Origin of the sequence: Paenibacillus sp. GM1FR (genome assembly GCF_002803315.1) — a bacterium.
GTDB lineage: Bacteria > Bacillota > Bacilli > Paenibacillales > Paenibacillaceae > Paenibacillus > Paenibacillus amylolyticus.
The window spans coordinates 1-90,796 of the sequence record NZ_MKZL01000016.1 but is presented as its reverse complement, the minus strand read 5'-3'; the positions used below and the strand labels follow the sequence as shown (position 1 = coordinate 90,796).

Sequence of the window (90,796 nt, the reverse complement as noted above, 5' to 3'; positions counted from 1 at the left end):
TGAATTTGACCGTTTGTTTCTTGAATTCTTCGTTATATCGTTGCCGCTGTTCTCCCATGTGGACACCTCCGTTAGTCTTATTATCCTTCCGTCCGTTAACGGGTGTCCACTTTTTATTCTAGCTCCACTATATAAGGTTATTTCTTGTTCACTAGGTATTTTATGCATCATAGCGTTCGACCCTCTATTAATAGCTTCCCAATTTAATTTATAAGGATCGTCCCTTAATGAGAAAAAGAAATCGCTATGTTTCGGCAAGCTATCAAGTTTTGTAGAGATTGTATGATTAACTATTTGGAAGGAGGCATATTTTTTTAAAGTTTCGATTTCTATTCACGTCCTTTTCAATAGTATTAGAGAATTTCCAATAACGTTCCTGTATTCATGAACCCCGAAGGGGTTGGCTGCTGAAATGCCTCCTGGAAATGCATCCAGCAGACCAAGGCTCCATCGGAGCCGCTGCTTGAATATTATGTTATACGAAGTTATACGAAGTTCTCAAAATACTCGTCTTCAATACGAATATCATCAGTTAAGCTATTAATACGGCGATGCTTATCCACTGTATTAATATACTTTTCAAGATTTATTTTTATATTTATGTTAAAAATTTCATTTAATTTGCCATCAAATTTCTCTACAATCACAACATCTATGGTTTCACTTTCATATTCTTTGTCAACATTATGGTTGGCTAAATAAAGTTCAATTTCATAAAAACCATCTTCAATTTTAGGAACTATTTTGTAATTCTTGTAACAAAAATACTTACTATCATTGATGCTTTTAATCAGTTCATTTCTTATATCAGAATAGTATAGCTGACTTTTGAATATTCTAATTCCCTTTTGCATATTCAAGAAACTATATGGCAAATTGTACTTGTTTATATACTTATAATAATAACCTTCGGATTTAATAAAATTTTTAATCATGTATGAAAAAGCATTTTCAGTAAAATCAATACCAGTAATACTTCTTATTTCGTTATATAATATCACAGGGTATTCTTTAATTAGCGAAACAATTTCGTTACGTCTTCCTTTATTATTATGTTTTGATGTACCACCAAATTTTGAGGGATTCGCAAAAGAACAGTTATCATATGCTGCTTGGCTGTACTCTGCTAACCCTTTGACGTCATACTTGCAGTGTTTTGCATGCATAGGCATTTTATTTTTATTTTCGTCTAATGTTTTATCAACATATAGATTTACTACTATAATTGGGTTTTTACATGCAGGACAAATTGCAAAATGCTTAATTTCGTTCTTCATTTCAACATAGAACGGATCAGTTTTTCGTGTTTTATTCTCATAATTTTTAACTGTCAGTGCAATAGGTCTGTCGTCTTCTTTGTTAATCTGAAATACATCCATTTAATTTACCTCCATTTGGGATCTTTATTTTAATCTATTTTTATTTTGAGAATTTCGTATAACATCTAATCTATGTACTTCGCAAATACCACACTTCCTGCCTGATATCTGAACTACGTATATGATAACCTATACGGTGATATTTGCGAAGAAAAATTTGGTGAAAAAGGGAGAATTATAGGGATGCTCAATTCCCGTATCTATATGATCCGATTGGCTTTGAATACGATGAATATTTTTCATACTAACATGCGTATAGCGCTGAGTTTGTTCGTGTACTCGTATAACCGAGTAGCACCTGGATGTACCGTAGATCTTTCCCGTTTTCCAGCAAATGCGTGGCGAGGCGCATGAATACTCACCTTTTTTTGCAATCCCTGCACGCTGTCTAGCTTCTTCGAAAACCTGCTGCAACGATTCTTTGATCGATTGTTTTTTTACTTACTAGCATTTCATTGAATTAATCTACTTACAGATAACGGAAAATACTGATAGAATATACGGATGATAAAGTTGTTTTCACACAGTGATATTGTTAGTAGTACACACATAAGGATGGGGTTTATTTGAATAACAAGAAGTTAATATTCAGCGTCATCACACTATGTATTCTAATCATCTTGGGTTTCCTGAGGTGGGACAATCCTGAATTCAGCGCAGACTTGCATTATAAGTATGATCGATGGGCAGGTCAGAAATGGGTAGAGTTCTATCCGCCGCTAGCTGCTTCTTCCAACAGCATGGAGTTTCCACTTATATATAGGGATGAAATAAATCAAAATGATATAGATAAATATTTAGGAAAACAAGCTCTCTCTGGAGAGTTAGTGAATAAGTGGATTGAAAGAACAAAATTAACTGATGGATATATAGGTCTATTATTATTGAATATTCTAGTGGTCATTTACAGTTCTATTAAAATATTTATTTTGAGAGACAAAAAATAGGATGATCTTGATCTCCCTTCAATATGCCGAGGCACACGTTGCCAAAGGGCGCACTAAAACAAAGACAGCAGTCCCGATAAGGAACTGCTGCCTTTACTCCTTTTAATTGACCCCACTTAATATCACTTCATTTAGGTAATCCTCCGCGAGCCTTTGTAATACTTGAAATATCTACATTCAGCGTTTGTCACTCTAAACATACAAATTCCATCCCGCAACAAAAGCAGCCAAGATGAAAGCCGAGATGCCAGACATGATGTGCATCACCTTTTGCTTTTTGCTGTAACTGTCCTTCCGTAGTTTGTACATAAGCAAGCCAAGATACGCGACTGCTAGAACCACATAAAGTAGGTTAAACATCAAATTGATTCGTATCGAAGAGTGAGCGGGATAAATTGGAAGTCTCGTGTGTATGATGAAAAGATTAAGAGGAAGTACCGCACCTGCAAAATTAATTGTAAGATGATATTTATCAAAATGGGTTGGAGGATTTCCTCGTTTATTTCGTTTGTAAAGTAGCATTTGGATAAAATAGACGAGCAAAGCTGTCACACTGAAAAGAATGGCTAGTATGACAGGAATAAAAGATATTACAATCAAGTTCACCTTCCATTTCGATACAGGCAAATAATCCATGTAAGGAGTGAAGGAAACTTTCTCAACCACGCCATTATGCTCAACCACATTATAAAGACTACTTAACTCAGCTTTTGAAAATTTGGTTATATCAAGCTGCCTGAATAAATCAGTAAATCTAGCGGCTGGCCGTCGTGCAGATTGAAAATATCCTTCCCCATCGGAAGTAATTCTATTAGAATTGACGTTATCACCAAAAATTTCTTTAATAAGTCCATAATAATAAATTTCCTCAAAAGACTGGTTTGTCATGACGACCATCCCAAATTTAGATGCGGGATCAAAGACAAGTTTACTGGAGAATCCTTTCAAATTCCCCTCGTGCATCAGTGTAGGCACCCAGTATGCCATCTCAACGAACCCATGCGCAAATCGAGGAATCGAAGTCCCGTCATAATATAGACTTGTTGACAACATTTCGTCTAACGTGTCCCTCTTAGCAAATAATACATTGCTATCATCGACAGGCATCAGCGCTGCAAGGAATTTGCCTAAATCTTCTGCTGTCCCCATGGCTGCCCCTGTAGGATAAAATGTTACGTATACTCTGTTCTCAGGGATCAGTTTCAAATCTTTCGTATACCCTTCAATCTCATTCCTTCTTTGCACTATGTCTGGACGATCTTGCCCCGTTGGATGAATCGTAGTGTCGTTCATATGAAGGGGTTCAAAAATATGTTGATTGACATATTCATAAAAAGGTTGGCCACTTATCTCTTCCACGATGTAACCAGCTAGACCAACGCCGTAGTTCGAATAACCCACTATGCTATTCGGTTTATATATCTGTTTCGGCTCATTTTTACGCAGTGTTTCTCCTAATTCTAACGTTTCATCCTCGGAGTAATCAAACACCTCGGCCGCTGTTTGATCTTCCCAACCCGCATTGTGATGCATCAGGTTCAATAGAGTAATCGGATCATCATATTTCAGCTTTTTGAAAAATCCCTCTGGCAGATATTCCTGGATATCCGTTTCCAAATCAAGCTTTCCTTGTTCGACAAGCTGCATCACACTCGTATAGACCAACAGTTTCGATATGGAAGCCCATTCAAAAACAGTAGAGGTATCCGCCTTTCGCTGATTCTCAATATCTGCGTAACCATATGCCTTATTCACAATAGTTTCACCATCTTTGATAGCCACAACCGAAACGGCAGCGGTATACTTCTCATACGAGGCAACATAAGCATCAATCGCCTCCTCTAAATTGGATAAAGGAATCCTGGATGGTGTAGTCTCAACCTGTTTCTCATCAGCGTGGGCAGGTACTGCTATTGCCATAATGATAAATATGTATGAAAGAACACAAGCGATTACTTTGTTTACCGTGTGATGTCTACGATTCATCTGCATAGCTTCTCTCCTTTTATATTAAATGTTAATTACATCTCTTGTTTTCACGTATGCGTTTTCAAAAGAGTCCACATGACTCTAAATTATTTTCAAATGCAATTACACTCCATTCAGGAGAGAGGTCGAAGAAGTTCACCTTTCCAATTCACGATGTTTATTTCTTTTTCTTCCCACAGGCACCACTCAATAATTTCTACTATCAACTTTGGCGTGATGATCTCATCGCTCCATTTCGGTGTGAGTACTCTTCTGTATCCTACATATTCTGTTGTCCAGCCTTCGAATTCTTCTCCGATGATGACTATAAATGGGATCTTGTTCTTAATACTGTGTTGTCCCACTTCATAGGTGACGATTAACTTCTTATCCTCAGAAACGATATGTAATTTGATTATCCCTTCATCGTCAATATCCGGTTCAACATACCAATAAAATAATCGATTGGAGCGAACGATTTTACGTTTATATTTTTTTCTTACGCCCATAACTCACCTTACATATTCCTTTTTCCTTGGTTCGCAGTATTTGGTCAGTTATCCAAGACACAGCTAGAGCAGCTTTGGGATCTGTTATTAGAATCACACTAAGATTAAGGAGTAGTACTTTTATAGAAATCAATTACTTTATCAAAGATCTCGCTCTCTCGTTTTTTTATGTCCGGTAATGTCTCGCTATGCTTTACGATATGATGTATATTATCTGCTACAGTCTCTGCTTTATGAATCCCTACATATCCTGGTACCAGTTCATTAAGGTAATGAAAGTATCTTATTTGAGGTTCAATCATGCGCAGATGTTTGTCAAAATTTCTTCTGGATCTTGTCTGATCCATCTCCTTTCGCTTGCGCAGTTCATCTTCTTTAGCCCAGAATAGTACATAAGCATCCGGTAATGATATTTCATTCTTCAATAACTTCTCTCTAAAAAAGTTCGCTGTTTCATCTAAAGATAGGTGCTCAGAACCATATATCCAGCTGTACCAAATCTTAAATACATCGCCATCCAAAATCACATACTCATGTTGTTGATTCTTCTCATATGCTATATGCCATCTATCGATTTGTCTCTCCAGTAACCACATCATAAGTTCCTTACCTTCAAGTTGAGGAGATTCAAAAAGCAACCCTGTTTCTGGAACAATAAACGCATCATATTGTGTAGCGAACTGCTGACAAGTGGTACTTTTACCTACAGAACTAGCACCTTCGAGACAAATTATCGTCATTCAATTACCTCCAGATATTACTCACCAAATGATTAATCAACCTTCACTGGCTCTTAAGCGATCATGTTGAATTTATATTAGACTATGTATTGTAGATTTCTTTGATCTTTAGCCATGTTTCATACCAAAATGTTTTTCGTTTAAGAGGTTTTATTACCTTAATCTCGACTTCTTTTCGTTTCAAATATACCGTGCCATCCACTTCAATGAGTCTATCGCCAAATGAAAATACCATATCCTTGCAGTCTTTGTGATAATGGGTCTCTCTTGTTTCTGACCACTCCGCTTTATCAATAGAATGCCGTTTTCTCATTATTTAAGATCCTCCTTTAAGGAAACACCACTATTTACAACAAAAAGGTAGCCTGACCCACACATTAACAATTTGTTATCCGATATTGATGAGCCTTAAGGTTCGTTTATTCCTACACAATGTTATCTGATGTCCATTCCTTCAAAGCGTGTCTTGAAACTTTATTTTCTTATTCCAATTTTTCATCATTATATGGATTTGCATACAAATCAACATCAATTTCAGCATGAATCATATTAACAAATTCAATAAAATCAGAATCGAAATAAAGAGCAGGCGTTTCCCCCTCTTCTATTCTTATTACAATGAAAAATTTCGTGCTTAATTGATGTTCAATCCGAATCGAATTGATCTCTTTTACTTTGTTTCTTAATGTATCGACTACTTTTATTAATTGGTGATTCACATCTAATGATTCTTCATAATCCGTACCTAATGTCCATGATGTTTCTTTTATTCGATGCTTTTTGTTAATTATGTCGCCTTTGTAAGCCGTATTGGTAGGTTCGATTCTAAGTATTGAAGTTACATGATTCGGATCGAATTCATCTCCAAACAAACTAAAATAAGCCATCACTTCGGTTTTGTCTTTCAGGAGTTTCACCTCTTTAAAAATGGATGTATGGAGTTCACCTTACGTTCATAAATTCATGACTGGCTTCATCCTTAGATAGTTCTTATCTTAGGAATGAAACCTGTGTTGGTGATCATGCTTCTAATGTATCTCTTCTTACGGTTAAGGGCGCATGCCCATAGCGCGAAACTTTTGTTATGTGATGAATAGATTTCTGCAAATTACTCACATTATCCATTATCTAAAAAGCCCACCTATGCTCCTCTGGCAAACACTCATCACAAAGTAATTGTCCTTCAACAACTGCTCCGTTATTTAGTTCATCAATATGATTTGGTTTGTCTCTATCAGTTACCCATGAATTACATTTTGCGCATCTTCCGCAATTCATTGCTTCTGGATCGAGCAATACAGAGGAACTGCTCTCCCAATGTAATTTCAAATCTCTCCTTATTGTAGTTTCATTCTCTAGTATAGGAGTCAATTCCCCATCAAATTCTTTATATTCTTCGTCAGTCAAGTCAATTAGATAAGCTATATTTACAAGATATGTCTTCTTATTCATTTCTTTCATCCTTTGATTTTCATGGTTATATATTTTCCTAGTTTTTCTTACAACATCTAATTCATTCACTTCGAAAAAACTACACATTCATCGTAATATCTGAACTACGTATATGATAACCTATGTGGTGATATTCACGAAGGAAAATTTGGTTAAAATGGGATAATTATCAGAATACTTAATCTCACATGTCCATATGGTCCAATGGTTTTTTAATACGCTCATTATATGGTGGGTTGTATGGGATGCGAATATGAAGTGAATCAGAGGAACCTTTCTTTTGTGATGACAAAACAAACAAGGGAGGCCCTTCTTCATCCCACAGGGAATCAGTGTACCTTCCTCAAGGAAATATCCAAAGTAATCTAAATAATTGAAAAATATCTTTCTATTGCCGAGCTCAAGGTGCTAAAGTTAAAAAGATCTAATATTTTTTTGCGCCTTAGGCTGAGCTAAGCTCTCCCGTTATGATATTAATAACGTTTCCTATGCTCACGACTCAGCATAGCTGTTTCGAATTTTTTCTTTCTTCTCTTCTATGATTTTCATTAATTTCATAGCTTCTTTTTCTTTTATTTCCCCATTGATCAGGTCGTTTTCGATCTCTTCCCTCATATCTTCTAACAAGTTCCTTGTTTGATACAGTCTTAATCCAGTCCAATCCGAAATAAAATAATCATCTTCAACCTGGCCGTCTATACCGAAAATTATTCTGTAATAGCCTATATGATTTGCTCGATATTCAATTCTGACCTTCACTTCAATATATTCAAGCTCTTTATTACTTGGGTCCAGGTATTCCAGACTCTTGATATGGAGTGATATATCCTCTATCCAAATTTTCAAATACTTTTGGTCGTAATCCCAAAATAACTCTGTAAACTCCTCAGGATCTTCAACTCTATAGGTTTCTAAGTTATGCCAAAAAGCCTCTATTGCCCGATTTCTTGCATTATGCTTATCCGACCAATCCCTTAAATCTTGTATATTCATAAAATCACTCATTTCATGGATGTATAGTTTTCTGGGATTCATATAATGTTCCTGTGTTGAGTAGTACTTGCTAAGATGATTTGTCGTTCTCCAAGTTATCGGTCTTGCTCTTGATTTGTTCTTCAGTAAAACCAAGCCAAGTCATTTCATATAAACAAAGCGCTACAATTTGTTCACTCGAAAAATTTTCAATTACTTTATGATCTACATAAAAATACAGTATGCTGTCTCCAACTTTTCTGGCAATTATTCTGCATCCGCTACTCTCCCCAGTGAATATGCTCCTTAGAAATGCATTTTCAACCGAATATGTTGATTTTAATGTTAGATGAAGCTAATTTTTTTCTTCAAGTTACTTTAAAAGTCAATATTATTCTTGTTTCCATTGATGTAATTCGTGTAGTTTACCAGTTTCATGAAAATACTGTAGTACTTCAAGCATGGGTATTAATTCTATACAAATGTTATCGCAATAATTTCCTAACTGACCACCAATAACTAGAGAAATTTCACTATTTCCCTGCTTATCGTTCATAAGCGTATATATTTGTTCATCCATTGTAATAGACACTACAAAATATTCCGGTCCCCCTCCAACTAATGCTGAACCTGTGTCTGATACCTCAAAAAAAACTAATGTAAATGTATCTCCATCGAGTTTTCTCAAAAAACGTAAACTGTCTGCCCATGTAGGGTTCATAATGATCTCTTCATTAAATTTGGTCCCATTCCATTCATCAATGCTAATAGAGTTTATCAATTTTTTCTTTTTATCCTCCTTCTTTCATCACACATATCCATCTTCAGGTTCACCAACATCAAAACCCAACACTTTTGTCGCTTCCAACTTAAATGTTTCTATCCAAGACATCCATACATCGCTATCCATCTGTGCATAAAATGATAATCCACTAGGCTCAACGGATGCTTCAATGAAAACATCATCCTCTTCAGTTCCAAACCAATATGGAATTCCACTTTTATAACCAATCCACCCTGGCATACGCTCATATACGCTAGAAACTTTATCCCACATTTCATCAGGCAGGTCATACCTTATATTTAGGTTGCAATTATGAGAGTTTATGTTGTTCATTTACATTATCTCCTTCTACCTTAGACGTATCTCAAAATTCATCCTCTATTTTTATGTATAGTACTACAACTCTTCCACCACTTACTCATAGTTGTATCTCTTGGTCCTTATACACTCACTTTTCTCGTTATCATTTTTGTATATTTTAATTTCGTGATTTCAATCAGGTCATTTGGCTGCATCATATTCAGAATAGGACTATCTTTGATTAAAACTTTGCTATTACCTCGTCCCAACCCTTTAACTATTATGATATTTTTATTCTTCTTCACATCTACATTTTGTCCGATCGTTATGAACTGCTCTTGTTTCTTGAGATCAAGGCAAGTTAAACGGCCCAGTATAAAAAATATAATAAAGCTAAAAGTTGACAGCGGAGTTGTCCATACAGGGAGATGATTCACTAAGTTGTTGGTAATGAGTTGAATTCCAATGATAAAAATATATAGAACGATGAATAGCAATTGCTTTTTTAATTTCCCTATAACTTTTTCGTTCAAAGTCTGTCCTTCTAATCTTTACGGAGATGAATCACAAAGTCTTGATTCGACGTATGATATACAACGTTACCAGGTTCTACTCGAAAAAACTCTTTATTTGCATCTTGTTCTGGTACGGTGCGAATTGGAGCAACTTCATCTACGATTTTTTTGTTATCTTCCTCATGATAATGAGTGGTAGAAACCAGAACAAATTGGTCAGGGAAAAGCTCTCTAACTTCTTGCCATTTCATGTGTTATACCTCCTGTTATTCGTATTATTAAAACGTTCTATCATTTTATCATATGCACCTGAATTCAAATATCGTTCCTCATAACATTTCCTTCGAGACAAAGATGGAGGGGATCCATCTTTACTTAATTTATACACCAAATTCGCTTGGAAGGAAGTCGGGACTTTCTTTGAAAATAACTCATAGTGAAAAGATAATAATTTGCCTTAAATGATATTATGTATTATATTAGGAAATGATTGGATAGAAAACGTTTTAAAAGTATATTAATAAAAGGAGTGTTCGTATGAAAAAATTATTCACATCATTGTTGTCTTGTCTTCTAATTGTTGGTATTTTAAGTGTTCAAGTAGCAGGGGCTAGTGGATTTAGTAACACTACTAGTACAACTAATGAATCGGGTACATACGTTATCCCTACTGAGGATGGCAGTACATTGGAAGTTTCAATTGAAGAAACAGACAAAGAATATATTGTAACTTCTTATGTAAATGGCGAAAGAGAATCTCAAACAATTAAAAACAAAGAAACAAGAGATATGATGACAATTGATAATGATGGGAAAGTAGAATATTCTAATGAGAGTGACTATATTGAAAAAGTTGCTCCAGATCCGATGATTAGCAACAATGAATCTTTTGCTACTAGTGCTGCTAGTAATTGGACGTTTGTAGATTCAGCATACAATTCTAATCCAAATGTGAAGCAATGGGGTTATTTATATAAACAAGAAAAAATCACTTTTGGAGAAACTTATAATCTTAATTATGATAAAGGAACTAAAGTTTCAATCATAGTAGGCGTGATTGTCGGCCTTATCACAATCGGCACAGGTGGTATAATTGTAGCTATTCTCGCAGCGCTGGGCTCAGCTATTGTTGCTGATAAGATCACCAAAGCTATTACTGGTCAAGTTTATGGAAGATTTGCTGCACAAGACTTGGAAGTAAGATCTAACGGGAAGATTGGCCTGCGCAGTAAGCGAACGATCGTAGATGCTAAAGTGATTAATACAAAGAACGGAAAAGTTGAATGGGTACCAATTAGAGTTGAAGGCGAAGGAAGAAGTAATACTGATCTTTGCATAATCGGAGCCTATAATGCTTGGCTTCTTAACTAAGCTATGTCGAAACAGTCCACTCAAAATATATTTAAGATAAGTTGATGTCATTGATGTTGGCTTCAACTATTTATTCAAAGGAGATATGATGTATAGAAAACTAATAATTATTGCTTCTCTGATAGAAATGTCTTTTTTAATCTTTTTACAATTTCGTTACAATAATATTTTAGACCTGTTTCCTTTTATTGGGGTGTTAGTCTTTTTCATAGTGTTGAGTTATTTTTTAAAAGTTCAACTAAGTAAAAAGCGTAGAGAAATAGCATTTTTTTTACAAACACTCTTTTTGATATTTATTCCAATTTATGCAATAACCACACTTCCTCAATACACGTATGAAAGTGCGGTAGATAAGGTCACTCAGAATTTAGAAGAACCTTATGTGGTTAATAAGGAGAAAAATACTTTAATAGAAGATGAATCTAATGAAATTAAAAAAGGTTATATGTTTTCTGTAGAAAAAAATTCAGAAGTAAATTCATACGCTTTTGATCCGTGGACTGGTAATTATCATGAAGTACAAGATTGAGATAAGCTTAGCTAATCGGTTAATTGATGTAGATTCTGCTATCATGTGAAATTGTTTTTTACGCCGTAAGGATGAAAAATTACTTTTAAGAATCGGTTCGCCGATTCTTTTTTTCTTGCATATTCTTAAGCTTTATACCATGCATACGTGCGAATACAAGACCGCGCAACATGAATATGATGTTAAGGGATGTCCCTCCGAATAAATCAAGAAACTTAATCTCCCAAGTCCATACATCCCTGTGGGTTCTGAATACTGAATATGCATAGTGTTGTACAGAATGCAAGTAAGGAACCATCATTTAAAACAAAAAGGCCCTTCTTCATCCCATGAGGAATCCGACGGCCTTCCGATACCATTGGAACCAATCATCTTTTCAATAGAACGTACTATCTTTCGCTGCAAACGGGTAAAACTAGCAACTCCCCCTCACCCCAACAACGCCTTTTCCACCTGATCCACAATCCCATTAATCCCCATCGGCCCATAACAACCGATCCATGTCGCGGCATCTACCGAGTGTATTTGCTGTCGCTCATCTGTATCTAACATCCCCCACACACGTTGCTCGGTCGCGGATATGCCCTCCTGCATAATCTCATTGCTAAGCAAAAAGTAGTGGCTCGCCTGCACAGCCGGTAATCTCTCAACGGAGATATGATAGGCCGTGTCGGTGGTATCTGCCACAAATAACGGAACTGGCAGACCCAGATCACGGTACAGTACAGCACCTGTACGATGCGAGGCAGAATGTACGCGAACGAGAGAATCCAGTGGACGAATCAGTGCCACGCTCTTACCTGCAAGTACTGGAGCAAGTTCTTCAGAAAGCAATGTGGTTCGTCGGTGATAATCCGCAAGTATACGTTTTGCCTCTGCTCGTTTACCAGTTAATTCACCGAACAGGCCAAGAATGGTCTGCCAGCTCTCATTGCGCTTAAACATAAGAACTGGAGCGACGCGGCTTAACCGTTCATAGTACTGATCATGTACCTCGGTGCAAATAATCAGATCCGGGGACAGTCGTTCGACAGCAAGCAGATCAGGGTACTCATACGTTCCGAGTATCTGGGTACCCTGAAGTCCCGTCCTGATATATTGCGGGAAATGGAACGTTCCACTTCCCAATCCCACACTTCCTGCTGGAGACAATCCAAGCGCAAGCAAATGATCCGCATATTGCACATCAAGTACGGCAATTCGCTGTGGAGAACGGGTGACAGGATATTCACCCCGCATATGGCATATCACTGGACCTTGGTCCGACTCGTACGAAGAAGCCATCCGATTCCGCAGCAAGGATTGAGCATAGTTTGTATCTGATTCTGTAGCGGCATCAAGCCGATAACGCAGCGGAGGAACGCCATAATATTTCTTAAAGGCCCTACTGAAATAATACATGTCGCTGTAGCCCATCTTGTCAGCAATTTCCCCAATGGACGCATCTGTATGATGCAGCATCCGCGATGCATTTTCCATCCGTAGCTGGATGACGTACTCCATCGGTCCAAGCTGCTTCTCTTGTTTGAATCGTCGCTGTAACTGCCTTACGCTGCAACCGGCAAGAGCTGCCAGCTCCTTAAGCTCCAGATTCTGGCGATAATGCGATGATATATATGACACGACTACATCCACCATGTCGGACTCTGCTCCGCCTTGACCACGTTCATACTCCATGATCAGTTCATAGATCATTGCCTGGAGCAACGCATGGGCATGAAACCGTTCCAGTCCTTCGCCACGACGCCATTTGCCAACGATTTTTTCCGCATTCTGGATCCATTCTGCCTGAGTCACAGGGTTCTGAATAAACGAATTTTGCAGCGGATGTTTGCGATACGAGGGCATGGCATGGGAGGCTCCTTCCATGGAAGAAGCCTCGTACATGATCAAGATATAATAAAGTTCGTCTGATCTGGCCGTCAGCGTAAAGGATTCTCCCTTCACCACATGACAGGCAAAAGAAGCTCCAATGTGGCAACCCTCGCCATCCATTGCAAGCTCCCCTTCCCCTCCATATGCCAGCAGCAGCACATTTGAAGTTAAATCCGTTTCGTCTAAAACGCTGCCTGTCTGCAAAGTACCGCTATACCCGTCAAGCATCTTGATCGTTGTATCACTCCATAGACTTGTCTGTTCTTGCAGCGGCATTTCTCTCATCTCCTGACAATAGCAAAGGTAAAATTCTTGCTGTTGTCATTTTAGTTGAGATTCTTTCTCATTGTCAATTTTCGGACATTTGAGACAATATTCCCCTGACATCTGGTAATAAAAACAGCAGGTGATCCGCTCACTTTTGGCAACATGCACATTGTCCTTACAATCGGTGAAGCGGGTTAACGGATTCTTCCTCTCACCAAACACCTCTCCGGATGCCACCTGCGTCAGATAGGAAAAGTCCTCTCGAATGATCTTACTTTCCTGCTCTGTCTCGTCTTCATCAGGAGCGAATAGTCGGCCGATGCGTACCATGATATTCTCCCAGAGAATACTCATCGAAAGAGGCGCAATCGCAGCAAGTGTCTTTAACAGCGGTGTAAGCTGTACCGCAAACATCTCCTCGAGCACCTTTTCCCGCCATGCTCCCCTGTCTCCCGTTAGTCCTTCAGCCTGAAGCCCATTCACCGCTAAAAAAGGAAATCGTGTGCCGCCCTCATGATCTGAGAGCGCCGGATGATAGAGAAAGCTGTTCTCCAGCTGAAAGGTTACATGCTGATGATGAAACGTCATCGCGGTCACGAGCGGAGTCGTCCATAGAAAGCCAAGCCGCTTGGCTAACATGGAGGCTGCGACTTTCATGTCAGGCGCATCGATATAGTTCTGAAACCAGCGGATATACTCTCGACACGCCTCTTCGTCATGCAACTCACTCAAAGCAATGGTACGGACACTATGTTCAGGCGGCTCACCAAGCAAAATCGAATGATCCTCTACCGTCTCTTTCCATAAGTCTGTCGAGAGATATGGGTTCATATTAGTTCGATCCGAGCAGGGCTTCCGATGCCTGATCTACAATCAGATTAATCGCAAGAGGTCCGTAGTATGCAATCCACAGTGTTGAGTTTACGTCATACGTGTGGTTATTTTTCACAGCATCAAGGGACTTCCACACGGGATTAGTCAACATAGCCTCTGCCTCTGCTGCGAACAGCTCATCCGACAGCACAAAATAACGATCTGCCTTAATATCAGGGACTTTCTCCATGGAAATTTCAACAGAAGTATCATCCTTGATCTCTTTAACGAGTTCAGGCATGTTCAAGCCCAAATCATTATACAAAATGCCGCCTGTGCGGTGCTCGATGCCATGGACACGGATACCTTCTTTACGCGGACGAATCAGAGCGACTGTTTCATCTCCCATTTTCTCTGTCAGCTGTACCTTCAGGCCAGCAACTTTTTCCTCATAGGCTGTGCGCACTTTCTCAGCCTCGTCCTGCTTGTCTGTAATTTTAGCAACCGTAGCTAACGTATCCCGCCAGTCTTCGTAGAAATCGAGTACCAGGGTAGGAGCAATTTTGCTTACACCCTCATACTGTTTTTCTTGAAAGTCCGTCATGATAATTAGATCTGGGTCGAGTGCAACAATCGCTTCCAGATTAGGCTCGTCCCGTGTACCCAGAACCTGTACGTCACTCGGCTGATCGCCTAAGTATTCTGGAAAATCCGTATTACCTCCAGCGATAACACTACCTGCTGGCTTCTCGCCAACGGCTAACATTTGATCCAGAAACTTAACATCCAGCACTGCAATTTTCTGTGGTTTTTCGTTTAGAGTGATGTCACCCTTCATACCCTTGATCGTTACGGGAAAAGCTCCGTCCGTCTGCGTTTCCGCATTCGCAGGTGTCTCCGCTGGTGTTGCCGCAGATTGCATACCGCTATCTGTACTTGTTGCGGCACCGCAAGCCGTCAGGACTAGAATAAGGGCCATCATCAAGCCCATAAGTAATCGTGATTTGTGAGCAGCATAGGCTTTGTTACCAGCCGCTTGCCCCTTTGTTCCTTGTTTCATTTGTGAATCCCCCTTATGTATGATACTGATAATGATTTTCATTATCGAAACATAAAGAGAGTATATACGATCTCCGTATCGTGTTACCATGTACTTTTGCGACATTTCAGCCGGACTAATGCGACATGGCAAGCCTTTTATCCGCCCTTTAATTTCTCAGCGATATACCCTTGCAGTCGGTAGATGTCCGAAAGAAGCTCCTCTTCCTCCGGCGTATTCCCATACTCCCCTAACCAGCGCGGTGTTCGGATATGCCAATCATCTGTCAGGTATTGCTGTTCATCCCGATACTCCAAAATATGTCCCAGGAAATATTCCAGTAATCCAAAAGATTGTTTACGACTATCGTTGATGATGGATTGTGTTTGTTCAATGATTGCCTGTAACATGTGTTGAATATGATCTTCTGGATTCATAGCGTTCTCCCCCTTGTCCAGCAAAGTTCTAAAAACAAAAAGAGGAAGGCCCTTCTCTATTCCATAGAGAATCAGACAACCTTCCAATCTTCTTTTCAAAACATGAATCATGTATTAACTCATCTGATGTAGAACTCATCATTTCGAAGCTACTCTGGATATTCCCTTGATGCCTCGATCAATTTATTTTCTTCATCAAAAACGTTCAGCACTCTCTCAATGTCATCCACTTCATAGCTTCTAACAACAATCAGTTGCTGCATATGAAGACCTGGTGGGTCAATGTCCGGTCGAGACAAATTATTTAGCAAACGTTCTGGTGTATATAAGATGCTCCATCGTCTGGAACCATCTGTAAAGACCATCGTGATCTCTATCCAATTCCATTCTTCCGAGTTATCCGATCTCACCTCATCATCAAAGCGCCAGCTTACCATCCTTGGTCTTAAATTCATTTCTTTTACGGTGTTTTTACCTCTCTTCTGCTTAACTTCTTAAATGCCAAGTATTCCTGATCAGACTTCATATAACTTAATATTTTTTCCGCACATGTAGCTGAGCTAAGCTCTTCCGTATTCACTTCCAGATCATATTCATCATAAGAGTAGATGTAGTCGAACTGGGAATGGGCAAGTCCAATCTCGCGATCTCCCCTGCTCTGCTCTCTTCTGGTGAGTTCTTCTTTCGAGCACTGCACGCCTACAAACAATATCGGATAATCCGATAGTAACTCATAAAAATCATTAAACCACTTGTCATTGCTGATGACCGTATCCACGATGACATTCAAACCCATTTCCGAAAATAGCTTAATGGTTGCACAGTACATCGAATTGATCGGGTCGAACAGGATATCTGTCATGACATGGTGCTCTACTTCTCTAGTTGGTTTCATATCTGGATATGTATTGTCGATAAATTGATCATAATTATGCAGAAATTGATCTACAGATAAGTGATGAAACGGAATGTCTCCCTGATTTTTCATTTCCATCGCAATGCTTGTCTTCCCCGAACTTGACGTTCCGTTCAAAAATATAATGAGTCCTCGTTCCATATTGATCACCCTTATCATTAAAATTGGAAAACGCTGTTCTGCTGAATTACCACTCTCTCCATTCTTCCGTAATATCTTCATCCTCATGGATGTCTAATCCAGCCAGCCTAGCCGCCTTGTCTATAAAATCAGCCAATTCTTCACGTTCCATCGTCTCAATAAAATAACCATTGGCCTCATTCATTTCATTAAACCTAAGCACAACTTCTTCTACAGCCTTCATCATGCGCTCAGAATCTTGCGTTTCTTGTAATGCTATTAATTGGTGCAAATATGTATCCAGGGCCTGATCAGACTTGAGTAATCTCTCTTCTGTGAAGAGCTCATCTCCGCCTTCAATCATTCTCTCCTTCCATAGTTTCGTTGGTTTTTCATGAAATAAGTTTTGTAATGTCAATGGAGTCACCCCTTCCATATTTAATGATATCTATATTTTACCTGTAACCAAAATTATGAACAACCGTTCTCGCCTTTCACTTTCACCCTATTCGTTCCATAGCTTTGTCACGTTCTCTAATTCCATCTCGTCAAATTGTAATCGATAAATGTCCGGTTTCTTGGTTTGATTCATAAAATCCAATCCGAAACTCGAATCAAAGTAGTTCATCATCAACGTCATTACATGTCCGTGTGTGCCGATCGCCACTTTTTTACCCTTGTATTCTTCTAAAATCTGTTTCAACACGCCCACTGCTCTACTCTGGCAAACCGTGTTCGACTCGCCTCCTGGCAATGCATAATCCGGGTCATCAAACATCTTCTTCGAAGCAGGCTCAAACTCTTCATCCGCAATCATATCATCTGAAAAATGCCTTTCCCGCAGATCCTCCATGATCTGAATATCTAATTCTAACGCTGCTGCCACACCCTCTAAGGTTAGAATCGCCCTGGCATAAGGACTTGAGACGATGGAATGTATTCCTTCATTCGTTAATATTTCCGTTATTCGTTCTGCATTCATCTTGCCCTCCAGGGTAAGCCCCCTCGTTCTTTCCGTTCCTTCCGTATACGGTGACTCCGCATGCCTAACCATATAAACGATGGTCTTCATAGGACCCTCCTTGGGTTTCTTCTATCAAAATTTATGGTCACGCTTTAGGTCCTTCAACATATTCTGTCTTTCCGTTCCAAAAATCAATGAAATGGTGCCATCATATTTTAGATACTGAATTAATTCAGGATTGATACTCTGTCAGACATTTAATTTACAGTAATTTTCAGATATGTGTATAGTAGAAATGAAGCAAGATGCTTTCAAAAGAAGTTAAATCTAACGGAGAGGATGAGATCATGTCTTTTTTCAAAAGGAAGGTTGTACTAGTCTCTTTATTCGTACTGGCTATCTCTGCTGCTGCAATCGCTTACGCAAACGGTCAATCGAAACCGTACGTGCCCATTCATAAAGTCGTCAACCTTTCAGCCAACTCTTTAATATTTCATGAAATAGATAATCTGGATGCGTTCGCCGAACTGATCGTTATTGGTTATGCAACAGAAGATTTCAGAGATCGAGAGCATGTTATTACTGCATTTGATGATGGGACCATGCAATCCTTTCACACCAATACAAATATTAAGATTGAAAAGATATTGAAGAAACCCGAAGATTTCCCTTCAGATCAGAACGAATTGAAGATCATTGAACCCGTTAGCCTGGAAGGAGACGTCAAATATACAGTTGATGACTATGTAGAACTACAGAAGGGTGATAAAAGTGTGCTTTTCTTGATGAAAAACACCTTTGGTGATTATGGATTAATCAATGATAACTTAGGCAAATTCAGCCTTGAAGGGATAACTCAATATAGTTTAACTCAATCCTCCACTGCAAAAGAGTTATCAGAATACGAAACTTTCCGTGACTCCGTTATGGAGAAGTACCACTTGAATTAAGGTTTTCATCAAACAACGGTGACCTTTGCGGACATAGCTGCCCCTTCAATCTATTGCACTTCTTTATCAAGGCTTACGTCAAATGATGAAGTTATCGATTTTTGTCTAAAATCATTGGGTATCACTTTAATCTCCACGTTTAGATGTATAGATTCAGGCAGATTCATTTCAGTTATATTCTCATAACCAATGAAGTAATAATGCTTCTCGTCAAGTTCTATCAAACCGCCACCTGTTGAGCCAGAAGTTGAAATCAAATGTCCGTCATGATAAAGCTCACAAGCAATATTATATTCCTCCAAACTGAACCCTTTCACTTCATATCCAACCTTGATTTGATTTTCGGTGTAATCAGCATTTCGTAAACTAATCGCACCACCATCGACCATTTGGGTCTGAATTGCAATATTTGCTTCGGGCATCTCTGGTTTCTTTAATAAATATCCTACTTTTAGGTACCATATAGCTCCTACTACAACTACAGCAAGTACAATCATAACAATGATAAACTTCTTTTCTTTTTTATCCATAATCTTTACTCCTTACATCTGAACACTCTTGAAGTTCTTTCCAAACCTGTGTTTCAAATAATACATTATCCCTGCGCGATCAACATCAGAAAATTGTATTGGATCATCCAACCCACTATCCTAAAAATACCTTGTTAATTCTGTCTCTATCATTATCTAAAATCCAATCACTATATTCTTTATAAATACCCCTCAGCTCTTCCTTTGATGCTGAAATAACATCGCAACCTCTATCATCATAGATATGAAATATCGTTTTCTTACTTATATTAATGAAATACACCCTATGATATATCTTTGGCTTAATTCCAACATCATGATTACATATAGCTTTGATTAACTGATTATATTTCAAGTCCTCAACTCTACATTTAGTCCAGTACCTATACATGTTGTTCCTTGGGTCTGAGATGTCACCTGTTTCACAATCCAGACCTGGAAATATCTCAAGGCTCAAGGCTCTAATTGGCCCTTTCTTCTTGATATATTTTCTGTACAGGTTCAATTTTTTCACTTTGTGTTTAGGCTTATCTGCAAAATAAGCTTGAGTTATTAATAGGACTTCATCTTCTTGATCATGAAGAGCCTTAAATAGTTCAAGTGATCGATGATAAACTTTTTCCATGTAATGCTCCGTATTCATTCCAAACATCAGAGGATTGCCAAGTTCGAATCGTATTGCAACATCCCAATTATAAAAAAGAGGTGGCTCTAAGGTCAGGTTTGGAAAATGCTCTGCCAGGTACGTCTTCAGATCCATTCTGTGGCCTCCGTGTCTTCTAGGTTTTTTTACAGTACCTTAATATGAGAGCTTTGCTGTTGTAAAAAAAAGCGCCCCGACCTCATAGTCGTGGCGCTTCCTCTTGCTACATGGCACCAATTAGCCCATTCAGCTTATCTCAGGCCGCTGCACCTACATGGCAGCGGCTTCTTCTCCCAGCGGCAGCGTGTAATACTGCGCCTGCTGCCCTTCATGCTGCTGGTACACAACGACCAGCAGCGTCCGGCCTTTCGCGGCAAGCGGGCTGGCGCCAGCTAGCACACGCTCAAGCCGGAACGGAAGCACATCCAATACGGTGTGCTTCTGCAGTTCCTTTTCGCCGAGACCAAGGTCGGCGAAAGCACGGGCACCCATGACCGTCTGTGCGGTCATGGCCGAGGTCATCGGCAACGCACGCGAAGCGTTGCCGTCCACCATGTCCGCCGCTCCATCCGCGGCGGACCCTGTTGCGTCGCCCGAAGCAAGCGACGCTGCACCCCCGGCTTCGCTGCCGATCACACCCGCCGCATCTGCGGCAGAGTCTTCTCCGGCAGCAGCCGAACTTGCCCCAGCGGCACTCGGACCCGTGCCGCTGCTTTCCAACCATGCCGTGCCTGCGGCGCCGGCAACACGTGGCAGTCGAACGTCTTCTGGACGTTCAGCCAACGTTTTCATATAACCCGCCCACTGGTCTTTCTGAAGCGGATCTTCCCACCAGATTTTGCGTGGTTTGTATTTGTGGCCGAGGAAATAATCCAGCTTCATCAGGCCGAGCACGATATCCATATGCGGCGTATTCCGCGACTCCAGGAAGCTGTGCAGACGAGTAAACAGATCCTCCAGTTGGTGACCAATCTTCTGCCAACCCTGACCCTCCCAATAATCCCCAAACGCCTGGAAGAAATCAAACGGTGAGTTGAACTCTTGCTCCATCAGATACTTCAGCGTATGGTCCATCCGGTGTGCGTTCCAGTATTTCTCCAGCACATCCTCCAACCGTTTCAAGCGCACGATGTCGCTGAACGGGAGCACATCACTGCCCAGAATCTCATACGGCGCGTGATCCATGTACGTATAGTTGTACTTCTCCGCATCCAGACGCAGACCTGTACCACGCAGCATTTTGAGGAATCCCAGCTGAAGCTCTTCCGGCCCCAGTGCAAACACATCGTTAAACGTTTTGCGGAAAGTATTGTAATCTTCCTCAGGCAATCCGGCGATGAGATCCAAATGCTGGTCGATTTTGCCACTGGCTTTCACCTTGTTCACGGTCCGGCTAAGCTTGGTAAAGTTCTGACGACGTTTCACCAGTTCATTTGTCGGATCGTTCGTGGACTGAACCCCGATCTCGAACCGGAATGTGCCCGGCGGCGCATTCTCTGCCAGATAATCGAGCACCTCGGGACGCATAATATCCGCCGTAATTTCAAACTGGAACACCGTCCCCTGATGATTCTCAATCAGGAATTTGAACATTTCGAGCGCATAATCCCGCTTGATATTGAACGTCCGGTCCACAAATTTGATCAGCTTCGCGCCCTTCTCGATCAGGTACAGAATGTCCGACTTTGTCCGCTCAATATCGTAATACCGCACGCCTACCTCAATACTGGACAGACAGAACTGACAACTGAACGGGCAGCCCCGACTGGTTTCAAAATAAACAACCCGCTTCCCAAGCTCCGGAATATCCTCTTCAAATCGATGCGGTGAAGGCAGATCGTTCAGATCCGCTTTTGGCCGTCCTGGCATGAGAATGACTTCTTCCCCTTTGCGATACGCCAGTCCATACACGAAGTGGAACTTCTTGCTTCCTTCCAGCTCCATCAAAAGCTGATGCAGCGTCTCTTCCCCTTCACCCATCACGATGAAATCCACATTGGGAATCCGGTTCATCCAATATTCCGTGTCGTAGGACACTTCCGGCCCGCCCAGCAGAATTTTCACGTTCGGCATAACCTTTTTCAGATTATCAATGACCTTAATCGTCTCTTCGATGTTCCAGATGTAACACGAGAAACCAATCACGTCCGCGCCGCGCTGGTACAGATCAGACACAATATTCATCACCGGGTCCTTGATCGTATACTCCGCCAGGTCAATATCAAAATCCTTCTCACTGTACGCCTTCAGACACCGCAACGCCAAAGAGGTATGGATGTACTTTGCATTTAATGTAGAAAGAATAACCTTCATGGTTCACAACCTTTGCCTGGACACCCAGACCATATTTTTTTTGGTAAAAAGTAAGCTGCACAGCCATCCTGCCCCGGATGCTGTTCATCTAAACCTCTTTTGAACTAGCCATTCCATGTCTCATGGACATATCTAACTTTTGTCTTTCAAAGAGTGGACACTCTTTTCAAAAAGACATATACACCCCGCCAAATCCAAACCACAACATACAGTACGGACCACATAAAATAAACCTACATGTTGTATACGATACGGTCAGCCATTTCTAACGCCAATGTCCACCCTTTGAAAGACAATTCGCCACCATTTGTCCACTCTACAGAGACGCGACGACCAACTTCAAGATTGGAAAGTGAAAATTAACAATTCATACTCAATTCACTCTTACTCTTACTCATTTCATACTCACTCATACTCGTAAAACGCATCATCATCCGTATCCACTTCTTCGCCCGATTGCTTCTGGAAAAACTCCAGGAACGGCAGTCCGTACTTGCGGTACTTGACCTCACCGACCCCTTTGATATCCAGCATGTCACGTTCTGTCTGTGGACATACCACACTCATCTCACGCAGGGTCGCGTCATTGAAAATAATGTACGATGGTACATGCTCTTTCGCCGCCAGATCACGCCGGATCAGACGAAGTTGTTCAAATACCGTCTCATTAACCGCAGATGGCATTGCATCGCGTCCGCGCCGTCCACCATAGTTCGTACCCGAAGCTGTTGCCGCTGTCTTGCGGACGACACGTTGCATCACTTCACGCTGGCCTTTGAGCACTTCCACCGCCAGTGGCTGCAAACGCACAACCGGATACTGTCCCTCAGACAGCATCAGATATCCTTCGGATACCATCACGTTGATGATCTCCGATATCTCACGCTCTGTCCGATTACCCATCACGCCGTAGGTTGGCAGAGAGTTGAAGCCATAATCAAGCACTTTTTTGGCACGGGAGCCTTTGAGCACAGAAGCGACCAGCGATACACCATACCGTTCACGCATGCGGTGAATGCAACTGAATATTTTCTGTGCATCAATCGTCATGTCTACCAACTCGCGGTCGTCCGTACAGGAACTGCAAGTACCGCAAGGTGTATCGTCATGCACCTCACCGAAATAATCCAGTTGCGCACTGCGCAGACAACGCGTTGTGTAACAGTAATCCACCATCTGTTGCAGCTTCCGGTAATCGTTCTGTTTGCGGTCGCCGTCCATCGGATTCTGCTCAATCAGGAACTTCTGGGTGATAATGTCCTGTGCCCCGAATAACAGAATACACTGGCTTGGCTCTCCATCCCGGCCTGCACGTCCGGCTTCCTGCACGTATGCCTCCATATTTTTCGGCATGCTGTTATGAATAACGTAACGCACGTTCGACTTATCAATCCCCATCCCGAACGCATTGGTCGCCACCATCACTCGAATATCATCGTACAAAAAAGCTTCCTGGCTCTGGGACCGTTCATCGTCCGTCATCCCGGCATGGTAGCGTCCTGCGGGCAATCCCGCTTGCAACAAACGCTGATGCAGATCGTCCACGTCCTTACGAGTCGCGGCGTATATAATACCTGGCTCACTGGCATGCTCGCGCGCGTAATTCAGAACAAAATCCTTCTTGCTCTCGCCACGCAGCACGCTAAACGCCAGATTATCCCGCCCAAGTCCGGTCACATATGTCTGCGGGTCCTGCAAACGCAGCAAACGCAGAATATCGCCCATGACCTCGGGCGTCGCTGTAGCCGTGAAGGCCGCAACCACCGGCCGCTCCGGCAAACTGTCCACAAACGGCGCTACCGCCAGGTAGCTTGTCCGAAAATCATGCCCCCACTGCGATACACAGTGGGCCTCATCCACGGCAACGCAAGAGATCGGCAAATAGCCCATCTCCTCGCGGAACCAATCCAGCTCCAGTCGCTCAGGCGCGACATAGAGCAACTTCAGCTCACCGCGCTGCGCCGCGCGGATGCGATCATTCACTTCTTTGCCGCTCAGTGTACTATTAATATACGCGGCAGCAATTCCGGCGGTCGTCAACGCATCGACCTGGTCCTTCATCAATGAGATCAACGGGGAGACAACAAGCGTCAGACCCGAATATAACAGAGCGGGGATCTGATAACAGATCGACTTACCGCCCCCAGTTGGCATAATACCCAACGTATCTTCACGTTCGAGCAGGCTGGCTACGATCTTTTTCTGTCCCTCACGGAAGTCGGGGTAGCCATAATATTTTTGCAGGAGACCCTGCGCTTCTTCTAATGTAGGTGTTTGCACACTCATGTAAAGACTCCTTACTTATCACCGGCGTTTTTCCACCAGCTTGGTCCGATCCGATTCTGACATCCGAAAGCGGCTCATATGCCGCATCCTTGACAACAAAATGGCGTTCTCATGACTTGTCCGTCAAGCAAACGCCGCTCCCTTTAGTTTAACGGCCCAGCCCCGAATGAGCAACCGCGTTTTACTGTAAAACGTTTGAAGCTTCTTCATTAAAATAAAAACAACCGTCCTGCCCTAGTTGGACAAAACGATTGTTGTAAACTTTTATTCACAACCGACACACTCATATCACGCTAGTGTACCCATACCCATTCATCTGGTGAAGCTACTATACCTTACAACTTTACAACTTCACTTTAATCTTTTAACGACTCTACCTCAGACTCCGGCAAGCCACTGGCCTTTGCAAATTAATAGTAACTTCGAGTCCTAGTGAGAGCATGTTCTTCGCAATCTCAATTGCCTTGCTTTTTTCCCCTTCTACTAATCCCTTTTCTATCCCCTTAGCTATGCCTTTTTCCGTAGCCCACTCAATCATAGAAGCTTCGTCATGTAAATATTTCTGGCGCTCTTCATACAAACGACGTGCTTCCCGATCCTGACTCAAGAACTCCAGCGTATCGATTACTTTTTTAATCCCAGATTCATTCATGTTGTATCACCGCCTTTTGCATTCATACGATAATACAATCCTTTCCTCTGTATCAGTTGTTCATGAGTTCCATCCTCGGCAATTCGGCCATGTTCCATAACAAGGATGCGAGAGCACTGACGAGCAACCTCCATGCGATGTGTGACAAGCAATCCTATGCTGCCTTTCATAAAGTTCAGCAAGTGATTCATCACGTTCTGTTCTGTCTGAATATCCAATGATGACGTTGGTTCGTCCAGAATATAAAGATCGGATGACCTCAAGAAGAGTCTGGCAAGCGACAGTCGCTGTTGTTGGCCTCCAGATAGATTGGCCCCTTTCTCATGCAAGATTGCTGCGTATTGTCCTTCCTGTGCCTCAATATATTCATGCAAACCTGCCTGCTCTGCCGCAAACTTCACTCTGTCCAATGTAACGTCTGAACTCAGATGAATATTGTCTTCAATCGTTCCTGTGAAAAAAGTTGGTCTCTGTGGCATATACGTCAGTCTGGATTGATTATCCATCTCTACATACTCTGCAACATGTTTATCACCCAGCAATATGCTTCCATTTGTTGGCTCGATCAACCCCGCACACACTTGGCACAGTGTAGATTTGCCAGCACCGCTGGCTCCAACTACCGCAACCAGTTCACCAGGAACCAGATTAAACGTAATCTGATCCAGAATCTTCCGACCACTGTTTTCATCGGTTACCATAACCTGTTGAAGACGTAGCATAGCAATTTCGTTCTCTTTATGTGCCCCTTTTTGTGTATTCCCTTGATCTTGGTTACAAATTCCCTGTGCAAGCTCCTCGTGCTTAGTATTGGATGCGTCTGTCTTCTTGTTCTCCGCCAATTTCAACCATGCAGAGATACGTCCAAATGCACCCACGCTGGCTTGCATCTGACTCCACTGGCTGGACAAGCCGAGTACTGGCCACACCACCAGTTCAAACAGCAGACTACTTGCAACAACCATGCCCGGAGACAAAGTTCCCCTAGCCGCTGACAAAGCAATAAGGAACAACGCTGCCAATTGAGCCAAACCAAACACCGCCATCGCCACGTTATCCGACATGCTCAGGGTCATCTGCAACTTGGCATGAACACGATTCAATGATTGCTGTTGTGTCCGAAATCGAGCGAGAAACCACGGTGAAGCATTATACATCTGAATCACCGGTATCCCTTCAACATACTGTTGGATCTGTTCTTGGGACTCGCCTTCCCTGGATTCGACCTCATCGGACAGATGTACAATTCGCTGATCATACAACCTCGCCGTAAACCAGATTGCCCCTGCACTTACCAAGGCGATAACCGCAACCCATGCATCTGCTCTGTACAAATAACCCAGCGATAGAGCAATGATGAATACAACCGTAACACCCTCTGCAATAGCCTCCACAACTTCTGCACCATGCTTCGTGTCTTCCTTGATGCGAAGCATCACATCCCCGGACTTCTGTCTGCGCACCCAGGAATAGGGCATCCGGTTTAACAGTTTCAACAGATCCATGGACATATCCCGTTGCATCGATTCCTTGAGCCGTACCAGCACATAACGATGCATCGCGAGTAATACGATAAACCCTGCCAGAATGGCGATAAAGATGATCGCTGTAGCATTAAGCTGCTCCTGTCCCCCATCATGAATAGCATCCACGAAGAATCCCTGTACAAAGGCAAGTCCCCAATCAAAGACCGCATCTGCGGCGATAAAAATGAGCAAGATCGCTACAGCTAATCCATAAGGCTTCATCCAGCGAAAAATAACGGGCCATACCGTTGCCAATGATACAGCTTGTTTCGGGTCATCTGGAACATCACTTTCGTTCATCTGATGATGAGCTTCATTTTCGATATTTTCATTTTCATTATTTTCATTTATCTCATATGCTCCGCTTTTCTCATGACTGCTTTTCATTTCAACGTCATCGGCATATGCTGCATCTTCAATCTTGTTACTCATGCTGTTCCTCCACTTCCGTATCCTGCTCCGCAATATAACTTCGATATCCGTTTGGACGATCCAGCAATTCACGATGAGTCCCCGTATCTTTGACGCGTCCTTTCTGAATATAGATGACCTGATCTGCCCGTTCTATCAGCGATAATCGATGAGTAACTGCAATAACCGTTGTGCCTTTGTCAGCAGTGATTCGGGCAAAAAGATCATTCAACCGTTGCTCATGCCACGGGTCTTGAGATGACGTCGGTTCATCCAACAGAAGAATATCCGGGTTCCTCAGCATCGCTCTGGCTAGACTAATACGCTGAAGCTCACCACCCGACATCGTCCCGCCTTGTGGCTGAAGCTCTGTCCCATAACCGAGCGATTGACGCATAATCGCGTCATGTGCATGCGTCATGTGGGCCGCAACCTTTACTTGATCGGCAGATATCCCTTCTTGTCCAAAAACAATATTCTCTTCCACTGTTCCTGTGAAAATAAAGGCTTGTTGCGGAGCATACACCTGATTGACATTCCCTGTCTGAACTTCGTGCATATCCTTCAGTGAATTCTTCTGATTCATGACCTGGATCGAACCAGTAACAGGTCTATCTAGTCCGGCTATCAATTTCAATAACGTGGTTTTCCCGCATCCACTTGGCCCCGTGATTACAGTAAGCTTTCCTTTCTTGGCCTCAAAAGAAATATCTGTTAACACTTCTTCTTGCTCCGCATACCTATAAGACACATGCTGCACGTTGATACCAGCCGGTTTAGATTGTTTTTCAGGCTGTCCTAAATGCATATCGGACTGTACATATGTATTTGTACCGGTATTAGCAACCGTGTTCTTTCTCTCCAAATCCAGCACCTCAAAGATTCTGGACGCATGAGAAGCCGAACCAATAAAATCATTCCACAACCCAGATAACGATTCAATCGGACGTGTTAACTGACTGCTTGCTACCAGAAAAGCTGCCAGTCCGCCTACATCCATATGTCCATTCAGGACCTGCATGCCGCCTAGATAGAGAATCAGAATCATGCCACCATACGTGGAGACCCGTCCGGCTGCTTCCGAAAGTCGTTGTAACACAGATACAGACATCGTATGTTTGAAAACCTGATCCATTCGACCTTTAAATTGATGGTGTACATAACCCGCGAGTCCGTAACTTCGGATCTCAACCGGGGCTTGGATGATTTCTGTCAGTATCTCATCTCTTGATGCTGCACTGGCATTCAACTGATCATGCCGTCTTTGTAGACATTTACCCAGTCCTACTGTTACAAGAGGATAGATCAATGTGAATGCAATGATAGCCAACGACAGCGGCAAGTTCACCCAGCTGAAGTAAGCAAAGGCAAGAATCAGCTGAATGATATTTTTGGCGAGTTCAATGCCATGTTGGTTGATCCCCTTCTGTGCTTCCTTGGCTGAAGTCCAGACCCTAGAGGTTAGGTCACCCGTATGATAATGTGCCAGATCACGTGTCTCTGTGTTGCTAAAGGATGAGAGCAGTAGAGACTGCACAGACAATAATGTCTTTTGCTGGAATAACGTCTCGACCCTCGTCATGAATGCGGTTACAATCAATCGTAATACTACAATGCTAACGCCTATGATCAACCCTGAGTAGAGTAACGAAAACTGTCCTTCAGTCGCGCCTTTGACCAGTCTTCGGATCGATTCCAAATAACCGACCTCAATCAGGGAGACCAAGCATGCGGCGAAAAGTAACAGAATGATGAACATACGGTACTTGCCCGTTATTGTCCATAATCGAGTTAACATGCCTAACGTTGTATAATTTTTTTTGTCAGCAAACATGGATGCTTTCTCCAATCTTGTCATTAAATTATGTACTTGGTTATGATATCATCGGTGATAAGGAAAAAATGAACATTTATTGCTGTAAGTACTATTAGAAGTAGGGAGATTGATATGCAACATGATCTGCTAGACACACTGGATAAGCTATTCGACTACATAGAAGACCATATTCAAGACAAATTAACGCTGGATCATCTGGCATCTGTGACTCATATATCCAAATTCCACCTGCATCGCATGTTCAAACATGTCAGCGGACAACTGCCTGGAGAATACATTCGCTCACGCAAATTGGCACGCAGCCTGGAGCAATTGGTGAATCTGAACTGGAAGATTATCGATATCAGCGGACATTACGCTTTTGAACATGAACAATCCTACATACGTGCTTTCAAACAAGCCTTCGGCATTACACCCCTGCAGTATCGCAAACAGGGAGCTGGAAACCTTGAATTCACAGCCCGCATGACTTCGTCCATGATCACAACGCTTCCATATGGATATATTTTCAAACCAACGTATGTACGAAAACCGGCTATGAAACTCATTGGGCAACGGTCCCACATTCGGTATGCAGATAACGAAGAGCACTATGAAGCCAATTCAGCAGGCAACGACTTTTTTGCAAAACACTTTCATTCGATTCCTAACGTGTTGCAACCCAACGTATATATCGGATTTACCAATGAAATTAACGAGGATTACAGTACATATCAGCCGTCTGTAGAGGTCACCAGTCTGGATCATATCCCTGAAGAACTGGACGGAATTGAGGTCCCGGCCAACCAGTATGCCGTATTCAAATTTGTCTGTGATTTCCACCCAAGTCTGATCAACATTGATCATCTGGACAGTGTCTGGACATTTATCGATGAATATTGGCAGAGCCATTCGGGGTACGAGAAGAGTGATCCCTACTATTTTGAAAGAATTGATGGCAGTCTGGCTCAGGACCACTACGGAGAGTTGGACATTTATATTCCTGCAAAGCAAATTTCACTGTAAGGTGCAAATGGAGGTTCAACCTTATGGATCAAAATACTCAAGCTAATTCAAGTTCATCCTATACAGATTCTCGCAAACCTTGGATACGTAGACACCCTATTCTCACTACATTTACATTGTTGATTCTTGTACTATTTGCCGCTGTATTCCTGTATTTCTGGCTCCGTCCTTACTTCTCCACGTTTGACCGTTCCGAGCTGGGGGAATTGAGTTATTCCATGCCTTCAAGGAATGGTGATTATACTGCCGAAATTTACGGTGTACCTTACGGTGGTGCGGCAGGCGGCGTTACAATCTGGGTCGATGTTAAGAAGACAAATGCACCTGAGGACGCCACAGTAAAAACGATCTATCGTGCCAAGCACCACGGAAATAACCATCTCGAATGGGACAGTGAAAACACACTTCGGATTGAAAACTGGAATGAATATACGGATGAGACCATGACCCTCAACATCGATGACGAAATATATGATGGATGGGGCTGGGCTTGCAAAAGCTTACGGATGAAAGATCAGTCTGTGCGATGCCTGGCACCCGAAAAATAAAACAACGTAGCAGCTAATATGACGAATCTGAACACTCGAGGTCTCATCTTGATGAGTAATCCTCACTGCACCGCATGTCAGAAGTTCCAACACTCTGTATGCCTTGTGAAAATTTCACCAAATGCTACTTTCATTACACCATGGCAGGAGATACACGCGGCACGTGAAGCATTAAAAGCCCCACTCGCCGACTCTTTCGGTTAAGCGGGGCTACGCTTGTTCTACATGTTATCGTGTAATTACTTATACTTCATTGGTGGTTTAATATGCTTTTTCACTAACAACTTCGTACTATAGAACTTTAAACATAAGGCAGCACATAACTTATCTATCACATCTATTCTACCGCTTAATCATAAGCACCTTCTGCTTCTGCTTCTGCTTCTGCTTCTGCTTCTGCTTCTGCTTCTGCTTCTGCTTCTGCTTCTGCTTCTGCTTCTGCTTCTGCTTCTGCTTCTGCTTCTGCTTCTGCTTCTGCTTCTGCTTCTGCTCGCAATTGTGCCTTACACTCTATTTCCACTCAACCCTTATTTTCACTGATAAGCCCTATCGCATCCTACCAGCAACGGATTAGTTTTTGTTGTTATTTCACTTCTACTTCAATCTATTTTCTCTATCTCTACTCCCGCTTCAAACCCTTCTGTACTCATCTGTCCCAGTTCGTCTCCCTACTTACGCGGTGACACTTCACCACGTTCTTCCCGCTCCTTCATCTCTTTGCGTACCACAACTTCGAGCTTCTGCCGATTGGCAAGTAATCCGGGATCGTTGGGCAAGTACTCTCGGGCTTTGGTGTTATGCATGAGTGCCTGCTCCCAGTTGCCCAGATGAGCATAACAAAGGGATAAACGGGCATGTGGCAGCCAGGTACGGCAAGCCATAGGTACCGGGCGCAGGCCCGGATCGCGGCTGCTCACGTCCACCGCCTGCATATACCAGTAGATCGCCGAAACTGGTTCCTGCCGCTCATGGAAACAGGCCGCAATGGCACAGCAGAAATCGGCATGTGGCAGATCATACTGGAACGACTGCAGCAATGCTCCGAGCTTACGGCCCGGCTCACCCAGTCGTTCATAACATTCCGCCAGCCGCGCGCAGGCAATCAGGCGATCCTCGCGGTAACCGCTTGGCTGCTCCAGCAGCTTCGTGTATCCGCGTGCCGCCGCCGCATAACGCTGGCGGTCATAACATTCGCCTGCATAATAAAATAGCAGGCGACCTTGGGCTACGCCCTCTTCGGCGATCCATTTGCGCAGAATGCGCACGTTTCGTGCCGAATGATGTCCCGCTTCGCGGCGATGCGTGACGGCAATGTCTGCCGTAATGACCTCGCCCCGCGGGAAGCTAAGCTGCTCGTGCAGCCGGCCATGCCAGCGGCACCCGGCATCCCACTTGACCAGGCGAAGGCGTCGGTCCGTCACAAGGGGACTCCCCTCCGCTCCCTCGGCCAGCGTGTAGTTCAAGATCACAGCTTCCGTCTTTCCCCCGGACGGAAGCTGCTGCTTCAACACCTCCAGCTTCGCCCGTTCCGCGGGCAGCAGCACATCATCCGCATCCAGCCACAGGATATACTCCTGCGTGGCCTTGGCGAATGACTCATTCCGCGCTGCGGCAAAGTCTTCCTTCCATTCATACGTGTAGACATGATCGGTATACTGCGCAGCGATGTCAATCGTGCGATCCGATGAACCGGTATCCACAATGACGATCTCGTCCGCGATGCCGGCAACCGAGTCCAGACAGCGCGCCAGCGTGCGTTCCTCGTTCTTCACAATCATGCACAGACTGATGGTGATCACTTTTTGAGCCCCTTCCTGTCGTACGCGTATTGCGAAATGTCATAACGGGTTTGTTCTTTCATTGACCAGGTACTGGTACTAAGCCACTCCAATTTTCTCTTCAAACTTACGATTAACTTGTAAACCAAGAATCAGCGCTACCACTACAAGAGGCTGCTTTCACACTCATTCTCCCAAATCTCAAAGTTCAATAAAGAATTCATTTCATTTTCACTGTGGCTAACGAACTGAGGTGACGCTATTTGGTGTATTTCAGCCACTTGGAAAATGTAACGAATCTGAGACCCGCTATTCTCGCATTATAGGCATCCATTCGTCGTTTATCGCAGCTTCAGATGAAATAGCGCCGCTGAGATTCGTTACATTTCTCATTTCTCCAAAATCATCAAAATAAGGCGTGTGCGATTCGTTAGAATACCCCTGCCCTTGCCACTGTCCCTACCTTCACCGCTACCCTTCCCCACTCTCCTGACGGCGAAGTCGTTTCACCTGCTCCACCGCACTGTCCAGTGCCTTCTTGCGCTGTTTCATTACGCGGAGGTGCTGATGTTCCACCTCAGCAAAATGGACATGATCCAGCTCCATCCACTCCAGCAGTTGATCCAAAGTCGGCGATATATGCAGCTGTGTACTCCGCCGTTTGCGGGCCACGCAACATAGATATTTATGATGAACTTCGAGTTTCAATACTTCAAAATACGGCATCAGGGTCATCGCCAGGCTTCCCGCATAGAAGGTCTGCTTGTGGTCATAGAACGGGTGATACCCATACGGCACAGTCACAACCAACGTCCCATCACCTTGCAACAGCCGATAAATCTGGATCAACAACGTCTCCGGATGAGCAAAATGCTCCAGCACTTCTCCAAGCAGCACAGTATCAAAGGCAGTCCTTACTTTCCATTGCGTAATATCCAGCATTCGAAAATCTACATTATTTCTAACCGGCCGGGATTCTTTGGCAAGCTCAGCTTGCGCATATCGGACACTTTCTTCTTCCAGATCAATCCCTGTTACACGAAATCCTTCCCGCGCCAGCAGAATGGACGTAATGCCCTGACTGCACCCGACATCCAGAATGCGTTTGCCTGTCGCCTCACGACACATCCAGTGGATACGCGTTCTCGTCGCTTCATGAGAATCTTCCGAATTAATCTCGCCGTAATAGCGTTCACTCACTCGATCATGATTGGCCATAGGTTTCTCCCGTTTTCACCCGGTGAACCGGCTGACCCAGCACCACAATATTTCCCCCGAGGCATCCGGCCGTTGCATTGCGTGTATCAAAAATCAGCTTTGCATGATCTGCCATCTCCTGATAATTGAATCCCGAATGATCCGTGGTGATGATCACCAGATCAGCTCCTGTCCATAATTCTGGCACCGCTGGACAAGAGTGCAGCACTGTACCATCATCCTTACGGAAGACAGGCACCATTGGATCGGTGAAAACAACATCTGCGCCCGCTGCGCTCAGCAGCCGATAAACGTCCAGCGCTGGCGATTCACGCAGGTCATCAATGTCTTTTTTGTAAGCCATACCCGCCAGTACAACACGTGCTCCCCGCACAGATACACCATTCTGCTCCAGCAGCTCCGCGGCACGTTTCACTACTCTCTCTGGCATTTGCCGATTGGTTGCATCCGCCAGCTGAATGAATTGCAGCTCCGATCCCTGACGGTTTGCAGCCCAGGACAGATAGATCGGATCGATTGGAATACAATGCCCGCCGATGCCGGGGCCTGGATAGAATGGCATATAACCAAACGGCTTGGTTGCCGCCGCATTCAGTACTTCCCAGATGTTTACCCCCATCTGTTCACAGGCCGGGGTCAGCTCATTCACGAGTGCAATATTGACACTGCGAAATGTATTTTCGAACAGCTTTGCTGTCTCCGCTACCGTTGTTGAACTTACCGGAACAACTTCGTTGAGGAACGAGCCGTAGAACTGTTTACCATAATTCAGACAAGCGGGTGTCGAACCGCCAATAATCTTCGGGGTATTTTTCACACCATAATGCACACTGCCCGGATCTACCCGCTCTGGAGAATAACAGACGTAGAACTGTTCTCCAGCTCGCCAGCCGTTTGCCGCTTCAATCGGTTGTTTCAAGCGTTCCTCCGTTGTGCCCGGATAGGTCGTGCTTTCTAATATAACCAGGCTGCCTTCCTGCAAATACGGAGTCATGCCATCCACCGCCGCCGAGATATACGAGATATCCGGTTGATGCTCGGCGGTCAGTGGGGTGGGCACACAGATCACAATGACATTGGCCTGTGCCACCGCTGCATAATCGGTGCTTGCCGTGAATAATCCAGCCTGCATAAGCGACTGCACAACATCATCTTCTATACCTATGACATACGAATTCCCGGCGTTCAGCTTGGCTACCTTGGAAGTATCGATGTCAATCCCGTGGACTTGATAACCGGCCTGTGCTATCTCTACAGCCATGGGTAAACCAACATAACCGAGACCGATGACAACAGCTTTTAGGGAGCGGTCATTAATATGTTGTATTAGGGCACGTTGCTGTAACTCTTCATTTCCTTCGTGCTGGTTGTGCTTATAATTTTCTTCCATTCCTTCCACCTCCAAACGCTCCGCCTCCCCTCGGTGGGTGTGTCTGAAAACTCCGAACGAGTTTTGAGACACACCCTAATCGATATAGCCTCCTGCACGCAAAAACCGGGCAATCACTGGTTTGTTCATCATGGCACTGTCCGAGCGATACTCGGAGAAGTTCACACGTGGCAGACTGCTGTACTGATCCGTCAGGCTCTTGTCCTTGTGCTCCGGAAGGATGACATAATACTGTGCATCGTATTGGTACGTACGCGGCGCTTCAAAGGGCGAGATCAGCACTTCATGTAATTTCTCGCCTGGACGTATTCCCGTCACCTTATAATCGAAGGATGGACGACCTGCCTGTTCCAACATGACGGATGCAAGTTCCGTCATCTTGCAAGCTTTCATTTTCATCACAAAAGTCTCTCCGCCCACGGCCGCCTCAGCCGCCTTAAGAAGTAAATGTATAGCTTCGGTACGCGTCAGGAAAAAACGGGTCATGCCTATATCCGTAATGGTCGGGCTTTTGCCTTCATTGATCTGACGCCGGAACAAAGGCACAACACTGCCACTGGTTCCAAGCACATTGCCCCCGCGGATGCAGACAAACCGGGTACCTTCACTTAGCCAGTTGGCACGGATCATCATTTTTTCACCCAAAGCCTTGGTCATGCCATATACGTTAATCGGATCTACCGCCTTATCGGTGGACACATCGATGACTTTGGCAACCTGCATACGTATCGCAGCCCGAATAATATTCTGCGTCCCGATTACATTGGTCTTGAACGCTTCATCAGGCTGGTCCTCACAGACCGGAACGTGCTTCAGCGCAGCCAGATGGAAGAGCACATCCACACCTCTGCATGCATCTTCCACTGCCCGATAATCGCGGATATCCCCAATGATGAATCGCAGACGTGGATCATGGTTGAACTCTCGCTGCATCGCAATCTGGGCGTATTCATTACGTGACAGAAGGCGAATCTCAGCCGGGTCCTGCTTCAGCAGTACCTCAGTCAGCTTTTGACCCCAGGAGCCCGTTCCTCCAGTGATCAGAATCGTTTGTCCTTGAATCATGGATGAATCCCTCCCTGATCAGATCATGAATTCGCGTAGTACCTGTGCCATCTCATCCCGGCTTAACCGGTCTTTGGGTGGTACCTTTTTGGTTGAAGTATTGCTCGAATGTACGATGTTGACATAATTGCGCGGAGCAAGCAGCTCGTGCGGCAGTTCAATGACATTGCCATGTGTACCTCTGCCCGGAAGCTTGACCCGGTATCCTGCTGCGTATTCGGCTGTCTTATATAAGTAGACATAGAACTGTGGAGAACGGTGAAACGCTGGGGCCATCTCGTTATTCACACTGTCCCACAGATATCCGTTCTGGTTAATCAATGCCATCGTCTGCTGCTGTGGTTGAATATCGTAGAGCTGTTGAACAAAGGTTTTATGGTATAAATCATCCGAATCCAGACGGGCAATATAGAGTTGCTCCGAACCATTGGCAAACGCCAAAATGGCACGCACACTCTCCATATTGGTTCCAAAACGAATATTGGAAGGAAGCGGCTCCTGACCCGCCAGAATCTCCTGCATTAATTCCCCGGATTCCTTGGACAACTTCACCACTGTGAGAAAATCCTGATTCGTCTGCGCCTTCAGGCAATGCAATGTGAACGTGCGGAAGATGCTCATCCGACGCTCCAGCCATTCCCGCGTTAATCGCTGCGGGTCCATCCCATAATTGTTGAAGTTAATCTCAATCACAACTTTCCTCGACATAACATGCCTCCTCATGAACGCTACAAGTTCCGTTTGTCGGATACAGACTGTTTTCATAGTTTTGATGCCGTCTTCCTATGAAAATCATCTTCGATCTATCTGATCGCTTACAAGCGACATCTCGCTTGTGAATCCAGCACTCTATATGGTATGAAACGTTGATAGAAGCGGTACCGACAGATGTACTAACTTTCATATAAATAGATTGATATTCAACCAAGGATGGCGCCCTTTGGGTCGAACGTACATATCGTTACGGTAGTCACAACATAGAATAGAACAGTTCAATTTTCAAAGGAGGCAACCCATCAAATGAATTCGATCTATCTTGAAATGGAAGGTGTGCTTGATCAGCTCGAAGCGGCACTTCGGGAACACCGACCGCTGTCTCTTGTAAGAGTCGGTGATGGCGAGAATATCGTCATGTCTCAAGAAACCGTATGGCCCACGGAACAGGTCCTTCAGGAGCGTTGGGCCAAGAAAGCCAACCTAGGGCAAAAGGGACTTCGTCTTCCCAACCCGAAACTACGGGATGAAGTCGCCGCTTCCTTGCAACGTGCCGATATCGTGGGCATTCTTCCTCGTGGTGACAGCACCATTAATGCTCCCGATTATCTCAAAAGACCCCTGACCGACATGGTATTTGCACACTTTGGCATCTCTCCTCCGATGACTTGTCATGCCTGTGTTAATCGGGAACTGGCGCAGAACCCGCGTTTCTGGCAGATGCTTGCAGGCAAGCGTGTGTTACTCGTTACTCGTGAGATTGAGGCACTGCGTGTCATGCTCGAACGTGATCCGTATAATCTGAACATTGTGACTGCCCTGCCCTTCGACAGCTATGATCAAATGGATGAAACGCTGCACTGGATTCAGAATAATCAACATACCTTCGATGTCGCTCTCTTCTCCTGTGGCGTCAACGCGGTTATCCTTGCGGAGCGAACAGCTGCACTTGCAGGCAAAGTGGCCATTGACTTTGGCAAAGCCAACAACATCATTCTGAAAGGCCGTGCCAACTGATCCTGACAGTTTCAAACTTTAGTTTCGTGATTTGTATTGAAACGTGCAGATGCTTGTACGGCAAAAACCCCCGACTTCTTGAGCCGGGGTTTCTTGCTGAGCGCTAGTCGAAACCTATCGCTGCATTGTCTTGCGTTTCTGGGGTATGAAGCGAACTCTGCCGTCAACAGAAGTGATGACGAAGCACTCTGCCTGTTATATTTCGCCTTTCACTACTAACCGGTGGCTGCAATACCGTATAACATCTCCGGCCCGGTTCTTACTGCTGTGGACACCCCCGAGATGAACGAAGTATACACACTTTCCAATGCTGGTGGTGCAGACAGATCCTGAGCAGTGAACGAATGGAATTCGGCACCTCCGTTCTGTCCAATCGTACCTTCAGCACGGTAGATGATATAGAAAGGATCATATAAAAAACCTCGCACAAGCTCCACAACAAAGGTATCTCCCAGTTCCCCCGTAACACCTACTGTCCCGTTCAACGTAATAATGGGATTCACCACACCCTGCGTCTGTAGACCAATGGTGCCAAAAGCTGTGGGGGAATCTGACAGTGACAAACCGGGCTGTCCTACGGTTGCCGAGTTCATCGAAGTTCTCATATCGAGAAACACGCCCATGAGTAACACCTCCAATGCTATGGGATACCCTATCCTATGAATCTCACTACTCTTATGATTGGATGTATAGCAGATTGTATGAACCTATTTTTATTTGTCGACTGTTAATGGTATATTGAACTGCATAACGAAAATGAACGGATCGTATGCACACAAGCGGTACAGGCTGTTCAGAAGGAGATTACTATTCATGAATAAACGCAAACGTCCAACCAGCAAGACATCGGCCTCGGCCAAGGGGAAATCTTATGCAGGTTCATCTTCAGCACGGTCCGGCAAGTCCAACTTCTCATCTGCCAAAACATCAGGTACTTCCGCATCACGCAATACTGAGGAGAATAAGAAGCCAATAACCGCGAAATCATCGGGTGCACCCAAGAAAGCTGGAGGCAACAAACCCAAAAATGCCAGCGCATCCAAACGACCAGGCAATTCCTACTATCGCAAGCAGGAACCACCACGCCAGTACAAAGTAACTGAACCGGATGAACTGTTGAACTTCCTGTTGCAACATTTGAAATCAGGACGGAACGCAGTGAAGTCCATTCTGGGTCGTGGACAGGTATCCGTCGATCAGAAGGTCGTAACGAAGTTTAATGAAGCGCTGACGCCAGGTCAGATTGTCTACATCCGAAAAGAAGGTGCAGTTGCTGCTCCATCCTTGACGGGTATTAACATTTTGCATGAAGACGATGATATCATTGTGATCCGCAAGGAAGCCGGACTATTGTCCATTGCCGCTGACAAGACAGATGACCTGACGGCTTATCGCCAACTGACAGAGCATGTGCGCCGCACCAATCCGCTCAACCGGATCTTTGTTGTCCATCGTCTGGATCGGGATACGTCGGGTGTGATGATGTTTGCCAAAAGTGAAGAGGTGCAGCAGAAGCTGCAAAACAACTGGAAGGAAAATGTGCAGGACCGCGTATACGTTGCCCTTGTTGAAGGTTCGGTAGCCAAAGAAGAAGGTACCATCTCTTCCTGGTTGAAGGAAACCAAAACGCTGAAAATGTACTCCAGCTCTCGTCCGAATGATGGACAACACGCCATCACACATTACAAACGTCTGAAGTCGAATCGTGAGTTCTCCTTGCTGGAAGTGCGTCTGGAGACAGGTCGTAAAAATCAGATTCGTGTGCATATGGAAGATCTCGGACATCCGATTGCTGGTGACAGAAAATACGGCGCACGCACAAGAGACCTTGGTCGTCTCGGACTTCATGCACGTATACTCTCGTTTATCCATCCCACAACGGATGAGTTAATGTCATTCGAAACGGATATTCCGAAGCCATTCCTGTATCCGTTCCGTGCAGAAACTCCACCTGCGAAATAACTGCACCTTGATCATGCCTGAAAGGAGGAACGGACACTGAAAAACCTGTTAATCACCGGTTACCGGGCACATGAATTGCAGATTTTTGGACAGAAGCATGAAGGTATTCCTTTTATCAAAAAAGCCATCTCCTCCCGCCTCACTCCCCTTGTCGAGGATGGTTTGGAATGGGTGCTGACGCCTGGACAATACGGTGTGGACCTGTGGGCCTGCGAAGTGGTCATTGATCTGAAGAAGACGTACCCACATCTGAAACTGTCGATCATCACTGCCTTTCAGAACCCGGAGGAGCAATGGAAAGAAGACAAGCAGGAGTATTACCGTTCCATCCTCTCGGGTGTGGACTATTACGGTGCGATTAGCAATCAACCTTATATCGGGCCGTGGCAGTTCACTGCACGGGATGACCTGTTGCTGCGTAAAAGCGACGGTCTTCTGCTCGTCTATGACGAAGATGCCGGTGAAGGCAGTCCCCGTTTTGTGAAGGAAAAAGCCGTGAAGAAACAGCAGAACGAGGACTATACAATCATCAGTGTCACTTCAGAGGATATTCAATCTGTAGCTGAGGATGAGCGCATGAACGATATTGCGGACTTCGACGATTCTTCATTCTGAAAAAAATGTAGATCATCTGAAGTCCATTCATGCATAGCTTTCATTAGAGGGGAATCGTATTTTGAATGACGTACATATGTTTTTTTTCGAGGCAGGTTGGGTATAAGTAGTATTATAACTGCGATGATATGTCGTATGGGATAAGGGGAACTGCAACCATGACAATTACGCCAGAGCAGCGCATTCAACTGCATGGATTTAACAACCTGACCAAGTCGCTCAGCTTTAATATGTACGATATTTGTTATACCAAAACCAAAGACGAACGCGAAGCTTACATTGAATATATTGATGAACAGTATAATGCCGCCCGGTTGAGTAAAATTCTGAACAACGTCTCTGACATCATTGGGGCTCATGTTCTTAATGTTGCCCAGCAGGATTACGTGCCTCAAGGTGCGAGTGTTACGATGCTTGTCTCAGAAGGCCCAATCGTGGAGATCCCTGAAGAATCACTCGATGAATCTCCCGGCCCTCTGCCCGATAACGTTGTCATGCAGCTGGATAAAAGCCATATCACTGTGCACACCTACCCTGAATTTCATCCTAGTGAAGGTATCAGTACCTTCCGTGCGGACATTGATGTCTCCACCTGTGGTGAGATCTCACCGCTTAAGGCACTGAATTATCTGATCCACTCCTTTGATACGGACATTATGACGATGGATTACAGGGTGCGTGGTTTTACGCGGGATACGAGCGGACGCAAGCTGTTCATTGACCATGAGATCGGCTCGATTCAGAATTATATTCCGGATGAGATCAAGAGCAGCTTTGACATGATTGACGTGAACGTCTATCAGGAGAATATTTTTCACACCAAATGTAAACTGAGGGAATTTGATCTCGATAATTATCTGTTTGGGTACACCAAGGATAAGCTCAGCAAAAAGGAACAACAGGAGATCACGGAGTGGCTGAAGCTGGAGATGGACGAGATCTATTACGGCAAAAATATTAATCGTCCCTCTTAAAGAGGTTGTTCAACGCTGATCCATGAGGGCAAAATCTAAGACAAGATTTCATGAAGGCAGGGTTCTTCTTATCGGGGGACCTCCGGCATGTGCTTGTCTTTTTCTTTGTTATGTTGACAGTGTGCAACTTAATTTCTTATTATAGAAGTAACTGTACAATCTACAGTGAAGGAGACTGAGCCCGTGATCGAAACGAATACGACAAGACGTAACGAATCACTGTTACAAGCGCTTACTGCACAGCACAATGCCATTACCAACAACATAGCCAATGCAGACACGCCCAACTACAAAAAGAAAACGGTAGAGTTTCAGGAAGAGTTGAGACGTATCGTTGAAAATGGCAAAACAGATCAGCTCGCCATGAAGCGGACTCATGACAAACACTTTCCTATCAGTGATCCCAATTCTTCAATCGTACAGTACCGAATTGTCGAGAACAACGAAACAGCCATGAACAATAACAACAATAACGTTGACATTGACAAGGAAATGGCGAATCTTTCGGAGAATCAGCTCATGTATAACTACATGGTTGATCGGGTCAGTGGACATTACAAAAAAATGAAGAATTTATTGAATGATCTGAAATAATGAATGTACAAGCAGCCCGAAATGGCTGCTTTTTTTTATGATCTTTTTCCCTGAGTGTAGCTCGTTTGGTGCCATTTTTCGGTATCCTCTCCTGTTCGTAGTATAATGGGGAGAAACGATTGATTTCATATCGAACAAAAGAGGTGCAACATGTCTCCACGTCATTTAAATGGTTTTCAAGGTTCCAAAGTCAGATTAGCGGCCCCATGCCCGGAAGATTGCATGCGTCTCTCCCGCTTCACAGATGATTATGAATATTTGCGCAACATGGATACCGATATCGCGATCCCGTTAACGCCGGATGAAACGGGTTCTTCGTCTGTCCGCCGAGACAACGGATTTGAATTTGCATTACGTACACTGGAGGGTAACCGATTCATTGGATTCACAGCCCTCTACCGAATTGAATGGAACAATCGGTCGGCTCGTCTGGCCATTGGTATCGGCGAAGAAAATGATCGAGGTAAAGGTTACGGAAGCGACGCTCTGGCTCTGATTCTTCGATATGGCTTCCACGAATTGAACCTGAACCGGATTGCACTGGAAGTCATTGAATACAATGAAGCCGCGAGACGTGCGTACCTAAAAGCCGGATTCCGGGAAGAGGGTCGCCAGCGTTCAGCAGTTTTGCGGGATGGCATGCATTATGACCTGATCTCAATGAGTATTCTTGCTGAAGAATGGTCCGCACAGGCTGGGCTTCCCTTGTCATTCCAGTCTACTCGTACTCCTGAATCTGGGGATATGGTAGCGGGTGGTTTTTCACAACGTAATGGGAACGAACAAGCTGCGCTGTCAATGTCGGAATTAAGTTCTGTTCCAAAAGGTGAATCTGAAATTTCACCTCGCATCGGCGTAGGTGCGGTCATCCTGAATGAACGGGGCGAAGTGCTTCTCGCCTGGCGGAATCGTCAGCCTGAACAGCACACTTGGAGTATTCCTGGCGGGAAAGTCGATCCCTATGAATCACTGGAAACTGCCGTCATCCGTGAAATCAAGGAGGAAGTGAATCTGGATATCGCCATTGACAGTCTGCTCTGCACGGCGGAGACGATCCAGCCACAACAGAAGGAACATTGGATATCCGTGCTCTATTCCACCAAGGTGATTGGCGGTCATGCTCGTAATCTGGAAGAAGGCGGAGCCATCGGTGAGATCGGCTGGTTCCCATTGAATGATCTGCCCTCTCCACTCGCCTGCTTTGCGGTACCGGGGCTGGAAGCTGTGAAGAAGTTGTATAACCAGAATTAAGCTTGGAGGTGCTTGCAAGTGTTGGAGATTCCTCTTGCTCGACCTGTACCCTTCATTCTGCATGAATCGAGTTCCCAATTCGATTGGAAAGGCAGCGGCTCGCTATCACTGAAAACATTCCGTAACGGAAAAACGCTCTATGAAGCGGGACGCGGTCACTTCGCAGTCAATAATGAGAACTATCTGCTTCTGAATGAGGGCCAGGAATATAGTCTTCACATTGATTCATCTACTCCAGTTGAATCCTTCTGTATCTTCTTCCCTCCCGGTTATGTGGAAGAGATCGGTCGGAATCTAATGACCAGTGATCTTCGGCTACTTCATGAGCCGTATAGTTATTCTTCCTCAAGCAAGATGGAGTGGGTAGAACGTACATACGCGATGGATAATCGGCTTGGTGCAGCCCTGAATCATTTGCGGAATTTGTACAGTCAATACAAGCTAGATTCCTGGGCAATAGCGGAACAGCTTCATCAGCTTGCTGTTCACATGCTGGATCTACACCGTAACGTTCAGCAAGAGATCAACGAACTGGATATGATCAGACGTTCAACCAGAGAAGAGTTGTACCGAAGAGTGTATATCGGGCATGAGTATATCTCCGCCTACTATGATCAGCCGTTAACGCTAGAACAGACTGCAACGGCTGCACAACTATCCGTGAATCATTTTCTACGCAGTTATAAAAAGTTGTTTGGTACTTCACCCCATCGTTATCTGACTGAATGTAGACTATTGGCTGCGAAGCGGCTTTTGCTAGATTCGGACAGGTCTGTCACCAATATCTGTTATGATGTGGGCTTCGAAAGCCTCGGTTCGTTCAGTTCATTATTCACTAAACGCTTCCATAGCTCTCCTTCCCAGCTGCGGGCAAAAAGGTGATTATGAAGAAGAACCTCTGAAGAGGAACATCTATAATTAAATTATCTCATCAAATGGAGGTATTCCTTATGAATCATGCAGAACAGATTAATCAACTATTTCAGGCTGCACAGTCTGGAGATGTGGCCAACCTGCACTTATTGCTCGCTTCTCACCCGGAACTCACCAATACTGAAAATCAGGATGGGTTAACTCCGCTGGGATATGCCTCTCATTATGGACAAGCAGGAGCAGTTCGTCTTCTTCTGGAGCATGGAGCCGATGTTAACACCCTTTCTCATTCCAAGATTTCCTTTATTCCGTCCAATACTGCACTGCATGCCGCACTTGCTGGAGAACGTTCACCAGAAGTTATCCAACTTTTACTCGAACATGGGGCATCCACGAATATTCTGGACAGCGATGGACAATATGCGTTGCACTCGGCAGCATTTCATACGGATCAGATCGAACTTATCGAGATGTTACTTCAGCATGGAGCTGATCCAAACGCGCTAAACTCAGCAGGCCAGACCGCACTAGAGATTTCACTTGAACGTGGTAACACGTCTACAGCTTCATGTCTGCGAGCAGCCGTTACAGCGCATCAGCAATAATGATTAGATAACGTGAGTAATACGCGAATAACCGTCAAGACTCTTTTTGGAGTACAAAGAGAAGGTCTGACGGTTATTTGTTGTCCGATTACATACCTTTTTTCAGAAAACAAGAACCGTTTGAAGCTTTACACGGTCTAATACTCAACATATCCATGAAAGGAGGAGCCATGTGACCCCTACTCAGCTCACCATCGCCGCACAAAAAGGGGATGCCGAGGCTTTTGCAGCCTTAATGGAATTACATCAGAGCCAACTGTACCGTATCGCCTATGCCTATCTGCATAACGAAGGTGATGCGCTCGAAGCGATTCAGGAATCAACGTTCAGGGCGTTCCGTAAGCTCAAAAAATTAAAAGAACCATCCTACTTCGGCACTTGGCTCATCCGCATTCTGCTCAACTACTGTGCGGACGAACGCAAACGCAAAAGTCGGTTCAGTCCCGTCACCGAGATTCATGAATCCAGCAGCTGGGATCGTCCTGCGGACCCCGATCTTGCTGCGGCCGTATCCACCCTTGACCGGGATTGCAAACAGATTATTATCCTGAGTTATTTCGAAGGTTTCTCCTTAACTGAAGTTGCCGATATTCTCGAAATCCCGACCGGAACCGTAAAATCCCGATTACATCGGGCACTCGGACAGCTCCGTGATCAACTTGAAACGAAGGGAGATGTATCCTCATGACGGATGAACAAAACTCATTGGACACATTGGAAGAACGTCTGAATGCTCGAAAGACGGAGTACGAAACAATGCCTGTGCCCGATTCCGCCGCCTATCAGGCTGTGCAGTCCGGAATCCGCCAGGCTGCCCGTAAGCGAAAGTCCCGGCTGCGCTGGTACATGAGTTCCATCTCGGCAGCGGCCTTCATCCTGCTGTTTACCGGATGTATCCGTGTCTCTCCCGCTTTTGCATCCTTCGTGGAGCAATTGCCCGGAATGGAGGGCATTGTGAGTATGATTCGCCAGGACAAAGGATTAATGATGGCCATCGATAAGTCCCTCTTACAGCAGGTCGGTGTCACCGACGAGCATGATGGTACTTCCTTGACCGTTGAAGGCATTATCACAGACGAGTCACGTATGGTTATTTTTTACACGATGAAAGGCATGAAAGATCCCGAGAAATTCAACTATGATATTGATCTGCTCGATGAGAACGGTAATGATCTTCCAGTTGCGTTTACTCACGCTTATCCAACACCTTCACCAGACGAGAATGTGAATGAGAATATGATAGACGTGATCTTCACGGATGGAACCTCTCCTCCTGAAGAGCTGAGCGTCGTGTTTAAGGCCAGAGATACAACGCGTGCAGAAAAGTGGAAAATAACGTTCCCGGTAGACAAGAATCTTACCAAAGGCATGAAAAAGGTCATTCCTGTGAATCAGACGTTAACAGTGGATGGACAGCGTATTGATGTGAAACAGGCTACTATGTATCCAACACGTCTTGTGCTTGATGTGAATTTTGATCCTAAAAATACCAAGAAGGTATTTGGCCTCAGCGATCTTCAACTGGTTGATGAGCAAGGCCGCGCGTGGAGAACAGATACCTCAACCGGTGAGGATGAACGTTCCATTTACTTCGAAAGCATGTACTTCTCCATACCGAAAAAGCTGACGTTACAGGGATCTGGCTTCTCCGGATTGGATAAAGATGAGTTGGATCTTACCCTTGATCTGAAGTCACACCGGATTACAGGTGGACCACCTGGATTGAAGATGGTAGGCAGCAAGGTCGAAGGCAAAGATCTAATTATTGACTTCTCCGTTGCTGGCAGGATGGACGGTGGGTTCGTTCTAACTTTCAGGAAAGTTACAGACAGTACAGGGAAGTCATATGAAGTCCCTGGCTCCAGTTGGAGTAGTGGAGAGGGAACGGATGACAGTCATACGATTGTTTCTTCTACTATCAAAAATGGAGCCAAATTAAAAGGGGAAGCGAAAATGAACATCTCCACCTATCCGATGAAAGTAAAGTCTCCCTTCTCATTGGACATCCCTGTTAATCCTTAATTTTCTACCAGTAGGCTGTGATTATCGCAAATATTCTATATAATGGAAACATTCATTATTACGAGCAATGATGTTCATAGGGAAGGTGTTTAGATATGAATCAACGTTCCATCCGTTATCCGCAGCCACTCGCTCCGGGAAATACCATCGGTGTAGCAGCACCCTCCAGCGGTGTAGGCGAATCCCTATACCATTATCTTGAGGAGAGCAAACGTAATATGGAGCGCCTTGGTTTTGGCGTGCTGGAAAGCCCATCGCTCCGCCACAACACCAAATGTGTGAGTGCCTCCAAAGAGGAACGCGCCGAAGAGATGAATGAGTTTTTCCGCAATCCAAATATTCAAGCCATTATCCCTCCATGGGGCGGGGAATTTCTGATGGATATCCTCCCCCTGCTGGATTGGGAAGCTTTGAAAACATTACCGCCCAAATGGGTCATGGGATATTCGGATATAAGTACGTTCCTGTTCGCCTATACCCTGATCACCGGAACAGCATCAGCACATGGCACCAACTATGTTGATCTAAGATCAAACGCCCTCGATCCCGTGACTGCGCGCTGGATTGATGTGTTACAGACCAAATACGGCGGACAGATCACACAATCGTCTTCCACACATTATCAATCGGCATGGAAACCGGAATTGCCTGGATTTAACCTGGATACACCTTCGCAATGGAAACAGCTCGGCCACTCGGAAGATGCAGATACCGCTGTGTCGTTCTCCGGTCGGCTGATCGGTGGCTGTATGGATACAATCTCCAGTCTGATTGGCACGCCATATGCACCTGTTGCATCCTATCTGGAGCAATACTGTGCAGTCGAAGGTACCATCTGGTATCTGGAGAGCTGTGAGATGAATGCGGGGGATATCTACCGTCATCTGTGGCAGATGAAACAGGCTGGCTGGTTTGCAGGTGTGAAAGGTTTCATGTTCGGCCGACCTGCGGGTTATTCCGATACAGCGGATTTTAATTTCACCGATGCCCTATCCTCTGCACTTGGGGATCTGGATGTCCCTGTACTGTACGATGTGGATCTCGGCCATGTTCCGCCGCAGCTCACCTTTGTGAATGGAGCATTGGGCAAAGTCGCTTATGAAAATGGACGCGGGAGCCTTGAGATGGCGTTTGTGTAATCACCTTTTATAGGCAGATGCATACCTTGAAGTAAGAACTTATTTTGAGGAAGGGTTGTGCATCATGTCTGAATCTACATCCACGCCATCCACGCGTGTCGTGTATCAAGCCAATCAACCGATGCTTCAATCCGTGCAAAATGTGCGGAATATGCTTCATCATACAGCTCGGCAGCATATAGGCAAGAAGGTACAAGTCCAGAATATCGATGGGCAAGTGTGGGAAGGTGTCGTCATCAGTGCAGACCGGGGAATTTTGTATCTCCAGGTTACCCCGATGCATGGATATCCTGAACCGCGCGCTTTGTTTGGACCAACGATTTTGCCGCTTGTGCTGTATGAATTGTTGGTTATCACACTGTTGATGTAGTGGTATTGTACTTCTATATCCGAACCTGTTCCAAGAAGCTTCGCTCCTGAGATCTTTAAGTCTTGGGAACGAGGCTTTTTTATCGTCTTGGCGATGGTGCGGTATGATTCCTTGCGAGCGTGTGAAATATGATACAATGGTGTCGCACCACCCCATATCTCATATGAAACGGAGCTTGATCCGGTTGGAATACATACGTCATGATTCATCACCCGTATCACAAGCCGAGACGGGTATGATTGGCAGCAATCCTACTGAACAATCACGCGTGATTGCAATCTGTCTGCTCGCAGGCAAAATCATGCTACAAAGCGGTGGTGAAACCTACCGTGTGGAAGATACGATGAAACGTATGGCAGCTGCGCTGGGCTTACCCCATTCGCACAGTTACGTTGTTCCGACAGGCATCTTCTTCTCTGTTGATGCAACCGAACCTGCCAAGCTCATTCGTATCTCCGAGCGTACGACGGATCTGGACAAGGTGTCCGAGGTGAATGCGGTCTCCCGTCGCATCGGACAAGGTGAGCTATCCGCTCAGGAAGCCCATGATCTGTTGATACAGATCGAAGGAAAGCCCTCCTCCTATTCAACGGCTGTGCAGCTTACGGCCGCAGCGTTATCCAGTGGTTGTTTTACCATTATGTTTGGCGGGGGATGGAGCGACTTTCTTCCGGCGTTAATCTGCGGGGGCATAGGTTATGCAGCCGTTATTGCCTTTCACAGGTTGGTGCGGGTCAAATTCTTTGCCGAGCTTACGGCATCCTTTGTTATTGGTTTACTCGCTTTTTTCCTCATCTACATGGGAGTAGGTCATGAACGGGACAAAATCATTATTGGTTCGGTTATGCCGCTGGTTCCGGGGCTGCTGATTACCAATGCTGTACGCGATCTGATGGCCGGACATCTCGTATCCGGATTATCCAAGGGAGCTGAGGCATTTCTGACCGCCTTTGCCATAGGTACCGGCATCGCAGTTGTATTTTCACTTTTTATGTAAGACGGAGGAATGCAGGATATGCTCCATTTTATTGAACAAGCCTTAACCAGTTTTGTCGCTTCAGCCGCGTTTGGGATCATCTTCAACGCACCACGGCGCATGCTGCTCCACGGTGGATTTGTCGGCATGATCGGCTGGATTATCTATATCGTGCTTGAATATGCAGCGGATGCGGTTCCTGCTACACTTGCAGCGACCATAGCCGTAGGTGTCATCAGCCAGGTATTCTCTCGCATGTTTCGCGCACCCGTCATCATCTTCAGCGTCGCAGGCATCATTCCTCTCGTTCCTGGTGGACTGGCGTATAATGCAATGCGAAGTTTTGTGCAAAATGACTACAGTGCCGCTATGGAGATGGCCGCCAAGGCACTCATGTTATCCGGCGCTATTGCCGTAGGCCTTGTGTTATCCGAGGTATTGAACCAGATGATACGCCGAATTCCCGCCTCACTGCGGACAAAATCATCATCGAAATGATTATTCTTTTCACATATTCAGCACACGTAAGGCCCGTTAGCATACAGGATAAAATCTTGTATAACAACGGGCCTTACATATCGCTTTTTATAGAGCACTATAGTGCAGTGAGACAATCAAAGAAGTCTATTTACTTCACAAACGTATTTTTCACACGTACCGACTTTAGGAAATATGGAATGAAGATACAGCACGTCAGAATGGATCGTACGATCAGCTGAAAAGCCGGAGTTGCATCAAGCACATGCTGTTCTCTTGGGATTTCATTGCGCGCAATCAGAATCCACGTCACGATGCTTATGATCACATTCATCAGGTACATCACCATCATCATAAGTGGAAACTGTCTCTTCCGTTTATATAAAAGAATGAGATTCACGATAACGATCATCAATAGAATGGTACTGCTTACGAAACCAAACCACAGGAGTGGACGGATCATCTCTGCGTAAATCTGAGGATCGACACCACGGCCTACTTCCCATCTGGCAGGATCCATAATGACATTTACCTGCGACATATCCGCAATAAGAAGCACCAGTGTGACCCACAGGCCAATCTGAATTAATATAAGCCATCCGCCTAATCCGGAGATGCCAGGCCGTTCCGGTCTGATACCACTTTTAGGCTGCAGCGAGCTTGTATCCAGTTCCGAGTTCCTATATTTATAGTTCATTTCAGCCTCCGTTTACGATAGATAAGACACATATTATACATTAGAAGCTATATTCTGTGTTATCCAAGAGAAGGAAAGAACCATCTGGACTAAGGTCTCTCTCTTGCATTCTATTGGGTAGCACGTCTCATCACTGTTGCGAACAACTCCGCTGCAACACCACTTCCTGACTTCATATAATGTTTTGCATCCGTATGATCAAATCCCATCCAGACCGCCGCAGTCCAGTTGCTCGTATAGCCCACAAACCATAGATCCCGATTGGCCTCTCTTCCCACACCAGGTAATGCAGCCTGTGTTGTTCCCGTTTTCCCTGCTACCTTGTGCTGACCGAGTTGTGCCCGGCTTCCTGTTCCCTGACTGACTACATTTTGCAGCATTCTGGTCATGGCATTCGCCGTACTGGAGGAGATTACCTGCTTATTTTCCGACTTATGAGCAAATATTGTCCGTCCTTGTGAATCTGTAATCTCGCGTATCAGATGGGCCGTATTCAATTGGCCATGATTCGCAAACACCGTATAGGCCTGCGCCATCTTCATTGGCGACACTCCCTGATGCACACCTCCCAAGGCAATTGAGAGGTTTAGATCTTCTTTCCCCAGTTCAATACCGAGCCGTGCTGCAAATTGATGTGCATCGTTCAGTCCGGTCTCATGAAGCAGCCATACGGCTGGGGCATTGATAGACTTTTGCAAGGCTTGGGACATGGCTATTGAACCACTGTAACGCCCACCGAGATTGGAAGGTTGATAGCTGCCATATTGCATGCGTTTATCCGGTAGTATACTCTCTGGCTTGAACTTCCCCGACTCCAACGCAGGGCCATATGCAATAATCGGTTTAAAAGATGAACCTGGCTGCCTTGCATCCATAATCGCCCGGTTGATGCCCCCTTTTAAAGGATTACGTCCACCCATCATCGCTTTCACTTCACCGTTGTGCTGGTCGATAATAACCATACTTGCCTGGACCTGCTCGTCTTGGCGATCATCGGGGAATCGGGTAGCGTCTGCAAATGTTTCTTCCATCGCCAGTTGTGCCTGTTCCTCTAGCCCAGTTTGAATAACCCAACCTGCCGATTGAATCTCTGCTTCACTTTTACCTGTGAGCCGAGAAGCCTCCTGAATCACAGCATCCACGGCAGACACATATGCGGGCTCGCTCAAGCCCGGTGAAGTTGTTGCATTCAATACGGTTTCAGGCGGCGTGAAATCGACATCACGGGCTTGGAGCATCTGCTTTCGTGTAATTAGTCCCTGTTCATGCATTAGTCCAAGGATAACGGCACGTCTTTGTTTGGAAAGTTCAGGATAATCTACTGGATTGTATATGGATGGACCTTTAGGCATTCCAGCTAATGTAGCAATCTGCCATAGTTTCAATTGGTGCATATCCTTAATTCCGAAATACCGCCAGGCTGCCGCTTTTACACCATACTGCTGGCGTCCCATGTAGATCTGATTCAGATACATTCCCAGAATTTCATCCTTGCTATACTTCTTCTCCAGGGCCATCGCAATCGATATCTCATTCACCTTTCGACTCAACGTTTTATCCCCATTCAAATACAGATTTCTTGCCAGTTGCTGCGTAATGGAGCTTCCTCCCTGACTCAGATTCATATGTAAGATGTCTTGCATAATGGCTCTGCCAAGTCCGATGAAATCCAGTCCATCATGGTTGTAGAAACGTCGATCTTCTGTAGCCAAAAAAGCCATCTTTAATAAATCTGGCATAGCGTTCAGTTCAGCATATTCGGAATACCCTTTGGTCTGCGTATGCAACCTCGAAATTTCGGTCCCCTCTGCATTCGTAATAATGGTTGAAGAGGCCACCTGCATGGCCTCTGGACGATTACGAAGCATTCCTTCGCCATAAGTAATCAGATAGAGATAGAAAAGGGTCAATATCAAAACTACAACCACTGTGGCATCAAAAACGTAATACATCCATCGCTTGCTCACGTGTTTCAACATTCAGGCTCCTTGTGTACCCGTTCAATTGAAACTTCGTGTTCCTGTCTATCTCGTTGTGTAATCTCCAGAGCATGATGAAGCAGCAATGTCTGTTCATACGCCAACTTGACCCAATGCTGAACTTCCATCTCGTCCTGACACCGCCCTTGGATAATCTCATCCAGAGAAGATTGAATACCGTAGAGAGTAAGTTTTATCGGTAGGTCAACCTGTGTAGAAATAGTTTGAGTGTTCTCCTTGTCTTCTTCATTATGTTGCTGAAGGCCGGGTTGCTCATGCTGAATAGACGCTCCCTCTGCCTCTCTGCTCTCATGTTTCGGTTCTGATCTGCTCAGTCCTTCCTCATGCTGGAGAATAGCAATCCTATTCAGATTTGCAGCAATTTGTCGTAGTTCACCACCACTTAGAACATCAATTCTTCCAGGATTGTGGCCCAATGCAAGTTCGGCTGTTCCGCGTGCAAGTTGACTGAGATCTTCCGCAATCTTCTGGGATCGAATCCAGAAAAAGATCGCAAACATGGCTCCTCCAATGAAGATAAAGAGCGGCTTTGTTCCGATATGGTTGATTCCCCAGTTCATCATACGCGTTATCCATGCTGCATCTGGAAGGATGTGATTGTGGGCAAACCGTAGCACGTGATAAACGACAAAAAGGAGCGCTACGCTCAGTAAAGCGCTTGCTCCTCCAATGTATATGTATCTTAGTCTTACTGTACTAAATTGAGACTTCATATTCGGTATCCTCCTCTATACAATAATATGGTAATAGAGGTAGAATACCGAATATTTCTTAATGAGATAGTGGTTAACTTCTTACCAAATTCTTAATTATTATTCCTCTGAGTAAGTACTTGGTGAAGCAGCGGTTACAGGGAAACGGGAAACAAAATCCGTTCTGCCATTTTCACTGTAAGCAACGATACTTCCTCGATGTAATTCAATCATCGATTTGGCAATCGCCAGGCCGAGACCGGTACCTCCCGTATCGCGGGAACGGGATTTATCTACCCGATAGAATCGATCAAATAGATGTGGCAGATCTTGTGCCGGAATCGGATCACCATAATTACTGATGCGGACTACAGCCTCTTTACCTTCAAGGGCCAGCCCAATCTCCATTAGTTTACCTTGCGAACCATACCGAATGGCATTGCTGAACAGATTCTCATATGCTCTTACAAGCTCCCCCGGAGCAGCCTGTATCCATAGTGGGTCTTGCCCGCCGATGATCTTGTAGGTCATGCCAGCATCCTCCAGCATGGGAGCAAACTCTTCAGCCAGCTGCATCAGAAACGAATTCAGGTTCAACGCTTGCAGAGATAACGGAAGGCTCCCGCCACTCACGCGCGTATATTCGAACAAGTCATCAATTAACTTGCGAAGGGTCAAGGATTTCTCATAGGCAATGCTAACGTAATAGCGCATCTCAATCTCATCTTGGTAGCGATCCTTCTCGATGTACTCCAGAAATCCCAGAATAGAAGTGAGTGGTGTTCTCAGATCATGTGATATCCCCGTAATCAGATCGTTTTTGGCAGCAACTGCATTACGCTCTTCCTGAAGCGATAACTGCAATTGTTCAGCCATCTGATTAATGCTTGCAGCAACGACTCCGAATTCATCCGAGGTTTTCACTTCGATGCGATGGGATAACTCTCCTTTGGCAACCTCCTGAATCCCCGCCGTAATTTCATCCAGGACCCGCATCACCTTGCGTGAGAACAGGAAAAAAAACAGCACAAAACCAAGCACGCCTACCACAATCATCAAAGGCACCGAACCGATATTATTCACCAACCACCTGATCCCTTGGGCTGGAATGGAATAATCCGGATACGTCTGAGCTTCCAGGATGGTCTGCCCCACCTTACTACCTCCGTACAAAATAACTGCAGTTAATATACCGCTCAGCAGAAATGCATAGATAAATTTCCATCGGACTGTATTAATCAACTTTGAATTCATAGTAGGAACTCCCTGAATGTGTTCATGTTACACGACATCCTGTGGATGAACATGTTTATTGCGGTTTGATCATCTTGTAACCAACACCCCATACGGTCTGAATGAACTTGGGATGTTTGCTATCGAGTTCAATCTTCTCACGAATCTTGCGAATATGCACCATGACGGTATTATTCGACTCCATGAATTCTTCCTTCCAGACCTGACGATAGATCTGTTCCATACTAAGTACTGAACCTTGGTGACGAGCCAGTAATTCAAGAACTGCAAATTCACGCGGAGTCAGACGAACCGGCTGCTCGTCCACCCAAACTTCATGTGTATCGGTATTAATGACCAAATCATCAATAACCCACTCGTGCTCTTTGTTCTCCCGACCTTCATTGAAGGTATGATACCTGCGCAGCTGGGATTTCGCCCGTGCGACAAGTTCAAGCGGGTTAAACGGCTTGGTCACATAATCATCGGCACCAATGCTTAGCCCTGTGATTTTATCCATATCCATACTTTTGGCGGACAGCATAATAATCGGCATTTTCTGCTCTTCCCGAATTTTCATACAAGCTTCGATTCCGTCCATATTTGGCATCATGACATCCAGAATAATGAGATCGATCGACTCTTTTTTCAATTGTTCCAACGCTTCAAGCCCATCATTCGCGGTGAGAATCCGATAACCCTCGTTGCCAAAATAAATTTCCATCAGTTTAATAATCTCCTGCTCATCATCCACAAGCAGAATGGTTGCTGGCTGTGCCACGGCATTATTCCTTTCCCTTCCATAATTCCTTACCTGTTCAAAGTATACCACCGAGGGATGAAACTGCGAAAATCATCGTGATCTTCTCATGTGTCTCTTCCGGCTTCACCTGCCGGATCCACACCACACCAGAATCCTCCATTGTTCCTTATAGCGTGTAGTATAGTCGTTCTAATCTCACTTTAGTTTGCTGTTTATCCTGTAACATGCTTATATGTATTCTATCCGTTTCTATCATTACCTTATGTCTCGTAGTGAATAATACCTTTCTATTTAAAAAGTACTGATTCGGGTTCTTTGCCCGTCAGGGTCAGCATCGTATACAATTGTCCTCTGTGATGATATACATGCCCCATAATCTCAAGTAACCACTCCAGCCGACTATAGGAAGCTCCCCAGTACGAATCCGTCACATGTAATAACTCTTCCGTGTTAAACTGCCTGTACCGTTGGTATAGATACATCTGGTTATCAATCAGAGCCTGCTTGATCTCACGGAGCGAATGCAGCTGATTCTCTGCATAGAATTGAGCCATCTCTTCTTCCGATGCACCTTCGGAAATATAAACATCCGCTCGGCAGATCACAGACAGATGAGCTAGTAGTTCTCCAACAGGTCGTTTACCTTCAATTGGAGTCAAAGCCAAGTCTTCTTCCGACAGCTGATCACATATATCGATTAAAGATGTTACAGCCACGTCAATATGTTTAAACGCAGATTGAATCAACAGTTACACTTCCTTTTTATCCCATTATACAGAACATATGATCGGTTATCAACCAAGATATCCCTCCCTAATTTATACCCCAAATCTATATAAATTGAACAAAACATTTACACAAAACGGAGAAGACAGAAAGGACCTGAAGAAGCGGAGCTACAAGCTTTCTGCAGGAAAGCTACTTCGAAAGCATACACTTCGTCTACAAGCTTTCTGCAAGAAAGCTACATCGGAAGCATACGCTATCCCCGGATTTCCCCTTTATAAGAGGAATCAAAAAAATCTGGGGATAACAGCGATCGGAAGGTTGTTCTGTCATCGGAGTGTGCAGTGTAAATATTCTTTAGTTCAATTTATATAACAATCTACGAACAAAAAAAGTCCTTCCTCCTTCATATAGACGGGATTCAGGACATTTTGTTGCCTATTTGTTTTCAAATCTTTGCTCAACTTGAGTATAACGAACAATACGTTTGCTCGAATCGTCCAGCCTCCAAGTCAGACTTGCGAATGAAAAATTGCAGTTCCCCGCAATCCCACCATTGGAAACCAATAGCATCATGGGTATCTATCTTCAACAGCAGCAGCGTATCGGATAGTTCCTGCCATGTCCGATCCTCATCACCGCCGTAATGCTTGGTCAGCTTCTTCTCACACTCCTGCTCATTATAATCGTACTCTTCTCCCAGTGCGATCTGTAACAAGGCACGATGCTCGGCATCCGGATGCTGCCCGTCAGGATATCCAAACATCCCACCCCAATTCAGCGTACTTGGATGATTCCAGCTCGACTCGAATTCAAGGTAGCGGTCATACAGACTTACTTCCGATTCGGTCTCATCGGTCTCAAGCCGAAGCGGCGAGAGCTCATTCAGCGCGTTGGCGTCAATGTATGCATATGTAGGAAACTCAAGATTAGGCAGCACGGTCACCGAATGTGCAACAAACGGGGCTCCATCCAGCGCGGTATCACCTTCAGGCTCTCGCCTTATCAGGTTATGAGAACTCGGCTCAAAAATCACACGATGTTCAATGGGACAAGCAGATTCATCCGTGCCAATGAAAAAGTATAACATTCCACGTTCAGGCAAAGTCCCGCGCCCATCATTCGGCGTATACGGCGACAAATCCACCAGGTTCAGTTGGGCCAGGAAAGTCATTGGAACTCCTTCTTGTGTTACGGGCCATTCCATGCGACTTGGCAAATCCGGATGTCCACCCACACGTGAGTTTCCTGTTCTGCGATATTCGTCCAGTGTGGATACATCGAGGCGAATTCCCCAGCGGCTTGAGGACAACAGCAGATCGGCAGCAACTCCCAAACCATATTCCTCAAGTGTTTTACGGGCTTTTCTGGTCAGACGTTCACATTGTTCTGGCTTAATCATATAGATCCTCCCCTTTTGACAATACACCTATGCTGAGACATATTCAGGTTCACACCTGTATATTCTTCCGCCCAGACGTCTTTCCCTGCTTCTGTATAAATTGAACTTAAGAATATTTTACACTTACCACTCCGATGACAGAACAACCTTCCGATCGCTGTTATCCCCAGAATTTTTTAGATTCACCTTTGCAAAGGTAAAAATCCGGGGATAGCGTATGCTTCCGATGTAGCTTTCTTGCAGAAAGCTTGTAGGCGAACCGTGTGCTTCCGAAGCAGCTTTCTTGCAGAAAGCTTTTAGCTTCGCTTCTTCAGATTCTTTCTGTCCTCTGCGTCCTCGTGTAAATGTGTAGTTCAATTTATATAGAAAAAAGAGACTGACATTCCTTGTCAGTCTACTTCTTTACCCAATATTCCATTTAACGATTTGGATCAGAAGAATTTTCCTGGTAGGCACGCATATGCTCCTCACCGTCCAGGAATTCGGGGGCTTGATGAGCTGCCATCACACCATGATAGCTGATATCCAGACCCAGATCCTCTTCTTCTTCTGTTGAACGTACAGGCACAATTTTGCCAATCAACTTTAACCCGATCCAGGTCATGGCGAATCCCCAGATGACCAGGGCTGTAAGGCCAAGTGCCTGAACGCCCAGCAACCTCCAGCCGCCGCCCATGAATAATCCACCATCGGTGGCAAACAGACCTACTGCAATCGTGCCCCACATTCCGGATGCGGCATGCACCGGGAAAGCACCAACTGGATCATCAATCTGCCGACGGTCGAGCCAGTTGGTGGCAGCCATCATCAATAAGCCGGATACGGCCCCAATGAATATCGCGGCTACATCACCAACAAAAGCACAGCCTGCCGTAATTCCGACCAATCCCGCAAGCGAACCGTTAATGACCGATGGTGCATCTGAACGATTGAAGCGGAATAACGTGTACAGCAACGTAACTGCACCGCCCGAAGCCGCGGATAACATCGTGACAATCGCAATGTGACCAATTCTTACATCCGTCGCGCTGAGTGTACTACCCGCATTGAAGCCAAACCAGCCGAACCATAACAGAAATGCACCTACAGATGCCAGTGGCAGATTGCTCGGGAGTGCAATGGCACTTACGCCAAGTGGCGTGTATTTGCCTTTACGCGGACCAATGATAATTGCGGCAGCCAGTGCCGAGAATCCACCCAGTGCATGGATGACGGCAGAACCGGCAAAGTCCTGCATTCCTAACTGACTAAGCCAGCCGCCGCCCCATGCCCAGTGTCCACCAATTGGATAGATGATCGCCGTCATCAAAATGATATACAGAAGATAAGCACGGAAGTTGATCCGTTCGGCTACCGCTCCTGAAACGATGGAAATAACGGCAATGGTGAAGGCCGCCTGGAACAACCAGAATGTCTCCAGAGATACCGGCACGTCCAGATGAGACAAATCCCCATTCAGGAAAAATCCTGTTACACCCATAAAACCACCAACGTCTGAACCATACATGAGTCCAAAACCGATAGCGTAAAATAACAACGTTCCAATCGTAATGTCTGCAAAAACCTTCATAATAATGTTCACACTATTTTTATAACGCACAAAGCCAGCCTCGAGCAGAGCGAATCCACCCTCCATCAATAAAATCATCGCTGCACTCAGTACGACCCAGACCGTATCAATCCCGGTGCTTAACGTCTCCAAAGTCATGCTTGTACATCCTCCGTTTCACTAAGCTGTCTGAGCTCACGGATTGTATCAGGCGCAAGCTCAATCTCGTCACGCTCAATGCTGTCCGGATGTTTAATTCGTTCTGCGATCTGATCCAATTCACGTATACGTCTGCGAATCTGTTCCATCTTGCGAAAACGTTCCTTCACCTGAACCATATATTCCACTGCCTGATGATGGGATGCGGGGCGTCCCGCAAACCATTTGCGTACGGTCGACAACGATTGATAAGCGATCTCTTCCGCTCGACGCTTTTGTTCGAACTGTTCGATCTTCTGTTTGAGCGTTTGAATCTCTTTTTCTTTTTTGACCTTCAGCCGTTCGATAAGGTACAATAAATCGGACGATGATATTTGCAATGCTGTATGGTGATACACCTCGTCGATTACTAACATATCATGTCAGGACTCCTTACATCTAAAGTTACTTGTTACCGATTATAGTTTGCCGGGGTCTGCCCGTCAATCTTTTTTTGGAGTTGGTACTTATTGAAATGAACCGTTCATCAAGAATGGCTTTTTTTATTTCATTTTAAATTCATCTAACAAAGTTAATTAGTGCTACATTTTACATTCACTTATTCCAATCTCTATGCTTATAGAGTAAGCATCCACATTTGGGGTAATGGACATACACAGCGAACATCATGATAGAAACCATTTATAGGGAGAGGATTGTACAATGTTTACTCGTAATGACGATATACGCAATCAAATTTGGGATACCATCTCCGGATTAGGCGAAGAGCAATTGAACCAAAAACCTTCACCCGAGCAATGGAGTATTATGCAAGTACTACGACATCTGAATCTGATGGAAAATGTCATTGGAAAACAAGCCCGCCTGGCCCTCGAGAAGGAACAGACGGTGTCTGTGGACAAAAAACCATATGAATTATCGTTGGACCGCAGCCGCTCCATTGAGGCACCGCCCCACCTTCAGCCTCCAGCAGCGCCTGAGGCACTCGCACATGTACGCAATGACCTGGACGAATCCCACCAAGCGTTAAATAACTTTGCATTAGATCATGATCCTGACCTGCTGCGCAGCAAGTCCTTTCCTCATCCCGTATTTGGTGAGATGGATCTTATCCAATGGATTGACTTTGCAAGTTATCATGAGGAGCGTCACCTGGGACAGATTCAAGGGATTAAACATCAGCTTGGTGTATGAATAGCACCTCCATTTCTCATAGAGAGCACAATATTGGAACGACAAAAAAACCTCCAATCCTATTACTTTAGGTTGGAGGTTTTCCGTGTTCTTATTTCAGGAATAAGAACGACACTTATATTTTTTTGCCCAAAATCGCCAGATCTCTATTCATGCCATCCAGCACAGCCACTTCGGGATAATATCCCCACTGTTCAAAACCATGCTTGCGCAATAATCCCAGACTCGGTTCGTTATGCCCAAAGACAAATCCAAGAATGGTCGTAATGCCCAGTGCAGGACACGCCGCAAATACGGTTTCGAGCAAACGTCCGCCGGCCCCAATTCCGCGACATTGCTGATCCACGTATACACTAACTTCCACCGTTCCATTATACGCAGGTCGTCCATAGAACGAGCTGAGACTTGCCCAAGCCACCACATGACCTGCCTGCTTCATCACCCAAAGCGGACGATAATCCGGTGAATGCTCCTCGAACCACGGAACACGCTGCTCCACTGTCACCGGTTCCAAATCCGCTGTTGCCATACGGCCCTCAATGGTAGAATTATAAATTTCCACAATCCTTGGCAAGTCCTCCAGGCGCGCATATTCAATCTGCACATCTTCCAGTTTCATCGCTATTCCTCCATCATTTCAGATCGTTCTATTATCATAGAGGATATTATAACGGAGAAGAGAAGTTTTCGTCATCCCTAACATGCTGACAGAGAGTTACTCAATCATCACTCTGGGAGTCCCTGTATTGTGTTTCCACGCGTTAACTGCTGACTCTGGTCAGCCCAACGAATGTTAATTGAGCGAGATGTGAACAGATCCGGTCCGTCAGATACCTGGAAATGCAGATGAGCTTCACTGGAGTTACCCGAATTACCCAGCTCACCGATGAGGTCTCCCTGCTTGAGTTTATCTCCTTTTTGGACCGTAACACTGCCTTTCTTGATGTGTCCTGTGATGCTGTATTCCCCATTCCCATGGTCGATCACGACATAATTACCCGCTGGCTCCTCCGGATTCATAACACCCGGTACGTTGTCCGGAAGATCATTCTTGATTTCGACGACAGTACCATCGGCAGCTGCATAGAGCGGTTCACCAAAAGCATAGTAGTTTTCATTAACCGCCGCATCCCCCTGATAACTTGAATGATCCTTCATCCGAACAATATCCAGCGCATAGCGCTGTGTCTCATGCTCGTAATGATAGTTGGACAGTACATTATGACCTCCCCAGAATACATACCATTCCCCCTTCATCGGGAACTGAAACTCTGTTTTGGTGAATGTGTTATCCGTGGATTCATGTGCTTCCAACGGTTGAATAGTTAGACCACCGATCTGATTATCTTCTGTAAAATAAACTCGAAGCCCCTTGGTACCTGTTTCGTCTTGCCATGCATGCTCCCTTAGATGATTCACTTCGGCGTCTACCACTTGCTCCCACGATTTAACGCCCTTAAAAAAATTATCGGCGGAAGTTTTGAACTGTTCAAGTGTTAACGCCTCCTTCAATTCCGGAGAAAACTGACTATAGATTGCATCTTTCGAACCATTCATCAACGTATCGATGAAATTGTCTGGTGTAATAGTCACGCTCGCCTCCGAACTTGAGTTCTGCTCCTGATTCGAATTCTCGCTCGATTCATTATTCGACGTCTGTTCGACTGACTGCTGCTCCGCCTGTTCGGATGTAATCTTGTTACTGTTGCCGCAAGCTGACAAAATCACGCAGGCTCCAAGGGCAATCGCAAGCACCTTCCAATTCTTTCTTTGCATCATTTTCAACATCCCTTCTGTTAATGCTAATCGTTATACTTTCCAGTTAAGTGTACAGAATGAGTCTTATCCTTCGTCTAACCCTAACTTACCAGTAGATAAACTCGTCTGGCCCTTTGACGATGCATAATTAAGATTCCGTTAAGATAGCTTGTACGCAATACTGCCCTCTTGGATGGTATGATTAGCAATAAACACAATGGAAGCATCAGGAGGTCATTTTCAAACTATGGATAACGTCTCAATACTGCTTGTGGATGATGAGCAAGCTATCCTGCATATGCTCAAAACCGTTCTCCTCAAAGAACAGTTTCTCGATATTGATACCGTTACAACAGGCGAAGCTGCCATTGAGGCCTGCAACAACAAAACGTACCATTGTATCGTGCTCGACATCATGCTTCCCGGCAAAAGCGGACTGGAAATCTGTCCTTTTCTACGGCAGGTCACCGATGCGCCCATCCTGTTTCTGACGGCCAAAACAACTGACTATGACAAATTAACGGGATTCGCCGTTGGTGGCGACGATTATGTCTCTAAACCCTTTAACCCTCTGGAAGTCGTTGCTCGGATTAAATCCTTACTGAAGCGTTATTTACCTTCAAAAACAGCTGCGATCTCGGATCACATCCCATCCAGCGTAAATACGTCATCTTCCAGTATCCCGGAGGGTGTCTACGATTTTGGACGGTTTCAGGTATTGGAATGGGCTGGTGAACTTCGAGTCGAAGGACACCCCGTAGCCTGTCCTGCACTTGTATTTCAACTGCTGCTCTTTTTCTGCAAGCATCCCAATCGTATTTTCACCAAATCAGATCTATATGAACGGGTATGGGGCTCAGAGGCCATTAGTGATGATAATACCGTGATGGTTCATATTCACCGCATTCGGGAGCGCATTGAAGCCGACCCTTCCAATCCAGTCTATCTTGTTAACGTCCGAGGTCTGGGATACAAGCTCATTCAGCCGGAACATATGTCACGCCCATGAGTATTCGTCGCAAATTAATGACCCGGTTTATCGGAATGCTTGCGGGAGCCGTCATTCTGATCATTCTGCTTGGGTCTGTAGCCACTTACTGGGTCGTGCAAAAGGTAAATGAAGTGAATTTGGTGGATGATTTTGCAGTTAACGGTCTGGACCAATTAATTAATACAGCAGAATTCATGCCAGATAATACCATTAAGTATGACCCCGAATTGCTAAAGCAAGTGGATAAATATCAAGGCTGGCTCCAGGTGTTGGATGAACAAGGCAACGTCATTGATGATTATCACGCTCCCGCCGATGTTCCTACTCACTATAAGCCAGGGGAATTGATTGCATACTGGGAAAATCAAAAGCCTTTCCCTTATCAGATTGTCATGCTCATTCGGGAGAAGAACGGGAAGAACTTCACTTTATTATATGGCGAGAGTAACCCGGCCAAGTCGCTCATGAACAATATTCGTTCGGACCTCACTTTCACCAACGGGAAGTTTAATCTTCAACCGGACCAACGGGAAGCTCTTCGTGCTGCTAACGCCTATCTTCAAGTATTGGATGAGTCGGGACGCGAGCTCTCCTCCTTTAACAAACCAGCTGTGGGTGTACCAAGCGAATACACCATTCAGGAATTGATTCTGCAGATTCGTTATCCAAGTCGATCAGGCAAGTCCATTGCCACATGGTACGATGAGAAGAATGAAACCACCTGGTTGATTAGCATCCCCGGCGATCCAAATGTTACAGGGAATCAAAATCCCTACCGTTTTATTCTGGAACCGGCATTGGTTGTATTGATTGTGTCCATCATCATTCTGCTCATCTTGCTTGCCTTCTGGTATGCGAACCGTTTCGGCTCGCCCATGCTGCATATGCTCCAATGGTTACAGCGTCTGGAGCGAGGACATTACGAGGAACCTACGGGAGCCTCCGGAGTGCCTCGCAGTCAGCGTCGTAACGGTAAGTGGAAGCGAAAATACAACGTGTATGCGGAAGTGCTTCGCTCCATGCAGGCCCTGTCTCACACCTTGAAGCAAGATGAAGAACTCCGCAAACAGACCGATTCCCTACGGGAGGAATGGATCGCTGGCATAACACATGATCTGAAGACGCCTCTATCCTCCATCCAGGGTTATGCTCATATGCTTGAGGCGGATAAGTATAGCTGGAGCACGGAGGAAGTCAGGGAATTCGCTGGCATCATGCTCGATAAATCCATGTATATGGACAGGCTTGTCAACGATCTTGCCATGACCTACCGATTGCGTAGTGGCGGATATCAACCTGTGGTGGAAGAGACTGACGTAAATACGTTACTTCGTGATCTGATCCAGCGTGCTGAACGAAACCCGGCATATGGGAAAGGTCGCATCCTATTCCAACCTTCTGAAGTACCTGTATATGGACTCGTCCATATTCCATCGTTCGAACGAATTGTGGATAATCTGACTGCTAATGCCCTTCTTCATAACCCGCCCGAGTCCATCCTGGTTGTCAGTGTGCATTCTGGTGAACACGCTGATGAGTTCAGCATTCAGTTTGCCGATAACGGAAGAGGCATGGACTCCGAGACGGTATGGAAGTTATTTGAACGATACTATCGCGGTACAGATACAGGTACATCGGACGTTGGATCAGGGCTGGGCATGGCGGTAACCAAAGGTTTGATCGAAGCCATGAATGGTCGTATTGAGGTACAGTCCACGCCTGGTGAAGGAACGATCATTCGCTTAATATGGGATGGGCCGTCCGAAACCAATTAAAATGTTCCGCTTGACCTTTCCATTTTCAGTCTATATAATCGACACTCAATAACACCTGTTCCAATATATTAATATTGAATGCAACACATTTCAGAATAATTTGAATGAGTTGATCTAACATATTTGGCGATGACCAGAGACATGATTTCGTTTGCGTGCTGCCCAGAGAGAGAGGGGATTGGTGAAACCTTCTTCAGCGAACGGACCGGAATTACCCCTCTGCAGCCGTGACCTCGAACCTCAGCATTTCGAACTTCCCTCGGATGTTTGGCTTGCTGCCAGTAGAGTTCACCGCCTGATCCCCGATAACGGATTCCAATGAGGGTTATGATGTTTTCTGTTCCGGCGGCTGGCCGAGAGCAGGGTGCACCATAACCAAAATTAGGGTGGAACCACGAGCCAAGCGCACTCGTCCCTTTTCCGGGACGGGTGTTTTTTGCGCTTTCATTTTAAGAAATGGAGAGTGGTTCACATGAGCAAACAAGAAAACAGTAACTCAGTAAGCAACAAATCAGGTAACGAAATAAACAACCAAGCAAATGATCTTCAACCATCCAGTCATTCCATTGAGGTCCATCTGCAAGGTGGCGCGATACGTTCTTACGAAGCAGGCATCACTGTAGGTGCGGTTGCCTCATCTATCAGCACAAGTCTTGGGAAACAGGCTATCGGCGGTATTGTAGATGGTCAAAATGTCGATCTCGATTGGGTGCTCCAGCAAGATTGCGAACTTGTTATCGTTACTTTAGAAAGTGCGGAAGGTCTGTATCGTTATCGTCACAGCGCAGCACATGTGCTCGCACAGGCACTCAAACGCATTTACGGTGCAGAACAAGTGAAACTGGGTATCGGCCCAGTCATTGAAGATGGATTCTATTACGATGTTGATCTGGAGCATGCCTTGTCCATCAGTGATCTGGCTGCCATCGAGCGGGAAATGAACAAAATCATTCAGGAAAATCATAAGATCAGTCGCCGGGTCGTTAACCGGGAGGAAGCCCTCCGTATCTTCGGAGAAATCCAGGACCCTTACAAGCTTGAACTCATTCAGGATTTGCCAGAGGGCGCCGAACTTTCAATCTATGATCAAGGAGAGTTCTTCGATCTGTGTCGCGGTCCACATCTTCCATCCACTGGTCGAATCAAAGCGTTCAAGCTGCTGAATGTGGCTGGTGCGTACTGGCGGGGTAACTCGGATAATAAGATGCTACAACGCATCTACGGCACTGCTTTCCCGAACAAAGCCCAACTGGATGAACATCTGCACATGCTCGAAGAAGCAAAGAAACGGGATCATCGTAAACTTGGCAAAGAGCTTGAACTGTTCATGTTCTCCGAAGAAGCGCCCGGCATGCCCTTCTATCTGCCCAAAGGTATGACTGTTCGCACTGAACTGGAGCAGTTCTCCCGTGAGTTGCAATTGCAGGAAGGGTATCAGGAAGTTCGGACTCCTCTCATGATGAACAATCGTCTGTGGGAGCAATCCGGTCACTGGGAGCATTACAAGGACAATATGTATTTCTCAGAAGTGGACGATGCCACTTTTGCACTGAAACCGATGAACTGCCCTGGGCATATGCTGATCTTCAAAAACACACTTCATTCCTATCGCGAATTACCCATTCGCATGATGGAATTTGGTCAGGTTCACCGTCATGAATTCTCAGGTGCCCTGAACGGAATGATGCGTGTGCGGACATTCTGCCAGGATGATGCTCATCTCTACGTCATGCCAGAGCAGATCGAGGACGAGATCAATCAGGCGATCTCACTGATCGGACGTATGTACGATATCTTTGGATTCGAATATAAGATTGAATTGTCCACTCGTCCGAAAGATTCCATGGGATCGGAAGAGCTGTGGGATCAAGCGGAACGCGCATTGCAAAATGTACTAGATCGTCGGGGCGTGGAGTATCGCATTAACGAAGGGGACGGTGCCTTTTATGGACCGAAAATTGACTTTCATATCCTCGATGCGCTGAAGCGCAGCTGGCAGTGCGGAACAATCCAGCTTGATTTTCAAATGCCGGAGAAATTCGACCTCACTTACATTGGCGAGGATAGCCTGAAACACCGTCCGGTCGTGATCCATCGTGCCATCTATGGTTCGATCGATCGTTTCATCGGCATCCTGACTGAGCACTATGCAGGAGCGTTCCCACTCTGGCTCGCACCTGTACAAGTGAAGCTCCTACCTGTGTCAGATCATTATGCAGACTATGCACTCCAAGTACAGAGCGAGCTCCGGGCTGCGGGCATTCGGGTAGAAACAGATCTGCGGAGCGAGAAGCTCGGGTACAAAATCCGTGAAGCCCAGATGGAAAAAGTTCCTTATTCGCTCGTGCTTGGTGAGAATGAGAAAAATGCCTCATCCGCCTCTGTCCGTGCATACGGTCAGGGAGATCAAGGCATCCAACGTATTGAAGCTGTTATTGAAATGATCCAACAAGCTGTGAAGGCAAAAGTATAAAAGATGTAACGACTCTATTCATGAGTCACTCATCAGCTTGTGCTGAATTACAACTTCTCGTCATCTCTTAGCCCCACCTGTTCTTCGCTCCACGTCCAGAAACGCTCAGCTGAAGCATCGTCAACGGCATGTGCCTTCAGCTGCTGCTCTTTCTGTTGATAGAAGTAACGACCGGTGAAGCCGACGACTTCAGGGCTTGTGGCCAGATAAACAGCCGTTCGCGCCCCCTCTTCAGGGGACAGAAAGAATGGAAGTTTACCTGCAAACGCCATAATGCGTGTGCCAAATCCGGTATTGCGATCTACGCCAATACTCGTTCCCACCGCACCAGGGTGTAGACAGTTCACTGTGACAGACGTACCTGACAGTTTGCTAGCCAGTGCACGAGTGAACAGCACGTTCGCCAGTTTGGATTGGGCATAACTTTTGATCGGATTATAACCTTTGTGCAGATGTGGATCTTCGAAGTGGATTTTGCCGGCCTTATAAGCACCTGACGAAACGTTCACAACCCGTCCCTGCTTCGCAGCTTTCAGAGGTTCTATCAAAAGTAAGGTCAGCAGGAAATGCCCCAGATGGTTAATACCGATACTTTGTTCGAACCCGTCTGAGGTTTCCTTTCGCTTAACCATCACTACCCCCGCATTATTAACCAGAACGTCAAGGTGATCATGACGCTCGCGGAATGTGCCGGCAAACTGGCGTATACTGTCGAGTGAACCCAGGTCACACAGCATCAATTCAATCGCAGAAGAACCGGACTGACGCACAGCTTCCTGAAGAGCCTCCTGTCCGCGCTTCTCACTGCGGCATGCCATAATTACGCGATATCCTTGCCTTGCAAGTTCAATGGTGGTTGCCAACCCCATACCTGAGTTAGCTCCTGTTACAATTGCTGTCTGATTGGACATGAGGTACTTCCCTTCTGAACCTGAGGTTCCGAAATTAGAGGCGCGACGACGGACAATATGAGATAATGATAGGATCACATCTCGGTTTCCATGGGAGGACAAGTATGCTGACCAAAGAAGATTTTAAAAAAGTTAAAAAACAAGCCAAACTTGAAATCGCACTACTCGAACAGGAATATCAGGAAATCTTGCAGAACGTTGATTCTACGCTGTATGAAAAATACGGTATTTTGGACAAAGAAGAAACACGTGAGTTCACCCGAAAACGCAAAAACCGAAGATATGCTTCACTGGTCATCGAACTATGCGCCATTATTGAACAAATGTTACATCAACTGTATAGAGACGTATATCAGAAAAAGTTTAATTCGACCCAGCTGATGAAAACTCCTGCATACCGTGCCCGCTCCAATATGGAGATTATTCAGGCCGAACTCAGTAAAGAGTTCATTGCTCTGGAATCCGAAAAAGAACACTTCGCTGAAGCGCTTAGTCTGGTGTTTCAGACGAGAAACAAACTTGTTCATGATAACTTCTCGTTTGTCTCCATCGTTAAGGACGGCAGTAATGAAGAAGAAACGTTCGAAGCACTACTCCATACCGTTAAAAAATATAGAAAACACTTAAAATATAATCGCCCTGAATAACAACAATCATCGCTTAAAAATATAAGGAGGTGTACCGGACTACGGTCCGGATAACCATGAGCCATCCAACAACTTCGATTACTGTGCTAAATCTTCAGATTCCTACACCTTCCGGGAACAGCCCCATATTCCCCGTCATGCTTCGTGATGTAGATGGCGTTACCCTGGTGGATACAGGCATGATTGGACAATTTGCCGAACTTCAATCCGTATTGGAACAAGAGGGCGTACAGTTCTCGGACGTCAAACGTGTGATTATTACTCATCAGGACATCGATCATATCGGTAACCTGGGCGCTCTTCTGGATGCTATTCCCGATCTGGAAATCTGGGCACATGCCGATGAGATTCCATATCTAACCGGTGAGAAGCCTTTGATCAAATTCACACCTGAACGTCGTGCTCTGCTGCCCGCGCCCGTTTTGGCACTGGCAGATCAACTGCTCTTGCAGTTGCCTGAAGTGAACATTAGCAGAACGCTGGCAGACGGGGACATATTACCCCTTCAAGGTGGTACACAGGTCATTCATACACCGGGACATACGCCAGGTCATATCTGCCTGTATTTCGGGGAGCAACAGTTCCTGCTCGCTGCCGATGAACTTCGTGTGGTCGATGATGAACTGGTTGGCCCTGCACCACAAGCGACACCGGACATGCCTGAAGCGCTGCGAAGCCTGAAGAAACTGACCGACCTTAAGCTCAATAAGGTTCTCTGTTATCACGGTGGAGAGTACATGAATGATCCGGCTCAGCGTATTGCCACACTTGCGGAGAGCGCAGAGTAGTAAAGAACGCGGAGCTGTGAGTTTTTTGGAACGATAACGCATCCTATTAACGCTGTTTCTCTTCGTGCGGCATTGTGCGTTGTAGCTCATTCAAGATTAGGATGACACATACATTACAATCAAGGAGCTGTCCCAATGTCATGAACTTGACAGGGACAGCTCCTTTAATTAATTAACCACTCACTTCTACTACTCTACTGCACTGGTGTTGACCGTATGGTAGCACCTATTGCGCACGCTATTCATACAGTATGCACGCAGTATCTTATATTGAACTACGACATGTGCACAGTATCTTTCCCCTGCCCGTTTGGCAAAACAATTCACCGGAAAACCGTAACGTAAGTGTCTACTTATTGACCGAGGTCCGTCTCTAACGAATTGGGCACAGTCTAAACGTTATACTTGTTTTGTAACGAATCTCAGACACCCTATACGCAGTATTTTAAGTGTCTAGATTTTCTAACGAACTCCAGACACCTTAGTTGCTCATTTCATTGGTTTTTCCGCAGGTTTCGAGTGAATTTTGGCATTATAGCGTGGCTGAGGTTCGTTAAATTCTACGATCTTCACTAAACCTCTATTTAAGGTGCGTCAGGTTCGTTAGAAAAATTTTATTTAGAGCGATTCAGATTCAGGGCATCTCAGGGCTTTGGCTCAAGATAAGCGGCAACCGTTTGTTTTAAACTTACTCCATCCACTACCTTACGGGGAGACCAGTTCGGTTCGACGTTGTCCTACAACACTGATTTTCTCTCCCCTGACCCCGACTCAACTCTCCGGAGTAAGTACAATCAGCTTGTCATCCCCATCTCGTGGTGATCCCCGTCCATCACGATTGTTCGTAAGCACATACAACTTCCCGTCCTCACCAGCACTCACATTGCGAATCCGGCCCCATTCATCTTCGAAGATGGGTTCCACCTTCTTCACCTGTGTACCATCTTCCGAAAGAGTAACCTTCAGCAGCTGCTCTCCACGCAGATTTGCAACAATCAGTGATCCACCCCAAGGTCCTTCTTCTACAAAAGCTACACCAGACGGCGCCCATGTATCATTCCCACTATGTGCAAGCGGAGCCTGATATGCGCCATTGTCATCGTCGTCTCCCTCCACCTCAGGCCAACCATAATTCTCCCCGGCCACAATCCGGTTGATCTCATCATGATTCCGCTGACCATGTTCGGTAGAATAGAGGTAACCGTTGTCCGGATTCCATGCCAGTCCCTGTGCGTTGCGGTGTCCCATACTGTATACAGGTGAATTCGGCCATGGGTTGTCTGCCGGGATCGATCCGTCGAGACCTATCCGCAATATTTTACCTCCAAGGCTACCTTCGTTCTGTGACAGTTCCGGTTCATAACGCTCACCTGTCGTGATATAGAGCAACTTGTCCGGGCCAATTTTGATCCGCCCACCATTATGATTTGTTCCGCCTGGAATGTTACCAAGCAACTCTTGATCTATGACCGCTTTACCATCATTCACCTTGAGACGTAACACTCGATTGGCAATGTCGTCGCCTTCCAGATAGGAGTGATATGCATACAAGTAACCGTTATCCTCGAAGTCCGGATCAGCTGCAAGACCCAACAGACCTCCTTCACCTTCTTCATTAAACGGGGCTGAGAATTCAATCAGTGGTTCAGGGGCTAGTTTTCCATCCTCAATGACCCGAATCGCACCAGGGCGTTCCGTTACAAACATCCGACCATCAGGCACACTCACAATCTCCCATGGTGCATTCAGTCCTTCAACCAGTACGGAAGCCTGATACGGAATAACCGTCTCTCCCTGCGCTCCACTCTCATTTCCACTTGCACCGGTATTGCCTCCGTTGGCCGTCTGTCCCTGACCTGTTCCCTGCCCCTGAGACGTTTGTCCTCCCCCTCCCGTTGAGGGTCACCTGAAGAACATGACGCGGTTAACAGTGCCACACTTAATAATGAAGCATACAGCGGAACGGTTACTCGATTATTCATGATTACATCTCCCTTCGTATTTCGTTCTTCTGTATAAAATAAATAAGTCAAGCTTCAACGTATTATTAATGGATTGCTCTCTATTGTTGTGGTGTTATTATTCATCTGTTAAGCGGTTTCGCCCTGTATTACCCTTCATACCAGCCGCTTAAACCGAGAATTCAAGGTATTCCGAGGATATGAAATCACCGCAGTTTGGAATTCCATCATAATCTTTTATAATAGAAGGATAGTATGAATGGAAAGGTGGACAACTACACTTATGAATCAAAACCCTTTATCTCGTCTTGAAGCCGATCTGTCCGGGCAAGGATTGGACGCCATGCTGATCACAAATCCAAAACATATCTACTATTTAACTGGATTTGCGAGCAATCCGCATGAACGTTTCCTCGGTCTGGTTCTCGCACGTGGCGAAGAGCCCCTGTTGATTGTACCTGCGCTTGATGCTGAAGCTGCCGCAGCCGCTTCCTCGGTATCCAACATTGCTACTCACACGGATACGGATAATCCATACGCTTTGTTTGATCGTTATCAGGGGCGCTTGGGCCGGGTTGGTCTCGAGAAAGAATACGTGACGGTCACACGTTATGAACAACTGACCGCCGCTCTCGGTGCTGACAGCTTTGAAGATGTTGGCCCCCTGCTTCGCACATTACGTGTGAAAAAAACACCTGATGAGGTAGCTCGCATTCGCCACGCCATATATCTGATTGAAGAAACATTGCGTCAAGGACTCTCTCATGTTCGCACAGGCGTAACCGAGATCGAACTTGTCGCCGAGATGGAGTATCAGATGAAAAAGCTGGGTGCCGACGGTCCTTCCTTTGATACCATGGTGCTCACGGGACCCAAAACAGGTCTGCCACACGGTACACCGGGTGAACGGAAACTGCAACATGGTGACCTGTTGATGTTTGACATGGGTGTGTATGCTGGAGGGTATGCCTCGGATATCACACGTACATTCGCCTTTGGTGACATCTCTCCTGAACTCAAAACCATCTATAACACTGTGCTCGCAGCGAACGAAGCTGCTATCCAAATCGTGAAACCAGGCATTACCTGCGCCGAAGTGGATCGTGCAGCACGCCAGGTCACGGAAGAAGCGGGATACGGCGAGCGCTTTATGCATAGAGTAGGCCATGGATTGGGTATCGACGTACATGAGTATCCTTCTCTTCATGGAGAGAATATGGACATCCTGAATGAAGGTACCGTATTCACGATTGAACCGGGCATCTATACCGCAGCAGGCGGCGTCCGTATCGAAGATGATGTAATTGTGACCGAGACGGGTATCGAAGTTCTGACGACATATCCAAAAGAACTGCAAATCCTTACCGACTAATCCAATTGGATCTATGTCAAAACAGCCCATATACATCAATGCTTAGCCGATATTGTGCATCACGAACTAAACTGCACGAAACTGTGCTGAACTGTATCTTCATAATAATATACTCCTTTCGCGTACGCCTCAGGCCTGTATACAGAAAAAGTAGCAAGTACACACGCGAACGCAAAAATCCCGCAAATCCATGAATATCATGGGTTGCGGGATTTTAATTAATACAAAGCATATCCTAAATTACTCCGTCTGCATTCTACGTAATTTTATTCCTACTCACTCATTTACCATTAGTCAAACTCATGCGTGATATCCTGCCAAGACTCCAGCTGTGGCAGCTGTTGCTTCCCCCAGTAATCCAGAAACCATTGAATAATCCCAGTCGTATCTGTTGTTCTGCAGCTGTAATGTCGGAAACCGTCCTCGCCTTCCTGCAAACGAATCTCCGCAACCATTTGCCCCGGTTCCTCAAGCGCAGCAGCCTGCATATACATACTTCCCTCCACCAGCTCGGAAGGTACAAGTACTACGAATTCCTGCAATTCCAGATTGGAGATCAACTCCACCAATAACGAAGCATTAATGTTATCATTCTCGTAGGTTGTGCCATTGCTTTCCAGTGTATAACGCAGTGTAGAGTACATGTGCGATTCCCCTTTGTATGAAAATCATCGTTCCTAATGATACACGCTTATAACGACAGGTCGTTTATATTATAACTTTTTCATAAAAATGTAAAAAGGATTTTTCTTGTTTCGGGTCTTTTCTATGAAAAAAAACCTTGCAGAGTCCGAATTACAATTGACCGCGCAGAGGTTTTTTTAAGTGATACTCTTTGAATATTGTCTAAGCTTCATCCTTAAACTTAAAGCTACGTGCAGCATACAGAAACGGCGTTCCGACCGCAGTTAATACAAATTTGATAATATACGTCGTCAGGAAGATTTCCAGCCAAACATCCCAAGGGTAGATGAACGCAAACGCGATTGTGCAGAACACCAGTGTATCCACAAATGAACTGATGATCGAACTACCGTTGGTGCGAATCCACAACTGATTGCGCCCTGGAGCCACCTTGCGCAGCCAGGAGTACAATCGAACATCCAGGAACTGACTTATGAAGTATGCCGTCAGACTTCCGAGTGCCAAACGTGGCAGCAGACCAAACAATGTTTTCATCGAATCCTGTGCAAAGTCCGTCGGTGCAGGGTCAAAGTACAACACCATCTGCATCAGAACCGTTGTCATGATGAGCGTGAAGAATCCAAACCATACGGCCTTGCGTGCCTCACCTGGTCCATATTTCTCATTAAGAAGGTCACTGGTCAGGTACATGCTGACATACATCGTGTTGCCTAACGTCAGTACAATTCCCATGATATCTATCGTTTTGGTCACCTGAATGTTGGCTATAACCGTAGCCACACCAATCCAGGCATAGAGACCTTTTTTACCGAACAAGCGGTAACACAGCAGGAAAAATCCATAAGTTACGAGAACAAAAACTGCTCCCCACCCTAAGTTAAACATAAATACATACACTGCCTTCCTAGTTTTGATTACGCGGGATGGTTACGAACCGCGGTTTGGCTCAGGGCCAAAACATGAATACTCTATCACATTTCTCGTCCCATGAACAGAACTAAATAACTCCAAGCGTGCCTGAGTGACTACGACCCCTTCTATATTCCTCCCGCTTCCCTCTCGACCATACTAGTTTTTCCTACCTCTATTCCCCTTGCACCATGTATAGAAAAAGAAGACCCCTTCACCACTGTGCACAGCATAGTTTGATTGCCGCAAAAAAACCGCCCTCCGGATTCCTCCGAAGGACGGCTTTTCTTACTTGATTTGTAGACGGCTCTAGTTATCTTAATGTGAGCTTCTATCTAATCCATTCTGTATTAAGCCTGAGCCGCAGAATCCAGCTCACGGCTCTGATCGTTAAACGTGTCCCGATCGTTTTCCTTCAAAATTCTGCTCGTCACGAGTCCTGATGTCATCGACCCGTTCACGTTAAGCGCTGTACGACCCATGTCGATCAGCGGCTCCACGGAAATGAGCAGTCCAACCAGAGCCACAGGCAGATTCATGGTGGACAATACGATCAGGGAAGCGAAGGTTGCCCCGCCGCCAACGCCAGCCACACCAAACGAACTGATCATGACTACGAGGATCAAAGTCACAATGAAGTCCCAGCTCAGCGGGTCGATGCCGACCGTCGGAGCAATCATCACCGCCAGCATGGCCGGATAGATCCCGGCGCAGCCGTTTTGCCCAATCGTAGCCCCAAAGCTTGCAGACAGGTTCGCAATGCCGTCCGATACGCCGAGTTTCTTCGTCTGTGTCTCCACATTCAGCGGGATCGCCGCTGCACTTGAACGGGACGTAAAGGCAAATACCAGTGTTGGCAGCACCTTCTTCAAATACGTAACCGGGTTGAAGCCGGACAGAGAGATAATGATCAGGTGAATAATAAACATCACGATGAGGGCCACGTAGGACGCAATGACGAATTTGATGAGCTTTAATATCTCTTCCGCATTGGTTGTCGCCGTTACCTTTGTAATCAGTGCTAGAATCCCGTAAGGCGTAAGCCTCAGCACCAGCGTAACAATTCGCATAACCACCGCATATACCGCATTAACCATACCGCGGAACGTCTCCGCCTGCTGAGGTTTTTTGCGATCCAGTCCAAGTACGGCTACACCGATGAACGCGGAGAAGATAACCACCGCCAGTGTGGATGTACGACGTTCTCCTGTCATATCTGCAAATGGATTCGAAGGAATGAATTCCAGCACTTGCTGCGGGATGGTCTGATCCTTCACATCAACAAGCCGTTCCTCCACCTTCTGAATCTGCGCATTCTCCCGGTCTCCTCCTTGAATCTCAATGGAAGTCAGGTTGAAGCCCAGACTGGTCACAATGCTGACCCCTGCGGCAATCGCTGTGGTGATCAACAGAATGGCAATAATGGAAACACTCATCTTGCCGAGATTTTGCTTGCCCTTCAGATTCATAATGGCTGAGATGATCGACACCATGATCAATGGGATCACGACCATTTGCAACAAACGAACATATCCTGAACCGACCAGATTGAACCAATCGACTGATTTCGTAACTACATCAGAACCTGATGTGTACACCAATTGAAGAATAACCCCGTAAACAACCCCCAGTCCCAGACCCGCAAATACGCGTTTCGTAAAGGAGATATGCTTTTTCTGCATCCAGTAGAGGACGCCAAGTAAGGCTAGCATAACCACTACATTCAATATGACTAGAAAAGTATCCATTTCTTTAAATCCTCCTCAGGCATGTGTGTAACCAGAAAATATCCGGTTTTCTCTTCTATCTTTTGTACTTCCGACAAAGACATTTTACAATATAACATATAACAAACTATTCTGGTAGGTATTAATTGATATTATGTAATATGCATGTAACAGATTCATCTATTTCTGAAAAAAATACACCAAATCGTGAAAATTGTTCTATTCAACCTCCGGTTAATTTTGTAATATAGGTATATCCGCTTATTCCCAACTTTTCTCAATGTTCAATTTAGGTCTTTCTTCATTGGTAGATAGGTCTTAGGATTACGGAAAAGCGACAATGTTAATGAACTTGACGTGAAAGGATGATCATATGTTTCGTAATCGCACCGTTGCCGGTAAAATCAGAGGCACCTTGTTCCTCGTCTTGCTGGTTGCTTCCCTGTTGTTCAGTATTAGTTTTTATGCCGTATCGATGAATATTATTCAAAGCTACGTGCTTCCGCAGTTTGACAAAGTCCTAAACACGTCCATTCAGGATATATACAAGAACACTTCAGCATCCAAAATCCTGCAGGTACAGAGTGGCGGGGCCGGGTCTGAAGGTGCTGCTATGACCGTGGAATCGTATCTGGCAGATAAAGCAAAAGAACACAATCTGGATGCTGCTTACGTTGTTGCTATTCAAGATGGTACAGCCAAAGTTGTTGTTGCCAACTCTTCCTCAGGCATGAAAGCCCAGGATGAGATTAGTGTAGAACCCGCAATGAATGCAGCTATTGAGAACAAAGAAATGGTAATCAGTGAGGTCTACTCCGATTCCTTTGGTGTACATAAAGCTGCCTTTATCCCCATTGCAGGAAGTAACATGATTATGGCTGTGAGCATGGATGCCCAGTTTATTCAAGACAAGATTACCCAGATTTTCTGGTTGTGTCTTGGGATTACAGCATTAGTGTTTGTACTCGGCTGGCTTATCTCCACTAGTATGATCAAAAGAGTTACCAAACCAATCATTAAGCTCGTTCAACATAGCAAACAAATATCCCAGGGTGATCTGACCGCTGAACTAGAGATCAAAGGTAAAGATGAAATTGCCCAGCTTGCCGCAAGCTTCCAGACGATGACGCATAATCTGAAAGAAATGATTAGCCGTGCCTTGTCTACATCCAATGAAGTTGTATCAGGCTCCAATGACCTGCTTCAGCGGGTTGAATCGATGTCCGGTATGGTTCGAAACTCCAGCCGCTCTGCAGAAGATGCAGAAAAAGGCAGCATCAGCATTGCGTCAAGCGCATCCGAGAACGCCAGAGCTATGGAAGAAATCACGCAAGGTATCATGCATATTGCTTCTTCTTCCGCTGAAGTGTCTGACCAGATTGGTGAAGCAGCCAACGAGGCAGTTAACGGTAACCGACTGGCTCAGAATGCCATTGAGCAGATGGAGCGTGTAGGCCAGACAGCAAGCGAATCGTTGCGTTATGTGGAAACTATGAATGAACGTTCGGTAGCCATCGGCACCATTGTTGCTTCCATTTTTGAAATCACCAAACAGATTAACATGCTGTCACTCAATGCCTCCATTGAAGCAGCACGTGCCGGAGAGCATGGCCGCGGATTCGCTGTTGTTGCTGGAGAAGTTCGCAAACTTGCCGAGCAATCCAAGACAGCCACCGAAGAGATTTCGGATTATCTGGGTACCATTCGTGAAGATGCTGAACGCTCGGTTGATGCCATGAACCGTGTAACCCAGGAGATTGGTTCAGGCACAACTGTTGTTCAACAAGCAGGCTCAGCCTTCCAGCAACTGAATGAATTGATTCAGAACGTGAATCTGACCATTCAGACCGTCTCGGCTTCTACACAACAAGTATCTGCTGGTGCTGAAGAAGTGAGTGCATCCGTTGAAGAAACGGCACAGATTACAACCAAATCCCGTGAGAGCATGTTACAGATTGCTTCAACAGCAGATCTTCAGCTCAGCGAGATGGATTCACATTCGAATACAGTTCGTCACCTGCATGAACAAGCTGTAGAGCTGCAATCCGCTATGAAAAATTTCAAAATAAACTAACAGGTTAACCATTAACCTATCATCACCTGTTTTAAACCTCATTTAATCATAGGATATACAATACCCCCATGTCGCTAACATTCCGTTTCTAGAGAACGGTTTGCCGGACATGGGGGTATTGTTGTTTCACTCAGGTGCCTGAACACCCATAATCTCGTACACACGCTTCATATCAAATGCCGAACGCAACGATTCAGCTACCCGATCGAACTCCATCTCCTTACGCTCATGCGCACTATATGTCTCCTGAAGTGGAGCCAGTCCCTTTCCTGCACGCAAGGCATTCAGCCAAGAACGTCGGAATTGATCACTTTCAAACAAACCATGCAGGTAGGTTCCCCACACCCTGCCATCTACTGAGCCCCAGCCTTCTTGGAAAGGTTGACCACCTGGATGCGAGATTTCAAACAACGCGGTTACACGTTCAGGCTCGTGGCACTCCGTAACGCCCATATGAATCTCATATCCGTTAATGGGTAATGAAGCATCTGCTACATCTTGCTCACCATACAGACGAAGCGGGTGATCAGGCTGCACCCGTCCGGAAGCTCTGACGGTCTGCTTTTCCTGAAGAAATGTTGTCGATAGCGGGAGCCAGCCAAGTCCTTTTGCTTCCTGGATCTGATTCGCCTCCACAGCGAACGGGTCCTTCAGATGACGTCCCAGCATCTGGTATCCGCCACATATTCCTACAAGCTGAACATGCTCACGCTCGGTCTGACTGGCAATCGCCTGCTCCAGCCCAGACTCACGCAGAAATGCCAGGTCACCTATGGTATCCTTCGTACCCGGTAGAAGAATGGCATCCGGACTGCCCAATTCCTCTGGCGAGGTCACGTAACGCACATTCACATCCGGTTCACGAGAAAGTGCATCAAAGTCTGTAAAGTTGGAAATTCGCGGATATCGGATCACCGCCAGATCCAGCTCGGTTTTGCCGGATTTCCCATGACGCATGGAGTCCAGCACCACTGAATCCTCTGCTTCAATCTGAATATCTCTTATGTAAGGCAAAACACCTAATACTGGAATGCCTGTCCGTTCTTCGAGCCAGTCGAGTCCTGGTTGCAACAGGGACAGATCACCGCGGAACTTGTTGATAATGAACCCTTTGACTCGCGCCACCTCATGGGGTTCCAGCAGCTCCAGCGTACCTACAATGGAAGCAAACACTCCGCCCCGATCAATATCGGAGATCAGAATCACCGGCGCATCGGCCCAGCCTGCCAGATTCATGTTGACGATATCCCGGTCCTTCAGATTGATCTCGGCCGGACTGCCCGCTCCTTCCATCAGCACCACATCATAGGTATCCCGCAACCGATTCAGCGCATCCATCACCGTCTGCTTTGCTTCAGGCAGGAAATGCTGACGGTAGTCCGATGCACTCATCTGGGCAAAAGGTACACCATGTACCACGATCTGCGAATGCATGTCCCGTACGGGCTTAATCAGGATTGGGTTCATATCGGTTGTCGCCTCAATACCGCAGGCTTCGGCCTGTGCCCCCTGTGCCCGACCAATCTCCTTGCCATCTTCCGTCACATAGGAATTCAGTGCCATATTCTGTGACTTGAACGGAGCAGGCTTGAAGCCATCCTGCTTAAAAATCCGGCACAATGCCGTTGTGATGACACTTTTGCCTACATCGGAAGCCGTTCCTTGCAGCATCAGTACCGCCGCTGGTTGTGATGGCCTATCTTCCACGCTCTCTCCCCCTGTCTCCGTGTTATATCCAGATCACCTTGCTCCCAACCTCATGCGTAACACTTTCCATACTGCTTCTTACTTCAAAGTTAAAGCCAGAACAGTCCTTGAAGCACGCTCAGCACGGTCAACAAAGCCGCCTCCAGCAGCTCATTCATGGCACCATACGTATCCCCGGTTAAACCACCGAGCCGTTCACTGATCCGGGCAGCCACGAATCGGCCGATATAATAACACGCCACAGGCAGTATAATAACTGCCGCCACCGGGTATAGCCACCATGGCAGTGTTCCCAGACCACTCACCATCGCATCTGCAATCCCCATATCCGGCTTGAAAAGCCACACCGCGGCAAACGTAAGTGCCCCTGCTACCAAGGTCAGGCCCACAGCTGAACTTCGTGCACGCTGGACCTCCTTCCGCTCCCCGAGACCTTTAAACAATACAGCAAGTCCATCATCTTCGCGCGCATTCGGCCAGGCCGACATCGCATACACCATGAACCAGCGGCTCCAGATCATGGGCAGGATCAGCAACGCACCGTACACCCAGTGGCCCCGGGCAATAAAATCAGCGATCAGCGCAGCCTTCATCATCAGAAGCAACACGCAGGCGATCACGCCCATTGCCCCGACACGGCTGTCCTTCATAATCTCCAGCATCCGTTCACGGGTACGATAACTGAGCAAGCCATCCGCAGTATCCATCCATCCGTCAAGATGGAGCCCTCCGGTAAGCCATACCCATAACGTCAAGGTCAGGACGGCAGCCGGAAAGGCCGGAAGCACTGCACCGCTTAAGGCTCCCGCGAGCCAGACACACAGACCGATTGCAGCACCGACCAGCGGATAAAAGACAACACTTTCCCGCAGCAACGGCGGGACAAAATCGATTTGCATTTTGACAGGGAAACGGGACAAAAATTGAAAAGCGGCTGCCGCCGCATGTTTGCGCTGAGGAGCAGGCGTGCCATCCTTCATAAGCGGTACTCCTTGCTTTTTAGTTCAATCGCAATGCCTACGGTCACCAGAAACACTTCACCGCATATCGCCGCAATACGCTGATTCAGTACACCGGCCAAATCCCGATATTTCCTGCCAAGGGCATATTCCGGTACGATCCCATCTCCCACTTCATTTGTAACCAAAACAAGCAAACCGGGATAGGTTCGAATCGCTTCAACCAACGCGTCCAAATGTCCCTGTAACACCTGCTTCTCGTCATGCTCATGCGCTAATAAAACATTTGTCAGCCACAGCGTCAGGCAATCCACCAGAATGGTGGGTGCAGAAGTCCCTGTATGCCCTTCACCCATGCGGCTTATCAAAGCAGGTAGATGTATCGGCTCTTCTGTTGTATGCCACAGATACCCTGATGCCTCCCGCTGATGCTGATGCATGGCGATGCGCTCACGCATTTCATCATCGTACGCCTGAGCTGTCGCCACATACCACGCCTCCGAGGAACGCTGCATGCAGAGTCGCTCGGCAAAGGAGCTTTTGCCACTGCGTGCGCCGCCTGTCACCAATACGCTCATCGGGAACTCTCTCCTTGCAGGGATGAATCCACCGACGCAGCGGAGTCCGAAGCATGGCTTGCCCCGTCCGAGACACCCGCGCTTGCAAAGGTCGCCATTTCGTTCAGAATGAGACATGCTGCGTCAATCAGATGAAGACTGAGCACGCCGCCTGTGCCTTCACCCAGACGCATGTCCAGATCCAGCATCGCTTTCAGGTCCAGTTCACGCAGCAACGCTCCATGTCCATTTTCGTGTGACGTATGAGAAGCGATCATATAGGCTGTGCTCAGAGGTGCAAGTTGTCTCGCCACCAGCGCTGCCGCGGTAGAGATGAACCCGTCTACAACGACAGGGCAACGATGAGCAGCTGCTGCGAGAATAACCCCTGTGAGTCCGGCAATCTCCAGTCCACCCACCTTGCACAGAACATCCAGTGCATCTTCCGGGTTTGGTGCGTTTACGCTAAGCGCCCGGCTGACTACAGCAGCCTTGCGCTGCAAGCCTGCATCATCAATGCCGGTGCCTCGCCCCACGGCGGCAGCTGGTGCAACTCCGGTTAACGCGCTCATTACCGCAGCACTTGCAGTGGTGTTGCCAATTCCCATCTCCCCGGTGACAAACAGCTGTGTTCCCTTCGCCACCTCTGCCGATACAACTTCGGCTCCTGCAAGGATAGCGCTGACTGCCTCATCCCGGGTCATCGCTGCACCCCGGGCCATGTTGGCCGTGCCTTTGCGAATTTTGCGGGAAAGCAGGTCCGGATGTTCAAGATCGGCATTCACACCAATATCCACACAGATCACATCTGCTCCGGCGTGACGGGCAAGCACATTCACTGCCGCACCTCCAGCGAGGAAATTCAGGACCATCTGCGGGGTCACTTCAGCAGGAAAAGCACTGATTCCCTCTTCCACTACGCCGTGATCTGCGGCCATGACAATGACCGCTCTGTGATCAAAACGTGGACTTGCATTGCCCGTCATACCTGCCAAGCGGATCACCAGCTCTTCCAATTTGCCCAGACTCCCCGGCGGCTTCGTCAACGAATCCACATGCGCAGAGGTTTCTGCCGCCACTTCCTGGTCAGGAGCAGTAATCTTACTTGTTAAATGCTCCAACACCTGTTCATTATTCATACAACCAGCACTTCCTTCATCAAAATATGGGTTGCCCCGCTTCATTTAATCGATGTCCCGTCGCAGCAGCAGTTGAGGTATGGCATGGTCGGGATGAGAGACAATCGCGGGTTTGACGCGAAATATATCCTGGATATTCTCATCGTTGATCAACGTATGAGGTGTACCCTTTCCAACCGCCATGCCCTCACGCAGCGCCAGAATGTGATCGCAAAATAACGCGGCCAGATTCAGATCATGCAGCACAGCCACAATCGTAATGTTATTTCTCTGTCGCCATGCCGATAACAATTCCATGAATTGCAATTGATATTTAATATCCAGAAACGTGGTCGGCTCGTCCAGCAGCAGTAACCTCGGCTCCTGAGCCATAACTTTGGCTAGTGCGACCCGCTGCCGTTGCCCGCCGCTGAGTGCATCCAGCGGTCTGTCCGCCAGCTCTGTCAATCCCAGGTCTTCAAGCACCCTGTCCACTACAAGTGCCCCATCGCCCACTTCCCGCCCCAGCCAGTTCTGGTATGGATATCGCCCCATCTCCACCACGTCTCGCACGGGATAGGAGATGGCTGGTAAGCCATCCTGCTGCAATACAGCGATCATGCGCGACAGGTCCTTACGGCTGTAAGAGCCGATGTCTCGACCATCGATACGAATCTGACCTTCGTTTAACTGTTCCGTTCCGGCAATAAGCTGGATCAGGGTGGACTTGCCACTGCCGTTTGGTCCGACAACTCCCCACCAGTCACCTTCGCCAACATGCCAGTCTACATTGTGCAGTGCCTGATGATTGCCATATGACTTCCCTGCTCCCTTAATCGAGATAAGTGAAGTCGAGTTGGAACTGGTACTGGAATTCATGGCATCATCCCCTTCTGCAACTTTTTGTTCCGGTTCAGCAGGTAAGCAAAGAACGGCGCACCAACAAAGGCGGTGACAACACCGAGCGGAATTTCAGTTGGCGCCAGCAACGACCTTGCGATGGTATCTGCCCACACCATGAAGATCGCTCCACCAATGGCAGACAAAGGTACCAGCAGTCGGTAATCCGGTCCCACCAGCAGTCTTAACATATGCGGGATCACCAATCCAACGAATCCGATGACACCCGATACCGAGACAGCACCTGCGGTCAGCAGTGTGCCAACTGCCAGCACGGACAGCTTGAGTCTGTCCACTCCGATCCCGATATGTGCGGCTTGACGTTCTCCCAGTGCAAGCACATTCAACGAGCGTGCGCGGCTCCAGAGAAAGACCAGCCCTAACAGAAAATACGGGAAAAGGATGGCCGTATACGACCACCCACGCAGAGCCAGACTTCCCATCGTCCAGTATATAATTTCATTAATCGTTTGTTTCGACATGGTCGACAGGAAGGAAACAACTGCGCCCAGGAAACTTTGCATGACCACACCAGCCAGAATGAGGCTGTGTGTAGGTATTTTACGCCCTTCACGAGCCAGTGCCATGACAAACCATAACGTGATTACACCCGTCAAAAACGCCACCAGTGGCAACGTCCAGATTCCGATCAGTGCATACTGCAATCCGAAGAAAATCAGAAAGGCTGCACCCACCGAAGCACCGGATGACACGCCCAAGGTGAACGGGTCTGCCAGTGGGTTCCGAAGAACCCCCTGGAATCCCGTACCGGCAATCGCCAACGATGCGCCCACGAGCACGGCAAGCAGTACACGTGGGAATCTGACTTTCCAGATAATCTGTTCGGCTGCCTTATTCCAATCCGGTGTAATCCAATCGCCTACCCATGGAATTTTGTGAATCAGGATGCCTGCAATATCCCGGATCGGCAACGCTACTGAACCAATGCCCGTGCAGATGAGCACGGTGAGCACCAGCAGCACCATGCCCGTCGTTCCGAACAGGATCAGCTTTTTACTCATTGGAACAAGTCAGGGTAGATCGCTTTGGCTACTTCTTTCAACCCTTGAGTTACCCGTGGACCCGGACGGCTCAGCAGGTTGGCATCCAGGCCAATAACCGCGTCATTTTTCACAGCCGTAATTTGATCCCAGCCGCTGCGCGCCTTGATGATCTGATCCAGTGTTTTAGAGTTTTCGTCAATCACATCGTTGGCGTACAAGATCACATCCGGGTTGGAGGCAATCACGTTTTCTTCATTAATTTCATACCAGCCCTCTTTGTCCGAAGCAATATTGGTACCGCCAGCTACAGTGATGAGTTCATCCATGAATTCGCCTTTACCCACAGTCCAGCCTGGGGAGAATTCAACGTATACTTTTTTCTTCTCTTCCGGTTTAACTGCCTTCACCGCTTCGGTTACATCCGTCACGTCCTGTTTCATCTGGGTGATGATTTCTTGTGCTTTTTCCTGATGATCGGTGATTTTACCGAAGGTTTCGATATTGTTCATTACATCGTCAATGGATTTAGGATCCGTTTTGAAAATGGTAATGCCCAACTCACGCAGTTTCTTCACTGCATCTTCGCTCATGGAAATACCTGTGAAGACAATGTCGGCTTCAGCGGCAATAATAGACTCTTCATTGGGCTTGGTGATACCGCCCATTTTAGCTTTGGTTGTTGCCGCTTCCGGATAATCGTCATAGTCGGATACACCAACGATTTGATCGTCCAATCCAAGGGCAAACAGGGATTCCGTCTCAGCTGGAGACACGGATACGATTTTGGCTGGTGCCTTTTCAAAGGTGAACGATTCACCCGTTGCATCCGTAACGGTAAGTGGATATTGTGTTTTGAGGTCCGCCTGCGCCTGGCCTTGGGACTGCTCCTGTGCCGGTTGCTGTGAAGTACCTGTACCCTCGTTCGTTGTTGCATTGCCACATCCGGCCAAAGCCAGTGCGAGTGCCGCTGCACTTAGCAGGGACGCTACGTTTTTCCAATTTTTGAAATTCATTCTGTTATTCTCCCCTTCTCTATTTGTACTATTTTCTTGCATCGTGCTCAAACTCTTACTCCCCATGCCTTGGTGTTCCTGTGTAAGGTTTGAACTGCAACATTTACACGCTAACGGAGAGTGCAGAACCAATCTGAAGAAACGAAGTGTTCGCCTTTATCACCGGATTTTTCATTTCAAAAAGGGAATCAAAAAATCTGGGGATAACAGCGATCGGAAGATGGTACTGCAATCGGAGTGACCTCGTGTAAAATTGGTCTCGGTTCATCTTACATGAACAATAAAAAATCCCCAATCCTTAGACAAAGATTAGGGATGACGTCTCGCATATGGCGATCTGTACATGTTCAACCAAGGGTTGTCCATGCGCATAGAATAGCCCGAAACGCTGTCCTTTCCTCGAAGGAACACCGGTTTGTACGTCCAGGGCAGGTAACCTGACTTACAGGAATCATCCTGTTTTACAGTGGCGGGACCGTGCCGGATTTGCACCGGCTTCCCCATTTCACCCTTGTGTGTTCATGACTCGTACTAATTTGCCATGAAAACAGCCTTCACACGCGGGACCCTTGGTCGCTGATATGGTAAACCATTGCCGTGTAATTTCTGCATGCTACATACTCGTTCAGGCTTCACACCTGCAGCGTATCTGTATCCATGCTGAAGTCACACTTCTGTTGTGATTATAGGGTATATTGTACATCCTTACAACCCGATTGGCGGAAAAGTCACTCTGCTGCCAAACCACTGATTCCCCTGTTGATCAAGCTGAACCTGAATCACCTGTCCCGGTAAGACATGTGTATCCCAGAACCCAAGCCCGGCTATCAGACGGGACAAGGCATACCGGATGACACCACCATGCGTAACCACAACTATGGTTGACTCGCGCCCCTCATCAACGTGCATTGAAGGACGACCCTCCAACAACATCTCTTGGAGAAAGGAATCCAACCGTCCGGTAAACTCCTGCCACGATTCCCCTCCGGGCGGAGTGACCTCCTGTGGCGCATCAATCCAGCTTCGGTACACAGGGTTATCCTTAAGCTGATCATACGTCAGCCCTTCCCACTCTCCAAAATCATTCTCGCGCAGACGCGAGTCAAACTTCACCTGTCCGATAGCATCGGGAAGAATCTGTTCCAGCGTCTGCCGACAGCGAAGCAGATCACTGCAATATACCTCGTGCCACGAAACACCGCTCAATTGTTCATGAAGCGGAGCCAGTTCTTCTTTGGCATTTGGCAGCAGACCGATGTCGGTATGCCCCAGGTATCTTTTTTCCACATTCCACAGCGTTGTCCCATGACGGACCCACAGAATGTTTCGTTTCAGCGGCCCGGGTTGATCCCTATGTACTTCATTGCCTGCATTCTCTTCATTTACGGTCATAACAGCGTCCCTCCTGCCAGCCACACACCCAGCGTTATGAACACGCATAGTACCACAAAAGCCCCTGCTGACCAGAACATCAGACGTGACGTTTGCACAATATCCTCGGCTTCCATCGGCCGTGTGGCTTCACCCATGTAGGCACGAAATGAAGCAACGCCGTGATACACGTTATGTCCGCCAAGCCGGATGCCCAGTGCTCCAGCAACTGCCGATTCGGGAAAACCGCTATTCGGACTTGGATGTAATCTTGCATCCCGTGCGACCATGCGTGCTGCTCCATTGGCGTCCAGCTTCATGACCCAGGCACCCACGATTAACAGAATTGCGGTCAGCCGGGCAGGTATCCAGTTCGCCACATCATCCAGACGGGCCGAGGCCCAGCCAAGATGCAGATACTTGTCATTTTTATATCCGACCATGGAATCCAGCGTGTTGACGGCGCGATAAGCCATGGCAAGCGGAGCGCCTCCAATGAGCGCATAGAATAACGGCGAGACAATGGCATCCACGATATTTTCAGCAACCGTCTCTACCGTTCCCCGCACAACCTCGGGTTCATCCAGATGCGCCGTATCACGTCCAACAATCATGCCCAGTGAACGTCTGGCCGCCGGCCAATCCTGCTGCTTCAGATGACGATACACTTCCATACCTGCATCCTTCAGCCCTTTTGAAGCAATGGTCGTTGCAATGAGCACCACTTCAGCTGCCGCTGCAATGATAGGGTGGATCCGCCCAAGCATATATATGAGTCCCCAAGTAATGGCAAAAGAACCCCCCGCAATCACCATCGGGAACAACAGCCCGGCTCTCTTCAGCCCCGAATCTGTGCGCACACGTGAGCGAATGACTCGCTCCAACGCCGAGATGCCTTTTCCCATGCCAATCACCGGATGGGGAATCCAGCGTGGATCTCCGATACATCGGTCCAACAGGTACGCCAGTATAATAATCCATGCTCCCGCCATGCCTGTCCAGAACGGCCAGGTCCATAGATGCACCACCTCAAAAGACATTTGTGCCTGACCCTCTCTTTCCATACAAACCGGCCCGAAGGCTTTCCGTCACCGTGTCGTATACCAATCTACCAATCGCTGCCCCTGCCGTAGTCGCTGTCCCGGCATAAGTGATCATCGGCTGAGGTTCCTCCACTTCCACTGCCTGACCTACTGCAATCACAATGGCATCGGTTGTAGTACCGGTGGCGGGCAACCCGTTCTCCGAATCCAGAACATTCGCATCCGCCAGCGCGGCCGCTTTGGCTTCCACCGCCGTCTGTACTGCATTCACCATCGCCCCGCTGGTCATGCGTCCATTCAACCAGAGCATGATGTTAATTGTACCCGGGACATAGGATGGCATCGTTAGATTCCGTGCTGGAGGAGCAGAGCGCTCCCTGCTGGAAGACATCGTCTTATTTCCCGCCGTATCAAATACCGTTCTCTCCGACCCCGCTCGTGCGGCATTTGATACACCCGCAGTGGTGCAGCACAGGAGACCAAATTCATCACTTGTATATTCCTGAATGGAGGTATGCTCCAGCCTTACGGCCGTCAATAATCCGGCACATTGATAACGAGGCTCTTGCCATTCGTTCAGCGCTTGTTCGATATCACGCGGCGGATCATCACAGCGGTAACGCCTGTCCACATAGATGTTAAATATGCGATCCAGTTCAAGCATCCCGCCGCCATATACCGCACTCGACAGCGCTTGGGCAGACCTTGGGCTCTGAGCTTTGATATGTCGTTCATGTGCGGATATCTTCAGTCCCGGCCAGGAAGAGGAAGCATATTCATTCTCGTCTGTTTTTCTATTCGTAAAGTAGTTATAAAACGGGAGTGTCATTGCCGCTCCCCTCCCTGTTGCTCATCTTTCGTCTGATCAACATTCGGATATCCCTTGGTTTCCAGCACGCTGCCCAGCACTTCGAGTAATGTAGCATTGGCATCTGCATCCTTGACCGCGAAACGTACATGCCCTTTGTCAAGCCCCGGATACATGGCACAGCTGCGAATCAGAATGCCTCTTCGGCCCAGCGCCTCCTGCATTGATGTTGCTGTCCATGGGGCCGGCATACGTGCCAAAATAAAATTCGCCTCTCCCCGTGTCACCGCACATCCGTACGCCTTCAGTCCTTCGATGAGATGACCCCGTTCCCGCGTGATCTGTGATATGGTCTCCTGTTCGTACCGTTCTCCACTGCGCAGACAGGCTTCACCTGCCATGAGCGCCAGACCGTTGACACTCCAGGTCACCTGTTTCTTTGTCATCGCCTGAATGTATTCGGCACGGCCCAAAGCATATCCGAGACGCAAACCCGGAATGGCATAAAACTTCGTCATCGAGCGAATGATGATCACATTAGGATAGTCATTCAGTTGTGCTGCCAGGGACTGACGCCGGTCTACCGGAATAAAATCCATAAAGGCCTCGTCAATGACAAGTACGGTTCCCGTTTCTTCCGCTTTGCGTGCAAGCCTTTGTAATACCTCAAGTGGATATTGTACACCGTTTGGATTGTTGGGCTGGCCGAGGAAGAGCAGGTCTACCTTTTCCATGAGTTGCTCGATGTCCTCGGGTTCCGCTCGCCACGCCAGTTCTTCTCTTCCCTCCGTATGCACAACCTCGGCACCGAATTGTCGTGCCAACGCACGGTACTCCGAGAATCCCGGTTCCACCGTACCCACCTTGCGCGGGGCAAGCCCCAGCAGAATGAGCGCCATGCTTTCGGCTGCGCCGTTGCCCACGGAAATCAGCTCCTGCATCACACCAAGACGCTCGCTCAGCAGTGCTTTGAATCCCCGATGCGCCGGATCGGGATACCGAATCACCGACTGCAATCCTTGCTGTATAGCCTCCAGCACTCCTCCGGGCGGACCGAGTGGATTAATGTTGGCACTGAAATCCAGAAAATCAGCGGCTTCCCTCCCAAATCGTGACGCAGCCGTCTCCACGTCCCCGCCATGTCCGAACACTTCGATATAACCGGTCATTCTTCCGTCATCCTTTCTGTATGTCCTTTTTATTATGGATGGCACGGGAGGTGTGGGTCAATCCTGTTTTCTTTGTGTCCCAACCATAATTCGTTTACAATAGAAGAGGAATTTCGGTTCCTTTTGATATATAAGGTTCACTACATAAGGGACTAGCAATCCCTCACATACATTAATGGAGGAATGACCATGCTGTTTGTAGACAACCAGGGCATTACAGATCCTTCTGTAAACCTTGCCATTGAGGAGTACATTCTGAAACATCTGCCGATGGAGGATGACAGCTATCTGCTGTTCTACATTAACCGTCCGTCGATTATCATCGGAAAACATCAAAATACGATTGAAGAAATTAATATCGAGTACGTTCAGGATAACGGTGTGCAGGTGGTTCGTCGTCTTTCGGGAGGCGGCGCGGTATATCACGATCTGGGCAACCTGAATTTCAGCTTTATTACAGCGGATGACGGTCAATCCTTCCACAATTTCCGCAAGTTCACCCAGCCTGTGGTTGAAGCTTTGCACGAGCTTGGTGTAAATGCCGAGTTGACCGGGCGTAATGATCTGCAAGTCGGCGAAAAGAAAATTTCGGGCAACGCCCAGTTTTCCACACGTGGGCGCATGTTCAGTCATGGCACATTGATGTTTGATCTGAACCTGGAGCATGTTCAGGCTTCCCTGAACGTCAATCCAGAGAAATTCAAATCCAAGAGCACCAAGTCCGTGCGCAGCCGGGTCGCCAACATACGGGATCTGATTGACACCAACCTGACGATTGAGCAGTTCCGCGATGAGCTGTTACGTCACATTTTCAGAATGGAGCCACAAGACGTCCCGCAATACAAGCTGACTGACAAGGACTGGGACAAAATCAAGGAAATTTCCGCTGAGCGTTATAACAACTGGGACTGGAACTATGGCTTGTCTCCAGAAAGCAATGTGAAGCACACTCGCAAATTCCCTGTAGGCATCATCGATCTGCGCATGAACATCAAGGATGGACGCATCGAAGATATCAAAATCTTTGGCGACTTCTTCGGTGTAGGCGATGTGGCGGATATCG

At 46.2% G+C, this 90,796-nt stretch carries 91 protein-coding genes, 3 pseudogenes and 1 riboswitch; of the genes and pseudogenes, 30 read left to right on the top strand and 64 right to left on the bottom strand.

Annotated elements, in window-relative coordinates; all coding sequences use genetic code 11:
- Positions 1–485: 485 nt before the first annotated feature.
- Positions 486–1,379 (bottom strand): hypothetical protein, encoded by an 894-nt coding sequence (locus PAEAM_RS14060; RefSeq protein WP_100527968.1) that lies wholly within the window; start codon positions 1,377–1,379, stop codon positions 486–488.
- Positions 1,380–1,945: 566 nt separating this feature from the next.
- Between PAEAM_RS14060 and PAEAM_RS14050 the strand changes: the two genes are divergently transcribed.
- A complete protein-coding gene (locus PAEAM_RS14050; protein WP_100527967.1) occupies positions 1,946–2,326 on the top strand; it encodes a hypothetical protein in 381 nt (126 codons plus the stop codon).
- Between the two features lie 192 nt (positions 2,327–2,518).
- Here PAEAM_RS14050 and PAEAM_RS14045 read toward each other — a convergent pair whose 3' ends face one another.
- The 12 genes from PAEAM_RS14045 to PAEAM_RS13995 all read right to left on the bottom strand — a co-directional run bounded on the left by PAEAM_RS14045 (position 2,519) and on the right by PAEAM_RS13995 (position 9,817).
- Positions 2,519–4,318 carry a serine hydrolase domain-containing protein gene (locus PAEAM_RS14045; RefSeq protein ID WP_100527966.1) on the bottom strand — a complete coding sequence of 600 codons (1,800 nt, stop codon included), beginning with the start codon at positions 4,316–4,318 and terminating at the stop codon, positions 2,519–2,521.
- Positions 4,319–4,428: 110 nt separating this feature from the next.
- The gene (locus PAEAM_RS14040) at positions 4,429–4,803 is read right to left on the bottom strand and encodes a hypothetical protein (RefSeq protein WP_100527965.1); all 375 of its coding nucleotides are present in this window, start codon (positions 4,801–4,803) and stop codon (positions 4,429–4,431) included.
- A 104-nt stretch (positions 4,804–4,907) separates the two neighbouring features.
- On the bottom strand, positions 4,908–5,543 hold the full coding sequence (locus PAEAM_RS14035; protein ID WP_100527964.1) for a P-loop NTPase family protein: 636 nt from the start codon (positions 5,541–5,543) through the stop codon (positions 4,908–4,910).
- An 82-nt stretch (positions 5,544–5,625) separates the two neighbouring features.
- Positions 5,626–5,856, bottom strand: a complete 231-nt coding sequence (locus tag PAEAM_RS14030; RefSeq protein WP_100527963.1) for a hypothetical protein — start codon at positions 5,854–5,856, stop codon at positions 5,626–5,628.
- Between the two features lie 169 nt (positions 5,857–6,025).
- Positions 6,026–6,460, bottom strand: coding sequence for a DUF4279 domain-containing protein (locus PAEAM_RS14025; protein ID WP_243391356.1), 435 nt, complete (start codon positions 6,458–6,460; stop codon positions 6,026–6,028).
- A 211-nt stretch (positions 6,461–6,671) separates the two neighbouring features.
- Complete coding sequence (locus PAEAM_RS14020) at positions 6,672–7,064, bottom strand: hypothetical protein (RefSeq protein WP_133120435.1); 393 nt, start codon at positions 7,062–7,064, stop codon at positions 6,672–6,674.
- A 423-nt stretch (positions 7,065–7,487) separates the two neighbouring features.
- Entirely contained in the window at positions 7,488–8,030 is a 543-nt protein-coding gene (locus tag PAEAM_RS14015) for a hypothetical protein (RefSeq protein ID WP_243391355.1), read from the bottom strand.
- 28 nt (positions 8,031–8,058) lie between these two features.
- On the bottom strand, positions 8,059–8,208 hold the full coding sequence (locus tag PAEAM_RS32705; RefSeq protein ID WP_445253369.1) for a DUF6557 family protein: 150 nt from the start codon (positions 8,206–8,208) through the stop codon (positions 8,059–8,061).
- Between the two features lie 150 nt (positions 8,209–8,358).
- Positions 8,359–8,688, bottom strand: a complete 330-nt coding sequence (locus tag PAEAM_RS14010; RefSeq protein ID WP_165789919.1) for a hypothetical protein — start codon at positions 8,686–8,688, stop codon at positions 8,359–8,361.
- Positions 8,689–8,775: 87 nt separating this feature from the next.
- Positions 8,776–9,084 (bottom strand): hypothetical protein, encoded by a 309-nt coding sequence (locus PAEAM_RS14005; RefSeq protein ID WP_100527959.1) that lies wholly within the window; start codon positions 9,082–9,084, stop codon positions 8,776–8,778.
- A 107-nt stretch (positions 9,085–9,191) separates the two neighbouring features.
- Positions 9,192–9,584, bottom strand: a complete 393-nt coding sequence (locus PAEAM_RS14000; protein WP_100527958.1) for a hypothetical protein — start codon at positions 9,582–9,584, stop codon at positions 9,192–9,194.
- 11 nt (positions 9,585–9,595) lie between these two features.
- Positions 9,596–9,817, bottom strand: a complete 222-nt coding sequence (locus PAEAM_RS13995; protein ID WP_100527957.1) for a hypothetical protein — start codon at positions 9,815–9,817, stop codon at positions 9,596–9,598.
- A 286-nt stretch (positions 9,818–10,103) separates the two neighbouring features.
- On the opposite strand from PAEAM_RS13995, the gene PAEAM_RS13990 reads away from it, so the two are divergent.
- Both PAEAM_RS13990 and PAEAM_RS13985 read left to right on the top strand, forming a co-directional pair.
- On the top strand, positions 10,104–10,937 hold the full coding sequence (locus PAEAM_RS13990) for a hypothetical protein (protein WP_100527956.1): 834 nt from the start codon (positions 10,104–10,106) through the stop codon (positions 10,935–10,937).
- A gap of 127 nt (positions 10,938–11,064) precedes the next feature.
- Positions 11,065–11,466 (top strand): hypothetical protein, encoded by a 402-nt coding sequence (locus PAEAM_RS13985; protein WP_165789918.1) that lies wholly within the window; start codon positions 11,065–11,067, stop codon positions 11,464–11,466.
- Positions 11,467–11,895: 429 nt separating this feature from the next.
- On the opposite strand, the gene PAEAM_RS13980 is transcribed toward PAEAM_RS13985, so the two are convergent.
- The 8 genes from PAEAM_RS13980 to PAEAM_RS13945 all read right to left on the bottom strand — a co-directional run bounded on the left by PAEAM_RS13980 (position 11,896) and on the right by PAEAM_RS13945 (position 18,005).
- Positions 11,896–13,617: a helix-turn-helix domain-containing protein gene (locus PAEAM_RS13980; protein ID WP_100527954.1), complete on the bottom strand. Its 1,722-nt coding sequence runs from the start codon at positions 13,615–13,617 to the stop codon at positions 11,896–11,898.
- Between the two features lie 45 nt (positions 13,618–13,662).
- Positions 13,663–14,439: an IucA/IucC family C-terminal-domain containing protein gene (locus PAEAM_RS13975; protein ID WP_100527953.1), complete on the bottom strand. Its 777-nt coding sequence runs from the start codon at positions 14,437–14,439 to the stop codon at positions 13,663–13,665.
- A gap of 1 nt (position 14,440) precedes the next feature.
- Positions 14,441–15,481 (bottom strand): ABC transporter substrate-binding protein, encoded by a 1,041-nt coding sequence (locus tag PAEAM_RS13970; protein ID WP_100527952.1) that lies wholly within the window; start codon positions 15,479–15,481, stop codon positions 14,441–14,443.
- Between the two features lie 137 nt (positions 15,482–15,618).
- Positions 15,619–15,897: a hypothetical protein gene (locus PAEAM_RS13965; RefSeq protein ID WP_100527951.1), complete on the bottom strand. Its 279-nt coding sequence runs from the start codon at positions 15,895–15,897 to the stop codon at positions 15,619–15,621.
- Between the two features lie 149 nt (positions 15,898–16,046).
- On the bottom strand, positions 16,047–16,334 hold the full coding sequence (locus tag PAEAM_RS13960) for a hypothetical protein (protein WP_100527950.1): 288 nt from the start codon (positions 16,332–16,334) through the stop codon (positions 16,047–16,049).
- Positions 16,335–16,357: 23 nt separating this feature from the next.
- A complete protein-coding gene (locus PAEAM_RS13955) occupies positions 16,358–16,954 on the bottom strand; it encodes a chloramphenicol phosphotransferase CPT family protein (protein WP_100527949.1) in 597 nt (198 codons plus the stop codon).
- Between the two features lie 46 nt (positions 16,955–17,000).
- Entirely contained in the window at positions 17,001–17,351 is a 351-nt protein-coding gene (locus tag PAEAM_RS13950) for a hypothetical protein (RefSeq protein WP_100527948.1), read from the bottom strand.
- Between the two features lie 87 nt (positions 17,352–17,438).
- Positions 17,439–18,005: a histidine phosphatase family protein gene (locus PAEAM_RS13945; RefSeq protein ID WP_100527947.1), complete on the bottom strand. Its 567-nt coding sequence runs from the start codon at positions 18,003–18,005 to the stop codon at positions 17,439–17,441.
- 239 nt (positions 18,006–18,244) lie between these two features.
- Here PAEAM_RS13945 and PAEAM_RS13940 point away from each other — a divergent pair, with 239 nt between their 5' ends.
- Positions 18,245–18,847 (top strand): hypothetical protein, encoded by a 603-nt coding sequence (locus PAEAM_RS13940; RefSeq protein ID WP_100527946.1) that lies wholly within the window; start codon positions 18,245–18,247, stop codon positions 18,845–18,847.
- Positions 18,848–18,897: 50 nt separating this feature from the next.
- Here PAEAM_RS13940 and PAEAM_RS13935 read toward each other — a convergent pair whose 3' ends face one another.
- The 7 genes and pseudogenes from PAEAM_RS13935 to PAEAM_RS13905 form a co-directional block, all read right to left on the bottom strand.
- The gene (locus tag PAEAM_RS13935) at positions 18,898–19,377 is read right to left on the bottom strand and encodes a hypothetical protein (protein ID WP_100527945.1); all 480 of its coding nucleotides are present in this window, start codon (positions 19,375–19,377) and stop codon (positions 18,898–18,900) included.
- Positions 19,378–19,492: 115 nt separating this feature from the next.
- Positions 19,493–20,137 carry a DUF3885 domain-containing protein gene (locus PAEAM_RS13930; RefSeq protein WP_100527944.1) on the bottom strand — a complete coding sequence of 215 codons (645 nt, stop codon included), beginning with the start codon at positions 20,135–20,137 and terminating at the stop codon, positions 19,493–19,495.
- A gap of 153 nt (positions 20,138–20,290) precedes the next feature.
- Complete coding sequence (locus tag PAEAM_RS13925) at positions 20,291–22,333, bottom strand: B12-binding domain-containing radical SAM protein (RefSeq protein WP_100527943.1); 2,043 nt, start codon at positions 22,331–22,333, stop codon at positions 20,291–20,293.
- A 405-nt stretch (positions 22,334–22,738) separates the two neighbouring features.
- A complete protein-coding gene (gene recQ / locus PAEAM_RS13920) occupies positions 22,739–24,619 on the bottom strand; it encodes a DNA helicase RecQ (RefSeq protein ID WP_076251653.1) in 1,881 nt (626 codons plus the stop codon).
- A 356-nt stretch (positions 24,620–24,975) separates the two neighbouring features.
- Positions 24,976–25,271, bottom strand: a pseudogene (locus PAEAM_RS13915) (Rpn family recombination-promoting nuclease/putative transposase); the annotation flags it as partial.
- Positions 25,268–27,019, bottom strand: a complete 1,752-nt coding sequence (locus tag PAEAM_RS13910) for an ABC transporter ATP-binding protein (protein WP_243391357.1) — start codon at positions 27,017–27,019, stop codon at positions 25,268–25,270. The gene PAEAM_RS13910 and the pseudogene PAEAM_RS13915, both read right to left, overlap by 4 nt.
- A 202-nt stretch (positions 27,020–27,221) precedes the next feature.
- Complete coding sequence (locus PAEAM_RS13905) at positions 27,222–29,042, bottom strand: ABC transporter ATP-binding protein (protein ID WP_165789917.1); 1,821 nt, start codon at positions 29,040–29,042, stop codon at positions 27,222–27,224.
- 114 nt (positions 29,043–29,156) lie between these two features.
- Here PAEAM_RS13905 and PAEAM_RS13900 point away from each other — a divergent pair, with 114 nt between their 5' ends.
- Together PAEAM_RS13900 and PAEAM_RS13895 are read left to right on the top strand one after the other, a co-directional pair.
- On the top strand, positions 29,157–30,050 hold the full coding sequence (locus PAEAM_RS13900; RefSeq protein WP_100527940.1) for an AraC family transcriptional regulator: 894 nt from the start codon (positions 29,157–29,159) through the stop codon (positions 30,048–30,050).
- Positions 30,051–30,073: 23 nt separating this feature from the next.
- Positions 30,074–30,598 carry a DUF5412 family protein gene (locus tag PAEAM_RS13895; protein WP_100527939.1) on the top strand — a complete coding sequence of 175 codons (525 nt, stop codon included), beginning with the start codon at positions 30,074–30,076 and terminating at the stop codon, positions 30,596–30,598.
- 349 nt (positions 30,599–30,947) lie between these two features.
- Here the strand turns inward: PAEAM_RS13895 and PAEAM_RS31790 are convergent, their stop codons facing one another.
- The 7 genes and pseudogenes from PAEAM_RS31790 to PAEAM_RS13870 form a co-directional block, all read right to left on the bottom strand.
- Entirely contained in the window at positions 30,948–31,094 is a 147-nt protein-coding gene (locus PAEAM_RS31790) for a hypothetical protein (RefSeq protein ID WP_165789916.1), read from the bottom strand.
- A gap of 172 nt (positions 31,095–31,266) precedes the next feature.
- On the bottom strand, positions 31,267–31,863 hold the full coding sequence (locus PAEAM_RS32615; protein WP_347707869.1) for a tetratricopeptide repeat protein: 597 nt from the start codon (positions 31,861–31,863) through the stop codon (positions 31,267–31,269).
- A gap of 324 nt (positions 31,864–32,187) precedes the next feature.
- Positions 32,188–32,376: pseudogene (locus PAEAM_RS32610) on the bottom strand (glycosyltransferase); the annotation flags it as partial.
- Between the two features lie 471 nt (positions 32,377–32,847).
- A complete protein-coding gene (locus PAEAM_RS13885; RefSeq protein WP_100527937.1) occupies positions 32,848–33,594 on the bottom strand; it encodes a class I SAM-dependent methyltransferase in 747 nt (248 codons plus the stop codon).
- On the bottom strand, positions 33,581–34,984 hold the full coding sequence (locus PAEAM_RS13880) for a nucleotide sugar dehydrogenase (RefSeq protein ID WP_100527975.1): 1,404 nt from the start codon (positions 34,982–34,984) through the stop codon (positions 33,581–33,583). Before PAEAM_RS13880 ends, PAEAM_RS13885 begins: the two co-directional genes overlap by 14 nt.
- A 75-nt stretch (positions 34,985–35,059) precedes the next feature.
- Positions 35,060–36,049 (bottom strand): SDR family NAD(P)-dependent oxidoreductase, encoded by a 990-nt coding sequence (locus PAEAM_RS13875; protein ID WP_100527936.1) that lies wholly within the window; start codon positions 36,047–36,049, stop codon positions 35,060–35,062.
- Positions 36,050–36,067: 18 nt separating this feature from the next.
- Positions 36,068–36,757, bottom strand: a complete 690-nt coding sequence (locus tag PAEAM_RS13870) for a glycosyltransferase (protein WP_076327223.1) — start codon at positions 36,755–36,757, stop codon at positions 36,068–36,070.
- Positions 36,758–37,069: 312 nt separating this feature from the next.
- Between PAEAM_RS13870 and PAEAM_RS13865 the strand changes: the two genes are divergently transcribed.
- Positions 37,070–37,780, top strand: coding sequence for a GT-D fold domain-containing glycosyltransferase (locus tag PAEAM_RS13865; RefSeq protein WP_100527935.1), 711 nt, complete (start codon positions 37,070–37,072; stop codon positions 37,778–37,780).
- A 215-nt stretch (positions 37,781–37,995) separates the two neighbouring features.
- Here the strand turns inward: PAEAM_RS13865 and PAEAM_RS13860 are convergent, their stop codons facing one another.
- Positions 37,996–38,403 (bottom strand): hypothetical protein, encoded by a 408-nt coding sequence (locus PAEAM_RS13860; protein WP_076327225.1) that lies wholly within the window; start codon positions 38,401–38,403, stop codon positions 37,996–37,998.
- Between the two features lie 190 nt (positions 38,404–38,593).
- Here PAEAM_RS13860 and PAEAM_RS13855 point away from each other — a divergent pair, with 190 nt between their 5' ends.
- From PAEAM_RS13855 to PAEAM_RS13790, 14 genes and pseudogenes are all read left to right on the top strand, one after another.
- The gene (locus tag PAEAM_RS13855; protein WP_100527934.1) at positions 38,594–39,742 is read left to right on the top strand and encodes an RluA family pseudouridine synthase; all 1,149 of its coding nucleotides are present in this window, start codon (positions 38,594–38,596) and stop codon (positions 39,740–39,742) included.
- 36 nt (positions 39,743–39,778) lie between these two features.
- Positions 39,779–40,357, top strand: a complete 579-nt coding sequence (locus PAEAM_RS13850; RefSeq protein WP_026081201.1) for an SLOG family protein — start codon at positions 39,779–39,781, stop codon at positions 40,355–40,357.
- Between the two features lie 158 nt (positions 40,358–40,515).
- Positions 40,516–41,331, top strand: a complete 816-nt coding sequence (speD, locus tag PAEAM_RS13845) for an adenosylmethionine decarboxylase (RefSeq protein WP_036610662.1) — start codon at positions 40,516–40,518, stop codon at positions 41,329–41,331.
- Positions 41,332–41,514: 183 nt separating this feature from the next.
- A complete protein-coding gene (gene flgB / locus PAEAM_RS13840) occupies positions 41,515–41,925 on the top strand; it encodes a flagellar basal body rod protein FlgB (RefSeq protein WP_036610664.1) in 411 nt (136 codons plus the stop codon).
- 150 nt (positions 41,926–42,075) lie between these two features.
- Positions 42,076–42,564 (top strand): annotated as a pseudogene (locus tag PAEAM_RS13835) (GNAT family N-acetyltransferase); the annotation flags it as partial.
- 159 nt (positions 42,565–42,723) lie between these two features.
- Positions 42,724–43,176, top strand: a complete 453-nt coding sequence (locus PAEAM_RS13830) for an NUDIX domain-containing protein (protein ID WP_036611088.1) — start codon at positions 42,724–42,726, stop codon at positions 43,174–43,176.
- An 18-nt stretch (positions 43,177–43,194) separates the two neighbouring features.
- Positions 43,195–44,058: a helix-turn-helix transcriptional regulator gene (locus PAEAM_RS13825; RefSeq protein ID WP_100527933.1), complete on the top strand. Its 864-nt coding sequence runs from the start codon at positions 43,195–43,197 to the stop codon at positions 44,056–44,058.
- Positions 44,059–44,126: 68 nt separating this feature from the next.
- Positions 44,127–44,654 (top strand): ankyrin repeat domain-containing protein, encoded by a 528-nt coding sequence (locus PAEAM_RS13820; protein WP_100527932.1) that lies wholly within the window; start codon positions 44,127–44,129, stop codon positions 44,652–44,654.
- Positions 44,655–44,826: 172 nt separating this feature from the next.
- A complete protein-coding gene (locus PAEAM_RS13815; protein ID WP_076327227.1) occupies positions 44,827–45,342 on the top strand; it encodes a sigma-70 family RNA polymerase sigma factor in 516 nt (171 codons plus the stop codon).
- Entirely contained in the window at positions 45,339–46,676 is a 1,338-nt protein-coding gene (locus PAEAM_RS13810; RefSeq protein ID WP_100527931.1) for a DUF4179 domain-containing protein, read from the top strand. The genes PAEAM_RS13815 and PAEAM_RS13810 overlap by 4 nt, the downstream gene beginning before the upstream one ends.
- 95 nt (positions 46,677–46,771) lie before the next feature.
- Positions 46,772–47,815, top strand: coding sequence for a S66 family peptidase (locus PAEAM_RS13805; RefSeq protein WP_100527930.1), 1,044 nt, complete (start codon positions 46,772–46,774; stop codon positions 47,813–47,815).
- Between the two features lie 64 nt (positions 47,816–47,879).
- Complete coding sequence (locus tag PAEAM_RS13800; RefSeq protein ID WP_036669286.1) at positions 47,880–48,185, top strand: hypothetical protein; 306 nt, start codon at positions 47,880–47,882, stop codon at positions 48,183–48,185.
- Between the two features lie 235 nt (positions 48,186–48,420).
- Positions 48,421–49,182 (top strand): threonine/serine exporter family protein, encoded by a 762-nt coding sequence (locus PAEAM_RS13795; protein WP_100527973.1) that lies wholly within the window; start codon positions 48,421–48,423, stop codon positions 49,180–49,182.
- 18 nt (positions 49,183–49,200) lie between these two features.
- Complete coding sequence (locus PAEAM_RS13790; RefSeq protein ID WP_047842069.1) at positions 49,201–49,659, top strand: threonine/serine exporter family protein; 459 nt, start codon at positions 49,201–49,203, stop codon at positions 49,657–49,659.
- 130 nt (positions 49,660–49,789) lie between these two features.
- Here PAEAM_RS13790 and PAEAM_RS13785 read toward each other — a convergent pair whose 3' ends face one another.
- From PAEAM_RS13785 to PAEAM_RS13745, 9 genes are all read right to left on the bottom strand, one after another.
- Positions 49,790–50,335 carry a DUF2569 domain-containing protein gene (locus PAEAM_RS13785; protein WP_100527929.1) on the bottom strand — a complete coding sequence of 182 codons (546 nt, stop codon included), beginning with the start codon at positions 50,333–50,335 and terminating at the stop codon, positions 49,790–49,792.
- 110 nt (positions 50,336–50,445) lie between these two features.
- Positions 50,446–52,302, bottom strand: coding sequence for a transglycosylase domain-containing protein (locus PAEAM_RS13780; protein WP_243391354.1), 1,857 nt, complete (start codon positions 52,300–52,302; stop codon positions 50,446–50,448).
- Between the two features lie 5 nt (positions 52,303–52,307).
- Positions 52,308–53,048, bottom strand: coding sequence for a HAMP domain-containing protein (locus PAEAM_RS13775; protein WP_100527927.1), 741 nt, complete (start codon positions 53,046–53,048; stop codon positions 52,308–52,310).
- Between the two features lie 99 nt (positions 53,049–53,147).
- Positions 53,148–54,281, bottom strand: a complete 1,134-nt coding sequence (locus PAEAM_RS13770) for a sensor histidine kinase (RefSeq protein WP_100527926.1) — start codon at positions 54,279–54,281, stop codon at positions 53,148–53,150.
- Positions 54,282–54,336: 55 nt separating this feature from the next.
- Positions 54,337–55,041: a response regulator transcription factor gene (locus PAEAM_RS13765; RefSeq protein WP_026081203.1), complete on the bottom strand. Its 705-nt coding sequence runs from the start codon at positions 55,039–55,041 to the stop codon at positions 54,337–54,339.
- A gap of 269 nt (positions 55,042–55,310) precedes the next feature.
- On the bottom strand, positions 55,311–55,769 hold the full coding sequence (locus PAEAM_RS13760; RefSeq protein WP_083684499.1) for a DinB family protein: 459 nt from the start codon (positions 55,767–55,769) through the stop codon (positions 55,311–55,313).
- Between the two features lie 440 nt (positions 55,770–56,209).
- Entirely contained in the window at positions 56,210–57,151 is a 942-nt protein-coding gene (locus PAEAM_RS13755; protein WP_100527925.1) for a DUF1963 domain-containing protein, read from the bottom strand.
- A 418-nt stretch (positions 57,152–57,569) separates the two neighbouring features.
- Entirely contained in the window at positions 57,570–58,859 is a 1,290-nt protein-coding gene (locus tag PAEAM_RS13750) for an ammonium transporter (RefSeq protein WP_100527924.1), read from the bottom strand.
- Entirely contained in the window at positions 58,856–59,275 is a 420-nt protein-coding gene (locus tag PAEAM_RS13745) for a hypothetical protein (protein ID WP_100527923.1), read from the bottom strand. Before PAEAM_RS13745 ends, PAEAM_RS13750 begins: the two co-directional genes overlap by 4 nt.
- A 286-nt stretch (positions 59,276–59,561) precedes the next feature.
- On the opposite strand from PAEAM_RS13745, the gene PAEAM_RS13740 reads away from it, so the two are divergent.
- Positions 59,562–60,053, top strand: coding sequence for a DinB family protein (locus tag PAEAM_RS13740; RefSeq protein WP_100527922.1), 492 nt, complete (start codon positions 59,562–59,564; stop codon positions 60,051–60,053).
- A gap of 115 nt (positions 60,054–60,168) precedes the next feature.
- Here the strand turns inward: PAEAM_RS13740 and PAEAM_RS13735 are convergent, their stop codons facing one another.
- A complete protein-coding gene (locus PAEAM_RS13735; protein WP_100527921.1) occupies positions 60,169–60,672 on the bottom strand; it encodes a GNAT family N-acetyltransferase in 504 nt (167 codons plus the stop codon).
- Between the two features lie 107 nt (positions 60,673–60,779).
- The gene (locus PAEAM_RS13730; RefSeq protein WP_165789915.1) at positions 60,780–61,832 is read right to left on the bottom strand and encodes a peptidoglycan DD-metalloendopeptidase family protein; all 1,053 of its coding nucleotides are present in this window, start codon (positions 61,830–61,832) and stop codon (positions 60,780–60,782) included.
- Between the two features lie 226 nt (positions 61,833–62,058).
- Between PAEAM_RS13730 and PAEAM_RS13725 the strand changes: the two genes are divergently transcribed.
- From PAEAM_RS13725 to thrS, 3 genes are all read left to right on the top strand, one after another.
- Complete coding sequence (locus tag PAEAM_RS13725) at positions 62,059–62,820, top strand: response regulator transcription factor (RefSeq protein ID WP_100527919.1); 762 nt, start codon at positions 62,059–62,061, stop codon at positions 62,818–62,820.
- Entirely contained in the window at positions 62,817–64,577 is a 1,761-nt protein-coding gene (locus tag PAEAM_RS13720) for a sensor histidine kinase (protein WP_100527918.1), read from the top strand. The genes PAEAM_RS13725 and PAEAM_RS13720 overlap by 4 nt, the downstream gene beginning before the upstream one ends.
- Positions 64,578–65,049: 472 nt before the next feature.
- Positions 65,050–67,050, top strand: a complete 2,001-nt coding sequence (thrS, locus tag PAEAM_RS13715) for a threonine--tRNA ligase (RefSeq protein ID WP_243391353.1) — start codon at positions 65,050–65,052, stop codon at positions 67,048–67,050.
- A 47-nt stretch (positions 67,051–67,097) separates the two neighbouring features.
- On the opposite strand, the gene PAEAM_RS13710 is transcribed toward thrS, so the two are convergent.
- Positions 67,098–67,961 carry an SDR family oxidoreductase gene (locus PAEAM_RS13710; protein ID WP_100527917.1) on the bottom strand — a complete coding sequence of 288 codons (864 nt, stop codon included), beginning with the start codon at positions 67,959–67,961 and terminating at the stop codon, positions 67,098–67,100.
- A 104-nt stretch (positions 67,962–68,065) separates the two neighbouring features.
- On the opposite strand from PAEAM_RS13710, the gene PAEAM_RS13705 reads away from it, so the two are divergent.
- The gene (locus PAEAM_RS13705) at positions 68,066–68,608 is read left to right on the top strand and encodes a hypothetical protein (protein WP_100527916.1); all 543 of its coding nucleotides are present in this window, start codon (positions 68,066–68,068) and stop codon (positions 68,606–68,608) included.
- A gap of 56 nt (positions 68,609–68,664) precedes the next feature.
- Positions 68,665–69,396 (top strand): MBL fold metallo-hydrolase, encoded by a 732-nt coding sequence (locus PAEAM_RS13700; protein ID WP_100527915.1) that lies wholly within the window; start codon positions 68,665–68,667, stop codon positions 69,394–69,396.
- Positions 69,397–70,167: 771 nt separating this feature from the next.
- On the opposite strand, the gene PAEAM_RS13695 is transcribed toward PAEAM_RS13700, so the two are convergent.
- Both PAEAM_RS13695 and PAEAM_RS13690 read right to left on the bottom strand, forming a co-directional pair.
- Positions 70,168–71,124: a PQQ-dependent sugar dehydrogenase gene (locus PAEAM_RS13695; RefSeq protein WP_243391352.1), complete on the bottom strand. Its 957-nt coding sequence runs from the start codon at positions 71,122–71,124 to the stop codon at positions 70,168–70,170.
- Between the two features lie 17 nt (positions 71,125–71,141).
- Complete coding sequence (locus tag PAEAM_RS13690) at positions 71,142–71,378, bottom strand: hypothetical protein (protein ID WP_100527914.1); 237 nt, start codon at positions 71,376–71,378, stop codon at positions 71,142–71,144.
- A gap of 262 nt (positions 71,379–71,640) precedes the next feature.
- On the opposite strand from PAEAM_RS13690, the gene PAEAM_RS13685 reads away from it, so the two are divergent.
- The gene (locus PAEAM_RS13685; RefSeq protein ID WP_100527913.1) at positions 71,641–72,729 is read left to right on the top strand and encodes a M24 family metallopeptidase; all 1,089 of its coding nucleotides are present in this window, start codon (positions 71,641–71,643) and stop codon (positions 72,727–72,729) included.
- A gap of 290 nt (positions 72,730–73,019) precedes the next feature.
- Here the strand turns inward: PAEAM_RS13685 and PAEAM_RS13680 are convergent, their stop codons facing one another.
- The 3 genes from PAEAM_RS13680 to PAEAM_RS13670 form a co-directional block, all read right to left on the bottom strand.
- The gene (locus PAEAM_RS13680; RefSeq protein WP_100527912.1) at positions 73,020–73,373 is read right to left on the bottom strand and encodes a hypothetical protein; all 354 of its coding nucleotides are present in this window, start codon (positions 73,371–73,373) and stop codon (positions 73,020–73,022) included.
- A 202-nt stretch (positions 73,374–73,575) separates the two neighbouring features.
- Positions 73,576–74,259, bottom strand: a complete 684-nt coding sequence (locus tag PAEAM_RS13675; protein ID WP_100527911.1) for a queuosine precursor transporter — start codon at positions 74,257–74,259, stop codon at positions 73,576–73,578.
- 374 nt (positions 74,260–74,633) lie between these two features.
- The gene (locus tag PAEAM_RS13670) at positions 74,634–76,031 is read right to left on the bottom strand and encodes an L-cystine transporter (RefSeq protein ID WP_100527910.1); all 1,398 of its coding nucleotides are present in this window, start codon (positions 76,029–76,031) and stop codon (positions 74,634–74,636) included.
- A gap of 352 nt (positions 76,032–76,383) precedes the next feature.
- On the opposite strand from PAEAM_RS13670, the gene PAEAM_RS13665 reads away from it, so the two are divergent.
- Positions 76,384–78,084, top strand: a complete 1,701-nt coding sequence (locus PAEAM_RS13665; protein WP_100527909.1) for a methyl-accepting chemotaxis protein — start codon at positions 76,384–76,386, stop codon at positions 78,082–78,084.
- Between the two features lie 126 nt (positions 78,085–78,210).
- On the opposite strand, the gene PAEAM_RS13660 is transcribed toward PAEAM_RS13665, so the two are convergent.
- The 11 genes from PAEAM_RS13660 to cobD all read right to left on the bottom strand — a co-directional run bounded on the left by PAEAM_RS13660 (position 78,211) and on the right by cobD (position 89,733).
- Positions 78,211–79,755 (bottom strand): cobyric acid synthase, encoded by a 1,545-nt coding sequence (locus PAEAM_RS13660; protein ID WP_100527970.1) that lies wholly within the window; start codon positions 79,753–79,755, stop codon positions 78,211–78,213.
- A gap of 125 nt (positions 79,756–79,880) precedes the next feature.
- On the bottom strand, positions 79,881–80,771 hold the full coding sequence (gene cobS / locus PAEAM_RS13655; protein ID WP_036610726.1) for an adenosylcobinamide-GDP ribazoletransferase: 891 nt from the start codon (positions 80,769–80,771) through the stop codon (positions 79,881–79,883).
- Entirely contained in the window at positions 80,768–81,328 is a 561-nt protein-coding gene (gene cobU, locus PAEAM_RS13650) for a bifunctional adenosylcobinamide kinase/adenosylcobinamide-phosphate guanylyltransferase (protein ID WP_036610730.1), read from the bottom strand. The genes cobS and cobU overlap by 4 nt, the downstream gene beginning before the upstream one ends.
- Positions 81,325–82,446, bottom strand: a complete 1,122-nt coding sequence (gene cobT, locus PAEAM_RS13645; protein WP_100527908.1) for a nicotinate-nucleotide--dimethylbenzimidazole phosphoribosyltransferase — start codon at positions 82,444–82,446, stop codon at positions 81,325–81,327. Before cobT ends, cobU begins: the two co-directional genes overlap by 4 nt.
- 45 nt (positions 82,447–82,491) lie before the next feature.
- Complete coding sequence (locus PAEAM_RS13640) at positions 82,492–83,304, bottom strand: ABC transporter ATP-binding protein (protein WP_036610732.1); 813 nt, start codon at positions 83,302–83,304, stop codon at positions 82,492–82,494.
- Positions 83,301–84,347 (bottom strand): FecCD family ABC transporter permease, encoded by a 1,047-nt coding sequence (locus PAEAM_RS13635; protein ID WP_036610733.1) that lies wholly within the window; start codon positions 84,345–84,347, stop codon positions 83,301–83,303. Before PAEAM_RS13635 ends, PAEAM_RS13640 begins: the two co-directional genes overlap by 4 nt.
- Positions 84,344–85,342, bottom strand: a complete 999-nt coding sequence (locus tag PAEAM_RS13630; RefSeq protein ID WP_100527907.1) for an ABC transporter substrate-binding protein — start codon at positions 85,340–85,342, stop codon at positions 84,344–84,346. The genes PAEAM_RS13635 and PAEAM_RS13630 overlap by 4 nt, the downstream gene beginning before the upstream one ends.
- A 410-nt stretch (positions 85,343–85,752) precedes the next feature.
- A riboswitch (cobalamin riboswitch) is annotated at positions 85,753–85,901 on the bottom strand.
- Positions 85,902–86,047: 146 nt separating this feature from the next.
- Positions 86,048–86,734 (bottom strand): histidine phosphatase family protein, encoded by a 687-nt coding sequence (locus PAEAM_RS13625; protein WP_100527906.1) that lies wholly within the window; start codon positions 86,732–86,734, stop codon positions 86,048–86,050.
- On the bottom strand, positions 86,731–87,705 hold the full coding sequence (gene cbiB, locus PAEAM_RS13620; protein WP_100527969.1) for an adenosylcobinamide-phosphate synthase CbiB: 975 nt from the start codon (positions 87,703–87,705) through the stop codon (positions 86,731–86,733). The genes PAEAM_RS13625 and cbiB overlap by 4 nt, the downstream gene beginning before the upstream one ends.
- A gap of 37 nt (positions 87,706–87,742) precedes the next feature.
- A complete protein-coding gene (locus PAEAM_RS13615; protein WP_100527905.1) occupies positions 87,743–88,585 on the bottom strand; it encodes an adenosylcobinamide amidohydrolase in 843 nt (280 codons plus the stop codon).
- The gene (gene cobD / locus PAEAM_RS13610) at positions 88,582–89,733 is read right to left on the bottom strand and encodes a threonine-phosphate decarboxylase CobD (protein WP_100527904.1); all 1,152 of its coding nucleotides are present in this window, start codon (positions 89,731–89,733) and stop codon (positions 88,582–88,584) included. Before cobD ends, PAEAM_RS13615 begins: the two co-directional genes overlap by 4 nt.
- A gap of 189 nt (positions 89,734–89,922) precedes the next feature.
- Here cobD and lplA point away from each other — a divergent pair.
- Positions 89,923–90,796: lipoate--protein ligase (gene lplA / locus PAEAM_RS13605; RefSeq protein ID WP_100527903.1), on the top strand; the 874-nt coding region annotated here is incomplete at its 3' end.

Excerpts from the sequence above, each read along its gene's own strand:
- PAEAM_RS14060 (WP_100527968.1), bottom strand. The coding sequence starts at position 1,379 with ATGGATGTATTTCAGATTAACAAAGAAGACGACAGACCTATTGCACTG.
- PAEAM_RS14045 (WP_100527966.1), bottom strand. The coding sequence starts at position 4,318 with ATGCAGATGAATCGTAGACATCACACGGTAAACAAAGTAATCGCTTGT.
- PAEAM_RS14040 (WP_100527965.1), bottom strand. The coding sequence starts at position 4,803 with ATGGGCGTAAGAAAAAAATATAAACGTAAAATCGTTCGCTCCAATCGA.
- PAEAM_RS14035 (WP_100527964.1), bottom strand. The coding sequence starts at position 5,543 with ATGACGATAATTTGTCTCGAAGGTGCTAGTTCTGTAGGTAAAAGTACC.
- PAEAM_RS14030 (WP_100527963.1), bottom strand. The coding sequence starts at position 5,856 with ATGAGAAAACGGCATTCTATTGATAAAGCGGAGTGGTCAGAAACAAGA.
- PAEAM_RS14015 (WP_243391355.1), bottom strand. The coding sequence starts at position 8,030 with ATGAATCCCAGAAAACTATACATCCATGAAATGAGTGATTTTATGAAT.
- PAEAM_RS14010 (WP_165789919.1), bottom strand. The coding sequence starts at position 8,688 with ATGAACCCTACATGGGCAGACAGTTTACGTTTTTTGAGAAAACTCGAT.
- PAEAM_RS14005 (WP_100527959.1), bottom strand. The coding sequence starts at position 9,084 with ATGAACAACATAAACTCTCATAATTGCAACCTAAATATAAGGTATGAC.
- PAEAM_RS13995 (WP_100527957.1), bottom strand. The coding sequence starts at position 9,817 with ATGAAATGGCAAGAAGTTAGAGAGCTTTTCCCTGACCAATTTGTTCTG.
- PAEAM_RS13990 (WP_100527956.1), top strand. The coding sequence starts at position 10,104 with ATGAAAAAATTATTCACATCATTGTTGTCTTGTCTTCTAATTGTTGGT.
- PAEAM_RS13985 (WP_165789918.1), top strand. The coding sequence starts at position 11,065 with ATGTCTTTTTTAATCTTTTTACAATTTCGTTACAATAATATTTTAGAC.
- PAEAM_RS13980 (WP_100527954.1), bottom strand. The coding sequence starts at position 13,617 with ATGCCGCTGCAAGAACAGACAAGTCTATGGAGTGATACAACGATCAAG.
- PAEAM_RS13975 (WP_100527953.1), bottom strand. The coding sequence starts at position 14,439 with ATGAACCCATATCTCTCGACAGACTTATGGAAAGAGACGGTAGAGGAT.
- PAEAM_RS13970 (WP_100527952.1), bottom strand. The coding sequence starts at position 15,481 with ATGAAACAAGGAACAAAGGGGCAAGCGGCTGGTAACAAAGCCTATGCT.
- PAEAM_RS13965 (WP_100527951.1), bottom strand. The coding sequence starts at position 15,897 with ATGAATCCAGAAGATCATATTCAACACATGTTACAGGCAATCATTGAA.
- PAEAM_RS13960 (WP_100527950.1), bottom strand. The coding sequence starts at position 16,334 with ATGGTAAGCTGGCGCTTTGATGATGAGGTGAGATCGGATAACTCGGAA.
- PAEAM_RS13955 (WP_100527949.1), bottom strand. The coding sequence starts at position 16,954 with ATGGAACGAGGACTCATTATATTTTTGAACGGAACGTCAAGTTCGGGG.
- PAEAM_RS13945 (WP_100527947.1), bottom strand. The coding sequence starts at position 18,005 with ATGAAGACCATCGTTTATATGGTTAGGCATGCGGAGTCACCGTATACG.
- PAEAM_RS13940 (WP_100527946.1), top strand. The coding sequence starts at position 18,245 with ATGTCTTTTTTCAAAAGGAAGGTTGTACTAGTCTCTTTATTCGTACTG.
- PAEAM_RS13935 (WP_100527945.1), bottom strand. The coding sequence starts at position 19,377 with ATGGATAAAAAAGAAAAGAAGTTTATCATTGTTATGATTGTACTTGCT.
- PAEAM_RS13930 (WP_100527944.1), bottom strand. The coding sequence starts at position 20,137 with ATGGATCTGAAGACGTACCTGGCAGAGCATTTTCCAAACCTGACCTTA.
- PAEAM_RS13925 (WP_100527943.1), bottom strand. The coding sequence starts at position 22,333 with ATGAAGGTTATTCTTTCTACATTAAATGCAAAGTACATCCATACCTCT.
- recQ (WP_076251653.1), bottom strand. The coding sequence starts at position 24,619 with ATGAGTGTGCAAACACCTACATTAGAAGAAGCGCAGGGTCTCCTGCAA.
- PAEAM_RS13910 (WP_243391357.1), bottom strand. The coding sequence starts at position 27,019 with ATGAAGCCTTATGGATTAGCTGTAGCGATCTTGCTCATTTTTATCGCC.
- PAEAM_RS13905 (WP_165789917.1), bottom strand. The coding sequence starts at position 29,042 with ATGTTTGCTGACAAAAAAAATTATACAACGTTAGGCATGTTAACTCGA.
- PAEAM_RS13900 (WP_100527940.1), top strand. The coding sequence starts at position 29,157 with ATGCAACATGATCTGCTAGACACACTGGATAAGCTATTCGACTACATA.
- PAEAM_RS13895 (WP_100527939.1), top strand. The coding sequence starts at position 30,074 with ATGGATCAAAATACTCAAGCTAATTCAAGTTCATCCTATACAGATTCT.
- PAEAM_RS13885 (WP_100527937.1), bottom strand. The coding sequence starts at position 33,594 with ATGGCCAATCATGATCGAGTGAGTGAACGCTATTACGGCGAGATTAAT.
- PAEAM_RS13880 (WP_100527975.1), bottom strand. The coding sequence starts at position 34,984 with ATGGAAGAAAATTATAAGCACAACCAGCACGAAGGAAATGAAGAGTTA.
- PAEAM_RS13875 (WP_100527936.1), bottom strand. The coding sequence starts at position 36,049 with ATGATTCAAGGACAAACGATTCTGATCACTGGAGGAACGGGCTCCTGG.
- PAEAM_RS13870 (WP_076327223.1), bottom strand. The coding sequence starts at position 36,757 with ATGTCGAGGAAAGTTGTGATTGAGATTAACTTCAACAATTATGGGATG.
- PAEAM_RS13865 (WP_100527935.1), top strand. The coding sequence starts at position 37,070 with ATGAATTCGATCTATCTTGAAATGGAAGGTGTGCTTGATCAGCTCGAA.
- PAEAM_RS13860 (WP_076327225.1), bottom strand. The coding sequence starts at position 38,403 with ATGGGCGTGTTTCTCGATATGAGAACTTCGATGAACTCGGCAACCGTA.
- PAEAM_RS13855 (WP_100527934.1), top strand. The coding sequence starts at position 38,594 with ATGAATAAACGCAAACGTCCAACCAGCAAGACATCGGCCTCGGCCAAG.
- speD (WP_036610662.1), top strand. The coding sequence starts at position 40,516 with ATGACAATTACGCCAGAGCAGCGCATTCAACTGCATGGATTTAACAAC.
- PAEAM_RS13830 (WP_036611088.1), top strand. The coding sequence starts at position 42,724 with ATGTCGGAATTAAGTTCTGTTCCAAAAGGTGAATCTGAAATTTCACCT.
- PAEAM_RS13820 (WP_100527932.1), top strand. The coding sequence starts at position 44,127 with ATGAATCATGCAGAACAGATTAATCAACTATTTCAGGCTGCACAGTCT.
- PAEAM_RS13810 (WP_100527931.1), top strand. The coding sequence starts at position 45,339 with ATGACGGATGAACAAAACTCATTGGACACATTGGAAGAACGTCTGAAT.
- PAEAM_RS13805 (WP_100527930.1), top strand. The coding sequence starts at position 46,772 with ATGAATCAACGTTCCATCCGTTATCCGCAGCCACTCGCTCCGGGAAAT.
- PAEAM_RS13800 (WP_036669286.1), top strand. The coding sequence starts at position 47,880 with ATGTCTGAATCTACATCCACGCCATCCACGCGTGTCGTGTATCAAGCC.
- PAEAM_RS13795 (WP_100527973.1), top strand. The coding sequence starts at position 48,421 with ATGATTGGCAGCAATCCTACTGAACAATCACGCGTGATTGCAATCTGT.
- PAEAM_RS13790 (WP_047842069.1), top strand. The coding sequence starts at position 49,201 with ATGCTCCATTTTATTGAACAAGCCTTAACCAGTTTTGTCGCTTCAGCC.
- PAEAM_RS13785 (WP_100527929.1), bottom strand. The coding sequence starts at position 50,335 with ATGAACTATAAATATAGGAACTCGGAACTGGATACAAGCTCGCTGCAG.
- PAEAM_RS13775 (WP_100527927.1), bottom strand. The coding sequence starts at position 53,048 with ATGAAGTCTCAATTTAGTACAGTAAGACTAAGATACATATACATTGGA.
- PAEAM_RS13770 (WP_100527926.1), bottom strand. The coding sequence starts at position 54,281 with ATGAATTCAAAGTTGATTAATACAGTCCGATGGAAATTTATCTATGCA.
- PAEAM_RS13755 (WP_100527925.1), bottom strand. The coding sequence starts at position 57,151 with ATGATTAAGCCAGAACAATGTGAACGTCTGACCAGAAAAGCCCGTAAA.
- PAEAM_RS13750 (WP_100527924.1), bottom strand. The coding sequence starts at position 58,859 with ATGACTTTGGAGACGTTAAGCACCGGGATTGATACGGTCTGGGTCGTA.
- PAEAM_RS13745 (WP_100527923.1), bottom strand. The coding sequence starts at position 59,275 with ATGTTAGTAATCGACGAGGTGTATCACCATACAGCATTGCAAATATCA.
- PAEAM_RS13740 (WP_100527922.1), top strand. The coding sequence starts at position 59,562 with ATGTTTACTCGTAATGACGATATACGCAATCAAATTTGGGATACCATC.
- PAEAM_RS13735 (WP_100527921.1), bottom strand. The coding sequence starts at position 60,672 with ATGAAACTGGAAGATGTGCAGATTGAATATGCGCGCCTGGAGGACTTG.
- PAEAM_RS13730 (WP_165789915.1), bottom strand. The coding sequence starts at position 61,832 with ATGATGCAAAGAAAGAATTGGAAGGTGCTTGCGATTGCCCTTGGAGCC.
- PAEAM_RS13725 (WP_100527919.1), top strand. The coding sequence starts at position 62,059 with ATGGATAACGTCTCAATACTGCTTGTGGATGATGAGCAAGCTATCCTG.
- PAEAM_RS13720 (WP_100527918.1), top strand. The coding sequence starts at position 62,817 with ATGAGTATTCGTCGCAAATTAATGACCCGGTTTATCGGAATGCTTGCG.
- thrS (WP_243391353.1), top strand. The coding sequence starts at position 65,050 with ATGAGCAAACAAGAAAACAGTAACTCAGTAAGCAACAAATCAGGTAAC.
- PAEAM_RS13710 (WP_100527917.1), bottom strand. The coding sequence starts at position 67,961 with ATGTCCAATCAGACAGCAATTGTAACAGGAGCTAACTCAGGTATGGGG.
- PAEAM_RS13705 (WP_100527916.1), top strand. The coding sequence starts at position 68,066 with ATGCTGACCAAAGAAGATTTTAAAAAAGTTAAAAAACAAGCCAAACTT.
- PAEAM_RS13700 (WP_100527915.1), top strand. The coding sequence starts at position 68,665 with ATGAGCCATCCAACAACTTCGATTACTGTGCTAAATCTTCAGATTCCT.
- PAEAM_RS13690 (WP_100527914.1), bottom strand. The coding sequence starts at position 71,378 with ATGAATAATCGAGTAACCGTTCCGCTGTATGCTTCATTATTAAGTGTG.
- PAEAM_RS13685 (WP_100527913.1), top strand. The coding sequence starts at position 71,641 with ATGAATCAAAACCCTTTATCTCGTCTTGAAGCCGATCTGTCCGGGCAA.
- PAEAM_RS13680 (WP_100527912.1), bottom strand. The coding sequence starts at position 73,373 with ATGTACTCTACACTGCGTTATACACTGGAAAGCAATGGCACAACCTAC.
- PAEAM_RS13675 (WP_100527911.1), bottom strand. The coding sequence starts at position 74,259 with ATGTTTAACTTAGGGTGGGGAGCAGTTTTTGTTCTCGTAACTTATGGA.
- PAEAM_RS13670 (WP_100527910.1), bottom strand. The coding sequence starts at position 76,031 with ATGGATACTTTTCTAGTCATATTGAATGTAGTGGTTATGCTAGCCTTA.
- PAEAM_RS13665 (WP_100527909.1), top strand. The coding sequence starts at position 76,384 with ATGTTTCGTAATCGCACCGTTGCCGGTAAAATCAGAGGCACCTTGTTC.
- PAEAM_RS13660 (WP_100527970.1), bottom strand. The coding sequence starts at position 79,755 with ATGCTGCAAGGAACGGCTTCCGATGTAGGCAAAAGTGTCATCACAACG.
- cobS (WP_036610726.1), bottom strand. The coding sequence starts at position 80,771 with ATGAAGGATGGCACGCCTGCTCCTCAGCGCAAACATGCGGCGGCAGCC.
- cobU (WP_036610730.1), bottom strand. The coding sequence starts at position 81,328 with ATGAGCGTATTGGTGACAGGCGGCGCACGCAGTGGCAAAAGCTCCTTT.
- cobT (WP_100527908.1), bottom strand. The coding sequence starts at position 82,446 with ATGAATAATGAACAGGTGTTGGAGCATTTAACAAGTAAGATTACTGCT.
- PAEAM_RS13640 (WP_036610732.1), bottom strand. The coding sequence starts at position 83,304 with ATGAATTCCAGTACCAGTTCCAACTCGACTTCACTTATCTCGATTAAG.
- PAEAM_RS13635 (WP_036610733.1), bottom strand. The coding sequence starts at position 84,347 with ATGAGTAAAAAGCTGATCCTGTTCGGAACGACGGGCATGGTGCTGCTG.
- PAEAM_RS13630 (WP_100527907.1), bottom strand. The coding sequence starts at position 85,342 with ATGAATTTCAAAAATTGGAAAAACGTAGCGTCCCTGCTAAGTGCAGCG.
- PAEAM_RS13625 (WP_100527906.1), bottom strand. The coding sequence starts at position 86,734 with ATGACCGTAAATGAAGAGAATGCAGGCAATGAAGTACATAGGGATCAA.
- cbiB (WP_100527969.1), bottom strand. The coding sequence starts at position 87,705 with ATGGCGGGAGCATGGATTATTATACTGGCGTACCTGTTGGACCGATGT.
- PAEAM_RS13615 (WP_100527905.1), bottom strand. The coding sequence starts at position 88,585 with ATGACACTCCCGTTTTATAACTACTTTACGAATAGAAAAACAGACGAG.
- cobD (WP_100527904.1), bottom strand. The coding sequence starts at position 89,733 with ATGACCGGTTATATCGAAGTGTTCGGACATGGCGGGGACGTGGAGACG.